This is a genomic window from Pseudonocardia sp. TRM90224 (genome assembly GCF_021245725.1).
Lineage (GTDB): Bacteria > Actinomycetota > Actinomycetes > Mycobacteriales > Pseudonocardiaceae > Pseudonocardia.
In genome coordinates this window covers 1-111,890 of sequence record NZ_JAJGSX010000027.1, presented here as the reverse complement: position 1 = coordinate 111,890, position 111,890 = coordinate 1, and the positions used below count along the sequence as shown (strand labels likewise).

Annotated in this window: 106 protein-coding genes (1 of these 106 running past the window's edge); 46 read left to right on the top strand and 60 right to left on the bottom strand. The window is 72.1% G+C overall.

Annotated elements, in window-relative coordinates:
• Positions 1-2,030: the 5' portion of a DEAD/DEAH box helicase gene (locus LL648_RS29505; RefSeq protein WP_232666031.1), read on the bottom strand. The gene continues 508 nt to the left of window position 1, outside the view; 2,030 of the gene's 2,538 nt are visible here — the first part of the coding sequence; it begins with the start codon at positions 2,028-2,030; the stop codon falls past the left edge of the window.
• Positions 2,031-2,208: 178 nt separating this feature from the next.
• On the opposite strand from LL648_RS29505, the gene LL648_RS29500 reads away from it, so the two are divergent.
• From LL648_RS29500 to LL648_RS29470, 7 genes are all read left to right on the top strand, one after another.
• The gene (locus LL648_RS29500; RefSeq protein ID WP_232666030.1) at positions 2,209-3,780 is read left to right on the top strand and encodes an ATP-dependent DNA ligase; all 1,572 of its coding nucleotides are present in this window, start codon (positions 2,209-2,211) and stop codon (positions 3,778-3,780) included.
• Positions 3,781-3,851: 71 nt separating this feature from the next.
• Positions 3,852-4,601, top strand: coding sequence for a beta-phosphoglucomutase family hydrolase (locus LL648_RS29495; protein ID WP_232666029.1), 750 nt, complete (start codon positions 3,852-3,854; stop codon positions 4,599-4,601).
• Positions 4,598-6,955 (top strand): glycoside hydrolase family 65 protein, encoded by a 2,358-nt coding sequence (locus LL648_RS29490; protein WP_232666028.1) that lies wholly within the window; start codon positions 4,598-4,600, stop codon positions 6,953-6,955. The genes LL648_RS29495 and LL648_RS29490 overlap by 4 nt, the downstream gene beginning before the upstream one ends.
• A gap of 88 nt (positions 6,956-7,043) precedes the next feature.
• Positions 7,044-7,487 carry a TraR/DksA family transcriptional regulator gene (locus tag LL648_RS29485; RefSeq protein ID WP_232666027.1) on the top strand — a complete coding sequence of 148 codons (444 nt, stop codon included), beginning with the start codon at positions 7,044-7,046 and terminating at the stop codon, positions 7,485-7,487.
• 30 nt (positions 7,488-7,517) lie between these two features.
• Positions 7,518-8,081, top strand: coding sequence for a type 1 glutamine amidotransferase domain-containing protein (locus LL648_RS29480; protein ID WP_232666026.1), 564 nt, complete (start codon positions 7,518-7,520; stop codon positions 8,079-8,081).
• A gap of 33 nt (positions 8,082-8,114) precedes the next feature.
• A complete protein-coding gene (locus LL648_RS29475) occupies positions 8,115-8,669 on the top strand; it encodes a DUF6328 family protein (RefSeq protein ID WP_232666025.1) in 555 nt (184 codons plus the stop codon).
• Between the two features lie 91 nt (positions 8,670-8,760).
• Positions 8,761-9,642, top strand: a complete 882-nt coding sequence (locus LL648_RS29470; RefSeq protein ID WP_232666024.1) for a PaaX family transcriptional regulator — start codon at positions 8,761-8,763, stop codon at positions 9,640-9,642.
• Between the two features lie 127 nt (positions 9,643-9,769).
• On the opposite strand, the gene LL648_RS29465 is transcribed toward LL648_RS29470, so the two are convergent.
• Positions 9,770-10,525 (bottom strand): ANTAR domain-containing protein, encoded by a 756-nt coding sequence (locus LL648_RS29465; RefSeq protein WP_232666023.1) that lies wholly within the window; start codon positions 10,523-10,525, stop codon positions 9,770-9,772.
• A gap of 143 nt (positions 10,526-10,668) precedes the next feature.
• Here LL648_RS29465 and LL648_RS29460 point away from each other — a divergent pair, with 143 nt between their 5' ends.
• From LL648_RS29460 to LL648_RS29440, 5 genes are all read left to right on the top strand, one after another.
• A complete protein-coding gene (locus LL648_RS29460) occupies positions 10,669-11,073 on the top strand; it encodes an STAS domain-containing protein (RefSeq protein WP_232666022.1) in 405 nt (134 codons plus the stop codon).
• A gap of 107 nt (positions 11,074-11,180) precedes the next feature.
• Positions 11,181-12,656 carry an MDR family MFS transporter gene (locus LL648_RS29455; protein WP_232666021.1) on the top strand — a complete coding sequence of 492 codons (1,476 nt, stop codon included), beginning with the start codon at positions 11,181-11,183 and terminating at the stop codon, positions 12,654-12,656.
• A 48-nt stretch (positions 12,657-12,704) separates the two neighbouring features.
• Positions 12,705-13,499 (top strand): SDR family NAD(P)-dependent oxidoreductase, encoded by a 795-nt coding sequence (locus LL648_RS29450; RefSeq protein WP_232666048.1) that lies wholly within the window; start codon positions 12,705-12,707, stop codon positions 13,497-13,499.
• Between the two features lie 46 nt (positions 13,500-13,545).
• Complete coding sequence (locus LL648_RS29445) at positions 13,546-14,508, top strand: DNA polymerase domain-containing protein (RefSeq protein ID WP_232666020.1); 963 nt, start codon at positions 13,546-13,548, stop codon at positions 14,506-14,508.
• An 87-nt stretch (positions 14,509-14,595) separates the two neighbouring features.
• Entirely contained in the window at positions 14,596-15,735 is a 1,140-nt protein-coding gene (locus tag LL648_RS29440) for a serine/threonine-protein kinase (RefSeq protein ID WP_232666019.1), read from the top strand.
• Between the two features lie 176 nt (positions 15,736-15,911).
• Here LL648_RS29440 and LL648_RS29435 read toward each other — a convergent pair whose 3' ends face one another.
• Positions 15,912-16,148 (bottom strand): hypothetical protein, encoded by a 237-nt coding sequence (locus LL648_RS29435; RefSeq protein ID WP_232666018.1) that lies wholly within the window; start codon positions 16,146-16,148, stop codon positions 15,912-15,914.
• A gap of 121 nt (positions 16,149-16,269) precedes the next feature.
• Positions 16,270-17,883, bottom strand: coding sequence for a putative glycoside hydrolase (locus tag LL648_RS29430; protein ID WP_232666017.1), 1,614 nt, complete (start codon positions 17,881-17,883; stop codon positions 16,270-16,272).
• 129 nt (positions 17,884-18,012) lie between these two features.
• On the opposite strand from LL648_RS29430, the gene LL648_RS29425 reads away from it, so the two are divergent.
• Positions 18,013-19,011 carry a polysaccharide deacetylase family protein gene (locus tag LL648_RS29425; RefSeq protein WP_232666016.1) on the top strand — a complete coding sequence of 333 codons (999 nt, stop codon included), beginning with the start codon at positions 18,013-18,015 and terminating at the stop codon, positions 19,009-19,011.
• Positions 19,012-19,290: 279 nt separating this feature from the next.
• Positions 19,291-19,578, top strand: a complete 288-nt coding sequence (locus LL648_RS29420; RefSeq protein WP_232666015.1) for a hypothetical protein — start codon at positions 19,291-19,293, stop codon at positions 19,576-19,578.
• Positions 19,579-19,684: 106 nt separating this feature from the next.
• Here LL648_RS29420 and LL648_RS29415 read toward each other — a convergent pair whose 3' ends face one another.
• Positions 19,685-20,920 carry an FAD-dependent oxidoreductase gene (locus LL648_RS29415; protein WP_232666014.1) on the bottom strand — a complete coding sequence of 412 codons (1,236 nt, stop codon included), beginning with the start codon at positions 20,918-20,920 and terminating at the stop codon, positions 19,685-19,687.
• Between the two features lie 87 nt (positions 20,921-21,007).
• Here LL648_RS29415 and LL648_RS29410 point away from each other — a divergent pair, with 87 nt between their 5' ends.
• The gene (locus LL648_RS29410; protein WP_232666013.1) at positions 21,008-21,664 is read left to right on the top strand and encodes a TetR/AcrR family transcriptional regulator; all 657 of its coding nucleotides are present in this window, start codon (positions 21,008-21,010) and stop codon (positions 21,662-21,664) included.
• On the opposite strand, the gene LL648_RS29405 is transcribed toward LL648_RS29410, so the two are convergent.
• From LL648_RS29405 to LL648_RS29390, 4 genes are all read right to left on the bottom strand, one after another.
• Positions 21,642-23,810, bottom strand: coding sequence for an FtsX-like permease family protein (locus LL648_RS29405; RefSeq protein ID WP_232666012.1), 2,169 nt, complete (start codon positions 23,808-23,810; stop codon positions 21,642-21,644). The two genes, LL648_RS29410 and LL648_RS29405, sit on opposite strands and share 23 nt — an antisense overlap.
• On the bottom strand, positions 23,807-24,556 hold the full coding sequence (locus tag LL648_RS29400; protein WP_232666011.1) for an ABC transporter ATP-binding protein: 750 nt from the start codon (positions 24,554-24,556) through the stop codon (positions 23,807-23,809). The genes LL648_RS29405 and LL648_RS29400 overlap by 4 nt, the downstream gene beginning before the upstream one ends.
• 222 nt (positions 24,557-24,778) lie before the next feature.
• Positions 24,779-25,135 (bottom strand): DUF3618 domain-containing protein, encoded by a 357-nt coding sequence (locus LL648_RS29395; RefSeq protein WP_232666010.1) that lies wholly within the window; start codon positions 25,133-25,135, stop codon positions 24,779-24,781.
• Positions 25,132-25,581, bottom strand: a complete 450-nt coding sequence (locus tag LL648_RS29390) for a phage holin family protein (RefSeq protein ID WP_232666009.1) — start codon at positions 25,579-25,581, stop codon at positions 25,132-25,134. Before LL648_RS29390 ends, LL648_RS29395 begins: the two co-directional genes overlap by 4 nt.
• 74 nt (positions 25,582-25,655) lie before the next feature.
• Between LL648_RS29390 and LL648_RS29385 the strand changes: the two genes are divergently transcribed.
• Entirely contained in the window at positions 25,656-26,402 is a 747-nt protein-coding gene (locus tag LL648_RS29385) for an SDR family NAD(P)-dependent oxidoreductase (RefSeq protein ID WP_232666008.1), read from the top strand.
• A gap of 65 nt (positions 26,403-26,467) precedes the next feature.
• Here LL648_RS29385 and LL648_RS29380 read toward each other — a convergent pair whose 3' ends face one another.
• Positions 26,468-27,697, bottom strand: a complete 1,230-nt coding sequence (locus LL648_RS29380; protein ID WP_232666007.1) for a glycosyltransferase — start codon at positions 27,695-27,697, stop codon at positions 26,468-26,470.
• Positions 27,697-28,071, bottom strand: coding sequence for a nuclear transport factor 2 family protein (locus LL648_RS29375; RefSeq protein WP_232666006.1), 375 nt, complete (start codon positions 28,069-28,071; stop codon positions 27,697-27,699). Before LL648_RS29375 ends, LL648_RS29380 begins: the two co-directional genes overlap by 1 nt.
• A 43-nt stretch (positions 28,072-28,114) precedes the next feature.
• Between LL648_RS29375 and LL648_RS29370 the strand changes: the two genes are divergently transcribed.
• Positions 28,115-29,227 carry a MalY/PatB family protein gene (locus LL648_RS29370; protein ID WP_232666005.1) on the top strand — a complete coding sequence of 371 codons (1,113 nt, stop codon included), beginning with the start codon at positions 28,115-28,117 and terminating at the stop codon, positions 29,225-29,227.
• Between the two features lie 16 nt (positions 29,228-29,243).
• Here the strand turns inward: LL648_RS29370 and LL648_RS29365 are convergent, their stop codons facing one another.
• On the bottom strand, positions 29,244-29,915 hold the full coding sequence (locus tag LL648_RS29365) for a pyridoxamine 5'-phosphate oxidase family protein (RefSeq protein ID WP_232666004.1): 672 nt from the start codon (positions 29,913-29,915) through the stop codon (positions 29,244-29,246).
• 154 nt (positions 29,916-30,069) lie between these two features.
• Between LL648_RS29365 and LL648_RS29360 the strand changes: the two genes are divergently transcribed.
• Positions 30,070-30,549: a DoxX family protein gene (locus LL648_RS29360; RefSeq protein ID WP_232666003.1), complete on the top strand. Its 480-nt coding sequence runs from the start codon at positions 30,070-30,072 to the stop codon at positions 30,547-30,549.
• A 76-nt stretch (positions 30,550-30,625) separates the two neighbouring features.
• Here LL648_RS29360 and LL648_RS29355 read toward each other — a convergent pair whose 3' ends face one another.
• Positions 30,626-31,486: an SAM-dependent methyltransferase gene (locus LL648_RS29355; RefSeq protein WP_232666002.1), complete on the bottom strand. Its 861-nt coding sequence runs from the start codon at positions 31,484-31,486 to the stop codon at positions 30,626-30,628.
• A 483-nt stretch (positions 31,487-31,969) separates the two neighbouring features.
• Here LL648_RS29355 and LL648_RS29350 point away from each other — a divergent pair, with 483 nt between their 5' ends.
• Positions 31,970-32,614 (top strand): globin domain-containing protein, encoded by a 645-nt coding sequence (locus LL648_RS29350; RefSeq protein WP_232666001.1) that lies wholly within the window; start codon positions 31,970-31,972, stop codon positions 32,612-32,614.
• A gap of 77 nt (positions 32,615-32,691) precedes the next feature.
• Here the strand turns inward: LL648_RS29350 and LL648_RS29345 are convergent, their stop codons facing one another.
• Together LL648_RS29345 and LL648_RS45445 are read right to left on the bottom strand one after the other, a co-directional pair.
• Positions 32,692-33,951, bottom strand: a complete 1,260-nt coding sequence (locus LL648_RS29345; protein ID WP_232666000.1) for a ferritin-like domain-containing protein — start codon at positions 33,949-33,951, stop codon at positions 32,692-32,694.
• A gap of 77 nt (positions 33,952-34,028) precedes the next feature.
• Positions 34,029-34,910, bottom strand: a complete 882-nt coding sequence (locus LL648_RS45445) for a helix-turn-helix domain-containing protein (protein ID WP_232665999.1) — start codon at positions 34,908-34,910, stop codon at positions 34,029-34,031.
• A 215-nt stretch (positions 34,911-35,125) separates the two neighbouring features.
• Here LL648_RS45445 and LL648_RS29335 point away from each other — a divergent pair, with 215 nt between their 5' ends.
• Positions 35,126-36,514: an acyltransferase family protein gene (locus tag LL648_RS29335; protein ID WP_232665998.1), complete on the top strand. Its 1,389-nt coding sequence runs from the start codon at positions 35,126-35,128 to the stop codon at positions 36,512-36,514.
• Between the two features lie 6 nt (positions 36,515-36,520).
• On the opposite strand, the gene LL648_RS29330 is transcribed toward LL648_RS29335, so the two are convergent.
• Together LL648_RS29330 and LL648_RS29325 are read right to left on the bottom strand one after the other, a co-directional pair.
• Positions 36,521-38,104: an AbgT family transporter gene (locus LL648_RS29330; RefSeq protein ID WP_232665997.1), complete on the bottom strand. Its 1,584-nt coding sequence runs from the start codon at positions 38,102-38,104 to the stop codon at positions 36,521-36,523.
• 440 nt (positions 38,105-38,544) lie between these two features.
• Positions 38,545-39,006, bottom strand: coding sequence for a nuclear transport factor 2 family protein (locus tag LL648_RS29325; RefSeq protein ID WP_308190416.1), 462 nt, complete (start codon positions 39,004-39,006; stop codon positions 38,545-38,547).
• A gap of 81 nt (positions 39,007-39,087) precedes the next feature.
• Here LL648_RS29325 and LL648_RS29320 point away from each other — a divergent pair, with 81 nt between their 5' ends.
• From LL648_RS29320 to LL648_RS29305, 4 genes are all read left to right on the top strand, one after another.
• A complete protein-coding gene (locus LL648_RS29320; RefSeq protein WP_308190415.1) occupies positions 39,088-39,636 on the top strand; it encodes a TetR/AcrR family transcriptional regulator in 549 nt (182 codons plus the stop codon).
• A 107-nt stretch (positions 39,637-39,743) separates the two neighbouring features.
• Complete coding sequence (folP, locus tag LL648_RS29315) at positions 39,744-40,553, top strand: dihydropteroate synthase (protein WP_232666045.1); 810 nt, start codon at positions 39,744-39,746, stop codon at positions 40,551-40,553.
• Positions 40,553-41,287, top strand: a complete 735-nt coding sequence (locus LL648_RS29310; RefSeq protein WP_232665996.1) for a dihydrofolate reductase family protein — start codon at positions 40,553-40,555, stop codon at positions 41,285-41,287. Before folP ends, LL648_RS29310 begins: the two co-directional genes overlap by 1 nt.
• An 11-nt stretch (positions 41,288-41,298) precedes the next feature.
• Positions 41,299-42,033, top strand: coding sequence for a polysaccharide deacetylase family protein (locus LL648_RS29305; RefSeq protein WP_308190414.1), 735 nt, complete (start codon positions 41,299-41,301; stop codon positions 42,031-42,033).
• Here LL648_RS29305 and LL648_RS29300 read toward each other — a convergent pair.
• On the bottom strand, positions 41,973-45,263 hold the full coding sequence (locus tag LL648_RS29300) for an AfsR/SARP family transcriptional regulator (RefSeq protein WP_232665995.1): 3,291 nt from the start codon (positions 45,261-45,263) through the stop codon (positions 41,973-41,975). The two genes, LL648_RS29305 and LL648_RS29300, sit on opposite strands and share 61 nt — an antisense overlap.
• A 1,289-nt stretch (positions 45,264-46,552) precedes the next feature.
• Here LL648_RS29300 and LL648_RS29295 point away from each other — a divergent pair.
• The 3 genes from LL648_RS29295 (at position 46,553) to LL648_RS29285 (ending at position 49,686) form a co-directional block, all read left to right on the top strand.
• Complete coding sequence (locus LL648_RS29295; protein WP_232665994.1) at positions 46,553-47,509, top strand: AraC family transcriptional regulator; 957 nt, start codon at positions 46,553-46,555, stop codon at positions 47,507-47,509.
• 130 nt (positions 47,510-47,639) lie between these two features.
• Entirely contained in the window at positions 47,640-49,136 is a 1,497-nt protein-coding gene (locus tag LL648_RS29290; protein ID WP_232665993.1) for an MFS transporter, read from the top strand.
• Positions 49,137-49,182: 46 nt separating this feature from the next.
• Entirely contained in the window at positions 49,183-49,686 is a 504-nt protein-coding gene (locus LL648_RS29285; RefSeq protein ID WP_232665992.1) for an anthrone oxygenase family protein, read from the top strand.
• A gap of 107 nt (positions 49,687-49,793) precedes the next feature.
• On the opposite strand, the gene LL648_RS29280 is transcribed toward LL648_RS29285, so the two are convergent.
• From LL648_RS29280 to LL648_RS29265, 4 genes are read right to left on the bottom strand one after another with little or no spacing between them, the layout of a single operon-like run.
• Complete coding sequence (locus LL648_RS29280; RefSeq protein WP_232665991.1) at positions 49,794-49,982, bottom strand: CsbD family protein; 189 nt, start codon at positions 49,980-49,982, stop codon at positions 49,794-49,796.
• Positions 49,983-50,029: 47 nt separating this feature from the next.
• Complete coding sequence (locus tag LL648_RS29275) at positions 50,030-50,305, bottom strand: DUF4235 domain-containing protein (RefSeq protein ID WP_374112125.1); 276 nt, start codon at positions 50,303-50,305, stop codon at positions 50,030-50,032.
• The gene (locus tag LL648_RS29270) at positions 50,302-50,787 is read right to left on the bottom strand and encodes an SRPBCC family protein (protein ID WP_232665990.1); all 486 of its coding nucleotides are present in this window, start codon (positions 50,785-50,787) and stop codon (positions 50,302-50,304) included. The genes LL648_RS29275 and LL648_RS29270 overlap by 4 nt, the downstream gene beginning before the upstream one ends.
• A gap of 48 nt (positions 50,788-50,835) precedes the next feature.
• Complete coding sequence (locus tag LL648_RS29265; protein ID WP_232665989.1) at positions 50,836-52,239, bottom strand: NAD(P)/FAD-dependent oxidoreductase; 1,404 nt, start codon at positions 52,237-52,239, stop codon at positions 50,836-50,838.
• Positions 52,240-52,351: 112 nt separating this feature from the next.
• Here LL648_RS29265 and LL648_RS29260 point away from each other — a divergent pair, with 112 nt between their 5' ends.
• Positions 52,352-52,540 carry a hypothetical protein gene (locus LL648_RS29260; protein ID WP_232665988.1) on the top strand — a complete coding sequence of 63 codons (189 nt, stop codon included), beginning with the start codon at positions 52,352-52,354 and terminating at the stop codon, positions 52,538-52,540.
• A 468-nt stretch (positions 52,541-53,008) separates the two neighbouring features.
• Here the strand turns inward: LL648_RS29260 and LL648_RS29255 are convergent, their stop codons facing one another.
• The gene (locus LL648_RS29255) at positions 53,009-53,644 is read right to left on the bottom strand and encodes a hypothetical protein (RefSeq protein ID WP_232665987.1); all 636 of its coding nucleotides are present in this window, start codon (positions 53,642-53,644) and stop codon (positions 53,009-53,011) included.
• Positions 53,644-54,567 carry a hypothetical protein gene (locus LL648_RS29250; protein WP_232665986.1) on the bottom strand — a complete coding sequence of 308 codons (924 nt, stop codon included), beginning with the start codon at positions 54,565-54,567 and terminating at the stop codon, positions 53,644-53,646. The genes LL648_RS29255 and LL648_RS29250 overlap by 1 nt, the downstream gene beginning before the upstream one ends.
• A gap of 434 nt (positions 54,568-55,001) precedes the next feature.
• Here LL648_RS29250 and aroQ point away from each other — a divergent pair, with 434 nt between their 5' ends.
• Both aroQ and LL648_RS29240 read left to right on the top strand, forming a co-directional pair.
• Positions 55,002-55,445, top strand: a complete 444-nt coding sequence (aroQ, locus tag LL648_RS29245) for a type II 3-dehydroquinate dehydratase (protein ID WP_232665985.1) — start codon at positions 55,002-55,004, stop codon at positions 55,443-55,445.
• Between the two features lie 87 nt (positions 55,446-55,532).
• Positions 55,533-56,423, top strand: coding sequence for a sigma-70 family RNA polymerase sigma factor (locus tag LL648_RS29240; protein WP_232665984.1), 891 nt, complete (start codon positions 55,533-55,535; stop codon positions 56,421-56,423).
• Between the two features lie 97 nt (positions 56,424-56,520).
• Here LL648_RS29240 and LL648_RS29235 read toward each other — a convergent pair whose 3' ends face one another.
• From LL648_RS29235 to LL648_RS29225, 3 genes are read right to left on the bottom strand one after another with little or no spacing between them, the layout of a single operon-like run.
• Positions 56,521-57,402, bottom strand: coding sequence for an alpha/beta fold hydrolase (locus tag LL648_RS29235; protein WP_232665983.1), 882 nt, complete (start codon positions 57,400-57,402; stop codon positions 56,521-56,523).
• A 42-nt stretch (positions 57,403-57,444) separates the two neighbouring features.
• Positions 57,445-59,502 (bottom strand): heavy metal translocating P-type ATPase, encoded by a 2,058-nt coding sequence (locus LL648_RS29230; protein ID WP_232665982.1) that lies wholly within the window; start codon positions 59,500-59,502, stop codon positions 57,445-57,447.
• Positions 59,503-59,536: 34 nt separating this feature from the next.
• Positions 59,537-59,929: a VOC family protein gene (locus LL648_RS29225; protein WP_232665981.1), complete on the bottom strand. Its 393-nt coding sequence runs from the start codon at positions 59,927-59,929 to the stop codon at positions 59,537-59,539.
• A 100-nt stretch (positions 59,930-60,029) separates the two neighbouring features.
• On the opposite strand from LL648_RS29225, the gene LL648_RS29220 reads away from it, so the two are divergent.
• Positions 60,030-61,784 (top strand): MFS transporter, encoded by a 1,755-nt coding sequence (locus LL648_RS29220; RefSeq protein ID WP_232665980.1) that lies wholly within the window; start codon positions 60,030-60,032, stop codon positions 61,782-61,784.
• A gap of 151 nt (positions 61,785-61,935) precedes the next feature.
• Here LL648_RS29220 and LL648_RS29215 read toward each other — a convergent pair whose 3' ends face one another.
• The 4 genes from LL648_RS29215 to LL648_RS29200 form a co-directional block, all read right to left on the bottom strand.
• A complete protein-coding gene (locus LL648_RS29215; protein ID WP_232665979.1) occupies positions 61,936-63,042 on the bottom strand; it encodes a glutamate--cysteine ligase 2 in 1,107 nt (368 codons plus the stop codon).
• On the bottom strand, positions 63,039-64,832 hold the full coding sequence (locus LL648_RS29210; RefSeq protein WP_232665978.1) for a thiamine pyrophosphate-requiring protein: 1,794 nt from the start codon (positions 64,830-64,832) through the stop codon (positions 63,039-63,041). Before LL648_RS29210 ends, LL648_RS29215 begins: the two co-directional genes overlap by 4 nt.
• A 62-nt stretch (positions 64,833-64,894) precedes the next feature.
• On the bottom strand, positions 64,895-65,185 hold the full coding sequence (locus LL648_RS29205) for a hypothetical protein (protein ID WP_232665977.1): 291 nt from the start codon (positions 65,183-65,185) through the stop codon (positions 64,895-64,897).
• 32 nt (positions 65,186-65,217) lie between these two features.
• Positions 65,218-65,550: a hypothetical protein gene (locus tag LL648_RS29200; protein WP_232665976.1), complete on the bottom strand. Its 333-nt coding sequence runs from the start codon at positions 65,548-65,550 to the stop codon at positions 65,218-65,220.
• Between the two features lie 126 nt (positions 65,551-65,676).
• Here LL648_RS29200 and LL648_RS29195 point away from each other — a divergent pair, with 126 nt between their 5' ends.
• Positions 65,677-66,711 (top strand): DNA topoisomerase IB, encoded by a 1,035-nt coding sequence (locus LL648_RS29195; RefSeq protein WP_232665975.1) that lies wholly within the window; start codon positions 65,677-65,679, stop codon positions 66,709-66,711.
• 15 nt (positions 66,712-66,726) lie between these two features.
• Here LL648_RS29195 and LL648_RS29190 read toward each other — a convergent pair whose 3' ends face one another.
• The 8 genes from LL648_RS29190 to LL648_RS29155 are packed head-to-tail and all read right to left on the bottom strand — an operon-like array spanning position 66,727 to position 77,515.
• On the bottom strand, positions 66,727-67,629 hold the full coding sequence (locus LL648_RS29190; RefSeq protein WP_232665974.1) for a DUF559 domain-containing protein: 903 nt from the start codon (positions 67,627-67,629) through the stop codon (positions 66,727-66,729).
• A gap of 56 nt (positions 67,630-67,685) precedes the next feature.
• On the bottom strand, positions 67,686-68,642 hold the full coding sequence (gene nrfD, locus LL648_RS29185) for an NrfD/PsrC family molybdoenzyme membrane anchor subunit (RefSeq protein ID WP_232665973.1): 957 nt from the start codon (positions 68,640-68,642) through the stop codon (positions 67,686-67,688).
• Entirely contained in the window at positions 68,639-69,505 is an 867-nt protein-coding gene (locus tag LL648_RS29180; RefSeq protein ID WP_232665972.1) for a 4Fe-4S dicluster domain-containing protein, read from the bottom strand. Before LL648_RS29180 ends, nrfD begins: the two co-directional genes overlap by 4 nt.
• On the bottom strand, positions 69,505-72,714 hold the full coding sequence (gene fdh / locus LL648_RS29175) for a formate dehydrogenase (protein WP_232665971.1): 3,210 nt from the start codon (positions 72,712-72,714) through the stop codon (positions 69,505-69,507). The genes LL648_RS29180 and fdh overlap by 1 nt, the downstream gene beginning before the upstream one ends.
• A 43-nt stretch (positions 72,715-72,757) precedes the next feature.
• On the bottom strand, positions 72,758-73,594 hold the full coding sequence (locus LL648_RS29170) for an EamA family transporter (RefSeq protein ID WP_232665970.1): 837 nt from the start codon (positions 73,592-73,594) through the stop codon (positions 72,758-72,760).
• The gene (locus LL648_RS29165) at positions 73,594-74,130 is read right to left on the bottom strand and encodes a MarR family transcriptional regulator (protein WP_232665969.1); all 537 of its coding nucleotides are present in this window, start codon (positions 74,128-74,130) and stop codon (positions 73,594-73,596) included. The genes LL648_RS29170 and LL648_RS29165 overlap by 1 nt, the downstream gene beginning before the upstream one ends.
• A gap of 23 nt (positions 74,131-74,153) precedes the next feature.
• A complete protein-coding gene (locus LL648_RS29160; protein WP_232665968.1) occupies positions 74,154-74,780 on the bottom strand; it encodes a 2'-5' RNA ligase family protein in 627 nt (208 codons plus the stop codon).
• A 2-nt stretch (positions 74,781-74,782) separates the two neighbouring features.
• Entirely contained in the window at positions 74,783-77,515 is a 2,733-nt protein-coding gene (locus tag LL648_RS29155) for an ABC transporter substrate-binding protein (RefSeq protein WP_232665967.1), read from the bottom strand.
• 284 nt (positions 77,516-77,799) lie between these two features.
• Here LL648_RS29155 and LL648_RS29150 point away from each other — a divergent pair, with 284 nt between their 5' ends.
• From LL648_RS29150 to LL648_RS29135, 4 genes are all read left to right on the top strand, one after another.
• On the top strand, positions 77,800-77,955 hold the full coding sequence (locus tag LL648_RS29150) for a DUF6131 family protein (RefSeq protein WP_232665966.1): 156 nt from the start codon (positions 77,800-77,802) through the stop codon (positions 77,953-77,955).
• 642 nt (positions 77,956-78,597) lie between these two features.
• Positions 78,598-79,923, top strand: a complete 1,326-nt coding sequence (locus tag LL648_RS29145) for a glutamine synthetase family protein (RefSeq protein WP_232665965.1) — start codon at positions 78,598-78,600, stop codon at positions 79,921-79,923.
• A 24-nt stretch (positions 79,924-79,947) separates the two neighbouring features.
• On the top strand, positions 79,948-80,841 hold the full coding sequence (locus tag LL648_RS29140) for a TIGR03621 family F420-dependent LLM class oxidoreductase (protein ID WP_232665964.1): 894 nt from the start codon (positions 79,948-79,950) through the stop codon (positions 80,839-80,841).
• 84 nt (positions 80,842-80,925) lie between these two features.
• A complete protein-coding gene (locus LL648_RS29135) occupies positions 80,926-82,455 on the top strand; it encodes a CYTH and CHAD domain-containing protein (protein ID WP_232665963.1) in 1,530 nt (509 codons plus the stop codon).
• Between the two features lie 67 nt (positions 82,456-82,522).
• Here the strand turns inward: LL648_RS29135 and LL648_RS29130 are convergent, their stop codons facing one another.
• From LL648_RS29130 to LL648_RS29110, 5 genes are read right to left on the bottom strand one after another with little or no spacing between them, the layout of a single operon-like run.
• Complete coding sequence (locus tag LL648_RS29130; RefSeq protein WP_232665962.1) at positions 82,523-83,605, bottom strand: Gfo/Idh/MocA family protein; 1,083 nt, start codon at positions 83,603-83,605, stop codon at positions 82,523-82,525.
• Positions 83,602-84,474, bottom strand: coding sequence for a sugar phosphate isomerase/epimerase family protein (locus LL648_RS29125; RefSeq protein ID WP_232665961.1), 873 nt, complete (start codon positions 84,472-84,474; stop codon positions 83,602-83,604). Before LL648_RS29125 ends, LL648_RS29130 begins: the two co-directional genes overlap by 4 nt.
• The gene (locus tag LL648_RS29120) at positions 84,471-85,406 is read right to left on the bottom strand and encodes a carbohydrate ABC transporter permease (RefSeq protein WP_232665960.1); all 936 of its coding nucleotides are present in this window, start codon (positions 85,404-85,406) and stop codon (positions 84,471-84,473) included. Before LL648_RS29120 ends, LL648_RS29125 begins: the two co-directional genes overlap by 4 nt.
• Positions 85,403-86,320 (bottom strand): carbohydrate ABC transporter permease, encoded by a 918-nt coding sequence (locus LL648_RS29115; protein ID WP_232665959.1) that lies wholly within the window; start codon positions 86,318-86,320, stop codon positions 85,403-85,405. The genes LL648_RS29120 and LL648_RS29115 overlap by 4 nt, the downstream gene beginning before the upstream one ends.
• A 1-nt stretch (position 86,321) precedes the next feature.
• Positions 86,322-87,686, bottom strand: coding sequence for an ABC transporter substrate-binding protein (locus LL648_RS29110; protein ID WP_232665958.1), 1,365 nt, complete (start codon positions 87,684-87,686; stop codon positions 86,322-86,324).
• Between the two features lie 144 nt (positions 87,687-87,830).
• Here LL648_RS29110 and LL648_RS29105 point away from each other — a divergent pair, with 144 nt between their 5' ends.
• The gene (locus LL648_RS29105) at positions 87,831-88,889 is read left to right on the top strand and encodes a LacI family DNA-binding transcriptional regulator (RefSeq protein WP_232665957.1); all 1,059 of its coding nucleotides are present in this window, start codon (positions 87,831-87,833) and stop codon (positions 88,887-88,889) included.
• 176 nt (positions 88,890-89,065) lie between these two features.
• Here LL648_RS29105 and LL648_RS29100 read toward each other — a convergent pair whose 3' ends face one another.
• The 3 genes from LL648_RS29100 to LL648_RS29090 form a co-directional block, all read right to left on the bottom strand.
• Complete coding sequence (locus tag LL648_RS29100; RefSeq protein WP_232665956.1) at positions 89,066-89,422, bottom strand: hypothetical protein; 357 nt, start codon at positions 89,420-89,422, stop codon at positions 89,066-89,068.
• Positions 89,423-89,544: 122 nt separating this feature from the next.
• Positions 89,545-89,850 carry a hypothetical protein gene (locus LL648_RS29095; protein ID WP_232665955.1) on the bottom strand — a complete coding sequence of 102 codons (306 nt, stop codon included), beginning with the start codon at positions 89,848-89,850 and terminating at the stop codon, positions 89,545-89,547.
• Positions 89,847-90,713, bottom strand: a complete 867-nt coding sequence (locus LL648_RS29090) for a phytanoyl-CoA dioxygenase family protein (RefSeq protein WP_232665954.1) — start codon at positions 90,711-90,713, stop codon at positions 89,847-89,849. The genes LL648_RS29095 and LL648_RS29090 overlap by 4 nt, the downstream gene beginning before the upstream one ends.
• A 96-nt stretch (positions 90,714-90,809) precedes the next feature.
• On the opposite strand from LL648_RS29090, the gene LL648_RS29085 reads away from it, so the two are divergent.
• Positions 90,810-91,577, top strand: a complete 768-nt coding sequence (locus LL648_RS29085) for a helix-turn-helix domain-containing protein (RefSeq protein ID WP_232665953.1) — start codon at positions 90,810-90,812, stop codon at positions 91,575-91,577.
• A gap of 15 nt (positions 91,578-91,592) precedes the next feature.
• Here LL648_RS29085 and LL648_RS29080 read toward each other — a convergent pair whose 3' ends face one another.
• The 3 genes from LL648_RS29080 to LL648_RS29070 are packed head-to-tail and all read right to left on the bottom strand — an operon-like array spanning position 91,593 to position 94,694.
• Positions 91,593-92,420 (bottom strand): carbohydrate ABC transporter permease, encoded by an 828-nt coding sequence (locus tag LL648_RS29080; protein WP_232665952.1) that lies wholly within the window; start codon positions 92,418-92,420, stop codon positions 91,593-91,595.
• Positions 92,417-93,382: a carbohydrate ABC transporter permease gene (locus LL648_RS29075; RefSeq protein WP_232665951.1), complete on the bottom strand. Its 966-nt coding sequence runs from the start codon at positions 93,380-93,382 to the stop codon at positions 92,417-92,419. Before LL648_RS29075 ends, LL648_RS29080 begins: the two co-directional genes overlap by 4 nt.
• A 1-nt stretch (position 93,383) precedes the next feature.
• A complete protein-coding gene (locus LL648_RS29070) occupies positions 93,384-94,694 on the bottom strand; it encodes an ABC transporter substrate-binding protein (protein WP_232665950.1) in 1,311 nt (436 codons plus the stop codon).
• A 162-nt stretch (positions 94,695-94,856) separates the two neighbouring features.
• Between LL648_RS29070 and LL648_RS29065 the strand changes: the two genes are divergently transcribed.
• Complete coding sequence (locus LL648_RS29065) at positions 94,857-95,612, top strand: DeoR/GlpR family DNA-binding transcription regulator (protein WP_232665949.1); 756 nt, start codon at positions 94,857-94,859, stop codon at positions 95,610-95,612.
• Entirely contained in the window at positions 95,609-96,949 is a 1,341-nt protein-coding gene (locus LL648_RS29060; RefSeq protein WP_232665948.1) for a 6-phospho-beta-glucosidase, read from the top strand. Before LL648_RS29065 ends, LL648_RS29060 begins: the two co-directional genes overlap by 4 nt.
• A 259-nt stretch (positions 96,950-97,208) precedes the next feature.
• Here the strand turns inward: LL648_RS29060 and LL648_RS29055 are convergent, their stop codons facing one another.
• The 4 genes from LL648_RS29055 to LL648_RS29040 are packed head-to-tail and all read right to left on the bottom strand — an operon-like array spanning position 97,209 to position 100,021.
• Positions 97,209-97,814, bottom strand: coding sequence for a GNAT family N-acetyltransferase (locus LL648_RS29055; RefSeq protein ID WP_232665947.1), 606 nt, complete (start codon positions 97,812-97,814; stop codon positions 97,209-97,211).
• A 22-nt stretch (positions 97,815-97,836) separates the two neighbouring features.
• A complete protein-coding gene (locus LL648_RS29050; RefSeq protein ID WP_232665946.1) occupies positions 97,837-98,961 on the bottom strand; it encodes a winged helix DNA-binding domain-containing protein in 1,125 nt (374 codons plus the stop codon).
• Positions 98,958-99,515 carry a CGNR zinc finger domain-containing protein gene (locus LL648_RS29045; protein WP_232665945.1) on the bottom strand — a complete coding sequence of 186 codons (558 nt, stop codon included), beginning with the start codon at positions 99,513-99,515 and terminating at the stop codon, positions 98,958-98,960. Before LL648_RS29045 ends, LL648_RS29050 begins: the two co-directional genes overlap by 4 nt.
• Before the next feature lie 17 nt (positions 99,516-99,532).
• Positions 99,533-100,021: a VOC family protein gene (locus tag LL648_RS29040; protein WP_232665944.1), complete on the bottom strand. Its 489-nt coding sequence runs from the start codon at positions 100,019-100,021 to the stop codon at positions 99,533-99,535.
• A 100-nt stretch (positions 100,022-100,121) separates the two neighbouring features.
• On the opposite strand from LL648_RS29040, the gene LL648_RS29035 reads away from it, so the two are divergent.
• The 3 genes from LL648_RS29035 to LL648_RS29025 are packed head-to-tail and all read left to right on the top strand — an operon-like array spanning position 100,122 to position 102,610.
• Positions 100,122-101,732 (top strand): alpha/beta fold hydrolase, encoded by a 1,611-nt coding sequence (locus tag LL648_RS29035; RefSeq protein ID WP_232665943.1) that lies wholly within the window; start codon positions 100,122-100,124, stop codon positions 101,730-101,732.
• 57 nt (positions 101,733-101,789) lie between these two features.
• Positions 101,790-102,164 carry a cupin domain-containing protein gene (locus LL648_RS29030; RefSeq protein ID WP_232665942.1) on the top strand — a complete coding sequence of 125 codons (375 nt, stop codon included), beginning with the start codon at positions 101,790-101,792 and terminating at the stop codon, positions 102,162-102,164.
• Positions 102,161-102,610: a MarR family winged helix-turn-helix transcriptional regulator gene (locus LL648_RS29025; RefSeq protein WP_232665941.1), complete on the top strand. Its 450-nt coding sequence runs from the start codon at positions 102,161-102,163 to the stop codon at positions 102,608-102,610. The genes LL648_RS29030 and LL648_RS29025 overlap by 4 nt, the downstream gene beginning before the upstream one ends.
• Positions 102,611-103,241: 631 nt before the next feature.
• On the opposite strand, the gene LL648_RS29020 is transcribed toward LL648_RS29025, so the two are convergent.
• From LL648_RS29020 to LL648_RS29000, 5 genes are read right to left on the bottom strand one after another with little or no spacing between them, the layout of a single operon-like run.
• The gene (locus LL648_RS29020; protein ID WP_232665940.1) at positions 103,242-104,171 is read right to left on the bottom strand and encodes a S1C family serine protease; all 930 of its coding nucleotides are present in this window, start codon (positions 104,169-104,171) and stop codon (positions 103,242-103,244) included.
• Positions 104,172-104,195: 24 nt separating this feature from the next.
• Positions 104,196-105,143: a VWA domain-containing protein gene (locus tag LL648_RS29015; protein WP_232665939.1), complete on the bottom strand. Its 948-nt coding sequence runs from the start codon at positions 105,141-105,143 to the stop codon at positions 104,196-104,198.
• Positions 105,140-106,054 (bottom strand): DUF58 domain-containing protein, encoded by a 915-nt coding sequence (locus LL648_RS29010; RefSeq protein WP_232665938.1) that lies wholly within the window; start codon positions 106,052-106,054, stop codon positions 105,140-105,142. Before LL648_RS29010 ends, LL648_RS29015 begins: the two co-directional genes overlap by 4 nt.
• Complete coding sequence (locus tag LL648_RS29005) at positions 106,051-107,085, bottom strand: AAA family ATPase (RefSeq protein WP_232665937.1); 1,035 nt, start codon at positions 107,083-107,085, stop codon at positions 106,051-106,053. The genes LL648_RS29010 and LL648_RS29005 overlap by 4 nt, the downstream gene beginning before the upstream one ends.
• Positions 107,082-107,348 carry a hypothetical protein gene (locus tag LL648_RS29000; RefSeq protein WP_232665936.1) on the bottom strand — a complete coding sequence of 89 codons (267 nt, stop codon included), beginning with the start codon at positions 107,346-107,348 and terminating at the stop codon, positions 107,082-107,084. The genes LL648_RS29005 and LL648_RS29000 overlap by 4 nt, the downstream gene beginning before the upstream one ends.
• Positions 107,349-107,558: 210 nt before the next feature.
• On the opposite strand from LL648_RS29000, the gene LL648_RS28995 reads away from it, so the two are divergent.
• On the top strand, positions 107,559-108,239 hold the full coding sequence (locus LL648_RS28995) for a response regulator transcription factor (protein ID WP_232665935.1): 681 nt from the start codon (positions 107,559-107,561) through the stop codon (positions 108,237-108,239).
• Positions 108,236-109,501 (top strand): HAMP domain-containing sensor histidine kinase, encoded by a 1,266-nt coding sequence (locus tag LL648_RS28990; RefSeq protein WP_232665934.1) that lies wholly within the window; start codon positions 108,236-108,238, stop codon positions 109,499-109,501. Before LL648_RS28995 ends, LL648_RS28990 begins: the two co-directional genes overlap by 4 nt.
• Here the strand turns inward: LL648_RS28990 and LL648_RS28985 are convergent.
• On the bottom strand, positions 109,464-110,399 hold the full coding sequence (locus LL648_RS28985; protein ID WP_232665933.1) for a LysR family transcriptional regulator: 936 nt from the start codon (positions 110,397-110,399) through the stop codon (positions 109,464-109,466). The two genes, LL648_RS28990 and LL648_RS28985, sit on opposite strands and share 38 nt — an antisense overlap.
• A gap of 83 nt (positions 110,400-110,482) precedes the next feature.
• Here LL648_RS28985 and LL648_RS28980 point away from each other — a divergent pair, with 83 nt between their 5' ends.
• Positions 110,483-111,301 (top strand): isocitrate lyase/PEP mutase family protein, encoded by an 819-nt coding sequence (locus LL648_RS28980; RefSeq protein ID WP_232665932.1) that lies wholly within the window; start codon positions 110,483-110,485, stop codon positions 111,299-111,301.
• Positions 111,302-111,890: the final 589 nt, after the last annotated feature.

The window sequence follows — 111,890 nt, the reverse complement described above, 5'->3', positions numbered from 1 at the left end:
ACGTCGGCGAGCTCCTCGGTCTTCGCCTCGTCCGGGACGGTCTGTCGCAACGCCCGGTAGGTGTCGGCGAGGTAGCGCAGCACCAGCCCCTCCGAGCGCGCGAGCTGGTAGTGCGAGACGTACTCGACGAACGTCATGGAGCGCTCGAACATGTCCCGCGCGACCGACTTCGGCGAGAGCCGCGCGTCCTCCACCCACGGCGAGCCGCGACGGTAGGTCTCCAGGGCGGCGTGCAGCAGCTCGTCGAGCGGCTTCGGGTAGGTGACGTCCTCGAGCAGCGTCATCCGCTCCTCGTACTCGATGCCGTCGGCCTTCATCGCCGCGACGGCCTCGCCGCGGGCCTTGCTCTGCTGCGCGTACAGGACGGGACGGGGGTCGTCGAGCGTCGACTCGACCACCGAGAGCACGTCCATGGCGTACGACGGCGACGTGCGGTCCAGCAGCTCGATCGCGGCCAGCGCGAACGGTGAGAGCGGCTGGTTGAGCGCGAAGTCGAGCTGCAGGTCGCCGACGACCCGCACCCGCCTGCCCTCCGCGTCGGGCTCCGCCAGCTGCTCCACGACACCGGCGGCGCGCAGCGCCCGGTAGATCGCGATGGCGCGCAGGATGTGCCTGCGCTGGCGCGGCCGCGGCTCGTGGTTGTCCTCCAGGAGGTGGCGCATGGCGACGAACGCGTCGCCCGGCCGGGAGATCACGTTCAGCAGCATCGCGTGCGTGACGGCGAAGTGGCTGGTCAACGCCTCGGGCTGGGCCACCTGCAGCTTCTCGAAGCTCGTTTGCGACCAGCCGACGAACCCCTCCGGCGGCTGCTTGCGCACGATCCGCTTGCGCTTCTTGAGGTCGTCGCCCGCGCGCGCGATCAGGCGCGCGTTCTCGACCTCGTGGTCGGGCGCCTCGGCGACGACCGTGCCGACGGTGTCGTACCCGGCCCGGCCGGCCCGCCCGGCGATCTGGTGGAACTCGCGCGCCTTCAGCGGCCGCGTGCGCTGCCCGTCGTACTTGGCCAGGGCGGTGAACAGGACCGTGCGGATCGGCACGTTGATCCCGACGCCGAGCGTGTCGGTGCCGCAGATGACCCGCAGCAGCCCGGCCTGCGCGAGCGTCTCGACGAGCCGCCGGTAGCGCGGCAGCATGCCGGCGTGGTGCACGCCGATGCCGTGGCGCACCAGCCGCGAGAGCGTCTTCCCGAACCCCGCGGTGAACCGGAAGCGGCCGATCAGGTCGGCGATGGCCTGCTTGTCGTCCTTGCTGGTGACGTTGACGCTCATCAGCGCCTGCGCCCGCTCGACGGCGGATGCCTGCGTGAAGTGCACGACGTAGACCGGTGCTTCGTGGGTCTGCAGCAGCTCGCCGATGGTTTCGTGCAGCGGCGTGAAGACGTACCGGTAGTGCAGCGGGACCGGCCGCTGCACCGAGGTGATCACCGCGGTCTCCCGGCCGGTGCGCCGCGTCAGGTCCTCCTGGAAGAAGGTGACGTCCCCGAGGGTGGCGCTCATCAGCAGGAACTGCGCCTGCGGCAGCTCGATGAGCGGCACCTGCCACGCCCACCCGCGGTCGGGGTCGGAGTAGAAGTGGAACTCGTCCATCACGACCGAGCCGACGTCCGCGCCGGTGCCGTTGCGCAATGCGATGTTGGCGAGGATCTCCGCGGTGCAGCAGATGATCGGCGCTGTGTCGTTGACGGCGGCGTCGCCGGTGAGCATCCCGACCTTGTCGGCGCCGAACACGTCGATGAGCGCGAAGAACTTCTCGCTGACCAGCGCCTTGATCGGGGCCGTGTAGTACGTGCGCTGCCCGCGGGCCAGCGCGGCGGCATGCGCTGCGACCGCGACCAGCGACTTCCCGGAGCCGGTCGGCGTGGAGAGGATGACGTTGCTGCCCGTCACCAGCTCCAGCAGCGCCTCTTCCTGCGCGGGGTACAGCGAGAGGCCCTGTTCCTCGAACGCCCAGTCGCTGAACGCCTCGACGAGGAGGTCGGGATCGGGGTCGGCGCCGGGCGCGGTGGGCGGCATGCGGTCGGTCAGCGTCATGATGGGACCGATCGTCCCTGGTCGGCTGCCGCGGCGACGTCGGGGGGCCGCTGGGGGCAGTCACGCACGGCGAGCGCGCCGATACCGGCAGGCTCGGGTGGTCCTAACGGAGGGCACTAGAGTCACCTCTGTGACGGGTCGGCAGACCTCGGGGGGCGTTCCCGAGCTCGTGTCGCCCATGCATGCCTCAGCGGGCTCCGGGATGCCGCCGACGGGCCCCGACTGGGTGGTCGAGCTGGCCTGGACCGGCCACCGCTGCATCGCCTACGTCGAGCCCGGCCGGCGCGTGCGGCTGCTCTCGGCGAACGCCGTCTCGATGACCTCCGCCTATCCCGAGCTGGGCCCGCCGCTGGAGCGACGCTCACCGCCGCGCGGGATGGTGCTCGACGGGACGCTCGTCGCGCGCGGCGAGGAGCACGCCCCGCGCGCCCGGCTGCTGCAGCGCCGCAGCGGCCGGATGCGGCCGACCGACGCGACGATCCGCAACGTCCCCGTCGACTTCCAGGTGGCCGACCTGCTGTGGCTAGACGGGCACAGCACCCTCGACCTGCCCTACCGCGACCGCAGGGCGCTGCTGGAGGGCCTCGGTTTCGACGCAGCGCCGGTGTGGGCGACCTCCCCGCTGCCGGTCAGCGAGCTCGACACGATGCTGCGGATCGCCGACGCGAAAGGTGTCGACGCGCTGCACGCCCGCCACCTCGGCTCGCGCTACCGGCCCGGTGGCCGCTCGCCGCTGTGGGTGAAGGTGCCGGTCCCGCGGGTCCGGCAGGTCGTCGTGGGCGGCTGGACGCCGACCGACATCGCGCGGCCCGACACCATCGCGAGCCTGCTGCTCGGCGTCCCCGACGGGGAGCGGCTCGCCTACGTGGGCCGGGTCGGCGTCGCGGGCGATGAGCGGCGACAGGTGTCAGCGCTCACACAACTGCGCGCCGAGGGCGCCCCGTTCGCGGGCGACGTGCCGGTCGAGGCGGCGCGGCACGCGATCTGGGTGGCCCCGCGGCTGGTCGGGCTGGTGGAGTTCACCGGGTTCGTCGCCGGCGGGCGGCTGCGGCTGCCCCGCTGGCGGGGGCTCGTGACCGACGGGGCCGACGGCGACGAATCCCCGGCGCGGTGGGCGCGCCCACCCGAACCGCCGCCGCAGCGGACCGAGCCCGCCGTGCAGGTGCCCGACCCGGTGACCGAGGAGGTCCCCGTCGAAGCCGCGCCGATGACGGAGCCGGCCCCGGTCGAGGTGCCGGAGGCGGCCGAGGCGGCCGAGGTGGCCGAGCCGCCGGCCTCCCCGGAGTCGCGGCGGCTGGAGCAGCACTTCGTCTACAACGCGCTCAACACCATCGCTGCGCTGATCCGGACCGACCCCGGCCGGGCCCGCGAGCTGCTCTTCGGGTTCGCCGACCTGTCACGCGCCGCCGACCAGGCCGCCACGATCCAGCTCGGCGACGCAGTGAGCACGCTCGGTAGCGAGCTCGACGCCGTGCGCGCGTACCTCCAGCTCGAACAGGCCCGTTTCGGCAAGCGGCTGCGCGTGGAGCTCGACGTCGACGCTGCCGTGCACGGCGTGCGGGTGGAGCCGATGCGTGTGCTCTCGGCCGTGCGGGCGGCCGTCCAGCGCGACATCGAGCCCCGCGCGCAAGGCGGGGTACTCACCGTCTCCGCACGTCAGGTGGGTCCCGGGTGCGAGGTGCGGGTCATCGGCGGCGCCGGGGAGCCGGTGGTGATCGCACTGACTCAAGGCAGAAGCGGGGAACTGTAGCCGCGCGGGTCGTCTCCACGATTCGGCGGTCGCCACAGACTGTGATCGCCACACTGGGTACCGTTCGCGACATGCTCGGCCTTCCCGACGGCACCCGTGCGTGCCTCTTCGATCTCGACGGTGTCCTCACCGATACCGCGAGCGTCCACGCGGCTGCGTGGAAGCAGATGTTCGACGACTACCTGCGCGAACGAGCCGAGCGCGACGGCACGGCGTTCCAGCCCTTCGACGTGAAGGCCGACTACGGGCCCTACGTCGACGGCAAGCCGCGGCTGGAGGGCACCGACTCGTTCCTGCGCTCCCGCGGCATCGTGCTGCCCGCGGGCGAGCCGGGCGACGCGCCCGACGCCGAAACGGTGCTGGCGCTGGCGACGCGGAAGAACGACCTCGTGCAGGAGAAGATCCGCACGGTCGGCGTGGACGTCTACCCGGGTTCGGTGCGCTACCTGCGCGCGGTCAAGGAGGCGGGGCTCGCGACGGCCGTCGTGTCGTCGTCGGCGAACGCCGAGCAGGTGCTCGAGGTCGCGAGGCTCACGGAGTACATCGACCACCGCGTCGACGGCGTCACCGCCAAGGAGCGCGGCCTGCCCGGCAAGCCCGCGCCCGACACGTTCCTCGCAGCGGCCGCCGACCTCGGTGTCGAGCGCGGCGAGGCCGTCGTGTTCGAGGACGCGCTCGCCGGTGTCGCGTCCGGCAAGGCGGGCGGCTTCGGGTTCGTCGTCGGTGTCGACCGGCTCGGGCACGCCGACGCGCTGCGCGAGCACGGCGCCGACGTCGTCGTCGCCGACCTGGCAGATCTTCTCGAAGGAGCAGGGGAATGAGCCCGGATCCCGGTCGCGGGTTCACCGTCGAGCCGTGGGTGGTGCGTGAGCCGAAGCTGGATCTGGCCACGATCGGCCAGTCGGAGTCGGTGTTCGCCCTGTCCAACGGGCACATCGGGCTGCGCGGCAACCTGGACGAGGGTGAGCCGCACGCCACCCCTGGCACGTATCTGAACTCGTTCTACGAGCGGCGTCCGTTGCCGTACGCGGAGGGTGGCTACGGCTACCCGGAGTCCGGTCAGACGATCATCAACGTGACCAACGGCAAGCTGATCCGGCTGCTGGTGGAGGACGAGCCGTTCGATCTGCGCTACGGCGAGCTGCGGTCCCACGAGCGGGTGCTGGACCTGCAGGCGGGCACGCTGACCCGTGAGGTCGAGTGGGCCTCGCCGGCGGGTCGGGTGGTGAAGGTCCGCAGCACGCGGATGGTGTCGTTGACCCAGCGTGCGATCGCTGCGATCAGCTACGAGGTCGAGGTGCTCGACGCGCCTGCGCTGCTGGTCGTGCAGTCGGAGCTGGTGGCGAACGAGCAGCTGCCCGCTCGCGGTGACGACGACCCGCGCGTCGAGGCGGCGCTGACCGACCCGCTGGTGTCGGAGCTGCACCGCAGCGACGACGCCGGCGCGACGTTGATCCACCAGACCCGCAAGTCGGGGCTGCGGGTGGCGGCGGCGATGGACCACGAGGTGCACGGGCCGGAGGGGTTCAAGGTCACCTCGGAGGCGACCGACGACATCGGGCGCACCACGATCATCTCCCGGCTCAAGCCGGGGGAGAAGCTCACGATCACCAAGTACCTGGCGTACGGGTGGTCGTCGCGGCGGTCGCAGCCCGCGCTGCACGACCAGGTGCGGGCCGCGCTCGCGGCGGCCCGCTACACCGGGTGGGACGGGCTGCTCACCGAGCAGCGCGAGTACCTCGACGACTTCTGGGCCGCGGCCGACGTCGAGATCGACGGCGACGCCGAACTGCAGCAGGCCGTGCGGGTCGCGGTGTTCCACGTCCTGCAGGCCGGTGCGCGGGCGGAGCGGCGCGCGATCGGCGCGAAGGGGCTCACCGGCGAGGGCTACGACGGGCACACGTTCTGGGACACCGAGACGTTCTGCCTGCCCGTGTTGTCGTTCCTCGCGCCGGAGGCGGCCGCGGACGCGTTGCGGTGGCGGCAGTCGATCCTGCCGCTGGCGTATGAGCGGGCCGAGCAGCTGGGGTTGTCGGGTGCGGCGTTCCCGTGGCGGACGATCCGCGGGCAGGAGTGTTCGGGGTACTGGCCGGCGGGCACGGCGGCGTTCCACATCAACGCCGACATCGCCGACGCCGTGCGCCGCCACATCGCCGCGACCGGTGACGCCGACTTCGAGAAGGAGGTCGGGCTGGAGCTGCTGGTCGCCACCGCCCGGCTGTGGCGTTCGCTGGGGCACCACGACGCGACCGGGCAGTTCCGCATCGACGGCGTGACCGGCCCGGATGAGTACACCGCGATCGTCGACAACAACGTCTACACGAACCTGATGGCGCAGCTGAACCTGCGCGTGGCCGCCGACACCGCGGCCCGGCACTCCCGCAAGGCGGCGAAGCTGGGCGTCAACGCCGAGGAGATGGCGTCCTGGCGGGACGCGGCGAAGTCGATGCGGATCCCGTTCGACGAGGTGCTGGGCGTGCACCCGCAGTCGGAGGGGTTCACCGACCACCAGGTGTGGGACTTCGAGGGGACACCGCCGGAGAAGTACCCGCTGCTGCTGCACGTGCCCTACTTCGACCTGTACCGCAAGCAGGTGTCGAAGCAGGCGGACCTGGTGCTGGCGATGCAGCTGCGGCCTGATGCGTTCACGCCGGAGCAGATGCGCCGCAACTTCGCCTACTACGAGGGCATCACCGTGCGCGACTCGTCGCTCTCGGCGTGCACGCAGGCCGTTGTCGCGGCGTGGACGGGGCACCTCGACCTGGCGTACGACTACCTGGCCGAATCGGCGCTGGTCGACCTGAACAACCTCGCCGGCAACACCGACCACGGTGTGCACATCGCGTCGATGGCCGGGACGTGGACGGCCGTCGTGGCCGGGTTCGGCGGGATGCAGTGCGACGCTACCGGGCTGGGCTTCGCGCCCAGGCTGCCTCCGGCGCTCTCGCGGATCTCGTTCGGGCTGCTCTGGCAGGGTCGGCAGCTGCGCGTCGAGATCACGGCGGAGGAAGCGGAGTACCGGCTGGTCAGCGGCCCACCGATGCGCCTGCGCCACCACGGCGAGCCGGCCGCGCTTTCCGAGAAGCCGCTGCGGCTGCCGATCCCGGCCCCGGAGCCGGTGGAGCCGGTCGAGCAGCCGTTCGGGCGCACCCCGAAGGCGCGCCATCCCGGCTGACCCCGGGAACAGGCACGAACTTCCCCACCGTTTTGGGCACATGCGCGCCATTTCGGCGCGCATCCACCCAAAACGGTGGGGAAGTTCGTTGTGGACGGGGGTGCGGTTCGTCGGGCGGGGCGACGGGTACGCCGGTGTGGTCACCGATCTCGACGTGATCACGGAGGAACCCGACATGGACGCCGAGCACGCCCGCGAGCTGCTCACCACGCAGCTGGCCGAGCTGGACGAACGCGCGCGCACCGCGGAGCAGGAGCGCGCCGACACCGCGCCCGGCGCCGAGCGGGAAGGCGCGCTCGGCCAGCACACGGGCGACTACGGCAGCGACGTCACGACGGCGATGGAGTCGAACCTGCTCTCCGACACCGTCGCCGAGCAGCGCAGGCTCGTCAGCGACGCGCTGACCCGCATCGACGACGGCACGTACGGCAAGTGCGCGGTCTGCAACCAGCCGATCGACGACGAGCGGCTCGACGCGCGCCCCGAAGCGATCACCTGCCGGGAACACGCCGACACACCCGTCGTCGTCTGAGCCGTCGTCCGAGACCGAAGGAGATCACCCATGGCCGGCAAGCTCGACGGCAAGCGCATCGCGATCCTCGCCACGAACGGCGTGGAGCAGGTGGAGCTCACCGAACCGCGGGACGCCGTCACCGCCGAAGGGGCTCGCACGGAGATCGTCTCGCTGGAAGCGGGCACGTTCCGGGCGATGAACCACGACACCGAACCCGCCGACACGTTCACCGCAGACACGACCGCAGCGGACGCCACGGCGAGCGACTACGACGCGCTGATCATGCCTGGCGGCACGGTGAACGCCGACAAGCTGCGGATCGACCCCGACGTGCAGCGGTTCGTCCGCGAGGTCGTCGAGGCCGGCACCCCGGTCGGGGTGATCTGTCACGGCCCGTGGACGCTCATCGATGCAGGTGTGGCGAAAGGCCGCACGCTGACCTCCTACCCGAGCGTGTGGACCGACCTGCGCAACGCCGGCGCCGACGTCGTCGACGAGGAGGTCGTGACCGACAACGGGATCGTCTCCAGCCGCAACCCCGACGACCTGCCGGCGTTCTGCGCGAAGATCGTCGAGGAGTTCGCGGAAGGGCGGCATTCCGGACGAACGTGACTGTCGATCTCTCCGGACGGGTATTTTCACCCCATGGAGGGATCCTCGGCCGCGGTTGCGTCGGAGACAGGACCATCGTCCGGAGACGGACGCGGTGAGGGCCCGCTGCAGCGCGCCGACCGCAACATGTCGGAGCTGCTGCAGGAGCTGCGGGTCGCGCAGACCGGCGTGCAGATCCTCTTCGCGTTCTTGCTCTCGATGTCGTTCACCGAGCGGTTCCGCGACGTCGACGACACGCAGCGCTGGATGTACGTGGTGACGCTCTTGATGTCCGTGGTGACGGCGGGCTTGCTCGTGGCACCAGCCGCGGCGCACCGGATCACGTTCGGGCGCGGCATGAAGATCGAGACGGTGCAGCTGGGGCACCGCCTGTTCAGCAGCGGCCTCGCGACGATGGCGCTCACCCTCACCGGCGCCGTCCTCCTCGTCCTCGACGTCGCGGTGGGTCGCACCTTCGCGATCATCGCGGCGTCGGTGAGCGGGGTGGTGCTGATGGGGCTCTGGTTCGTGCTCCCGCTACCGCTCCTGGTCGCCTCCCGTTCCCGCCCCGCCGAAGCTGACGGGAGCGGGGGGCGTTCCGAAGAGTGATACGTGCGCCGTCGGCATCGTGCTGCGGCCAGCGAGCTTCGCGATAGCGGCGCGGTGACGGGCGTCACCTCGGCGGGATAAGCTCCTGCCGGTGAGCGTTGTCGAGGGAGGTCAGGCGGCTGCGGTGCTGCAGCCGCGGCAGCTGATCGTCTCGCTGTACGGGCTGTACGCGCGCCAGCACGACGACTGGGTGTCCGTCGCCGCCGTCGTGCGGTTGATGGCCGAGATGGGCGTCGACGAGCAGGCCGTACGCTCCTCGATCTCGCGCCTGCGTCGCCGCGGGTTGCTCGACGCGCAGCGCGTCGACGGGGCCGCCGGCTACCGGTTGACCCCGCTCGCGCTCGAGATCCTCGCCGAGGGCGACGCGCGGATCTTCGGCCGCCGCCGCGCGACCAGCGCAGACGGATGGCTGCTGGTGATCTTCTCCGTGCCGGAGTCGGAGCGCGACAAGCGCCACCAGCTGCGATCGTTGCTGATCAGGATGGGGTTCGGCACCGTCGCGCCAGGGGTGTGGGTGGCCCCGGGCCACCTGGAGGTGGAGACCGGCGACGCGCTGCGCCGCATCGGGCTCGACGGGTACGCCGAGGTGTTCCACGGCCAGCACGTGCTGTTCGGCGATCCGCACGAGAACGTCGGGCGCTGGTGGGACCTCGGTGCCTTCCACGAGCTGTACGCCGCGTTCATCGAGCGGTACGGCCCGCTGCGGGAGCGGCTCGCGCGAGCCGTCCCGATCGAGCAGGGCGCCGCGTTCGCCGCGTACGTCGAGATGGTCACGTCGTGGCGGCAGCTGCCCTACGCCGACCCCGGGCTCCCGCTCGAGCTGCTGCCGCCCGACTGGAACGGCGCTGCGGCGGAGCAGCTCTTCACCGACCTGCGCGGCCTGATCGCCGGGCCGGCCGGCGAGCACGTGGCCGGTGAGCTCGGTACACGTGGGGTGGCGCGTGGTGGAGGGGACACCACGCGCCGTGGATGAACTCACTTTGTGTGGCGCTGTCGTTACCCGCCCCCTATGCCTTCTTTGCCGAGGTTGACCGTCGACAACGACGTAATGGCTGTTGTTAGCGCTCACAAACCGCCAGAAGGTCGTTGTCGACGACGACTCAGATTTGGGCGCGGTTGGCAGCGAGGGTGCGGGCGACGTCGGTGAGCTTGATGTTCAGGTTCTGCGACGCCGCGCGGAGCACCTCGAACGCCTCGTCGGCGCTGATCCCGCGCCGTTCCATGAGGATGCCTTTGGCCTGGCCGATGACGTCGCGGCTGTCCAGGGCCGTGCGCAGCTGCGCCGACTCCAGCTCGCTCGCGGTGAACGCGGTTGTCGTGGCCAGCGCTGTCGACGCGTGCGCGGCCAGGATCAGCGCGATGTCGCGGTCGGCGCCGTCGAGCCCGTTCGGCACCGGCGAGTAGAAGTTCAACGCGCCCATCCGGGGCGGCTCCCCACCTGGGAACAGGCCCACGGCGAGCACGCTGCGCACGCCGAGCTCGGCAGCGACGGGCCCCCAACGGGGGAACTCGACGGAATGCCGCAGATCGGCCGACGCCGTGAGCCCGAGCCCGGGCGTGCGGGTCGCCTCGACGCACGGCCCCTCGTCGAGGTCGTACTGCAGGACGTCGAGCCGCTCGGCGAACAGCGCGGTGGCGACCGGGGTGTGGAAGCGCCCGTCCGGTGCCCGCACGGTGACGCTGACCTCGCCCGCGTCCGCCACGACCGCCCGCGCCGCGTACATCACCTTCGTCAGGACCTCGTTGACCGTCGGCGCCGTCAGCAGCACGTCGGCGAGCTCCACGAACTGGGCCGCCAACGAACCGGCGGGCGTCGGCAGCTCATCGCCCAGCTCGTGGGACTCGTCGACGGACACCGGTGGAGAGTAACCCCGAGCCGTCCGCCGGAAGGTGGATGGTCGCCGAGGTCGCTTGCCGTCGACAATTGATCTCGGAAAGAATGCGACCAGCGAGTTGAGCCAACAGCTCCGCCGATTCGTGCTGCATCGACGGAGGACATATGACCCGACCCCACGACCTGGAAGAGCCGCACGCAGGCAGGGCGGCAGTGGAATCGCTGCCCATAGAAGAACGGGTCGTGAACGGCGCGGTGATCGTACTGCGACCGGTCGGGGAGATCGACATGGTGACCGTCGACACGCTGCGTGACCGGCTCACCGCCGAGCTCGGCCGCCGTCAGCACGTTGTGCTCGACTGCTCCGACGTGCAGTTCCTCAGCTCGGGCGGGATCCAGGCGCTCGTGGAGGCGCACCGGCAGGCGCAGGCCGCCGGTGCCGCGCTGCACATCGCCGGTGCTGCCAGCCGGGTGGTCGCACGCCCGCTGGAGATCACCGGCGTCGACACCGTGCTCACCATCTCGGCCGACCCTCCCGACGAGCTCGGGGACCGCCTGGCCGCCCACTGAGAAGACCCCGGTCAGGTGGTCCTACCCCTTCGTGCGCTCGGCCCGTCATGCAGGATGGACGGGCCGGCGCACGAGGGAGCTGGCCGAACGGACGGGGGAGAAACAGCATGGACGGCCCGAAGGGCGAGGAGCCACAGCCGGTCGAGACGGATGCCGCTGAGCAGGCGGGCTCCGGAACGGCGCGGCCCGGGCTCGTGATCGCGTTGCTGGTCGGCTCCGCGTTCGTCATGATCCTGAACGAGACGATCATGAGCGTGGCGTTGCCGCGCCTGATGACCGACCTGAACGTCACACCGAGCGCCGCGCAGTGGCTGACCAGCGGTTTCCTGCTCACGATGGCCGTGGTGATCCCCGCGACCGGGTGGGTGCTGGAGCGCTTCGCGCCGCGATCGATCTACCTGACGTCGATGGGTCTGTTCACCACCGGTGTGCTCATCGCGGCGCTCGCGCCGGGGTTCGAGGTGCTGCTGGTGGGCCGGGTCGTGCAGGCCAGCGGGACGGCGATGATGGTGCCGCTGCTGATGACGACGCTGCTGCGGCTCGTGCCGGCCGAGCGCAGGGGCCGCACCATGGGCACGATCACGATCGTCATCGCGGTCGCGCCCGCGATCGGCCCGACGATCTCCGGGCTGATCCTGCAGGTGCTCGACTGGCGGTGGATGTTCTGGCTGGTGCTGCCGATCGCGGTGATCGCGCTCGCGCTCGGCGCCACCTACCTGCGGGTGACGGCGGAGACCCGCCCGGTGCCGCTCGACGTGCTCTCCGTGCTCCTCTCCGGGGTCGCGTTCGCCGGCCTCATCTACGGGATGAGCAGCATCGGTGAGTCGCTGCGGCACGACATGGCGGTCTCGCCGTGGATCCCGACGGCCGTCGGGGCGGTCGCGCTGGCGACGTTCGTGCTGCGGCAACTGCGGCTGCAGCGCGACCACAAGGCGCTGCTCGACCTGCGCCCGCTCGCGCACCGGACCTACCTCGTCGCGCTCGTGCTGGTCATCCTCGCAATGATGGCGCTGTTCGGGGCGCTCATCCTGCTGCCGCTCTACCTGCAGAGCGTGCTGCACGCCTCGACAACGGCAACCGGGCTGGTGCTGCTGCCGGGCGGGCTGGTCATGGGCCTGCTCGGACCGGTGGTGGGGCGGCTCTTCGACAAGTACGGCGCGCGCCCGCTCGTCGTGCCCGGCGCGCTCGTCGTCTGCGGTGCGCTTTGGCTGTTCACCATGCTGGGCGCCGAGTCGCCGCTGCTCATGGCGGTGGCGGTGCACGTCACGCTGTGCATCGGGCTGTCGATCATGTTCACGCCGCTGATGACGGACGCGCTCGGCTCGTTGCCCGCGGAGCTGTACTCCCACGGCAGCGCCATCCTGACGACGTTGCAGCAGGTTGCGGGCGCGGCCGGGACGGCGCTCTTCATCACCGTGATGACGGTCAACTCGCTCGATCCGCAGGGCGACGTCGACGCCGCCGGCACGCACGCGGCGTTCCTCGTCGCAGCGATCATCTCGATCGGCGTGGTTGCGCTGTCGTTCCTGGTCGGCCGTGGTTCCTCGGCACGGAAGGACGAGAGCACCGCGGTCGCCGCATGACCGGTGGAGGTGACCGGCGGCCACTACGGTGATCGGGTGACCACCGAGCTGAGCATCGACCTCGGCGGGCGCACAGCGCTCGTCACCGGATCGACCCAGGGGATAGGTCAGGCGATCGCCGTGCGGCTGGCTCAGGCCGGCGCGGACGTCGTCGTCAACGGGCGCACCGAGGAACGCGTCGCGGCTGCCGTCGCCGCTGTGCAGGATGCAGTGCAGGGCGCGACCGTGCGCGGGGCAGCGGCCGACGTCGCCGCTGACGACGGTGCGGCGCACCTGCTCGCCGAGCTGCCCTCGGTGGACGTGCTGGTCAACAACCTCGGCATCTTCGCGCCCACGCCGGTGCTGGAGATCGACGACGCGCAGTGGCGGCGCTACTTCGAGGTGAACGTGCTCGCCGGGGTCCGGCTCACCCGCTCCTACCTGCCGGGGATGATGGAACGCGGGTTCGGGCGGGTGTTGTCGATCTCCAGCGACTCGTCGGTCGTGACACCGCTGGAGATGGTGCACTACGGCGTCACGAAGACCGCGCAGCTGGCCGTCACCCGCGGGTTCGCCAAGGCGGCCGCCGGCACCGGCGTCACCGTCAACTCCGTGCTCGCCGGCCCCACCCACACCGGTGGCGTCGAGGACTTCGTCAAGGAGCTGGTCGGGGACGACCTGCCGTGGGACGAGGCGCAGCGCCGGTTCATGCTGGAGCACCGGCCGCAGTCGCTGCTGCAGCGGCTCATCGAACCGACCGAGATCGCGAACATGGTCGCGTACCTGAGCAGCGACCTCGCCTCGGCGACCACGGGCGCCGCTGTGCGCGTCGACGGCGGGTACGTCGACTCGATCCTGCCCTGACCCGGGGCGCGTGCGTCCAGGACCGGCGATATGGGTATACGGCCACATGCCGGGCAGGAGGGAACCGCCGAGCGCCGCCGAGCTCGCGGCGCTGGACGAGCTCGGCCGGCAGGGGACGTGGCACCTGCAGGGCCGTGACCTGGCGCTGACCAACCTCCACAAGGTGCTCTTCCCGTCGCGCGCGGGTGCCGCAGCGGTGACCAAGCGCGATCTGATCCGCCATCACGCGGTCAGCGGCCCGTTCATGCTGCCGTACCTGGCCGGGCGGCCGGTGAACATGCACCGCTTCCCCGACGGCGTCGAGCAGGGCGGGTTCTGGCACAAGGAGGTGCCCGACCACGCGCCCGAATGGCTCACCCGCTGGTACAACGCGGAGGCCGACCCCGGCGAGACCGAGTGCTACATCGTGCCGGACGACGTCGCCGCGCTGGTCTGGCTGGCCAACTTCGGTGCGCTCGAGCTGCACCCGTGGACGTCGAAGCTGCCCGATGTGCACCAGCCGACGTGGGCGTTGATCGACATCGACCCGGGTACGACGAGCTCGTTCGCCGACGTCCTGGTGCTGGCCAGGATGTACCGGACCGCGCTGGACCACCTCGACGTCGAGGGCATGCCCAAGGTCACCGGCCGGCGCGGCATCCAGATCTGGGTGCCGGTCGCCGACGGGTACACCTTCGCCGATACGCGGGCGTGGGTGGAGAAGGTGTCGCGCGCGGTCGGGCGCGCCGTGCCCGACCTGATCAGCTGGGAATGGCAGCGCGCCAAGCGGGGCGGCCTCGCGCGGCTCGACTACACGCAGAACGCGATCAACAAGACGCTCGTCGCCCCGTTCAGCGCGCGGCCCGCCGCGGGGGCGCCCGTCTCGGTGCCGATCGGGTGGGACGAGCTTGAGGACCCGGCCCTGCGCCCGGACCGGTGGACGATCTCGGACCTGCCCGCCAGGCTGGCCGAAGCGGGGGATCCGCTCGTCCCGCTGGTAGGTCGCCAGCAGCGTCTGCCCGATGTGTGAGCCGGTGTGATCCTGATGGGTGATCTCTGTGCCCACCATCAGGCGTTCTTGTGCATGAACTGGGCCGGACGGGGGAATCTACGACTTGTGACTTCCGCTGTGGCGAGCGATACCGACCCGCCCGACGAACCCGTTGCGGGCCGGTACGCGCTCGGCCCGGTGATCGGGACCGGTTCGTCGGCCGTCGTCCGCCGGGGTCGTGACCTGCGCGACGGGTCCGTCGTCGCGATCAAGCTCTTCCGTTCCGGGGCCACCGACCACGACCTGCGCCAGCAGCACAGGGAGATGAACGCGCTGCTCCGGCTGGATCACCCCGGGCTGGTCGCACTGCGGGGCGGCGGCATCGCCGGCGGCAACGGCGAGAGCGGGGACGAGGGCCGGCCGTACATCGTCACCGATCTCGTCGACGGCCCGGCGCTCGCCGCGGTGCTGCGCAACGGCCCGCTGGACCCCGACAGCGTGCGACGCATCGGCGTCGAGCTCGCGGACGTGCTGGCGCACGTGCACGCCAACGGCATCGTGCACCGCGATGTGAAACCGGCGAACGTCCTGCTCGAAGGCTGGGGCACGGCCGACGGCGCGCGGGTGCGGCTCACCGACTTCGGCATCGCGAGGACCGTCGACGGCGCCGTTGCCACCGCCGCCGGGCTGGTCGTCGGGACCGCCGCCTACCTCGCCCCCGAACAGGCCCGCGGGGAGATCGTCGGGCCGCCGTCGGACGTCTACGCGCTCGGCCTGGTGCTGCTGGAAGCGCTGACGGGCCGCCGGGAGTACCCCGGCCAGCCGATCGAGTCGGCGTCGGCGCGGTTGCACCGCAGGCCGGCCGTCCCGGCGGGGCTGCCCTACGGCTTGACCCCGCTGCTGCAGGCCATGACCGCGGACGCACCTTGCGACCGGCCCAGCGCCGAGCACGTCGCGGCGCTGCTGCGCTACGAGCCCGTGAGCCGGCTCGACATCGGGGCCGACACCGACATCGGCACTGGCTCCGGCCGCCACGCAGCCCACTCGGCCGGGCCCGGCCCGCGCCACGCCGCTGCCGATGACGAGCCGGCACCCACGCTCGTCGCCGCCGCGGTCCGCGGCCCTGCGCGCCACCGCAAGCGGGTGCCGCGCAGGCTCCGGTCACCCCTCACCGCGGCCATGATCGTGCTGGCCGGGCTGGGCGGGATCGCGATGAGCCTCGGCTCGGACGAGCCGCCGCCGGCCGTCCCGTCCTCCGCCCCCTGACGCCGCAGCTCACCTGGTGCTCCGGGGAGGGCAGGAAAGCCACTTTCCGGCCCTCACAGGGCAGGAAAGTGGCTTTCCTGCCCTCGCGTGCGGGCGACGCACGCGGTGCCGTGCGCGGAGCGGCGGGTGCGGGTGCGGGTGCGGGTGCGGGTGGGAGTTTCGGGCGCCGGCCTGCGTCAGGCTTCGATCCGTTCGCGGCAGCCGATGCAGCCCGTGCGGCAGCCCCGGCAGCGGCGCTGGACCCGCGCGCCGCACACGTCGAGGTCGAGGCTCCACAGGTACGCGGCGAGCACGAAGGCGAGTGTCGTGGGTGCGGCCAGGACCGGCGCTGCCCAGAAGGACCAGATCGTGAGTACGGCCGTCAGACCTGTCAGTGGACCGCTGTGACGGGCGTAGGGAGCGAAAATATGCACGCTCTGATTGCACTCGATTTCACACCGTCATCGACGCCGGGTCCGATGTGCCGCCGAACGCACGGCACGCGCCGCCCATCTTGCGTTCAGTGTGTGCTCGGTCACTATGAGTGCTGGCGGCTCAAGGTGCGGCGGGTGCTACGGAGAGCCCGTCGGCGTCATAGCGGCAGCTCGCGTTCCAGAGCAGGAACGAGTCCATGCCATTGCTCTCGGCGGCCTCGATCTGCGCCCGCACCTCCGCCGGCCCGTAGGTGTGGCGGAGGCTGAACGCCTGCAGCCAGGGGATCACGGCGTTGTGCCGCCCGCCGGTGATGGACCGGAAGTCGGCGAGCGAGCGGGCCGTGATGTCGTACGGCTCGGCCTCTGGGTTCGCGACGCCGTACTCGCCGTTGCCCCAGTGCGACGGGTAGACCATCGGCGCGACGTAGTCCGCGCGGTCGGCGATCTTCGAGATGTCCTGCGCGATCTCCGTCGGGCGGGTGGCCGCGATCCCGTAGACCGACGCGCCGAGCAGCGCACCGTGCTTGCGGATCGCCGAGCGGGTGTCGCCGACGAAGTCGGCGATCGACTGCTCCGGCGTCGTGTTCAGCCCGGTGATCCGCATCGACGACACCTTGCCGTCGGGACGGCGGACGTAGTCGTAGAGGATCTCGTCGAACCCGAGCTCCGATGCCTCCTCGGCGAGCGCGATGTTGTAGCCGCGCACCTCGGGGTTGGCGAAGTTCGTGAACGCGTACTTGCCGTACTTGCCCGACCACGGCGAGCCGTCCGACTGCTGCAGCACGCGGTCCTTGTGCCCGCCCGTCCAGGACGCCTCGGCCAGGATCGGGTCGCGGAAGGCGACGACGCGCCCCACCACCCGCAGGCCGGCGTCGTGCAGCTGGTCGAGCGCGGCCCGCGCGTCGTAGTACCCCTTGCTCGCGCCGATCTCCAGCGCGAGCGGCACCTGCGACGCGTAGCCGATCTCGCCGCTCTCGTCCTTGATGTCGAGCTGCACCGTGTTGATGCGGCCCTCCTTCGCCATCTGCAGGATCGGCTCGCGCAGGGAGTCGGAGCTCCAGGCGAGCGCCGACATGTGCACCGCGCGCATCCCCGGGTGCTTCACGTGCACCGGTACCTGGCGGGCGGCGGTGTTGCCTGCGGCGTCGACGGCCGAGAGGTCGACCGACGCCGTGCCGGGCTGCACCGGCACGCTGAACGACCCGTCCTCGGCGACGTCGACGGTCTCCCCGAGCGCGCTGACCGTCTCCGCGCCCAGCGCGCGTCCCGTGATCACCGACGGCTGGCCCAGCTCGACGGGCTCCGGCACGTCCAGCGCGACGGCCGGCGGAGTGGCGTCGACGTCGAAGGTCAGCTCCTTCGAGGCGCCCCAACCCGGGATCGCCTCCCCGGGTGAGGTGACGACAAGCGTGTGGCGTCCCTCTGCCGGGACGGGCACCTCGAGGCTCGCCTTGTCGCCGCCATCGCCATCGCTATTGCGGCGCAGCGGCACAGGCACGCCGTCGAGCTGGGCCTGCGTCGCCGGGCCGGCCTGGATCTGCAGGTCCTCGAACGCGGCAGGTGTGACAGCGCCGCCGTCGGCGACGCCGATCACGTGCAATGAGGGCTGCAACGCCGCGGCGACGAGCAGGAGCGTCCCGACCGTCACGAGCGCGATCGCGACAGGAAGGAGCGGACTGCGGTGCTCCGACTCCGGCCCAGACTCCGACTCCGGCTCGGACTCCGACTGGAACATGGCCTCTCCTTGCGGGACTTCTCGCTTGGGGCTTCTCACTGTGCCAGTGAATTTCCCGTTCACCGTTGCGGACAACCCGGTCGAGTGATCAACATTTACTGCCGGGGAGTGCTGGGTACCTTTCCTTTTATGTCCTGGTCACGTGCTGTTGCAGCGGCTGCCGCTGCGTCTGTTGCTGTTGTTCTGGCGGGTTGTGCGACGGCGACGCCGAGCAGCACCACCGTCGAGATCGCGCCGCCGCCCAACCCCGCGGAAGTACGGGCGAATGAGCTCGGTCTGATTCCGGTGCTGATGTACCACCGGCTCGTCGAGAAACCTGTTTCCGTCTATGACCGCACCCCCGCGGATTTCCGGGCCGAGCTGCAGCGGCTGGCCGGTGAGGGCTACGTGCCGATCACCGTCGCCGACCTCTCGATCGGCCGCATCGACATCCCGGCCGGCAAGCACCCCGTCGCCCTCACCTTCGACGACGGCGACCCGACCACGATCACGCTCGGCCCCGACGGCACGCCGGCGCCGGGGACCGCCGTGCGGATCCTGATGGACGTCGCCGCGGCCAACCCCGGATTCCCCGCCGTGGCCAGCATGTACGTCAACGCCGCCCCGTTCGGCGGCGGCGAGGGCGGGACGCGCGCGTTGCGCTGGCTGCACGACAACGGCTTCGAGGTCGGCAACCACACCTTCGGCCATATCAACCTGCGCACCGCGCCGGCCGAGCGCGCCCGGCAGGACATCGTGCGCGGTGACGGCCTGATCCGCGAGGCGCTGCCCGGCTACGCGCCCAGCACGCTCGCGCTGCCGTTCGGGGCGCGACCGCGCGACACCCAGCTGGCGGCGCGCGGCGAGGGCTACAACTACACCGGGGTCCTGCTGGTCGGCTCGAACCCGACCGACTCGCCGTACTCGGCCGACTTCGAACCGAGCGGCATCCCGCGCATCCGCTCGCAGGGCGCCGACGGCACCGACGCCGCCTTCGGCTCCACCACCTGGCTGGACAAGCTCGCCGCGCAGCCGCAGAGCCGCTACACCTCGGACGGGAACCCGGCGACGGTGTCGTACCCGGCGCGGACGGGCACGCCGTCGCCGCAGCTCGACACCCCTGTCGTGGCCTACGAACCGCTGCCTTGACCGACCCGGACGGGCGACCGGACCACGCGAGCGGTGTTCCAGGCGCTCCGGCACACCGAGTCACCGCGGGGTCGATTCGACGGCACGGAAGCGGGACGGCCGTCTACAGAGCGTGGTTTTGCCGGCGCATGCCCCGAGGTGGCGTTCACGAAACGTGCAGGAAGTGGGACACACGATCGAGGCAGAAGTGTGGTGAACCGCGACGGCGGCAGTTAACTTCCATGATCGGGATGACCGCATCCCGTCCGTGAAATTCCATTCTGAATCGGGGAGCCGGCTGTGTTGAAAAGGGCTGCAATTGTCGTGGCGATCGTCGTCTTCGGAGTGCTGACAGGAGGGACCATCGCCTCGGCGCAGGAACCACCGCCGCCGGCTCCGAAGGCCGACACGCAGGACGGGCTGATCAACGTGAACCTGCTGAACAACCTGGCGGTGTGCCCGGACATCGGGGTGGTCGCCTCGCTGGGCAACGTGCTCGGCATCCTCGGCGTCGGCTCCTCCGACCCCGAGGTCGCCGGCGACAGCATCACCTGCGTCGTCGACGACAGCGTCAAGCTCGGTGGTTGATGGGGCCACCGTCGGTGCGAGGAGGTTCAGGAAAGCCACTTTCATGCAACGTGGTTGCATGAAAGTGGCTTTCCTGACCCCCGGTAGGGGCGCGTGAGGGGCCCCGTCACGCGGCCGGTCGCGCGAGCGGCCCGGTCAGGTGCTCCGGGCGCAGGCCGATGCCGACCATGCGCCCCATCAGGTGGGGGAGCGCCGGCAGGTGCCGCAACGTGCGCAGCGGCTGCGGGATGCGCAGCGCCGGTGGCTGCGTGTCCCTCGGCTCGACCGGGGTGGCGACGAACCGGCGTTCCGCGGCCCGCTGCAGCCCCTGGGTGAGCACGGTGGGCAGCATCCGCCTGCGCTGCACCGCGGCGAGCGCGCGATCGGGGACGAAGCCGCGCCGCAGCCCTGGCACCACGCTGCGGGCCGTCGCGACGGCGTCCTGGACGGCCAGGTTGATGCCGACCCCGGCGATCGGGGACATCGCGTGTGCCGCGTCGCCGATGCACAGCGCCCCCGGTGTCCACCACCGTCGCAGGCGGTCGATCCGGATCTCCAGCTGTGCGACGTCCGCTGCTGTCAGCGACGAGATCCGCGCCGCGAACCGCGGCTCGAGCGCGCTGATGCCGCTGCGCAGGAAAGCGGCGTCGTCACGCAGCGCCCGCCGGCCTTCGCCCTTGCCGATCAGCAGCGCGATCTGCCAGTAGTCGGTCCGGTTGATCATGACGAGACCGCCGATCGACGAGAAGCGCAGCAGCGTGCGGTCGGGGTCGTCCGGCGTGCGCGGCACGCGGGTGAACAGGGCGTCGAAGGGTGAGCCGAAGCTGATCCGCGGCAGTCCGAGCGCCTCGCGCACGCGCGAGTTGCGCCCGTCGCAGCCCACGACGAGGTCGGCGCGCAGGTCGTGCTCCCTGCCTGTCGTGCGGTTGCGGTAGATCACGCCGCTGACCCGGCCGCCGGTCCGGATCAGGTCGACGACCTCGGCGTTCATCACGACCTGCAGGTGTGGCGACTGCGTCCCGACCTCGACGAGCATCGAGAGGAAGTCCCACTGCGGCACCAGCGCGATGTGCTGGTGACGGCCCGGCAGGCGGGTGAGGTCCTGGGTCACCGTGCCGTCGTCGAAGATCATGTCGATGTGCTGCTCGGTGCGGTGCGGCAAGGCCGCGAAGCGCTCGCCCATACCGAGCTCGTCGAGCAGCGTGAGGGTCGAGGCGTGCACGGTGTCGCCACGGAAGTCCCTGAGGAAGTCGGCGTGCTTCTCCAGCACGACGACGTCGATACCGGCCCTGGCGAGCAGCAGGCCCAGCGCCATCCCGGCAGGCCCGCCGCCGGCTACTACGCACTGCGTCGAAGTGTTCACTGCAGGCTCTCCTAACTGGGGAGAAAGTCCCCGGATAGGCGTTACGGTACCATAAGTGGGGAGATCTTGTTCAGTTCGGAGGACGATGTGGGTGAGCAGCTGCGGGCCGATGCCCGCCGCAACAGGGAGCAGATCATCGAGGCCGCGCGTGAGGTGTTCATGGCGCTCGGGCACTCCGCGCCGCTCGACCAGATCGCCGAGCGCGCCGGCGTCGGGAACGCGACCCTCTACCGCCGCTTCCCGAGCCGGGACGCCCTGGTGCGCCGGGTTGCGATCGACAACATGGAGCTGGCCTGCTCGCACGCGACCGCGGCGCTCGCCGAGGAGCCCGACGCGTGGGCGGCGCTGGAACGGTTCGTGCGCACGATCGTCGAGCGGGAGATCGTGGCGCTGCTGCCGATCCTCGGCCCGCACGTCGAGCCGGGCAGCGACTTCGACGAGGCGCTGCGGGCCGTGCGCACCACGCTGGGGCAGCTCCTGGACGCCGCGCGTGCCGAGGGCACGCTGCGGCCAGACGTCGAGGCCGGCGACCTCGTGCTGATCCTCGCGACCGTCACCCGCCCGCTGCCGGAGCTGCCCGCCGAGCTGACCGCGGCCGTCCGCCGCCGGCACGTCGCGCTGCTGCTCGACGGCCTGCGGGCGCCGGGCACCCCGCTGCCCGGCGCCGCGCTGACCGTCGAGTCGGTCGGCGATCAGCTCGGCGTCGCCTACCGGGCCGCCGTCACGCCTCCTGCAGCGCCGTGACCGGCGCGACCCGCCCGGCCCGCACGGCCGGGACGACCGCCGCGACGGCCGCCACCAGCACCACCGCGGCGGCGAGCACCGCGACCGTCGGCACCGCGGCCGGCACGAACCCGACGCCCACCTGCAGCACCTGCGCGCCCAGCACGCCGTAGACGCCGCCGATGACCGCGCCGAGCAGCGCGGCGCCCGTCCCGCCGAGCACCGCTTCCCACGCCACCATCGCGTGGACGCCGCCGCGGGTCAGCCCGACCGCGCGCAGCAGCCCGGTCTCGCGGGTGCGTTCGGTGACCGAGAGCATCAGCGTCACGGCCACTCCGACAACCGCCACCAGCAGCGTCATCCCGACCAGCCCGAGCCCGATGAGGCGCAGGTTGTTCGTGATCGTCTCGACCTCGGCGCGCGCGTCGCTCGCGTACTGGACGACCACCCCCGGGGTGCCGGCCACCGCGGTGTCGACGGCCGCCCGCGCTTGCGCCTCGGGCACGCCGGCGGCCGGGTCGACGTAGACCGAGCTCTCGTCGGCACCGACCACGGCGAGCGTGGGGTCGGCGGCGAGCCGACCGCGCAGCGCCTGCGGGTCGGACGTGCTGATCGCGATGTCGGCGGGGAACAATTTCTCCACCTTCAGCTCCGCGGCGGCCTGCGTCGACGCGAGCGCGACCAGCAACGCCGAGGTCAGCCCGACCCCGAGGGCCAGCACCGAGATCGTTGCGGCCGTGCGGCGGGGCACCTGCGCCGCGTTGGCCGTCGCGAGCCGGCCCGGCCCGCGCCCGACCAGCGCGATCACCCGCCCGACCGTCGCACCGAGCGCCCGCACGAGGAGGGGCCCGATCGCGACGACGGCGGCGAAGGCGACCATGCCCGACGCCGCGAGCGCGAACAGCCCGACCGCCGGGTCGACGTCCGGCGCGCCGAGCACGAGCGCCGCCGACCCGGTCGCGATCACCGCGAACGCGCCGGCCAGCACGAGCCGGCGGCCGGTGCGCGGCGCGCCGGCCTCGCCCGAGCCCGCCGTGCCGAGCGCGGCCACCGGTGGGATGCGCGCGGCCGCGAGCGCGGGTGCCAGCGCCGCGACCACCGTGACCAGCACCGATACCAGCAGGCAGCCGGCGAGGCCGGCCCACGGCACGCCCAGCGACGGCACGTCGTCCCCGCCGCTCGCCCGCAGCACCGCGATGATCGTGTAGCCACCGAGCAGCGCGAGCGCGATCCCGGCCAGCCCGGCGACGAGCCCGGTCAGCACCGCCTCCGCGAGCACCGCACCGATCAGCTGCCCCTTGCGCGCCCCTACGCAGCGCAGCAGCGCGAGCTGGGTGCGGCGCTGCGTGAGCACGATCCGGAACGTCGACGCGACGATCACCGCGGCCGCCACCAGCGCAACCCCGGCGAACACCCCGACGCCCAGCAGCACGGCCGTCACCGAGGACGAGGCGGACTCGACCTCGTAAAGGCGCTGGTCGGCGCCGGTGCGGACGGTCGCGGACGTGCCCAGTGCGTCGTGGATCTCCGCGGCGAGCGCGGAGCTGTCGCCTCCAGCACCGGGCACGTCGACCTGGTCGAGCGTCCCGCCGAGCGCCGCCACCGTCGCGGGCATCGCGACGAGCGCGTTCACGCCGTCCAGCGGGATCGGCACGACACCCGTGACGGTGACCTCGCGGGTTGCACCGTCTGCGCCGGTCAGCGTGAGGTGGGCGCCGGGGGTGAGACCGGTCCGTTCCGCGGTGCTCGCCCCGATCACGACCTCGTCGAGCGACGTCGCGATCCGGCCAGCCACCATCGGGTCGGTGATGCGGCTCAGCTCGCCGCCCATCGGGTCGGACGTGACCTCCCACGACGTCGTCGCGCCCGCGCCGCTCACCGGGAGCACCGCCGACCACACCCCGACCGCGCCGGTGGCGCCTGGCACGCGGGCGAGCCGGTCGAGGATCTCGGCCGGCTTCGCCGACTTCGCCGGCAGGATCGCGACCGCGGTCGCCGAAGGCGTCTGCTGCGTGCGGCCCGCGATGTAGCCGCGGAGGGTCTCGCTGAAGAGCAGCGTGCCCGCGGCGAAGACGGTCGCGATGAGGATCGCGAGCCCGGTGAGCACCAGCCGTCCCGGTTTGCGGCGGGTCTCGGCGAGCAGCGCGCCTGCGGCCGGTCCGATCATCGAGCGATCCCGGTGACGGCGGAGAGCGCGGCCAGCACGGTGTCGGGGCGCGGGTCGGGCAGCGAGCCGACCAGCCGGCCGTCGCGCATGAGGACGACCTCGTCGGCGAAGGATGCGGCCACCGGGTCGTGCGTGACCATCACGACGGTCTGGCCCAGCTCGCGCACCGATGTGCGGAGCAGCTCGAGGACCTCGTGGCCGCTCGTGGTGTCGAGGTTGCCGGTGGGTTCGTCGGCGAAGACGACGTCGGGCCGGCCGAGCAGCGCGCGGGCCATCGCGACGCGCTGCTGCTGGCCGCCGGAGAGCTGGGTGGGGCGGTGGTGCAGCCGCTCGCGCAGCCCGAGCAGATCGACCAGGCGGGCCCGCCATGCGGGGTCGGGAGTGCGGCCGGCCAGGCGGGCCGGCAGCTCGATGTTCTGCTCGGCCGTGAGCTGGGGGAGCAGGTTGAACGACTGGAACACGAACCCGATCCGGTCGCGCCGGATCCGCGTGAGGTCGGCGTCGGTGCAGCTGCCCAGCTCGGTACCGCCGAGCAGCACGGATCCGGCGGTGGGCGTGTCGAGGCCCGCGAGCACGTGCATGAGCGTCGACTTGCCGGAGCCGGACGGGCCCATGATCGCGACGAACCGGGCGGCCGGGATGTCGAGGCTCACCTCGTCGAGCGCGCGCACGGCGGCGGCGCCGCTGCCGTAGACCTTCACCAGCCGGGTCGCGCGTGCCGCGGGCGCGCGGACGTCCGTGATCATCACTTCTCCATCGTCCGGGGAGTGCGGCCGTCGGGTTGCGGCGCTGACGAACGATCTCCCGAGGGCGATGGCGTGCACCTCGGCCGGAGAGAGGACCTTGCGGCGCGGGCTCGTACTTCCGGACGAGCCGGCCTTCGGCCGGAGGGCAGGAAAGCCACTTTCCTGCCCTCACAGGGCCTGAAAGTGGCTTTCCTGCCCTTCCCGCCGGAGGCGGCGGCGGGCTCAGCCCCTGCGGTAGCGCCGGACGACGAGGAAGGCGACCAGGGCACCGGCGACGGCGGCCGCCATCCGCGGGTCCACCGCCTGCAGCTTCGCGCGCACGGCGGGTGCCTTTTCCTCGACGACGGCGCGGGCCTGGCCGACCTTCTCGCGCACGACCGGCGCGGCCTTCTCCTCGACGACCGCGCGGGCCTGCTCGACCTTCGCCTGCGCCTGCCCGACCAGCTCGTCGCGCTTGGCCCGCGCCCGCGCGGGCACGTCGACCCGGTGGGCCAGCTCCTCGACGGTCGCGCCCAGCTCGGTTCGCAGCTCGTCGAGGTGCTCACGCTGCTCGGTGTGGGTGGAGTCGGTGTGCGTCATCGGTGGACCGCCTCTCGTACGGTGGCGACGTCGTCGCGGACCCCGTCCACGGCCTGTTCCGGGACGGGTGGTGCGGCGGCCTTCAGGCGGCCGCGGCCGGTGAGTGCGAGCACCCCGGCGACGAGCAGGAGCACGACGCCGACGATCAGCGCCGACAGCCAGAACGGCAGCACCAGAGCCAGCGCGCCCACACCGGCCGCGACGAGCGTGCCGGCCGCCAGCAGCGCGACCACGCCCGCGGCCCCGGCGAGCCCGGCACCGACCCCGGCGCGCTTGCCCTTCTCGGCCAGCTCGGTGCGGGCAAGCTCCAGCTCGCCGCGCACGAGCTCGGACATCTGCGTCGAGAGCCGGGAGATCAGTTCGGACGTGGTGGCGGACGCGAGCTCCGTGCGGCCGGGGTCGTGACCGGCCTCGTGGGTCGCCTCGTGCATCGGAGTAGCGGTCATGAACAGGGCATACCCGTACCTGGCCGGTTCGATTCACGGGCATGATCGGGTCACCGGACGGTGAAGGGGGAGGCATGGCGCGGTTCGACGGCGTGACGGCCGTGGTGACGGGTGCGGCGAGCGGGATCGGCGCGGCGACGGCGGTGCGGCTGGCGGCGGAGGGGGCGTCGGTCGTGCTCTTCGACCTCGACCCGGCGGTGCGCGACGTCGCTGCGTCGATCGGTGCTGCGTCGATCGGGGGCTCGGCGATGGGGCTGGTCGGCGACGTGAGCGACGAGGCGGCGTGGGCCGAGGCCGCCGAGGCGGGGCCGGGGCCGGTGGGGCTGCTCGTCAGCAACGCGTGCTTCGTCCAGCACGCGCCGGCGCACGAGATGGAGCCGGAGTCGTGGCGTCGCCAGATCGAGGTCAACCTGACCGCCACCTACCTCGGCATGCGCGCGCTGGTGCCGCAGCTGCGAGCGGTCGAGGGCGCCGTGGTGGTGGTCTCGTCGGTGCACGCCCTCTCCGGTATCCGCAGGTACCCGGCCTACGCGGCGTCGAAGGGCGGGCAGACGGCGCTGACCAGACAGCTGGCCGTCGAGTACGGGCCGCAGGTGCGGGTGAACGCCGTGCTGCCCGGCCCGATCCGCACCCCGGTGTGGGACGGGGTGTCGGAGGAGGAGATCAGGCGCAGCGCCGCGGCCACGGCGGCCGGCCGGCTCGGCACAGCCGACGAGGTCGCCGCGGCGATCGCGTTCCTCGGCTCGCCCGAGGCGTCCTACATCACCGGCGCGAGCCTCGTCGTCGACGGCGGCTGGAGCGTGTCACAGGAGTCCGCGTAACCGTCGACAACGACGTTCTGGCTGTTTGTGAGCGCTAACATTGACCAAAACGTCGTTGTCGACGGTCAACTCACGGCAGCGGTGGTGACTGCGCGGACGACCGCTGCCGCGCCGTCCTCCTCGGCCAGCCTCGCGGCGACCGACTGGGCCGCGGCTCGGTGCCGCGGGTTGCGCACCGCGGCCGTGAGCGCCTCGGCGAGCGCCTGCGAGGTGAGTTTCTGGAACGGCAGGACGGTCGGCGCGCAGCCGAGCGCAACGAGCCGGCGGGCCCAGAGCGGCTGGTCGGCGAACACCGGTACCGGCACGCTCGGCACGGCGGCCCGGAGAGCAGCTGCCGTCGTCCCGGCGCCGGCATGGTGGACGACCGCTGCGACCTGCGGGAACAGCCACTGGTGCGGCACGTCGCCGATCGAGAGCACGTCGGCGTCGCGACCGGCGTCGAGCCCGGCCCAGCCGGCCTGCACGATCCCGCGCAGCCCCGCCGTCCGCAGCGCCTCCGCGACCAGCGGCCCCAGGCGCGCGCCGTGCCCGCCCGCCATGCTGCCGAAGCCGATCACCACCGGCGGTGCGCCGGCGGCGAGGAAGTCCACCAGCTCGCCCGGCGGCTCCCAGGCCGGATCCTGGTGCGGCCACCAGTACCCGACCACGTCGAGGCCGGGGCGCCAGTCGGCCGGCCGGGGCAGCACCGCTTCGCTGAACCCGTGCAGGACGGGCCAGCGCGCGGCGTCCTGCACCGCGATCGTCGCGCTTGCGGAGCGGCGCGGCAGCCCCAGCTGGGCCCGCAGCTCCGCGGCCACCCGGTTGAACGGGACGAGCGTCCGCATGGCGAGCTGGCCGAGCAGCCGGTTGCCGACCCGGCCGAGCGAACGCGCGGAATGCAGGACGATCGGCGGGAAGTCGCCGGTCGGCGTCATCGGCTGCGAGTAGATGCCGGCGCTGGGCAGCCCGAACCCTTCGGCGATGTCGTAGGCGAACGGCGCCGAGCTGTTGAGCAGGATCATGTCGGCGTCCGCCGCAGCGGCGAGGGTGGCCTGGCCGGCTTGCCGCAGCAGCTCCGTCATCGCGGCGATCCGACCGGCCAGGAACCTCGGCGACGAGCTGGGCGGCAGGTCGAGCAGCACGCCGAGGTCGCCGGGCAGGGCGTGGAACCGCAGGTCGGCGGCCGTCACCAGAGGCAGGAACGACGGGTGCGCCGCGACGGTCACCACGTGCCCCGCCTCGCGCAGCCGCGCGCCGAGACCGGTGAACGGCGCGACGTCGCCGCGCGAGCCGAAAGCGACGACCAGGATGCGCATCAGGCCAGCAGCGCGGCCATGCGCGCGCGCAGCTCGGTCGCCGCGGAGTAGGGCCGGACGAGGACGGTCAGCTCGGTCAGCGGCTCGCCGTCGCTCCCACCCCGGAGGATGTCGACGCCCTGCAGGTCGCGCTCGCCGACGCGGCACGCGAACTCGAGCACGTGGCCCTCGGGGCCGCCGTACTCGGCGCGGTAGGCGAAGTCGGTGAAGACCTGCGTGACCCCGGTGAGGATCATCCGCAGCGCGTCGCGCCCGACGTACTGCTTGTGCACGATCGGCGAGTTGAACACCACGTCGTCGCTGAAGAGTGCGACGGCCGCGTCGATGTCCTTGCGCTCGATGGCGGCCCGGAACGCCGCTGCAGGTGTGACCACGAACCCATCTCACCAGGCCGTCGACATCTGACACGATCGGGTGATGTTCGCCGACCTGTCGACGCTCCGTCGCCGCCGCAGCCGGAAATGGACCCAGCACCCGTCGGACGTCCTGCCGGCGTTCATCGCGGAGATGGACGTCGAGCTGGCGCCGCCGATCACCGAGGCCCTGCTCCAGGCCGTCCACCTCGGCGACGCCGGGTACTCGGACGAGGGCGGGCTGTTCGAGGCGTTCGCGGCGTTCGCGCAGCGGCGGCTCGGCTGGACGCCCGACACCGAGCGGATGGTGCTCGCGCCGGACGTGATGACCGCGGTGGTCGAGGTGCTGCGGATCCTCACCGAGCCCGGTGCCGGCGTGGTGATCACGCCGCCGATCTACCCGCCGTTCTTCGGCGGGGTCGCCGAGGCCGGCCGGACCGTCGTGGAGGTGCCGTTGGTGGACGGCGGGCTCGACCTCGACGGCCTGGAGCGCGCCTTCGTCGGTGGCGCCGCGGCGTTCCTGCTGTGCAACCCGCACAACCCGACCGGCGCCGTGCCGTCCCACGACGTGCTGGCCGCGGTCGCGGAGCTCGCCGAGCGGTACGGCGTGCTGGTGCTGTCCGACGAGATCCACGCGCCGCTCACCCTGCCGGGGCGCCAGCACACGCCGTTCGCGCGGCTCGGCGACACCCGCTCGGTCGTGTTCGCCTCGGCGTCGAAGGCGTTCAACATCCCGGGCCTGAAGTGCGCCATCGCCGTCGCGGGCAGCGCCGAGCAGGCGGCCCTGCTCGAACAGCTGCCCGTCGAGCTGCGCTACCGGACGGGACTGCTCGGCGTGATCGCGTCGCAGGCGGCCTTCGAGCACGGCGACGCGTGGCTCGACGAGCTGGTGGCGGCGCTCGACACGAACGGCGCCACGCTGTCGGCGCTGCTCGCCGAGCACCTCCCGGGCGTGCGGTTCGACCGGCCCGACGCCGGCTACCTGGCCTGGCTGGACTGCCGCGAGCTGGGCCTCGGCGACGACCCGGCCGAGGTGTTCCTCGAACGCGGTCGGGTTGCGCTCGTGGCCGGGCCCGCGTTCGGGACGCCGGGGCGGGGGCACGCGCGCCTGAACATCGGCACCTCGGAGGAACTGATCACCGAGGCCGTCGTGCGGATGGCCAAAGCGGTCGGCTGAGCAGGCTCTTCCTGGGTCAGCGCTCCGCGACGTGCGGGGGAGTGGCGGCGCCCTCGGGGAGCTCCGGGCAGGGCAGCGGCGCGCCGAACGTCGTGTGCACGGGCAGTACCCCGGCCCAGCGGCCACCTGCGGCGAGGTCCTCGTCGTCGTCGCTGGGCGGGCCGGTGCGGACCTTGACGCTCGCCTCGGCCAGGTCGAGCGCGAACACGGCGGTGGCGGCCATCTCCTTGGGATCGGGCTCGCGGGCGTGCTCCCACGAGCCGGGGGAGAGCTGCTCGACGATCGCGTGCAGCGCGTCCCAGCGCTCGTCGGCGTCGGTGACCCGGCGTGCGGTGCCGTGCACGACGGCGCTGCGGTAGTTCATCGAGTGGTGGAAGACCGAGCGCGCGTAGACGATCCCGTCGAGGTGCGTGACGGTCAGGCAGACCGGTGCGCCATCGGCGAGCCGCAGGTAGCCGGCGCCGGTCGAGCCGTGCACGTAGACGGTGTCGTCGATGCGCCCGTACCCGGTCGGCAGCACGACCGGCGCACCGTCGCGGACGAGGCCGAGGTGGCAGACGAGCCCGGCGTCGAGCACGGCGTACAGGTCGGCGCGGTCGGAGCTGGCCCGCTCGCGCAGGCGGGTGACCGTGCTGCGGGCCGTGCTGGAGAGGGCCGTGGTGGACCGAGCCGTGCTGGAGAGTGTCACCCGTCCAGGATCAGTGGGGAAGTGGCTACCCGGAAGGGCCAATCAACGCGCATTGGCAGAGGCCATTCAATCTAGACATTGACAAGTTCGCACATATGAGGCATCTTGGCCGTGTCAACTTGTCACTGTAAAGATTTGGAAGGTTGGTGCTCCCATGGCGCCTCTCGTTGCACTCGTGGTCGTGACGGCGGTGCTGCTCGGGCTGGGCGCACTCGGCGTCCGTCCGCTCCGGAGCTGGTCGACCGCGCTGCGCGGCGGTCTCGCCGCGATGTTCCTGCTCACCGGCGGCGCGCACTTCATCGGCATGCGCGCCGAGCTGATCGCGATGGTCCCGCCGGTGCTGCCCGCGCCCGAGCTGCTCGTCACGGTGACGGGCGTGCTCGAGCTGGCCGGCGCCGTCGGGCTGCTGGTGCCGCGGACGGCTCGCGCGGCGGCGGCTTGCCTCACCGCGCTGCTCGTGGTGATGTTCCCCGCGAACGTCTACGCGCTGCTCAACGGCATCGGCGTGGCGTCCGACCCGTTCGACGCGCTGGTGCCGCGCACGATCCTGCAGGTCGTGTTCGTCGCGGCGACGGTCGCGGTGGTCTGGGCCCTGCGCCCCGCCACCCGCACGGCGGCCCTGCAGCCGGCCTGACCCGAAGTTCCCCACCGTTTTGCCTACTTGCACGCCCCTGCGGGTCTGCAGGTTGGCAAAACGGTGGGGAAGTTCGTCAGCGTGGGGGTGCGGCGAGCACGCCGCCGTACTCGTAGCTGGTGCGGTCGATGTTCGAGGCGCCCTCGTAGTGCGCGATCTCCGCGGGGACGGGCGGCAGCGGCGGCTGGTCGGGCAGCGGGCGCCAGTCGACGACGTTGACCAGCCCCGGCTCGACGGGGGCGAAGTCGGAGAGCATCTCGTCGACCTCCGCGGGGGTGCGGGTCTGCCACGGGATCCCGGCGGCCCGGATGCTGTCGGTCAGCTGCACCCCGCGCGCCGGGTCCTCGCAGACGATCTGGCTGAACGCGAGGTAGCTGCCGGGGCCCGCCCGGTCGACGACGGCGCGCATGACCTTGCGCGGCTCGTCGGAGTTCATCAGGTGGTGCCCGACGGCGAGGAAGAGCACGGCCACCGGCTCGTCGAAGTCGATCAACCGCCCGACGTCCTCGTGCGCGATGACCGAGGCCTGGTCGCGGATGTCCGCGGTGATGACGGCCGTGCGCGGGCTGTTGGTCAGCATCGCGCGGCCGTGCGCGAGCACGATCGGGTCGATGTCGACGTAGACGACGCTCACGTCGTCGGCGAACCGCTCCGCCACCTGGTGCACGTTGTTGTCCGTCGGCAGCCCGCAGCCCATGTCGATGAACTGGCGGATGCCGACCTCATGGGTCAGGTAGCGCACCGCCCGGTACAGGAACAGCCGGTTCTGCCGGATGGAGTCGAGCGCGCCCGGGAAGCGCTTCAGTTGGGTCTGCATGAAGCGGCGGTCGACCTCGTAGTTGTCCTTGCCGCCGAGCATCCAGCCGTACGCCCTCGCCGACGTCGGTCGGTCGATCGAGATCGCACCGATGCCCTTGTCCTGACGACCGGCGACCACTCTGCCTCCACATGCTGACGTCGTTGTTGCCGGCTTAGGAGCGCCCTGAACGACTGGGGCCTACTGTGCGGCGTCCAGGCGGCGCCCTCGCGGCGTTGCGCGGACACGTCGATACAACAGCGGTATCGCCGTATCCGCGCGCCTTGCGAGGACACCACCTGGACGCCGCTCGCTACGGCCCCAGTCGTTCAGGATCCTCCTTGAGACCCAGCGCTGGGTGTCCCGTTCAGTGGATCGGAAGGGTAGCGGTCCCCGGCGTCCACGGCGAGCCTGCGCGGCGGTGCGGTTCGTGCGCCGGATGGTGAACGTCCCTCGTCGAGCGCCTAAAGCGGATCCGGTGAGAGGTCACCTCGCTACGTCGGGCGGTCTTCCCGTTCAGCCCTGTGAGTGACAAAGTGTCAGCGCCATGAATAACAGTGCTGCAACGAGTGACAGCTCCCCTCTGCCCCGTTCCGGCCGTGACACCCACGGTGCGTGCGAACGATGACCCATCCGCAGTTCGGCGAGCCGATGCCTTCCGTCGACGAGGTGCAGCGGCCGTCCCCGGCGACGATCTCTGCCGTCCGCGATTCGTGCATGGCGGTCGCCGCGAGACCGGCGGTCCTCGCGGAGGTGTTCTACGCGCACCTGTTCGAGATGGCGCCGCAGCTGCGCGCGATGTTCCCCGAGGACATGTCGGGGCAGATGCAGAAGATGGCCGACACCCTCCTCGCCGGCATCGCCGCGCTGCAGGAGCCGGACACCGCGCGGTTGGAGGCGACGCTGCGCAGGCTCGGCGCGAGCCACCGTCGGCACTACCGGGTGGAGCCCGAGCACTACGGTTACGTCGGGCACGCGCTGACCAGGGCCGTCCGTGACGTCGCGGGCTCGAGGTACTCCGGGTCGCTCAGCTCTGCGTGGATCGCGGTGGTGCAGTGGATCGCCGCGCACATGATGGCCGGCGCCGCCGCCGTCGAGGCCGGCCTCACCCCCACCGGCCGCCCGATCGGCCTCCCCCACCAGCGCGAGGGCGTGAACACACCGCCGCACGGGGGGATCGCGAACCACGACGGCAGCACCGTTCCCCAGCAGCGCGAGAACGGCGGCACCGTCGCCAAGCGGCGCATCGGCGGCCACAGCCGCCACTGACCACGAACTTCCCCACCGTTTTGGGTGGATGCGCGCCGAAAACGCGCGCAAGTGCCCAAAACGGTGGGGAACTTCGGTCAGATCCGGGTGCGCAGCGACTCGGCGATCTCGTGCGCCTTGACCCCGGCCGCCCGGACGGCGCCGGGCGCGCCCGGCTCCTCGGCCAGCACTGCGCAGCTCTGCGCGAGCAGCGCGACCCGCTCGTGCAGCAGCGTCCACGCCGTCCGGCGCGCGGGCACGGCGTTGGTCATCACGTAGAACATCTCGAACGCGAACCCGGCCGTGCTGCCCGGGTGCGACGGGCCGACCGGCAGGGTCGTGAGCGCGACGCCGAGCGGCCGCAGCACCGCGACCATGAGCTCGATCGCGCCGTTGACCAGCGTCGCTAGCTGGTCCTCGTCCTCGTCGGTGTGGGTGAAGTAGCGCAGCAGCAGGTGCAGCACGACCTCGTACGACAACGCCGTGACCTCGGCCGTCCGCTCGGTCATCGGATCGGTGATGACGGTCTGCGGCACGTCGACGTCGAACGGCTGGTGGGTGAACGCAGGGACGACGGGCCGCGCGGGCTCGAACGTGGGGTCCTGCCGGCGCAGCTCGTGGAACTCCTCCCACATCGCCAGGAAGCGCCCGTAGTGCGCGTCGTGCCAGTCGCCGCGCGCGCCCTCACCCTGTTCGATGATCTGCTCGACGGCAGCGAGCCCCGACTTGAGGTCGGTGACGGCGATCATCTCCGGCCAGTGGAACCGCTCCGGAGTGGCCTGCGCCTCCGGGAGCCCGATGAACACGCCGTCCTCACCGAGCACGGCGACGAGGTCACGCAGCCCGTTCGCGATGCCGCGGTAGAGCCGTCCGACCGTCCCGTACTCCTGGCCGCGGGGCATGATCTCGTCGGCCGCCACCGGCTCGCGCGGGGGAGCGGTCGGTTCGAAGCCCTCCGCGTGCATGTGCTCCATGCCTTCGGGTCGTTCGAGGTAGAGGAAGTGGCGCAGGGCGCGCTCGCCGAACGGCGCGAGGTCGAGCTGCAGCCGGGCCGGGAAGTAGCCGGAGAGCTGCGGGAAGTTGGGCCGGTTGAAGGTCGGGGCGCCGCCGATCGCGCCCAGGAGGTTCGAGACGAGCGCGAGGTGCAGCATCTCCTCGACGGCGATGCCGCGGATCGTCGCCCGCCAGCGGTCGACCGCATCTGCCTGCTCGGGGGTGAGGCTCTCGTCGGTGCTCTCCTTCATCGAGAACTCGGCGAACAGGTACTGGCACATGATCATGTGCTCCAGCTCCGCCGCTTCCAGCAACATCCACCACAGGTGCTCGCGGTGCGGGACCACGATCGTGGGTTCGACCATGCCGCCCATTCTGTCGGTGCGGGCGGGTGCGCGGACCGTTCGTGCACCGTCGTGGACGAACGGGCATGCTCCTCGGCTCAGCTGCGGCGTTGGCGGCGGTAAGCGGTGGGGGACGTGCCGACGTGCCGGGTGAACGTTGCCGTGAAGTGCGCGGGCGTCGCGAAGCCGCACAGGTAGGCGATGTCGCTGATCGGGGTCTGCGAACGGTCGAGGTGGCGGCGCGCCGCGGCGATGCGCAGCTCGGTGAGGTGGCGCAGCGGGGTGTGTCCGGTCGCCGCCTTGAACACGCGCAGGAAGTGGAAGGGGCTCAACCCGGCCTCCGCCGCGATCTGGCCCAGCGTCAGCGGCAGGTGCAGGTTGTCGCGCATGAACTGCAGCGCCCGCGCGGCCCGCTCGTCCGAACCGGCCGGCAGCGCGGGTGCCGGGGTGTTGCCGTGGCGCAGCAGCACGTGGGCGGCGAGGTACTCGGCGGCCGTCTCGGCGTACAGGTCGGGGGCGCCGGCGCGGGCGGCGTCGAGCAGCCCCAGCAGCGTCTGCTCCAGCAGCGCGTCGGTGATCGACAGGGCGTCGGCCTGCGGGTACGCGCCGTGCCACAGCTCGTCGGCGATGCGGCGCAGCGTCTCGTGCGGGATGTAGGCGTGCAGCGTCGAGATCGGCTCGTCGGATGTGGCGCGCCAGCGCACGAGCGTCGGGCGGCCCGGCGCGGTCATGCCGAGGTCGCCGCGGACGTACGTCGCGTGCCGCCAGCGGCCGTCGATGCCCGACTCGATGGTCGAGGGCCCGCCGAGCATGAGCACGAGGTGCTGATCGCCCGAGGGTGGCAGCTCGACGTGCTCCACGACGGGGTCGTCGTCGTAGACCTGCACCAGCATGGAGCGCCACCCGGCGTCGGCCCAGCTGCAGAACGTGCGGCGGCTGTACGCGCTGGAGTCGAAAGCGAGGGCGGCGAACTCGGGCACGTCACCCACGGTAGGCCCATGACCTGTAACGATGCCGTCAGCGGACCGTTCGCCGCACAGGATCACCTGACCAAGATCGGTAATCCCCTTACCGGACGTACTTGTCTGTTCACAGAGCGAAATGCGCCACTCGGCTCACGGCTCTGTTACCGAGGGGAACAGTCGGCACAGTAAGTGATCGACCGAGCACGTTCCGATCTTCCCGAAGGACCGACGTGGCGACCCGCACTCCATCCAGTGACGCCGTGGTCACGGCCCGCTACGAGAATGCTCTGCGCAACGCTGCGTTGCGCAGGCGTCTCGGCACGCGAGGCCGGCACAGCAGGCCGACATCGTGGTCCGGAGCGGGCCAGTCGCCCGGTCCGCGCCGGCTCGCATCGCTGGACGGGCTGCGCGGCGTTGCGGCCAGCGTGGTGCTGCTGCACCACATCCTGCTCTCGCAGCCGGTGTTCGCCGGGCCGTACGGCGACCCGAGCGCGGCCGAGGTCGGTTCCGCGCTGTGGTGGCTCACCTACACCCCGGTCCACCTGATCTGGGCCGGCACCGAGGCCGTCTTCGTGTTCTTCGTGCTCAGCGGGATGGTGCTGACGCTGGCCGCCGCACCCGGCCGGTTCAGCGTCTGGTCCTACTACCCGTCGCGGATCATCAGGCTGTACGTGCCGGTGTGGGTCGCGGTCGCCTTCGCGGCGGCGCTCGCGACCGTCGTCCCGCCGGTGTGGGCGGAGGGTTCGAGCTGGTGGATGGCGGCGAACACGCACGAGCCAAGCACCGGCGGCATCCTGCACGACGCCGTGCTGCTGTTCGCGCCGGGAACGACCAACCACGTGCTCTGGTCGCTGCAGTGGGAGGTCGTCTTCTCGCTGACCTTGCCGCTGTTCCTGCTGGTCGCGCGGGCGCCGGGGATCCGGTTGTGGGCGAAGGCGACGGTTGCGGTGCTAGCCATCACCATCGCGAACGAGATCGGCAGCGTCGCGCTCTCGGCGCTCTCGCTCTTCCTGCTGGGCACGCTGATGGCCAGCGGCCACCAGCAGCTTGCGCGCATCGCGCAGCGGATCAACGCCAGCCGCAACCGGGGCTGGTTCTGGGCCGCGGTGATCACCGCGACGGCCGTGCTCACCAGCGCGTACTGGGTCGTGCACGCCACCGGCGCGCAGCTGGCGGCCACCGACGACATCGTGTCGATCTCCCGCGGGCTGCAGGCGCTCGGCGCCTGCATGGTGGTCTTCGTGGCGTGGCACTGGGAGCCGGCCCGGACGGTGCTGGAGTCACGGCCGATGCAGTGGCTCGGCGTCCGCTCGTTCAGCCTGTACCTGGTGCACCTGCCGGTGGTGACGACGGTGGCGCTGGTGCTGGGCGGCCGCCCGCCGCTCGAGCTGGTGATCGTGCTGTCCGTGCCGCTGTCGCTGCTGGTGACGGTGGTGTTCTACCGGCTCGTGGAGCGGCCGAGCCACCGCCTCGCACGGGCCTGCGCGACCCGCTTCGCCCGCGCGGCCGGGGCGGAGCCGGAGCCGCCCGTCGTGGTGGACATCCCCGCGCAGCACGGCATCCACCGCCACCCGCAGATCGACCTGCGGCCCCTTGCGGCAGCGGGTCGGGTCGAGTAGCGCTGCCTACCGGACCGGCGCCCCCGGGCCGAGCGGGATGCCCAGCGCCCACCACGCGTAGAAGAACAGCGTCCAGACCACCAGCATCGTCAACGCCAGCGGGACGGTGAGCGCGGCGAGCGTGCCGATCCCGGCGGTCTTGCGGTAGCGCTGGACGAACGTCAGCGTCATCGCGAAGTACGGGCTCATCGGCGTGATGGCGTTGGTGCACGAGTCGGCGATCCGGTAGAGCGCCTGCGTCGTCTCCGGCGGGATGTCGAGCAACATGAACATCGGCACGAAGATCGGCGCGACGAGCGTCCACTGCGCGCTGCCGCTGGTGATGAGCAGGTTGATGAGCGTGACGAGCACGAGCAGGCCGGCGAACAGCACCGGGCCGCTCACCCCGAGGTCGCGCAGCAGCCCCGCGCCGCGGATCGCGATGATCGGCCCGATCTGCGTCCACTTGAAGTACGCGAGGAACTGCGACACCGCGAAGAACAGCACCAGCACGGGCACGAGGTCGCGGATGCCGGCGTTCATGAAGTCGGGGACGTCGCGGGTGCGGGTGACCGTGCCGGCCGCGATGCCGTAGACGACGCCCACCACGGCGAAGTAGAGGGCGATGACCACAGCGATGTTGAGCAGCAGCGGCGAGTTCAGGATCGCGCCGTTCTCGCCGCGCAACGGCGAGGCGGTCGGCATCGCCGCGACGACCACCGCCGCGAAGAACACGAGCGTCGCGATGCCCGCGTTGCGCATCCCGCGCCGCTCCTCCGGGCGCAGGTGCACGTCGGAGAGATCGGCCTCGTTGGAGGCGTCGAAGTCGTCCTCGGGGTCGAGCGGCTCGGACTCGACCTGCTTGGCCACCACCGTCTCGGCGACGATCGTGATCACCACGGCGAGGATCACCGAGGAGCCGAGGGAGAAGTAGTAGTTGCCCAGCGGCGTGACGAGGTAGGTGGGGTCGATGAACCGCGCGGCGACCGTCGTCAGCCCGGAGAGGATGGCGTCGAGCGGCGTGACCAGCGGGCTCGCGTCGAAACCCGCGGAGACCGACACGAACGCCACGACGATGCCCATGATCGGGTTGCGCCCGATCGCCCGGTAGATCAGCGCGCCCAGCGGGATCAGCACGACGTACGCCGCGTCGGTGATGACGTGCGAGACCATGCCTGCGAACGCCAGCGCGAATGTCACCCACCGCGCCGGCACCTTCGACAGCCCGCCGCGCAGCGCCGCCGTGATCAGCCCGGCCTTGTCGGCGATCGCGACACCGAGCAGTACCACGCCGATGGTGCCGAGTGGCGGGAACGTGACGTAGTTCGTGATCGCGTCGGTGAGCATCGACTTGACGCCCTCGATCGACACGAGGCTGCGCACCGCGATGACCTTGTTGTCCGTCGGCGACACGGCAGTGACTTGCAACGCCGCCAGCAGCCAGCTCAGCAGCACCAGCACGGCCGCGAGGATCCAGAACAGCCAGAACGGGTGCGGCAGCTTGTTGCCGACCCGCTCGATGGCGGTCAGCACCCGCAGCAGGCCCGACAGCGGCCTGGAAAGCTCGGCGGTTGCGCTTCCGGACGGTTGCTTCTCGGCCTGCTGGCTCATGGACGCCCCCCGATCGGTGATCGGATACGTCTACCCCGCGCCCCCGCCGCCCGCAAATCCACTTCGGGGGCTCGGCTCCGCCGGGAGGGATGCGCGCGCGTCCCGCATGCACAGGCAGCTGCCCTCCCCGCGCACCTCAGGGGGTGGTCCGGTGGTGCCAGGAAACGGGGCTCACCCCCCGGGGGGTTGGGGAGGGCAGGAAAGCCACTTTCCTGCCCTGTGAGGGCCGGAAAGTGGCTTTCCTGCCCTCGCGTGCGCAACGCACACAGGGCGGCGGCCACCACGGCCCAGGCGGGCCGCGGGGTGCTCGTCGCGCGCGCGGGTGGTCGGGTGTTGCCAGGAAAGTGGCTTTCCTGGCACGACAGGACAGGAAAGTGGCTTTCCTGGCAACGCGTGCGGTTCGCACGCATCCTCCCTGTCGGGGCAGCGCCGTGGCCCGCCTAGAACCCCAGGTCGCTCAACCCCGGGTGGTCGTCGGGGCGTCGGCCGCTGGGCCAGTGGTAGGCGCGCTCGGCCTCGGTGATCGGCACGTCGTTGATCGACGCGTGCCGCACGGCCATGAGCCCGTTCTCGTCGAACTCCCAGTTCTCGTTGCCGAAGCTGCGGTACCAGTTGCCCTCGGCGTCGTGGCACTCGTAGGCGAACCGCACCGCGATGCGGTTGTCCTCCCACGCCCACACCTCCTTGATCAACCGGTAGTCCAGCTCGCGCTCCCACTTGCGCGTCAGGAACGCGACGATCTCCTCGCGGCCGTTCACGAACTCGGAGCGGTTGCGCCAGCGGGAGTCGGGTGTGTAGGCCAGCGAGACCTTCTCCGGGTCGCGCGTGTTCCACGCGTCCTCGGCCATCCGGACCTTCTGGACGGCGGTCTCCCGGGTGAACGGCGGCAGCGGTGGGCGCACGGCAGGCTCCTCTGGAACGGTGAGAACGAGCGTTCTCGGCTACCGTAGAGAACGCTGGTTCTCATGCCAAGAGGAGTGATCGTGCCGGATGCCCGCACACAGGTGCTCGACGCCGCCGAGGACCTGTTCTACGGCCGCGGCATCCAGAGCGTGGGTGTCGACGAGGTCCGGGCCGCGGCCGGGGTCTCGCTGAAACGGCTCTACCAGCTGTTCCCCGGCAAGGACGCGCTGGTGCGGGAGTTCCTGCACCGTCGCGACGAGCGGTGGCGCCGCCGCCTCGCCGAGTTCGTCGCGCAGCGGGACTCATCGGAAGAGCAGGTGCTGGCCGTCTTCGACTGGCTGCACACGTGGTTCAGCGAGCCCGGGTACCGCGGGTGCGCGTTCATCAACTCCTTCGGCGAGCTCGGCGCGGTCTCGCCGAGCGTCGTGTCGGAGGTGCGCGCGCACAAGGTCGCGCTGCGCGACTACCTCGGCGGGCTCGTCGCGGCCGCCGGTCGCGGGCCGGAGCTGGCCGACCACCTGCTGCTGCTCGTGGAGGGCGCGATCGTCACCTCCGCCGTGCTGGGCGACCCGGCTGCTGCGACGCAGGCACGCACGGTGGCGGCTGCCCTGCTCGTTCGTCCTGAATAGGATCGTCCACGGGTGCGACGGTCGCGCCGGAAGGTGGTGCGGGTGTGGGCGCAGCAGGCGGGTTGGTGATCCGTGGTCGCCGGCCGGAGCGCGACAGGGCGCTGGTCATGGCGATCGTGAACCGCACCCCCGACTCGTTCTACGACCGCGGCTCGACGTTCGCCGACGAGCCGGCCAGGGCCGCGATCCACAAGGCCGTGGCCGAGGGTGCCGACATGATCGACATCGGTGGGGTCGCCGCGAGCCCCGGTGCGGACGTCGACGCCGAGGAGGAGATCCGGCGGGTCGTCCCGACCGTCGAGTGGATCCGCGACCAGTACCCGGACATCATCATCAGCATCGACACCTGGCGGCACGAGGTGGGCGCCGCGGCCTGCCGGGCCGGTGCCGACCTGCTCAACGACGCCTGGGCGGCGGCCGACCCGAAGCTGATCGACGTCGCCGCGGAGTTCGGCGCCGGGTACGTCTGCACCCACACCGGCGGGCGGGAACCGCGGGCTGAGCCCTTCCGGCCCGACTACCCCGACGTCGTCCGCGCGGTGTTCGACCACGTCTTGGCCCTCGCCGAGCTTGCCGAGCGGCGCGGGGTGCCGCGCGAGGGCATCATGATCGACGCGACCGGGTTCGGGAAGAACACCGCCGACCACCTGACGCTGCTGGCGCACGTCAAGGACTTCGTCGACACCGGGTGGCCGGTGCTGATGGCCATGTCGAACAAGACGTTCGTCGGGGAGACCCTCGACGTCGGGCTGGAGGGCCGCCTGGCCGGCACGCTCGCCGCCACGACGATCGCGGCGCAGGCCGGCGCGCAGGTGTTCCGCGCGCACGAGGTGGAGCCGACCCGGCACGCGCTGGAGATCGTCGCCAGCGTCTTCCACGGCCGGCCGCCGCTGCGCGCGTCGGAGTGGGTCGCCTGATGCGGCAGATCTGGCCGCCGCACGAGGCCCAAGAGCTCGACGACGACGCGCTGGAGCGCCTCTACACCTACCCCGACCGCCGGTGGGTCACGGTCAACTTCGTCTCCAGCGCCGACGGTGCCCTGGAGCTCGGCGGCCGCGCCGTGGCCCTCTCCAACGAGCCCGACCAACGCGTACTGCGGCTGGGCAGCGATCTCGCCGACGTGCTGATAGTCGGCGCGACCACCGCGATGGTCGAGGAGTTCGTCGGCGCGCACCCCGACGAGGCGACGGCGCAGCGGCGGCGGCGCCACGGGCTCGCGCCGGTGCCGCCGACGGCGGTGGTGACGACCGGTTCGCTGCCGCTCGACGCACCGGTGATCACGCAGGCCGAGGTGCCGACCATCGTGCTGACGACGGAATCGGCGCCCGTGCACGCGCGGGACGGCTGGCGCGACGCCGGAGCGACGGTGCTGGTCGTCGGCGAGCGCACGGTCGACCTCGTGGCCGCCGTCGACGCGTTGGCCGAGCGGGGCCTGCGCCGCGTCGACTCGGAGGGCGGCGCGCACCTGTTCGGTGCGATGCTCGCGGCCGGCGTCGTCGACGAGCTGCGTCTCACCGTCTCCCCGATGCTCGTCTCCGGGGTGGCCGGGCGGATCGCGGCGGGCGTCCCGATCGAGCCGGCCCGGCTGGAGCTGGCGTCCCTCGTCGCGGCGCAGGACACCCTGCTGGCGCGCTACCTCGTGCGGCGTTGACGGAGATCCCGGTGCTGCGACGGATTCTAGTGGTGGTCGGTGCGCTCGTCGTGCTGGTCCCGGCGGCGGGTTGGGGTGTGCTGCGCCTGGCGAGCTCCCCGACGTTCCAGTTCTTCGGCGAGCTCACGCCCCGCGTCGAGACCGACGCCCGCGTCGTCGCGCTCACGTTCGACGACGGGCCGGACCCGGCGGGGACGCAGCCGATGCTCGATACGCTGGCGGCGAAGGGCGTGCTCGGCACGTTCTACCTGATCGGCGAGGCGATGCAGCAGCACCCAGAGCTGGCCCGCGCGATCGTCGCCGCCGGGCACGAGGTCGGCAACCACACGTTCACGCACACGCGGATGATGTTCGTGTCGCCGGCGTTCGTCGCGCAGGAGGTCGAGCGGACCGACGAGCAGATCAGGGCCGCCGGGTACGCAGGGGAGATCACCTTCCGCCCGCCGAACGGCAAGAAGCTGCTCGCGCTGCCGAACTACCTGCAACAGCACGGACGGCGGACGGTCACGTGGGACGTCGAGCCGCTCGACGGGCTCGCCGCCGACGCATCCGCCGCCGACATCACCCGTCATGTGGTCGACCGGGTGCGGCCGGGCTCGATCGTCCTGCTGCACGGCATGTACCGGGGACGGGAGCAGGCCCGGGCGGCGATCGGGCCGATCGTCGACGAGCTGCGGGCCTGCGGCTACACCTTCGTCACAGTGTCGCAGCTACTCGCTACTGCCCCGGCCGCATCGCCAGGCTGAGCGTCGAGGATGTTTTGCGCCGCCTGCCGGTGGCGCAGGGCCGATGCGGCGTCGCCGCAGGCCGCGACGGCCTCGCCGAGCGCGCGCAGCGCCCGCGCCTCACCGAGCCGGTGGCGGATCTCGCGGTGCAGCGCTAGCGCCTGCCCGGCGCGTTCGATGGCGCGGTCGAACCGCCCGGCCGCGATGTGCACCTCGGCGATCGCGACGAGCGCGTGGCCCTCCCACTGCCGGAAGCCCCTGGCCTGCGCGCCGTCGAGGGCCGTCGTGCCGGCCGCGATCGCCTCGTCGGGACGGCCCGCGCCGGCCAGCGCGGCGGCCAGCCCGATCAGGGCCTCGATCTCCGCGCGGCGGAACGAGATCCGCGCCGCGAGGTTCTTCGCCTCCCGGTGGTGACCGACGGCATCGGCGGGACGCCCGGTGAGCTGCGCGATCGAGCCGAGCGCGTTCAGGATGTCCGCCTCGGCCCGCCGATCGCCCGCGCTGCGCGCGAGCTGCAGCGACCGATCGGCATCCGCGAGCGCCAGTTCGTAGTCCCCGGCGTCGCGGTGCACGACGGCCGAGCTGAACAGGACCGCCGACTCGTAGTGTCCTTCGTCGAGGTGCCGGTAGCGCTGGTACACCTCGGCGTGCAGATCGAGCGCCTCGCCGTAGCGGCCCAGGTTGCCGTAGACCATCGCGGTGCAATGCAGCGCGAGTGCCTCCCCGAACGGGCTCTCGATCTTCTTGGAGACGTCGAGCGCGGCCGCGCAGTGCTGCAGCGCCTCGTCCCACGCGGCGACGTCGTCGTAGAGGATGCCGAGCCCGAGGTGCGCGTTGGCCTGGCCGAGGTCGTTCCCGCGCCGCCGGTGCAGCTCGAGGGCGTTGACCAGCGAGTCGATGGCCTCCTCCGGGCGGCCGAGGAGCCAGCAGGCCAGCCCGTAGACGGTGGCGATCTCCGCTTCGCAGCGATGCCCGCCGTCCTGGGCCACGAGCGCGAGCGCGTTCCACTCGGCATCGAGCGCGGCGGCGTGGTCGCCCGCGCGGAAGCGCAGGTTGGCGTGGTGGTGGAGCCGGTCGATGCGGGAGGCGACGTCGTTCCGCTCGCTGGGCACGTACGCCGCGCCCTTCGACCCGGTGGTGACGTTCATGCCCAGGTAGAGGTAGGAGCGCAGGGCTCGACCGAGCCGCCACACCACCGGCCGCAACCCGTGCTTGCCCGCGTGCCACACCATCGCCGAGATGCCCGCGCGCTCGGCGTCGAGCCAGCCGAGCGCCGACCCGAGATCAGGGAACCGCGGAACGGGGACCGCGGGGTCGGACGTCGTCGTCGCGGGCTCATCGGAGATGGCCGGTTGCAGGACCCGCATGGCGTTCCCGGTGGCCTGGATGAAGAAGGCCTGCAGCCGGTGCAGTGCCGCCGCACGGTCGGGCGAGTCGTACTCCTGCCCCGCGCGCTCGGCCGCGTAGAGCCGGAGCAGGTCGTGGCAGCCGTACCGGCCGTGGCGCCGGCTCTCGACGAGGTGTGCCGCGGCCAGCCGCTCCAGCAGCTCGGCCGCCTCCGCCACCGGGACGGCGCAGAGCGCGGCGGCGGTCTCGGCCGTGACGTCCGGGGTCGGCGAGAGGCCGATGCCCCGGAAGAGCCGCGCCTGCGCGGCGTCGAGGGCGCGGTAGGAGAGGTCGAACGCGGCGCGGACGGAGGCCTGCTGGTCGTCGTGCACCCTGAGGTTGGCGAGCAGGTCGCCGCGCACGAGCTGGTCGACGAAGTCGGCGAGCCGGTGTCGCGGGTTGCTGACGAGGTGCGCGGCCGCGATCCGCAGCGCGAGCGGGAGGCGTGCGCAGAGCCGGGCGAGCGCGGTGACGTCGGCGGCCGACTCCCTGGCGCGCTGCTCCCCGATCGTGCGTCGCAGCAGCTCGTCGGCCTCGTTGGCGGGCAGGACGTCCAGCCGGACCCGCCTCGCGCCGTCGAGCGCGGTCAGCCCGCGCAGGTCGAAGCGGCTGGTGACGATCACGGCGCAGGTCGACGTGCCCGGCAGCAGCGGCCGGACCTGGTCGGAGGCGGCGGCGTTGTCCAGCACGACGAGCATCCGCCGCCCCGCCATCAGCGACCGGTACATCGCAGCCTGTTCGTCGGTCTCCTGCGGCACCTGCTTCTGCGGCACCCCGAGCGCGCGCAGGAGCCTGCCGAGCGCGTCGGCCGGGCCCATCGGGTCGCTCTGCGAGTGCCCGCGCAGGTTGATGTAGAGCTGGCCGTCGGGCATGTCGCCGGCGACCTGGTGCGCCCAGTGCAGCGCGAGCGCGGTCTTGCCGACCCCGGCCCCACCTTCGATCGACGCGATCACGGGCGCGCCGTCCGACATGCAGCCGGCGCTGCTGGGGCTACCACCGCTGGTCGCGTTTGCCGTGCCGTCGAGCAGCGCGTCGAGCATGGCGAGCTCCCCGGCGCGCCCGGTGAAGTGCGTGACGTCCGACGGCAGCTGGCGCGGCACGTGCGTGCTCACCACCGCGGCGATGGGGCTGCGCAACGCCGGGTCGGCGGCGAGGATGCGCTGGTGGAGCTCCTGCAGCGCCGGGCCGGGGGTGATGCCGAGCTCGTCGATGAGCTGTCGGTAGATGCGCTGGTAGACGGCCAGGGCTTCGGCCTGCCGGCCGCTGCGGTAGAGCACGAGCATCAGCTGCTCGCGCAGGCGCTCGCGTAGCGGGTGCGCGGCGATCAGGGAGTTCAGCTCGGGGACGAGCTCCGCGGTCGCGCCCATGGCGAGCCGCAGCTCGATGAGCTCCTCGACAGCGGCGAGGTAGGCCTCGTCGAGCGCCGCGGTGTCCGTGCCGGAGCTGAGCGCGGGGCCGCGCCACAGGCCGGTCGCGTGGACGAAGCGCTCGATGGCCTCGTCGAGACGGCCGGCGGCGACTGCGGAGCGGCCCTTCTCGACCGACGCATGGAAGAGCTCGAGGTCGATCTCGCCGGCCTGGGCGCTGAGCAGGTAGCCGTTCTTGCGCGTCAGGATCCGCTCGGCACCCTCCGCGTCGACGGCGCCGAGCGCGCGGCGCAGGCGGAACACGTAGGTGTGCAGAGCGGCCGTCGCCGTGTCGGGCGGGTTGTCGCCCCAAACGGCCGAGATCAGGTGCTCGTGGGAGACGGTCCGGTTGGCCTGGAGGACGAGTGCGGCAAGCAGCGCGCCCGCCTTGCCGCCACCGAGCTGCGCCTGCCCGTTCTTCCCATAGACCTCGACCGGACCCAGGATCCGGAACTCCATCGTCGCCCCCGCTCAGCGATGTCGAGTCGGAACGCCTGACCTTACTGTCCTTCTCTTCCTGCGGCCAGCGTGGTGGGTGTCAGGGGGCGTATAGGACAAATCCAGGGGACGCGCGCATGCTGGGTCCGGGAACGAACGCGGCGCCGCTCGGGATCGGGCGGCGCAAATGCAATCAATGATCAGTTCGCTGATCGTCACCGGTGGACCAGGGAATGGAAGGGTGATGTCCGGCTGCGCACGAGACCCGACGGACCGGTGCCGGGGTTCTGGCGAATTCAGATAGCTGTGCGCCGGGCGACGGTTCCGTTCGGTCGGGCGCGCCGTGTCGGGTCGCCGAACGGATCGATGCCCCTCCGATGCCGATCTGATCAGGACCCCCCTGTTCGGGAGGACCGGACCGCCGCCGCCCGATTCGGGCGGCCGACCGGCTCCGCATCCCGGGGTGAATCGAACATCGCCGACGGATATGCGTCGCGGCCGCCGCCGGCCGGCGGGATCTGCATTACCGAGACGTCGATCCCGCGGTTTGGCGATGGTGGGGTGAATCACCGATCCGGTATTCCGCCGCGGTCCGTCGGACGCGGTCCGGCCGGCGGTCCGGCCGGGTCGGCGCGCCCTCTGCCGGCCCGAGGCGGTCGAGAGGGTGCGCTGCTCACGGACGTCTTCGTGGTTGCCTATGAGAATGCCGGTCAGCACGCCGACGGCAGGTCGTGGGTCGCCTGCGGCCGCGCGCCCGAACCACCGGGAATCGGTGGGACCGTGCCGGAAAGGTGCACCCCTTGGGCGGAACTGGCCACCGTGTGCGCAAGTGCCCTTCGGTGCCGGTGGGTCTTCCGGATGCACCCCGTCCGGCCACCTCGAAGGCCATTCGGTAATTCTGCAGACCTTATGCATGAAGTCGTCACGGAACGTGCTCACAACCTGCAACCGATTGCAGAAGGCGAGCCGGCGAGTGCTTTGGGAAGAGCGCATGCGCGTCTTTTTCGGTGCACTTCGCAACGGTGTCCCGCGATGCTTCCGCAGAGCCGTATTGTGTCGCCCGTGAATCGATCGGGGGATGCGGCCGGCGATGTGCGGCCGGTCGGGACGAGTACCGGGATCGGGATGGCAGCGGGTGATCGGGCCGGCGCGCCGGCGCGGATCCGGTCGGGCTCGCCGCCGGGCCGGGCGTCGACCGCCATGACCTTCAGGGCGCTCGGGACGTTCGGGCAAGAATCCAGGATTTGCGGCCATGGACAGCCGCACAACGGCCGTCGAGGGTGGCCGCAGCGCATTGCGGGGGAGGCCGGATGACAACGGCGCTGGAGCCCTGGACGCCGCGTGATTCCCTCGGCGAAGCGCTCCACCAGCTGCGGATGAACGGCGCTTTCTATTGCCATTCCGACCTCACCGCCCCGTGGGGGTTCACGGTGCCGGCGATGGTGGGTCACCTCTGGTTCCACCTGGTGACCTCCGGGGTGGCGTGGCTCGAGGTGCCCGGCAACGAGGCGCGCTACCTGCAACGCGGCGACCTGGTGCTGGTCAACCACGGTTCGGGCCACTCGTTGCGCAGCGCGCTCGGCGTGCCGGCGCCGTCGGTCGCCGACCTGCCCAAGGAGATCATCACCCCGCGCTACGACGTGCTGCGCTACGGCGGGGGCGGGGCGCCGACCACGTTCGTCTGCGGGGCGGTCCGGTTCGACGCGCCGGCGGCTCGCCACCTCGTCGCGTCGTTGCCCGATGTGATCCACGTGCAGCCGGAAGGTCCGTACGACACCGGGTGGGTGCCGGCGACGCTCAGCCTGATGGCCGCCGAGGCGAAGGAGCTGCGGCCCGGTGGGGAAGCGGTGATCACCCGGCTCGCCGACATCCTCGTCATCCAGGCGATCCGAACGTGGATCCGGGCCGATGCCGGGGCGAACCGCGGCTGGCTCGGCGCGCTGCGCGACGAGTACATCGGACGCGCGATCTCGTTGGTGCATCGCGACCCGGCCCGGCCGTGGACGCTGGCCGCGCTCGCGCAGGAGGTCGCGATGTCGCGTTCGGCGTTCGCGGCGCGGTTCAGCGCGCTGGTCGGCGAACCGCCGATGCACTACGTCACGCGGTGGCGCATGTACCTGGCGCTCGACGTGCTGGAGGGATCGGGTGCCACCGTGAACGAGCTCGCGGGGCGCCTCGGCTACCGATCGGAGGCGGCGTTCGCGCGCGCGTTCAAGCGGGTCATCGGGGTGTCGCCGGGTGCGGTGAAGCGGTCGGCCGGCCCGTGACCGAGGTTCGGCCTTCCGGTGCGTCCGTCGGCTCATCGTGCTGGGATCGTGCAAGATCTGCGCGACGGCGCTCGCGGTGGCCGGCTCGAGGTTCGACTCGAGGCTCGGCATGAGGTCCGACGGAGGTCTGATGGCGGCGCAGCGGCAGGAAAGGGCGGTCGCCGCGGCGGTCGCGTTCGCGCCGTTGGTGGTCTTCGCGGCGTTCCCGATGCCGATCCCCGCGCTGCCGGCGATCAGCGCCGACCTGCGGGTCGGCATGGCCGATCTGCAGCTGCTGGTCAGCGGGTTCGCGTTGGGCCTCGGCGCGTTGCTGATCGTCGGTGGGGTGCTGGCCGACCGGTTCGGCCCCGCCCGCGTGTGGGTCTGGGCGAACGTCGTCTTCGCCGTGTTCTCCGGTGCCTGCGCGCTCGCGCCGGGCCCCGAGCTGCTCGTCGCGGGCCGGATCGGGCAGGGGCTCGCCGGGGCGGGGCTGATGGCGAGCTCGCTGACGCTGATCGCGACAGCGCTGCCGGCGCCGCGCCGCGCGGGCGCGTCGGCGATCTGGGGTGCCGCCCTCGGGGCCGGTCTGTCGGTCGGGCCGCTGGTCGGCGGGATCTCGCTGGAGTTCGGGTACTGGCGGCCGGCGTTCTGGGCGCTGCTGGTGGTGTGCCTCGTCGCGGCCGTGTCGGGATCGGTCGGGCTGCCGCGCGCGACGGGCAGCGGGGCGGCCCGCGTCGACGTCGTCGGCACGGTCACGCTGGCCGGCGGCATCGCCGCGCTGATCCTCGCCGTCAACTGGGCCGGGGCCGGCGACTGGGGCGCTCCGCGGGTGCTGATCGGCCTGGCCGTCGCCGCGGTGCTGCTCGCCGGGTTCGCCGTGAGCCAGCGCCGCAGCGCGCGACCGATGGTGGACGTCGCGGTGCTCGGCAACAGGACGTTCACGGGTGGCATGGTCGCCGGGCTGACGCTCGCACTGACCGCGCTGTCGATGATGGTGGTGATCGGGCCGTACTTCCAGGTCGTGATCGGGGCGTCGGCGCTGGTGCTGGGCCTGTGGTTCCTCCCGTTCACCGGTCTGGCGCTGGCCGTGGCGCTGCTCGGGGCCCGCATCGGCACCCGGTTCTCGTTGCGCGCCCGGCTCGTCGGGGGCCTGGTGTTCTGCGCTCTCGGCATGGCCGCGCTGCTGCCGATCACCGCCGCGACGCCGTGGCCCCTGCTGATGCCGGGGATGGCGCTGGTCGGCATCGGGACGGGCCTGGCCAACCCGGCCCTCGCGCTCGCCGCCGTCGGCGCGGTGCCGCCGGAGCGCAGCGGGATGGCCGCCGGGGTCGCGAACACCGCGCGGCAGCTGGGCAACGCGCTGGGCATCGTGGTGCTCGGCGCCGCGATCCAGGCCGCCGCCCTGGCATCGGCCCTGGCATCGACACCGCCTTCGGGGCTCGGCGCCGGCGCCGCCGATCCGCTGCTGCGCAGGGTCGCCGGTGGGGATCTGGTCGGCGCGCAGGCGATCAGCGCCGACCCGGCCGGCGTCGTCGACCTCTACAACTCCGCGCAGACCGCAGGCCTGCGCGCCGGGCTGCTGCTCGCCATCGCGCTCGCCGTCATCGGGACGGTCGCAACCGCGTGGCTGATGCGCGGCCGCCGCTGACACCCCCGCTCCACCCACAGAACCGCACGAACGGGAGAGATCCTCGATGGATACGTTGCGCACGCTGGCCTTGCTGCTGGCCACGGTCACGACGGGAATGGTCGCGGGCGTGTTCGCCCTCTACGCGCACACGATCATGCCGGGTTTGGAGCGCACCGACGACCGCACCTTCGTCAGCGCGTTCCAGAACATCGACCGCGCGATCATCAACCCCTGGTTCATCGGCGGCGGCTTCTTCGCGGCGCTGATCCTCACCATCTGCGCCCTGCTGACGCAGCTGGGCCGGCCCGCGCTGCCGTGGGTGATCGCGGCGCTGGTGCTCTACGCGATCACCGTCGGCATCACGATCGCGGTCAACGTGCCGCTCAACGACGCGATCAAGGCCGCCGGCCTCCCGGACAACCCGACCGAGCTGGCCGCGATCCGCGAGGCGTTCGGCGAGGCGCGCTGGCGCGCCTTCAACCTCGTGCGCGTCGTGCTGAACACGGCCGCGTTCGTCCTGCTCGCCTGGTCGCTGGTGCTGGAGGGGCGCACAACTCCAACGCCGTGACGCCCTGAAACGGCGCCTGGAAAGCCACTTTCCCGGCGCCTCGTGCTGGGAAAGTGGCTTTCCAGGCACACCCCGGGCGTGGTGGCCCGGGGTGTCTGCGCTGGTCGTTACTTCTTGTCGAAGGCGTTCTTCGCGGCGTCCTTGATCTTCTCCCCGGCCTGCTTGACGTTGGCCGCGGTCTGGTCGCCCTTGCCCTCCGCCTCGAGGCCGGGGTCGTCGGTCGCCTTGCCGGCGCCCTCCTTGACCTTGCCCTTCAGCTCCTCGGACTTGTTGTCGATCTTGTCGTCGAGACCCATGATCTTGCTCCTTCCGTGTCGCTCCGGGTACCCCGGAACGTCGTTCCTCACCCGCGGCGCGGGCGGTCGCCGATCAGCCGCTGGTAGCCACGCATCCCGGCGCGGTCGATGGCGGTCTTGACCAGCCCGAAGATCGCGCCCTGCAGCGCGGCGGCGAGCAGCACCTCACGCGTGCTGTAGTCCTCGTCGGTCGCGTTCGGGGCCGTCTCCTCGTTCGAGATCCGCCGCCACACCTGCCCGAACACCAGGTTCGCCGCGAGCCCGCCGAGCACGCTCACGCCGAACCCCAACGGGGTGTACGCGGCCTTCGCCAGCCCGTTCACGACGTCGGACGGTCGCCCGACTGCGGGGCGGCATCGACGTCGCCCCGCCAGCCGGCCTCCTGGTGACCGCGCTTCTCGATGAACTGCTTGAAGTTGGCGAGATCGCCCTTGATCCGGCTCTGCACGATGCCGAGCGCGTCGCCCGCCTTCTCGACGAACCCCTCGGGGTCGTGCGAGAGCTGCAGCGTCACCCGCGTGGTGGCGTCGTCGATGCGGTGGAAGGTCACCACACCCGACTGGTGCGTCCCGCGGTCGGTGTGCCACGCGACCCGCTCGTCGGGGTGCTGCTCGCTGATCTCCGCGTCGAACTCGCGCTCGACGCCGGCGATCTTCGTGACCCAGTGCGTGCGGGTCGGTGTGACCTGCTCGACCCGTTCGACGCCTTCCATGAACCGGGGGAACGACTCGAACTGCGTCCACTGGTCGTAGGCGGTGCGCACGGGCACGGTCACGTCGATGCTCTGGACAACGTCGGTGGTCATGCATCCGGCTACCCGAACCTGCGAGCCCTATTCATGGACCACCCGTGCTCACCGACCGGTGAGCAGGTTCGCGAAGCGCGTGATGCGGCTCGGCCGGCGCAGGCCCGCCGCCTCGCGCCGGTCGGCCGCCCGGTAGAGCAGGTACATCGCCTGGACGCCGAGCCACCGGGCGGGTTCGGGCTCCCAGCGGCGGACCGTCCGGTTCGTCCACGGCAGTGCGACCAGCTCGGTGTCGCGGCGGAGCACCAGGTCGGCGAGGGTGCGGCCGGCGAGGTTGGTGGTGGTCAGGCCGCTGCCGACGTACCCGCCGGCCCAGCCGAGGCCGGTCGCGGTGTCGAGGGAGACGCTGGCGCACCAGTCGCGCGGCACGCCCAGCACGCCGCACCACGCATGGCTGAGCCCGACCTGCATCGTCGCCGGGAACTGGCTGTGCAGGATCGCCGCGAGCGAGTCGACGGTCCAGCGCTGCGTCACACCGTCGACGTCGGTGCGCGACCCGAACCGGTACGGGATGCCGCGCCCGCCGATCGCGATCCGGCCGTCCGCGGTGCGTTGCGCGTAGCTGTAGGCGTTGGCGAGGTCGCCGAGCAGCTCGGCGCCGGTCCACCCGATCTCGTCGTGCACGTGGTGGGGGAGCGGTTCGGTGACGATCATCGACGAGTTCATCGGCAGCCACTCCCGGCGGGAGCCCGGCAGCCCTGCGGTGTAGCCCTCCAGGCAGCGCAGCACCTGGTCGGCGCGGACGGTGCCGTGCCTCGTCACGGCCCGGCCGGGCGCGATCGCCGTCACCTCGGTGCCCTCGTGGATGATCACCCCGAGCCTGCGCACGGCGTCGGCGACGCCCCGCACCAGCTTCGCGGGCTGCACGCGCGCGCAGTGCGGGTTGAAGATCCCGCCCATCGCGCCCTCGACGCGCACCCGCTCGTGCACCTCGGCCCGGGTGAGCCGGCGCTCGTCGCCGATGCCCCACGCGGCGTTCGCGGCGAGCGCCGATTCCATCCGCGCGAGCTGCGGCTCGGAGCGGGCGACGTGCAGCACACCGTCCTTCACGATGTCCGCGTCGATCCCTTCGGCGGCGCAGACGTCGATCACGTCGTCGACGGCCCGTTCCATCGCCCGCAGCAGCATCCGGACGCCGTCGCGCCCGCCGCTCGCGGCGTAGCGGTCGAGGTTGCCGGCGATCTCCGCGGACAGCCAGCCGCCGTTGCGCCCGGAGGCGCCGAAGCCGGCGAACTCCTTCTCCAGCACCACGATCCGCAGGTCGGGTTGCTCGCGGGCGAGATAGTAGGCGGTCCACAGCCCGGTGAGCCCGGCACCGACGATGCACACGTCGGCGGTGCGGTCGCCGGGCAGCGCCGGGGCCCGCTCCGGCCGGCCGATCTGCTCGTACCAGAACGACACGCCGCCGTTGCTGAGGCCGCCCTCGTCCGTCCTGCGGTAGCTGCGCTGCACCCGTCACCCCTTCGGTAAGTACGCCTACCAATGGTCTGGTCAGTTACCAGAAACTCTGGAACCATGACGCCCGGTAGCGGGACCGCTACCGGCTCCGGAGAAGCGGGGGAACATGACCAAGAAGGCCATTCTGCAGGCAGGCGTGCTGGCAACGCTGCTGACGGCGGGCATCGTCGTCGGCGGCGGGGTGGCAGCGGCCGACGACAGCGTCCGCATCACCGGCACCCCCGACAGCCAGATCCAGGGCGGCGGCGAGGGTACGGACAACTGCATCTACAGCGAGCACACCCTGGGCTGCTGAGCCCTGCCCGCTGATCCCTCCGCGGGCCGGGGGCGTCAGGAAAGCCACTTTCATGCAACCACGTTGCATGAAGGTGGCTGTCAGGTGAATCGCCGCTAGCCCTGGGTCGATGTTGCACACCGTCGACACACGTTGCTCATGGCCGGCCATGTGCAACGCACACCCACGGTATGCAACGTCGACCCCACCCGGTCCCACGACGAGCGGTCGGTCACCTGCCCCGGGGGTGCAGGTGGAGGGCAGGAAAGCCACTTTCCTGCCCTCACAGGGCCTGAAAGTGGCTTTCCTGCCCTCGCGTGCGCAACGCACACATCCCAACCCCAGCACGGCCCCGCGGGTGCGTGCGCAAGGCACTCCCGACCGCCCGGCGGGCCGGGCCGCGCCCAGCACGGATTCACATCCCTCGTAGCGGCCCGGAGGGTCATGGCGGACTTTCCTGAACCTCCGCCGCGCCGGCCAGAACCCCGGTCAGATCCCGCCGGCCAGATCGGCGACGCGGGCCTCTACCGGCACGTGCCGGTAGCCGCGGTGCGTCGTCGCGTCGAACGACAGGCTCCAGGGCGTGACCTGGCGCGACTTGACCAGGAACGTCTTGGTGCCGTCGAGGGCGCTCGGGATGCGGTGGAAGTCGCTCGCGAGCAGCGCGCCCGCATCCCCGGCGACGCACATCGCGCGGCGCTCCAGGTGCGAGTCGGTGATGAGCGCCGTCGCCGGATCGAGCGTCACGCGGTGCCGTTCGTGCAGGTAGCCGCCGCGCAGCAACGTCGTGCAGAAGTGGTAGCGGTGGTTGTGCACCGAGTCGGCGTACCCGGGACGCCACTCGTGGGTCGGCTTGTACTCGTGCAGCCAGAACGTGAACCGCTCCTCGGAGCGGTCGCGGAGGCACCAGGCGAAGTGTGTGGTCGTCTCCTTCGAGCGGCTCGCGACGGCTGATGTGGACAGCCTCTGCAGGTCGGTGCGGAGGCTTTCGTGCAGGTCGGGCCGGGCCACCCAGCGGCGGAACGCGACCTCGATGTCGGGCCAGCTGTCCCGAGGATCACTCGGGACGGCGTTGAGCTGCGCGGCGAGATCACCCAGCGCAGTGACGTCGGTCGGCACGTGCATCAGCTCCTGAGATCGGCGAGGGTCGAGAACTCCTGACGGAAGTGGTGGAATCGCTCAGCCAGCTCGGTGAACTGTTTCGTGCCCAGCCGCGCGCCGGTGACGTGTTCGAACTGCGTGGCGAACTCGCGCCGTCCCAGATCGGGCGTGATGAGCATGTGCCGGGCGGAGCGGGCCGAGCTCAGTCGGGCGAACTCGGCGCGCTCCATGTTGTAGATGAACGAGCCTTCGGAGAACCGCAGCGTGCGGGGGTAGAGCGAGCCGACGGCGTCGGCGTCGCTGTAGAGCGTGATCCACGTGCTGTCGTCGAACATCTCGACGCGGTCCAACGGCGGGTCGGCGATGAGGGTGACGTGCATGCTCGTGCAGTAGCTGCGGGCCAGGAAGAGCCCGACGAGCCCGACGTGGATCTCCTCCTGCAGCTGGCGCTGCAGCGCCTCGATGCCGTTGTCGGCGCCGGTGTTCGTGGTGGTGGTCCGGGCGCCGTGGTCGCGACGGCGGTGCTGCAGCAGGTAGCGGGCGCGTCCGGTGATCGCCGAGCGCTCGGTCGGATCGGCCATCACCGCCCGCAGCTCGCGGTCGCCCTGCGAGACGAGCAGTCGGGCGGCCGCGTGCCGCCCGGCGAACCCGCGGAAGAAGTACTGCCGGGTGCCGCGCAGGTCGGTCATCAGCAGCTGGTTGAACGCGGGGTCGGGCTCGTCGGACGCGTCGAACACGTGGGTGGGGAAGAACTCGCTGTTGAGCGAGCGGTACTCCGCCGAGAGCTCCTGCAGTGCTCTCCGGTTCTCCTCGATGAGCGGCGTGACCATCGCGCGCTGGGTCGCGCTCGCCGTGATGAGCGTCTGGCCGAACCCGACGACCGCCGTGATCATCGTGCCGGTGCCGAGCGCGACCACAAGATCCTTGGCGAGCCCGGCGGGAAGCATCGTCGATACTGTCAGTGACGATCCCGCAACCACAATCAAGATCAGCAGCAGCAGTCCCGTCCGGGTCCAGAAGATCTCCTTGATGGAGGTGTCTCCTCGTGTTGCTTCGCCCCCCACCGGGACACCTCCTGTGTAGCCGTGAACCGGTTGCATGTGCACTGAGTATTCGCAAGAGTGCGTCGGGTAACGCTACTCGGCAGTGTGACCTGGGGAAAGTAGATGAACGGGTGAGGGCTGGCTACGCTGTGTGCGCTCGAACGTGCTTGCGAATGGGCCAGTTGATGATGTTCCGGCGGCGGCGCGGAGATCGCGGTGACGGCGCGTCGACAGCGGCCTCGATGAGCTCGGGAGGCCTCCCGAGCTCAGGAGCGATATCACGCAGAGTGACGTCGTCGAGCTGATACCGTGGCGCGCGAATTCGAGACGAGGACGACATGGCATCGGTGCTTGTGCTCAACGGGCCCAACCTGAACCTGCTCGGCACGCGCAAGCCGGAGGTGTACGGCTCGACCACGCTCGCCGACGTCGAGCGGCTGTGCCGGGAGACAGCGGCGGAGCTGGGGCTCGACGTCGATTTCCGGCAGTCCAACCACGAGGGTGAGCTGATCGACCTCGTGCACGCGGAGGGCCGCCGGGTGGCTGCGGGGGAGTCGATCGGGGCCGTCTTCAACCCGGGCGCGTACACGCACACGTCGATCGCGCTGCACGACGCGATCGAGGCGGTCTCGCTGCCGGTGGTGGAGGTGCACATCTCGAACATCCACCGCCGCGAGCAGTTCCGGCACCACTCCTACATCTCGCCGGTGGCGGTCGGGACGATCGTCGGGCTCGGTGTGCTCGGCTACCGGCTCGGGATCACGGCGCTGAGCGCCCGCTGACCAGCGCGGAATTACACCCTGGCCCGGTCACGTTCCAGCGGCGCCCTTCGTCAATGCTGTGACGGGCACGGCGGAGAGGAACGCGTGATGAACGAGCAGGACTGGCTGGCCGACCGCTTCGAGACGCACCGGCCGCACCTGCGTTCGGTCGCGTACCGGATGCTCGGCTCGCTCAGCGAGGCCGAGGACGCGGTGCAGGAGTCGTGGCTGCGGCTGAGCCGCTCCGACACGAGCGGCGTGGAGAACCTCGCAGGCTGGCTGACGACGGTCGTCGGGCGGGTCTGCCTGGACATGCTGCGCTCCCGCACGTCGCGGCGCGAGGACCCGGTCGGTGCGCACATGCCCGACCCGATCTTCGGCGAGGTCGACGCCGACGGGCCCGAGCAGCAGGTGATGCTCGCCAACTCGGTCGGGCTCGCGATGCTCGTCGTGCTCGACACGCTCGAGCCGGCCGAGCGGCTCGCGTTCGTCCTGCACGACATGTTCGCGATGCCGTTCGCGGACATCGGGGCCGCCATCGGACGTTCGCCGGAGGCGGCCCGGCAGCTCGCGAGCCGGGCGCGGCGGCGGGTGCAGGGGGTGCCGGCCGCGCCCGACGCCGACCTGCCGCGCCAGCGTGAGGTCGTCGACGCGTTCTTCGCCGCCGCGCACCGGGGCGACTTCGAGGCGCTCGTCGCCGTGCTCGCCCCCGACGTCGAGCTGCGCACCGACGCGCGCGCGATGCCCGCCGGCACGGCCAGGCACGTCGTCGGCGCCGCGGCCGTCGCCGGGCAGGCGCTGACGTTCTCGCGGTTCGGCATGAACCTCGGCGAGGTCCGCCAGATCGTCGTCAACGGCGGGCCGGCGATGGTCGCCGTCCAGAACGGCCGCCCGCAGATCGTCATGGCCTTCACCGTGGCCGAGGGGCGGATCTCCGCGATCGCCATCTACGCCGACGCGGCCCGCCTCGCCACCCTCGACCTGGGCCTGGACAGGTGAGTCGCCACTTCCAACACGGTGAGTTGTCACTTCTGGCACGGTGAGTTGTCACTTCTGGCACGGTGAGTTGTCACTTCTGGCACGGTGACTCGTCGGTTCAGGCGCGGGCGTCCAGGAGCTCGCCTATCGCGCGCGTGACGTCGCTGGGACGGGCCTCCGGCAGGAAGTGCCCGCCGGGCAGGACGGCCGTGCGCAGGTCGGGTGCCCAGCTGCGCCAGACGGCCTCGGGATCGAAGGGGAGCTGCATGTCGCCGGGGTCCTGCCAGATCGCGAGCGCCGGCACGTCGATCGTCCGGCCGGCTTTGCGGTCGTCGGTGTCGTGCTGCGGGTCGACGAACGCGCCGGCGCGGTAGTCCTGGCAGATCGCGTGGATCGCGGCCGGGGCGCGTGCGGCATCGAGGTAGGCGGCCCGGACGTCGGGTGGGATGGTCGTCGGCTCGGGCGCCCAGCCGTCGATGAAGTGGCCGAAGAACAGGTCGGGGTCGGCGCCGATCATGCGTTCGGGCAGGTCGGACGGCTGCGCGAGGAGGTAGAGGTGGAATGCGAACGCGCCGGCGACACCGGTGAGCGACGCCCACATGTCCTGGGCGGGGATCACGTCGATCATCCCGACGTGCGTGACGACGTCGGGATGATCGAGCGCTGCGCGGTAGGCGACGAGCGCGCCGCGGTCGTGCCCGACGAGCGCGAACCGCTCGTGGCCGAGCTGCCGCATCAGCTCGACCATGATCGTCGCGGTGTTCCGCTTCGAGTGCGCCTCGACGCTGTCGCCGGGTGCTCCGCTGGCGCCGTACCCGGGTAGGTCGGGGCAGATCACGCGGTGGCGCTCGGCGAGCGCCGGGGCCACGTGACGCCAAGCGAGGTGGGTCTCGGGGAAGCCGTGGAGGAGCAGGATCGGGCTTCCGCTGCCGGCCGCCGCAACGTTCAGCGGCACGCCGGCGGCGGTGACCGCCTCCTCCGTGAAGCCGGGGATCGACATGACCGGGATTCTGGTACGGGTGGTTTCCGGTCGCAAACGCTGTCAGTAGTCGCGCACGGGGGTGCGGCGCAGCAGCTGCGCGTTGAGGGCGACGATCACCGTCGACAGGCTCATGGCGACCGCGCCGGCGGCCGGTGGGAGCACGAATCCGACCCCGGCGAGCACACCGGCCGCGAGCGGGACGGAGAGCACGTTGTAGGCGGTTGCCCAGGCGAGGTTCTGCCACATCTTGCGGTAGCTCGCCGCCGAGAGCCGCCGGATCGCGAGCACCCCGCGCGGGTCGTCGGACGCGAGCACGACGCCGGCCGACTGGATGGCGACGTCCGTACCTGCGCCGATGGCGATCCCGACGTCGGCGCGGGCCAGCGCCGGGGCGTCGTTCACGCCGTCGCCGACCATCGCGACCCGCTGGCCCCTGGCCTGCAGCTGCGCAACCGCGGAGTCCTTGTCGGCCGGCAGCACCTCGGCGAACACCTCGTCGACGCCCAGCTCGGCCGCCACCGCGTCGGCGACGTTGCGCGCGTCGCCGGTGATCATGACGGCCCGCACACCGGCCGCGTGCAGCTCCTTGATCGTCTCCGCGGACTCGGGACGGACCTCGTCGGCGAGCGCGAGCGCGCCGATCACCGCCCCGTCGCGCACGACGTGCAGCACGGCCGCGCCGCGCCCGGCCCACTCCTCGACCTGCGACGACAGCGCCTCGGGCGGCTGCAGGTCCAGCTCACGCAGCAATGCCGGACCGCCGACCGCAACCCGGTGCCCGTCGACCAGCGCCTCGACACCCCTGCCGGCGTGGGCACGGAAGTCGTGCGCCGCCGGCAGCTCGCCCCGCTCGCGCGCGGCGGTGACGATGGCCCGGGCGAGCGGGTGCTCCGAGTCGCTCTCGGTCGCGCCGGCGAGCGCGAAGAGTTCTACCTCGTCGACACCGTCGACGGTGGCGGCCGCGGTGACGGCGGGCGTGCCACGGGTGAGCGTGCCGGTCTTGTCGAACAGCACGGTGTCGACGGTGCGCATCCGCTCCAGCGCGATCCGGTCGGTGACGAGGATGCCCGCCCGTGCCGACATCGCCGTGGAGATCGCGATGACCAGCGGGATCGCGAGGCCGAGCGCGTGCGGGCAGGCGATCACCAGCACGGTGACGGTGCGCTCGACCGCAGCGCTGACGTCACCGAGCGCCGTCCAGACGACGAACGTGATCACGCCGGCGATCGCGGCGAAGTAGAAGAGGAACGCGGCGGCCCGGTCGGCGAGCGCCTGCGCGCGCGACCGTGACGTCTGCGCCTCCTCGACGAGCCGGTGGATGCCCGCCAGTGCGGTGTCGGCGCCGACGGCCTCGACGGTCACCCGGAGCGCCGACCCGGCCACCACCGTCCCGGCGACCACCCGATCGCCCGGCGAGCGCGGCACGGGCCGCGACTCGCCGGTGACCATCGACTCGTCGACGTCGGCGCTGCCCTCGAGGACGGTCCCGTCGGCCGGCACCCGCCCGCCGGGCCGCACCAGCACGACGTCGTCGACCCGCAGGTCGGCGAGCGGCACGCTCGACGTCGCCCCGTGCTCGTCGATGCGTTCGGCCGTGTCGGGCAGCAGCTCGGCGAGCGCCTCCAGCGCGCCGGACGCCTGCCCGAGCGCCCGCATCTCGAGCCAGTGCCCGAGCAGCATGATCACGACGAGCAGCGCGAGCTCCCACCAGAAGTCCAGCATGAGCCCGCTCAGGCCGAGCGACGTCAGCGCGCTGGCGACGAACGCGACCGTGATGGCCAGCGCGACGAGCGTCATCATCCCGGGACGCCGGCTGCGCAGCTCGCCGACCGCGCCGGTGAGGAACGGCCAGCCGCCGTAGACGTAGACGACGGTGCCGAGCACCGGCGCCACCCACAGCGCCCAGCCCGGGATCGTGTAGCCGAGCCATTCGGCGACCATCTGGCTGCCGGCCACGACCGGCAGGCTGAGCGCGAGGCTCAACCAGAACCGGTCGCGGAAGACCGCGGCGTGGTCCCCGTGACCTGAGCCGTGGTGCGCGTGCTGGGCGTCGTCGTGGTGCGGTTGTGCCGGCCCTGAATGGGCAGGCGCCGTGTGGTCGTGCTGCGTCCGGTGCATCCGGCCTCCTCCGTCGACGACCGGAACTCTACCCCTAGGGGGTATATTCCGAGATGAAGATCACCGAGAAGTAGTGCCCGTCGAGGTCGGTGAACGCACGCATGTACATCGGGCCGTCGTCGACGGTGCCGAGCGCGCCGCCGCCCGCGGCGATCGCGCGGTCGACGATCTCGTCGACGCGCTCCCGTGACGGCGCCGAGAAACCGACGCTGACCTCACGATGTGTTGCGGGATCCGCCGCGGCCGCGCCGGTGTACTCCTCGAAGAAGGCGACACCGTTGAGCATCAGCCAGGTCTGGTCGCTGATGACGATCGCGGCCGTCCGCTCGTCGGTGGCGTACGGGTTCGTCGTGAACCCGAGCGCGGTGAAGAACTCGGTGGCCCGCGCAAGGTCGCTGACGGGCAGTCCGACGTACGTGGTGGTCATGGTGTCCTCCGTGGGTAGGTGCCTTTCACGGAGGACGTCGCACCTGGCGCGTCGTTCTCGACACGAGTTTCCGCCGAGTTGTTTGGGGCAATCCGACGGCATGAGCCAGGGGGAGCGTTCGCTCGGCACCGTCGAGACCGACGTGCCGGCACGGTTGGACAGGTTGCCGTGGGCGAGGTGGCACTGGACGGTCCTGCTCGGGCTCGGCACAGTCTGGATCCTCGACGGGCTCGAGGTGACGATCGTCGGTGCGCTCGCCGAACGGCTCACCGAGCCGGGCAGCGGGCTGGAGCTGAGCGATACCCAGGTCGGTCTGGCCGCCTCGATGTACGTCGCGGGCGCGGTGCTCGGGGCGCTGCTGTTCGGCTACCTGACCGACCGGCTCGGCCGCAAGAAGCTCTTCCTGATCACGCTCGGGCTGTACCTCGCGGCGACAACTGCAACCGCCTTCTCCTTCGACGCCTGGTTCTTCATCGCGATGCGGTTCCTCACCGGTGCCGGCATCGGCGGTGAGTACGCGGCGATCAACTCGGCGATCGACGAGCTGGTGCCGGCGCGGATGCGTGCGACCGTCTCGCTCGCCGTCAACGGGTCGTACTGGGGCGGCGCCGCGGTCGGTGCGGGCCTGACGTTGCTGCTGCTCGACCCGGCGATCTTCACGGCCGATCTCGGCTGGCGGATCGCGTTCGGCCTCGGCGCGGTGCTCGGGCTGGCGATCCTCGTGGTGCGGCGGAGCCTTCCGGAGAGCCCACGATGGCTCTACACCCACGGGCGCAACGACGAGGCCGAAGAGCTGGTCGCACGCATCGAGCACGACATCGAGGAGCAGACGGGGGAGCGGCTCGGCCCGGTGGACGACACGCTGCGGGTGCAGCAACGCCGCAGCACCGGCTTCGGTGAGATCGCGCGCACGGTGCTGCGCACGTACCCGCGTCGCACAGTGCTCGGGCTCGCCCTGTTCGTCGGGCAGGCCTTCCTCTACAACGCCGTCTACTTCACCTTCGCCCTGGTGCTCTCGACGTTCTTCCAGGTGCCGAGCGCGCTGGCCGGTCTCTACCTCATCCCGCTCGCGCTGGGCAGCCTGATCGGGCCGCTCGTGCTCGGCAGGCTGTTCGACACGGTCGGCCGCCGCACGATGATCAGCGTCAGCTACCTCGGGTCGGGATTTCTGCTGGTCGGCACGGCCTGGCTGTTCGCGGCCGGTGTGCTTGGCGCGTGGACGCTTGCCGCGGCCTGGGCCGCGATCTTCTTCTTCGCGTCGTCCGGAGCGAGCGCGGCGTACCTGACGGTCTCCGAGATCTTCCCGATGGAGATCCGAGCGATGTGCATCGCGCTGTTCTACGCCGTCGGCACCGGCCTCGGCGGGATCGCCGGGCCGGTGCTCTTCGCGGCGCTCGTCGAGAGCGGCAGCGCCTCGGCGGTCGCCGTCGGCTACTACATCGGTGCGGGGATGATGATCCTGGCCGGGATCGCCGAGCTCGTGTTGGGCGTCGAGGCGGCGCAGCGGTCGCTCGAGGACGTCGCGGCGCCGCTCTCGGCGCAAGACGGTGGCGGCGGCGCTGGCCCGGACGGCGCGAGCGTCTCCAGCCGGGCGGCGACCCGCTCCGGGTTCGCCCCGCTGCCGAGCCTCGCGCAGCACACGTCATCCCGCCCGGCCGACGACGCCGAGCTCGACCGCGAGCTGGGCGCGATCCTGCAAGCGCTGGAGGACGGCCCGCTCGCCCGCTCCGAGCTGCGCCTGCGCGTGCACGGGCAGGCGTGGGGGCCCGGTCGCTTCTCCGGGGCCGTGCGGCACGGCCTCGCCGCCGGCGTGCTGCGGGAGGAGTCCCGCAACACGCTGCGTCGCGCGTATTGAGCGGCCGCGACACCGGGGCCGAACCCGGCGCCTGGGGAGGGCAGGAAAGCCACTTTCCAGCCCTCACAGGGCAGGAAAGTGGCTTTCCTGCCCACGCGAGCGGAACGCGCGCATCCGACGCAACGCCCGTGGTGATCAGGCGATGGCGTGATCAGGCGATCGCGTCCGCGACGACCGCGGCCAGCCCGTCGCCCCTCGCGTGGACGGCGCGCTGGCGCGCCGCTCCGGTCCCGCGGCCCACCACGTCGGTGATCAGCTCCCGCACGACGGGGAGGTCGCCGCTCGCCTCCAGGGCCGCGGCGGCGTGCTCGACCAGCCGGCGCAGCACGTCGGCGGCGGGCGCGGGGCGCCAGGTCAGCGGGTCGACCAGCAGGTCGTCGAGCCCGGAGCGCGACGCGCGCCACGACGCGAGCCGCAGCACCGACGTCGGCACCGGGTCGGGCTGGGTGCCGGCCTTCCAGTCGTGCACGGCGGTCTCGACGAGCGCGCGGGTGAGGCCGGCGACGAGCACGGCGTCGGCCGGGTCGCGGCACACGTCCGCGACCCTGATCTCGACGGTCGGGTGCTGGCGCGACAGCCGGGCCTCGAAGTAGACCATCGCCTCGTCGAGGACGGTCCCGGTGTGCAGCATGCCTTGGACGGTGGCGCGGTAGGTCTCGACCGAGCCGAACACGTCGGTGGGGCCCGCCGACGGCCAGCGGCCCCAGACCTGGCCGCGGAAGCTCGCGTACCCCGTGTCCTCCCCGTTCCAGAACGGCGAGTTCGCCGAGATCGCGAGCAGCGGCGCGAGCCACGGCCGGATCCGGTCGAGCACCGCAACGCCCTCCTCGTCGGAGTCGACGGCGACGTGCACGTGGCATCCGCAGGTCAGCTGCTCGGCGCCGGTCAATCCGAACGTCTCGACCATCCGCCGGTAGCGCGGCGCGGGCGAGACCGTCGGGTCGACGGGGAGCGGTGACGTCGCCAGCGCCGCGAGCTCCACGCCGATCCGGCGGGCGGCATCCCGGGCCTGCCGGCGCGTCTCCAGCAGGTCCTGGTGTAGCTCGGCGAGGGTGTGGCGCGGCTTGGTGTTCGTCTCGACCTGCTCGCGCTGCAGCTCACCGGTCAGCTCGCCTCCGTCGGCCGCGCGCAGCACCGCGGTGGCGACCGCGCGCGGTTTCCCGCTTTCCGGGTCGACGAGCAGGAACTCCTCCTCCACACCGACGCTGCGGGTCGTGTTTTCCGCGGTCGCGCGGCCTGCCGGTGCGGGCGCGATCATCGCCGCCGGCCTGGGAGTGCTTCCTGCAGCTTCGTCTTCGTGCCTTGCACGATCATGTGCCACGCGGCCGGGTCGCCTTTCAGCACCGACTGCAGCACCGACGTCGCCTGCTCGATCGTTGCGTGCGGCGGTATCGGCGGTACCTCGGGGTCGCAGCGCACGTCGAGAACGGCCGGCCGGCCCGCGGTGAGCGCAGCGTCCCACGCGGCGCCGAGTTCGTCGGGGCCGGTGACGGTGAACGCCTCGAGGCCGATGCTGCGGGCGAAGTCGGCGTAGGAGACGTCGGGCAGTACCTGCGACGGCTCGAACTTCGGTGCACCGCCCATCGCCCGCAGCTCCCAGGTGACCTGGTTGAGGTCGTTGTTGTGGAAGACGCACACGATGCAGCGCGGGTCGGTCCACCGGTCGGCGTAGTGCGCGATCGTGATCAGCTCGGCCATCCCGTTCATCTGCATCGCGCCGTCGCCGGTGAGCGCGACGACCGGCCGGTCGGGATGCGCGAACTTCGCGCCGATCGCGTACGGCACCGCGCATCCCATCGACGCGAGCGTCCCGGACAGCGACCCGCGGATGTTCCCGCGTATGCGCAGGTGCCGCGCGTACCAGTTGGCGGCGGAGCCGGAGTCGACCGTGACGATCGTGTCGAGCGGGATCCGTTCCGAGAGCTCATGCACGATGCGCATCGGGTTGACCGGGTCGGCGTCGAGCATCGCCTGGCGTGCGATCGTCGAGCGCCACCGCTCGACGTTCTCCTCGATCTTCTCCCGCCACGCGCGGTCGGTCGGCCCGGAGAGCAGTGGCAGCAGCGCCTGCAGCGTGACGCGGGCGTCGCCGAGCAGGTTGACCTCGGTCGGGTAGCGCATCCCGATCATGGCGCCGTCGACGTCGATCTGCACGGCGCGGGCCTCGCCGAACTCCGGGAGGAACTGGCTGTAGGGGAAGCTGGACCCGACGATCAGCAGGGTGTCGCAGTCGCGCATCAGCTCGTAGCTGGGGCGGGTGCCGAGCAGGCCGATCGTGCCGGTGACGAACGGGAGGTCGTCGGAGAGCACGTCCTTGCCCAGAAGCGCCTTGGCGACCCCGGCCCCGAGCACGTCGGCGACCTGCACCACCTCGTCGACGGCGCCGCCGGCGCCTTGCCCGACCAGGATCGCGACCTTCGTCCCGGCGTTGAGGACCTCGGCGGCGCGGGCGAGCTCACCCTCGTCGGGCACCACGGTGGGGGCGACCAGCCCCGGTGGGCTGGACGGGACCTCCTTGAACGCGTGCGACGGCGGCGTGAAGTCCTCGGTCTGGACGTCGCTCGGGATGATCAGCGCCGTCGGGGCGCGGCGGGCGAGCGCGGTGCGGAACGCCCTGTCGATCGCGTTGGGCAGCTGCTCCGGGACGTTGACCTCGACGAGGTACTCGCTCGCAACGTCCTTGAGCAGCGCCTGCAGGTCGACCTCCTGCTGGTAGGAGCCGCCCATGGCGCTGCGCTCGGTCTGGCCGACGATCGCGACGACGGGCACGTGGTCGAGCTTGGCGTCGTACAGGCCGTTGAGCAGGTGGATCGCGCCCGGCCCCGACGTGGCGGCGCACACGCCGACGTTCCCGGAGAACTTCGCGTAGCCCACGGCGGCGAACGCCGACATCTCCTCGTGGCGAGCTTGGATGAACCGCGGCTCGTCGCCGACTTTGCCGAACGCCGCGACGAGACCGTTGATCCCGTCGCCCGGGTAGCCGAAGACCTGCTCGACTCCCCAGTCCCGCAGCCGCCGGAGCAGGAAGTCGGACACGGTCTCGCCCATCGCGCACCTCCGGAGCGGCGCCACTTGCGCCGTCGGCTCCGGCTACCCGTGCGCACGGGCGATCACACGTCGGGCGGGTCCTCCTCGAGCACCCTGCGGACGGCGTGCGGCCCGGCGTTCGGGTAATCCGCGGGGTCGTAGGCGGTGGTGGGCTGGCACGCCTCGGGGATCGCGCCGACCTCGCGGCACGGCACCGGTGGGTGCTGGGCGTCCTCGGTCTGCGGGAGGTAGCCCTCGTCCTCGTGGGTCCACCGGATGCCGTGGGCGCACCAGACGTCGGCGGCGCGGGACCGGTGGGCCGGTGGGGTACCGGTCGGCGCGCTGTTGACTGCGTCCGGTGGCAACTGGGTCACGCAGCGCATTGTTGCACTCGACGTGACGCCGATCACTGGCGCGGTGGTGGGGGCGCGACGTTCGCCGAGGTCGCCGGCTCGGCGGGGATGTCCCCGCCGAGCGCGCCGGCCAGCGCGAACACGCCGACGACGGCGGCGACGCCGGCGAGTGCCGCTGCCGTTGTGGTCGCGGCGCCGCCCCAGCGGCGACGTCGGCGTGGCTCGATCCACGGGTCGGGCTCGGGGAGGGCGTGGCGTGGACCGGTGGAGGAGGAACGTTCCGCGGGGCGCCACCGGGTCGGGGGAGCGGTGCGCTGGGCGGGGATGGGGATCGGGCCGGTGGGGAGGGGGTTCGGGGATGGTTCGAACGAGCGAGCGGGGAGCACGACTCGACGTCGTTCGTGGACGCTCTACCGTTACTGTTCCGAGATCAAGCGGGGTGCGCGGCCGTGAATGTCGGCGTGAATGTCGCTGCTGCGCCCTGGGTATCGGATGGCGTGGACGACGACCGGATGCCTGACGGGCTGGTGCGCAGCGATCCCGCGTCGGGAGGTCTGACGCGGCGCCGGTGCGGGCGCGGCTTCACCTACCTCGACGGCGACGGCACCAAGGTCGCCGACGGCGTCGCGGCTCGGGTGAAGGCGCTCGTCATCCCGCCGGCTTGGCAGGACGTCTGGATCTGCCGCGATCCGAACGGGCACATACAGGCGATCGGCACCGACGATGCCGGCCGGCGGCAGTATCTGTACCACGAGGACTGGCGCACCCATCGTGACGAGGGCAAACACGATCGCGTGCTCGGGCTCGGGCGGAAGATGGCACGGGTTCGTACCGAGCTGAGGGCGCGGATGAGCGAGCCCGGTCTCGGGCCGGAACGGGTGCTCGCCGGCGCCGTCCGGCTGCTCGACACCGGCGTGTTCCGCTCCGGCGGCGAGGAGTACGCGCCGGGCGAGGACGACGACGAGGGCACGTTCGGGCTCGCCACCCTGCGCCGCGAGCACGTCCGGCTGCACCGCGGCGCCATCGTCTTCAGCTACGCGGCGAAGGGGGCGGTCGACCGGTCGCTGTCGCTGCGCGATCCCGACCTGCACCGGCTCGTCGGCAGCCTGCTGCGCCGGCGCGGCGGGGGCGAGGACCTGCTGGCCTACCGGGTCGGCCGCGGCTGGCACGACGTGCGCGCCGAGGACCTCAACACCGCCGTCAAGGAGCTCATCGGGAAGCGCTACACCAGCAAGGACCTGCGGACCTGGAACGCCACGGTGCTCGCCGCGATCCGGCTGGCCGTCGCAGCCGAGGAGGGGGCACCCGGCAATTCGGACTCGGCGCGGCGGCGGGTCGTCGCGGCGGCCGTGCGGGAGGTCTCGGAGCACCTGGGCAACACCCCGGCGGTGGCGCGCAGCTCCTACATCGACCCGCGCGTCATCGAACGCTTCGAGGAGGGCCACACCGTGTTGCCGACCCTGCGCCGCACCGGCTACCCCGGCCCCTTCGACGACGACCGCCGCGCCGCGTTCGAACGGGCGGTCGTGCGGCTGGTGCGCGGGTGACCGTCGACAACGACGTTATGGCTGTTTGTGAGCGCTAACATTGACCAAAACGTCGTTGTCGACGGTGCGGAGGCGCGCGGCGAGACGGTTGCGCACGGAGCTGACCGTCTTCGTGGGTGTTGTGACGACGTCGTCGCGGGTGAAGCGCATCGTCAGCCAGTCGAGCCGGTCGAGGGCGAGATCGCGGGCGCGATCGGTGAGCGAGTAGTGCTCGTCGAAGTGGTGCTGGCCGTCGTACTCGATGGCCAGCTTCGCGGCGGGGTAGGCGAGGTCGACGCGTGCGACCAGATCGCCGTCGGGGGTGAACACGGGATATTGCGCCACCGGCGCCGGCAGTCCGGCCAGCACGAGGAGAAGGCGAAGTCGGGTCTCCATCGGCGATTCCGCCAACGGGTTCGCCAGTGCGACCGCCTCGGCGAGCCTCCGGCATCCCCGAGCGCCCACCGGTCCGAGCAGCAGCAGCGCCGGATCGAACGCACCGAGTCGGGCGAGTGCGTCCACCGCTACTACGGCTTCGGCGAGCCGCAGTCGTCGTCCCAGATCCCATGCCGTGCGGATCGGGCTCGTGACCCGGTAGCCGTCGACGGGCACGACCTCGGTCGGATCGAGCGCGTGCTGGCGGACGATCAGGCCGCGCCGTGCTCGCACCTGGCCCCGTGACGCGATCACTTCGGCGGCCACGTTCTCCGGCCCGATCTTCGCCCCGAGCAGTGCGGCGGCCGAGTATCCGCAGAGCGCGCCGTGCTCCGGCAGGAGCAGGTGCGCGGCCTTCGACCGCACCAGCAGATCCGGCTCGACGTCGGCGGCGACGTAGATGCCCTGGTACACGGACTTGTAGTCGGATCCCCGCAGCTGTGCGCGAGTGACCAACCCCGCGGCGATGGCCACCGACCCGATGAACGGCTCCCCCGAAGTCATGCCGACAGCATGCGCCGAAGCCCCCGCTCCGCGTGGGCGTTTCGTTGACTACGACGTTATGGCTGTTTGTGAGCGCTAACATTGACCAAAACGTCGTTGTCGACGGTGTCGACGCGCTCCCGCTGCGGCACCACGACGTGCGCAGGGTCGCGGGACGAGGCCATGCCGGCCGCGAAGATCCCGTAGCGGAGCGCGGCGGAGCCGGCGTTGAGGAGGAGCCCGCCGCCCGCCGTGAGCCACCTGTTGCGCAGCAATCCGCCGGCGGCGACGCCGAGCGCTCCCGCCGCGGTCGCTGCGCGGGCCGCGCGCAGCACCCGGCCCGCCCGGCCCTCCCGGTACACGGACCCGACGAACCCGGCCCGCCGTTCCAGCACGGCCATCCCGCCGAGCTCGAGCGCGGCACCGGCCAGTGCCACCCGTCGCGCCGGAGCGGCGTCGTCGACGCGCCCGGCGAGCACCCCGAGCCCTCCGCCGCTGGCCATCGCGCTCCCGGCGAACACGTACGGCAGCTCGCGGTGCACCTCGTGCCATGCGGGCACGGCGGTGTCGGTCAGCAGCACCGCGGTGTACGTCGTCAGAGCCGGCCCGAGCAGTCCGGCGCCCGCCCCGGCGAGCCGCCCCAGCCGCGGCGCGACACCGGTCAGCTCCGAGGCCGCCGCGGCGCCGGCCAGCGTCCCGAACGGCGCGAGGATCCACGACCCCACCGAGAGCGGCGAGGTCGGCTTGAACACCCGCAGCATGTTGAGGAACCGGGCCGGCCGGCCGAGGTCGTGCACCAACGCAACGACGCTGACCGACGCCCCGCCCGCCGCCGCGACCCGCCCGAGCCTCCGCAGCCCGGGGCGACCCGTGGCGTCCGCGAGCGCCGCGAGCGCCGCCGACACCCCCGCCATCCCGCCCAGGTAGAGGTAGGCGGGGACGTCCGGCACCTTCCACGTCGGCGACTTGAGGATCTGCCTCCCGTAGTAGGAGCGGAACTCCGCCTCCGGCACCATCACCCGCTCGCGCTTCACCGCCGCACCCGCCCGCCCAGGAACGAGCCCGCCACGGTCGCGGCCACCGTGAGCGCGGCGAGCGCGGCGTGCTTCCACATCGCAGGCAGGTCGCGGGTGGTCACCACCGGATCCGGCGGCAGCCCGTAGACCTCCGGCTCGTCCAGCAGCAAGAAGAACGCGCCGGCGCCGCCGACACCGTCGTCGGGGTCGGCGCCGTAGAGCCGCGCCTCAGGCACCCCGCGCCCGTGCAGCGCCGCGAGCCGTTCGGTCGCACGTGCCCGCAGCTCGTCGAGCGGGCCGAACTGGATCGACTCGGTCGGGCACGCGGTCGCGCACGCCGGCTGCAGCCCGGCGCCGAGCCGGTCGTGGCACATCGTGCACTTGAACGCCCTGCCGTCGCCCGGGCGCTGGTCGATGACCCCGTACGGGCAGGCCGGGATGCAGTAGCCGCAGCCGTTGCAGATGTCGTCCTGCACGAGGACGGTGCCGTGCTCGGTGCGGATGAGCGCGCCGGTCGGGCAGACGTCGAGGCAGGCCGCGTGCGTGCAGTGCTTGCACACGTCCGACGACATCAGCCAGCGCACGTCCCCGTCGGGCGCCGGCTGCTCGACGAACGCCACGTGCCGGTAGGTCGACGCGCCCAGCGCTCCGGTGTTGTCGTAGCTGGTGCCGGTCATGGCCAGCACATCGGGGTGGTCGCGGTCGGCGCCGTCCGCCGGCAGCTCGTTCCACTCCTTGCACGCCACCTCGCACGCCTTGCAGCCGATGCAGACGCTGGTGTCGGTGAAGAACCCCACGCGCGGCGGAGGCTCGGGGTACCCGGCGTCGACGGCCGGGTCGTCGAGCCGCCCGAACAGCGAGCCGGTCGGGAAGAACGCCATCAGTCCTCCAAGCCGGCGCGCCGGCGGTAGTCGGCGAGGAACGCCACCAGCGCGGGCCCGTGCGGACGTCGTCCCGGGCGGATGTCGCAGGTCGCCGCCTTGGTCTCCATGATGTGGACGTTCGGGTCGAGCGCGACGGAGAGCAGCTCGTTCGCCGCGTCTCCGGTCGACAACCCGTCGGGACCCCAGTGCCACGGCACCCCGATCTGGTGGACCGCCTGCCCGCCGACACGCAGCGTCCGGGCCCGCCGGGTGACCAGCACCTTCCCCTCGACGGCCGACCGCGCAGTGACGACGTGCGCCCACTGCCCGTTGGTCAGCCCGCGCAGCTCCGCGAGCTCGGGGGAGACCTCGAGGAACATCTCCGGCTGCAGCTCGTTGAGCCGCGGCGTCCAGCGGCTCATGCCGCCCGCGGTGTGGTGCTCGGTCACCCGGAACGTCGTGAAGACGAACGGGAATACGTCCGCGCCCGGCGTTCCGGGCTGCGGGTGGTAGCGGTTCCCGGGCTCGTCGAACAGCTCGCGCGCCGGGTTCGCGCCCTGTTTCGGGTAGAGCGCGTTCGGGACGGGCGATTCCTGCGGCTCGTAGTGCGCCGGCAGCGGCCCGTCGGCGAGTCCGGTCGGCGCGTAGAGCCACGCGCGCCCGTCGCCTTGCATGATGAACGGTTCGGCGCCGCCGATCGCGTCGGCCGCCGTGGCGTCGTCTGGTGGCACGTGGTCGGGTGCGAGCGTGGGCGGGAAGTCGGGCACGTCCGGCCCGGTCCAGCGCTCGCCGTCCCACCAGAGCAGCTTCTTGCGCTCGCTCCACGGCCGCCCTTCGGGATCGGCCGACGCGCGGTTGTAGAGCACCCTGCGGTTGGCGGGCCACGCCCAGCCCCAGTCCGCGGCGATGCTGTCCTGCTCGGCGCCGGGGCGCCGCCGCATCGACCGGTTGACCTCACCCGCGTAGACGCCGCAGTAGATCCAGCAGCCGCAGCGGGTCGAGCCGTCGGCACGCAGCTGCGTGTAAGTGTCGAGGGCGCCGCCGTCCTCGCCGCTGCCGTTGATCTCGCGCAGCACGGCGTCGGCGCTGGGCTCGCCATCGGCCTCGACGGGGTAGTCCCAGGTCAGGTCCTGCAGCGGCCGGTCCTTGGGATCGGTCGAGGCCGCGAGCCGCTGCTTGATCCGGCGGCCGAGCTCGTAGAAGAACCACAGGTCGCTCCGGCAGTCGCCGGGCGGGTCGACGGCCTTGTGGTGCCACTGCAGCAGCCGCTGGGTGTTGGTGAACGTGCCGCCCTTCTCGCTGTGCGCCGCCGCCGGCAGGAAGAACACCTCGGTGCCGATGTCGGCGGTGCGCAGCTCACCGGTCGCGATCTCCGGGCCGTCCTTCCAGAACGTCGCCGTCTCGATCATGTTGAGGTCGCGGACGACCAGCCAGTCGAGCTTCGCGAGGCCCATCCGCTGCTGGCGCGAGTTGGCGGTGCCGACGGCGGGGTTCTCGCCGATCACGAAGTAGCCGGGCACCTCGCCGCGGGCTTGCGCCATGACGGTCGGGAAGCTGGAGTGGTCGCCGGTGAGCCGCGGCAGGTGGTCGAAGCAGAAGTCGTTCTCGGCGGTCGCGGCATCGCCGAACCACGCCTTGAGCAGGCTCACGACGTAGGTGTTCATGTTGCCCCAGAAGCCCTTGTCGCCGGTGTTGGCGGCGATGAAGGTGTCGAGGTCCTGCTCGCGGTGCGCGTGCGGCATCGGGATGTAGCCGGGGAGCATGTCGAACAGCGTCGGGATGTCCGTCGAACCCTGGATGCTCGCGTGGCCGCGCAGCGCGAGGATGCCGCCGCCGGGACGGCCCATGTTGCCCAGCAGCGCCTGCAGGATCGACGCCGCACGGATGTACTGGGCGCCGACGGTGTGGTGGGTCCACCCGACCGCGTAGCAGAACGCGCTGGTGCGCTCTCGTCCCGAGTTGCGTGTGAGCGCGTCCGCGACCTGCGCGAACGTCTCCGGCTCGATCCCGCAGACCTCCTGCACCATTTCGGGGGTGTAGCGGGCGAAGTGCCGCTTGAGGACCTGGAACACGCAGCGCGGGTGCTGCAGGGTGTCGTCGCGGTTCGGGTCGCCCTCCATCGGGGTGCCGCCCTCGCCGGCGATCTGGCCGCGCTCGTGCTTCGGCGGCACGGCCCGGTCGTCCCGCGGCCCGACGGCGGCCTCGACCTCGACGTCCTTGTAGTGCCACGACCGCACGTCGTAGGTGCGCGAATCGGGTTCGAAGCCGGAGAAGAGGCCGTCGAGGTCCTCGGTGTCGCGGAAGTCGTCGCTGACGATCATCGGCGCGTTCGTGTAGGCGCGGACGTACTCCTCGAAGTACGTCCCGGTCTCCAGCACGTGCCGGATCAGGCCGCCGAGGAACGCGATGTCGGAGCCGGCGCGGATCGGGACGTGCAGGTCGGCCACCGCGGACGTCCTGGTGAACCGGGGATCGACGTGGATCACCGTCGCGCCCCGCTCCTTCGCCTCCATCACCCACTGGAACCCGACGGGGTGCGCCTCGGCCATGTTCGAGCCCTGGATGACGATGCAGTCGGAGTTCGCCAGGTCCTGCTGGTAGTTCGTCGCGCCGCCCCGACCGAAGGAGGTTCCCAGACCGGGAACCGTGGAGCTGTGTCAAATACGGGCCTGGTTCTCGATCTGGATCGCGCCGAGCGCCGTGTAGAGCTTCTTCATGAGGTAGTTCTCCTCGTTGTCGAGGGTCGCTCCTCCGAGGCTCGCGATGCCCAGCGTGCGGTGCAGGTGCCGGCCGTCGCCGTCGACGTCCTCCCAGGTGCGCTCGCGGGTCGCGAGCACCCTGTCGACGATCATGTCGACGGCCGTCTCCAGGTCGAGGTCCTCCCACTCGGTGCCGTGCGGGCGCCGGTAGCGCACCTTCGTCATCCGGGTCGGCGACGTGACCAGCGACAACGTCGACGAGCCCTTCGGACACAGCCGGCCGCGGCTGATCGGCGAATCCGGGTCGCCCTCGACGTGCGTGACCCGCCCGTCCTTCGCGAAGATCCGCTGGCCGCACCCGACCGCGCAGAACGGGCACACCGACGGCGTGACGGTCTCGGCGTCGAGCGTGCGGGCCCGTTTGGCGTCGGTGCCGCCGGACCGCGCGGCGGTGCCCCGGCCGAGCGGGTCGGCACCCCGCGCCTGCCGGACGAGGGGCCAGCTCCCGATGATCGAACGCACACCCATGTGCGTGCACTTCCCCCGTGGCGGGCGCGCTAACCGTCGATGGTCACCCGATCGCGATCAGGACGGTCGCGGCGAGCGCCCCACCTAGCCCGCAGAGCTGGCGCCAGGTGAGCCGCTCCGCGAGCAGGACGACCCCCAGCACCACCGGGATCACCGGGTACAGCGACGAGAGCACCACGGCGACCGTCACCAGCTCGGTGCGGGTGGCGAGCTGGTAGCAGACCAGCGCGAGCCCGGCGAGCACGCCGGCGCCGGCTGCGGCGAGGTCGTGGTGCTGCCGCTCGCGCTGCGCCGTGGGTCGAAGGACGGCGAAGAGCGCGACGACCGCAACGACCGCGGTGACCCGGCCCGCGACCACGGGCCAGACCCCGGAGTCGCCGCCGGCCTGCGCGAGCGTGAGGTACTGGACGGCGATGCCGACGCCGGCGAGCGGCGCGTCGAGCACGCCGCCCCGGCCGGCACCGTTGGCGCTGTCGCCGCGCGAGACCCACCACAGGGCGGGCACCGCGAGCACGATCCCGACCCACGCCACCGCCGTGGGGCGCTCGCCGAGCAGCGCGACGCCCACCAGCACCGGCAGCGCCACCCCGCCGACCGCGCTGACCGGCACCACCACGCTCATCGCGCCCCTGGCGATGCCGCGGAACAGGAACGTCATCGCAGCACCGGTGCCGACGCCGGAGAGCGCGCCCCACGCCACGCCTTCGAGCGTCGGGGGAGCGGGCGTGAGGAGCAGCGCGGCTGCCGCCATCGTCAGGAAGCCGGCCAGCTGCCCGACGAGCGCCACCCGGATGAACGACGCCTTGCGCGCCGCGACGCCCCCGATGACGTCGGAGATCCCGTAGCTCACCGCGGAGGCCACCGCCAGCAGCGCGCCCATCAGCTACCGCGCAGGCTGTCGCGTTGGGCCTGCCCCACCGGGCAGACTGCGCCGTCGACGCAGCATGCCCGGTCGCACATCCGGCAGAGCAGCTCGGCGCTGCCGACCTCGCCGTGCAGCTCGGTGAGCAGCGTGCCGAGCGCCGCGGCGAGCGCCTGTTGCGCGTCGGGGTCGAGCGCCGCGACGAGCCTGCGCAGCGCGCTTTCACGCGCGGCGAGCAATGCTGCCGCGGTCCGCTCGCCGTCGGGGGTCGGGTGCACGCTGACCTCGCGGCCTGCGCCCGGCGCGCGCCGGACCAGCCCCGTCGACTCCATCGACGCGACCATCCGGGCCGCGGCCGGCTGACTGAGCCCGATCCGGCGGCCCAGATCGCTGACGCTCGGGCCGGGCGCCGTCGACAGGATCACCAGCGCGGCCGCGGCGCTCGTGCTCAGCCCGACCGCGCGGGCCGAACCGGTGATCGCCAGGTCCGTGACGGCGAGTGCGGTTGCGCCCAGCAGGTTCGCGGTCCTCGTTGTGTCGGGGCCATCATGCATGACTCATGCATAACAGGCCCTGATCAGCCCTGCAGCGCGGCGACCGCCACCGTGTCCCACCGGTAGAACCAGTGCGGGTCGAGCAACCGCTCCTGCCGGATCAGGCTGACCTGCGTGATCTCGACCTCGACCGGCCCCGGGTCGACGGCGGCGAGCGCCTCGACGTACGGCGCGGACTCACCCTCGCCGCCGCTGTAGGCGATCGACACGTGCGGGTGGAACGGGCGGGTGCGCTCGGGCAGCGGGCCGAGCACGGTCTCGACGCCTGCCCGGACGGCGTCGAGCACGTCGGCCACCGGCGCGGCCGGCTCGACCTTCAACGTCGCGGCCTCGCGGTGGACGACGGGACGGCCGAAGTGCACGGTGAACGCCGGCAGCGCGGAGAGCTGCTTGCGCACCGCATCGATCAGCTCCTCGGCCGTCCCCTCCTCGACCTCGTCGGCAAACCCGACCGCCTGGAGCGTGACGTGCAGCCACCTCGGCGGGACGGGGCGCAGCAGCGGCAACTCCGCGAGCGCCGACTGGTACGCCTCGGCCGCCCTGTGCAGCTGTAGCGCGTTCTCGAAGGTCAGGTGCCAGGTGAGCACGTGCCGACCGGGCGGCCTGCCCGGTCGCTGCCACCAGTGGTCGACCAGCCGGTCGTCGTGCACCGTCAGTTAGCTCCTTCTGCCTCGTCGGCCGGACACCACTGCGGAGTGTCCGGGTCGGTCAGCGGACCGCACACGATCGTCTCGCGCGCGTCCGGTCCGCCGTCGCGGAACGTGACGATCGTGACGGGCTTGTCGACGGGCACCCTCCGGTCGACGGTGCCGCCGAAGTCGATCCGCCCCGTCACCCCGCGGTAGCTCTGCCGCGCATCGGCGGCGTCGGTCACCGACATCAGCGCTCGCCACACCGTGCCGCCGTTGATCTGGACGTGGTTGTCGCGCAGGTAGCGCACGGCGACGACCACCGTGTACGCGGCGTCGTAGTTGAGCGCGGCGTGCCCGTCCAGCGTCCGGCTCCTGATGACGGACTCCTCGGGGAACAGGTCGTTGAGCGCCGCGTAGAAGTCGGTCGACTCCACCGGTGGCTCGCTCTGCACCTCGGGGCCGGTTGCGAGGCTGAGGAACTGGTAGGGCACCGATCGGTTGGCGCCGCTCACCGGGCGGTTCGCGACGTACCGGGTGACGTCGTCGCCGCCCAGGATGTACGGCGGGTCGTCCCGGCAGCGTTCGGACACACCGTTGAGGAAGCCTTGGAAGTCCACCGGCCCGCGCGCGGCGTAGAGGACCACGCCCCCGGCGGCGTCGCAGGCCTCTCGGCCGGCGGCGCCCGCGTCCTTGCCGGTCGACCTGGGTCGGGCGGGGGCGAAGGGGACGGTCCGCACCTGGAAGCCCTTCTTCGCGAAGGCGGCTTCGAAGTCGGCCGCGAGGTTCTGGCTGTAGACGTCCTCGACGTCGGCGGACCTGTAGACGACGGCACGGCGCTCGATCGGCCGCCCGAACGGCTGCGTGCCGGTTTCCAGCAGGTTCTCGACGTGCTCGGCGGCGACCGCGGCCTCGCGCATGTTCTGCGGGCTGATCTGGAAGTACAGCTCGCTGACCGATTCCATCGGGTCGGCGGTCAGGTTGGCGACCACCGTGGGCAGCCCCACCGCGGCCAGCTCCCTGATCATGGTGGCGGTCGAGGCCCGGCTCTCGACGAGGCCGGTGACGGCGACGATGCTGGGATCCGCCTTCGCCATCGCGCCGAGCTGCTTCGCCACCTCCGGACCGTGCTGGAGGCCGGGTCCGGTGTTGGCGATGAGGACCCGGATGAGGGGCTCGTTGTCCTGCGGCTTGGCGAGCTGGACGGCCTGCGCCACGGCCACCCCCGCAAGCTGCTCGCTCTCCGCCGACAATGCCTCTTCGCCCGGCGCGGCCGCTGTGTCGACCGCCGCGAGGAACACCAGCGTCATGATCGGCCGGTCCGGCTGCTGTTCGTGGACCCGCAGCGCACGCTCGTTCTGCGCGAGGACCGTCGCGCGGACCACGTCGAACCCGTTCCCCTGCAACAGCATCGGGTTGCTGCCGTCGGTCACGCCGACGCAGGTGTCACCGACCCGGTGGATGGTCGAGGTGGTCGGCTCCACACCCAGCCACGTGAAGCCGTCGCCGCAGTGCTCGTGGCTGTGCAGGAGGCCGAAGCCCGTGTAGCTGCCGCCCGCGGCGAGCAGGAGCGCCGCGGCGATCAGCCCGCCGGCCCGGCGGGTCCGGAGCCATGGTCGGGGCGGGCGCTGGAGGGGTTCGAGCGCCGCGGTGACCGCGGCGAGATCGTCCGTCGCCGCCTCCGGGATGGTGATGGTGGCGACCCAGGCGACGATGTCGCGCCGACGGCTCTGCTCGGGCATCCGGACGATCCAGCGGCGCAACGCCCGCCCCGGATCGGCGCTGTCCGGGTCGGGCACCGGTGGTTCGGCCAGCGGCGGGACCCGGCGGCTGGTGGTGATCAGCAGGAGCGGGTCGAACTTGCGGGTGTCGTTGCGGATCGCGGCGATCATGCGCAGCAGCGTGTAGCCGCCGTTGCGGCGGGTGATCCCGTCGAGCAGGACGATCGGGAACGTCGTCCGGTAGCGCCGGATCCAGCCCCGGCCGAGGAAGGGCACCGTGAGGTCTTCGAGGAACGCGTTGACGAGCAGCCGGGCCACCTGGTCCGGCTCCTCGTGGGACCACTCCTTCTTGCTCAGGCGCAGGGCGAGCTCGAAGAAGCTGTCGTTGCCCGGCGCCATGTAGGGCTGCTTGCGCCGGAACCATCGGTAGATGCCGCCGAGGAGCGGCACCCGGCCGCTCTGCCGCACGCGGAAGAACACCGGCGTCAGGAACATGCCGAGCGCACGTACCCAACCAGGCAGGCCGTCCGAGGCGGTGTCGGCGGCCGCGACGGCGGACGTCGCCGGTCGCACGGCGCGCTCGTACAGCGCGCGGCGCAGCTCGCCCATGCGGACCGGATGCGGGCCTGCGGCGACTTCGTGCTCCATCAGCCAGCAGGCGAGCCAGAAGCGCGGGAACCGGTAGGCCCCGCGGTTCGCGCGCGCGAGCCGATCCGCGATGGTGAACAGGACGGTGGCGAGCGCGCCGACGTCGTCGTGCGTGAGCCGGGTGAGATCCGGGTCGGCCGTCGCCGAGGTGGCGCCGCCCGGTTCGAGCTCCACGCGCGCATGGGGCACGTGCAGCCGCGGGTTGCTCGACGTCAGACGTGCCGAGATCGACTCCAGCAGGCCGCCGTCCTCACGCAGGCGCGGCTGCACGCAGCCCAGGATCGGTGGCGTGTCCCGCCACGTGCAGCGGCGGCGCCGGCGGCGGTAGAGCGCCCGCACGGTCTCGATGAGCTTGGGGAACTCCGCGAAGTTCTCGAACGTGGGCACTCGTCCCTGCCCTCTTTCACGATCCGGCGACTGTCTGTGCGCCGGATCACAGCACCGGTAGTCCTCCCGGCGCGCCTGCGCGGCGACGATCGCGCGGGAGGGTGCGGCGAGCGGTTGCGGAGCGTGAAAGGACATGTCCCGGGCGTCACCGGTTTTGCCGTTCGGCGCAACGGGTTGCGCCGACCTGCAGAGGTGCCGTACGTCGTGGACGACCAATTGGTGATCAGGTGAATGAGAAGGCGTTCGAGCGGGTATCCCGCCGCACCTGAGAACCGGAGGGCAACATGATCATCCTCGGTCTGATACTGCTCGTGCTCGGCTGGCTGCTGGGCATCTCGCTGCTGTACTACATCGGCGGGATCCTGCTGGTGGTCGGTGTCGTCCTGCTGGTACTGGGCGGCACGGGCAGGGCCGTCGGTGGTCGTCGGCATTATTTCTAGCCGCACCATCGAATGACGCGCGTCGGGCGTGCGGGGTGACGATCACCCCGCACGCCCGACGTGTGTCCGGCGCCCGACACGGACGGCGAAGGTTCAGCGCACTCCCGGCGGTGTGAGCCGGTAGACGGCACCCGCGGTGTCGTCGGTGACGTACACGGCGTTGTCGGGCCCGACGGTTGCGGCCACCGGACGCCCCATCGGCCGCCGTCGGCGTTCTGGAACCCGCCGACGAGCGTTTGCTGCGTGCCCAGCTGCCCGTTCTTCCAGGGAAAGAACGACACCTCGGGGGCGCGCGGCGGGTTGGCGTTCCGCGAGCCGTGCGGCCCGACCAGCGCGTCCTCGCCGGCGGCGCGGCGTCCGGCGTGGGGTGGTCGCCGGTCGCGTGGGGGCACTGGGTGGGGCTCCGCCGCACGCCGCGGTGAGCGCAGCGATCGCGGACACGGCGACTACCGAAGCGGTAATGCGACTGCTCGTGGGCGCATACCCAGCCTGCCTCACCCGTCCGAGCGTCCCGGACCCCCACCCGCTTCACAAAGGGTCCACCCGAGTGGGCCAAACAACGTGTCTGAAAGCCGAACGAACGCATGGACGGTGCGGGCGCCTTGCGCCGTTCGATCGTCCTGCGGCGCTACGGTTCCGGTCGTGACTGACCTGAATGCGGGCGGCGATAGGGACAGCGGTCCGACGATGGTGGCGATCACCCATGTGGACAACGCTGGCATCACCCGCGTGAAAGGCGTCCCGACGGGCCGGCTCGACCAGGTCGCCCGCTACGGCGTCGGGATGTCGCCCTGCTTCGAGACCTTCACGTTCGACGACCGGATGATAATCGGGCGCCACCTCGGCGGTCCCGACGGCGACCTGCGGCTCGTCCCCGACCTCGGCCGGCTCACCGCGCTGGCCGGCTCGCCGGGCTGGGCGTGGGCTCCCGCCATGAAGTTCGGGCAGGACGGCGAGCCGTTCGGGCCGTGCCAGCGGCTGTTCGCCGCCCGCCAGGTCGAAGCGGCGCAACGGGCCGGGCTGCAGCTGCGGATGGCGTTCGAGACCGAATGGTCGCTCGGTGCCGACACCGACGAGTTCGTGCCGGTGGTGCGCGGGCCGGGGTACGGGATCGTCCGGCTCGGCGACGTCGAGGGATACGCCCTGGACCTCGTCGACGCGGTGCAGCGGCAGGGCATCGGGGTCGAGCAGTTCCACCCGGAGTACGCGTTGTCGCAGGTGGAGCTCTCGGTCGCGCCGAACGACCCCGTCGGGGCGGCCGACGACGCCGTCCTCGTCCGGCACACGATCCGGCAGCTCAGCAGGGCGCACGGGTGGCGGGCGTCGTTCGCCCCGAGCGTCGACCCCGACGGGTCGGGCTCCGGCGCGCACCTGCACTTCTCGGTCCGCGAGGGCGACTCGTCGCTGTTCGCGGGCGGCCCCGGGCCCCACGGGCTGCAGCCGGCGGGCGAGGCCTTCCTCGCGGGGGTGCTCTCCGAGCTGCCGGCGCTCGTCGCCATCGGTGCCGGCAACCCGGCGAGCTTCCTGCGGCTGCAGCCGTCGCGCTGGGCGGGGGTGTGGCAGGCCTGGGGGCGAGAGGTCCGCGAGGCCGGGCTTCGGTTCGTCACCGGGATGCGCGGCACGGAATCCTGGGCGGCGAACGCCGAGATCAAGTGCTTCGACGCGACCGGCAACCCGTACCTCGTGGTGGGCGCGGTGATCGCGGCCGGGCTGGCGGGGGTGGCGGCGGACCTGCGGCTGCCTCCGGAGATCGCGGGCGATCCTGCGGGGCTCACGACCGGTGCCCCGCCGCGGCTGCCCACCACGTCCGCGGAGGCGGCCGACCGGTTGGTGGCGTCGGACGTGCTGGCCGCGGCGATGGGGCCGGAGCTGCACGACGCGATCGTGACGGTGCGCCGCGCGGAGGCCGAGAGCTATGCGGACGCGACACCGCAGGAGATCGTGGACGCTGTGCGATGGCGGTTCTGACCGCCGCGCTCCTACGGTGAACCGATGGGGGACTTCCGCTTCAGCGTCAACGTCACGTCGATCTCGACCCGCGACACGTTCGTCGAGACCTGCCGGGCTGCGGAGGCGGCCGGCTACGACGTGATCATGGTCGCCGATCACCTCGGCATGCCCGACCCGTTCGCGATGCTCGCGACGGCCGCCGAGGTCACGACGACGCCGCGGCTCGGCACGTTCGTGCTCAACGTCGCGTTCTGGAACCCGGCGGTGCTGGCCCGGTCGGTCGCCACGCTCGACGTGCTCTCCGGCGGGCGTCTCGAGGTCGGGCTCGGCGCCGGGTACGCGCGGGCCGAGTTCGACCAGGCCGGGGTGCCGTTCGGGACCCCGGGCGAGCGGGTGGACCGGCTGGAGAGCGTGATCGTGGAGTTGCGCGCCGCGCTCTCGGCCGAGGCGCACCGGCCCGCCGCCGTGCAGCGCCCGCACCCGCCGCTGCTCATCGGCGGCAACGGCAACCGCGTGCTCGGCCTCGCCGCCGAGCACGCCGCGATCGCGGGCTTCTCCGGCGCGGCGACCGACCCGACGGCGCCGTCGGGCCTGCGCATCGTCCCCGGCGACGAGCTGGACGAGCGGGTGGCCTACTTCAAGGCGCGCGCGGGCGAACGGGCGGCGCAGGTCGAGCTGAACCTGCTCGTGCAGCAGGTCGTCGTCACCGACGACGCTGCCGCTGCCGCCCAGCCGCTGCTGGCGCACATGCCGGACGCGACGGTGGAGCAGGTGCTGGCCCTGCCGACGTTCCTCATGGGCACGGTCGAGGAGGTCGTGGCGAAGGTCCGCGGGCTGCGCGAGCGCTACGGGTTCACCTCGATCACGGTGCTCGACCCGTACCTGGCGGAGTTCGCGCCGATCATCCAGGAACTCAACGGCCTAGGAGCGCCCTGAACAGCTGGGACCTACTGCGCGGCGCCAGCTGTTCAGGACCCTCCCAGCCCGTGTGACCACAGCCCGGTGCGGGTACGCAATTCGATGGGCAACACAGCTGCGACCAGCGCCAGATCGGCGCGGGAGACCGAACGGAAGTACGAGGGCACCGGCGACCAGCCGGACCCCGCGACCCTGCTGGACCTCGACCCCTCCGGCGGGGTCGACGAGCACCTCGACGCGACCTACTTCGACACCGACGACCTCCGGCTGCTGCGCGCGGGCATCACGCTGCGCCGCCGGGAAGGCGGGTCGGATCCGGGCTGGCACCTGAAGCTGCCGGCCGGGAAGGACACGCGCGAGGAGATCCGGCTGCCGCTGACCGACGACCGGGTGACGCCACCTGCGGAGCTCGCCGCGCTGGTCCGCGTGCACACCAGGGGCGCCGCCCTGCGACCGGTGGCAACGCTGGCGACGCACCGGCGCCAGTGGGTGCTCACCGACAGCGCGGGAACGGCGGAGATCGCCGAGGACTCCGTCGACGCGCACACCATGGGCGCCGAGACCAGCGCCATGTCGTGGCGCGAGGTCGAGGTCGAGGTGCTCGCGGGCGGCACCAGGAAGGGTGAGCAGAAGCTCCTCGACAAGCTGGAGCGCCGGCTGCTCTCCGGCGGGGTGCGGCCGGCGACGTCCGGGGCGAAGCTCGCGCGCGTGCTGGGTGACCGGCTCCCGCCCGCGACGACGCGACCTGCGAAGAAGGGCTCCGCCGGCGCGGTCGTGCTCGACTACGTGCAGGAGCAGGCGTCGGAGCTGCGGCGGTACGACCCGCTCGTGCGACGCGACGCCCCCGACGCCGTCCACCAGATGCGGGTCGCCGCACGGCGGCTGCGCAGCGCCTTGCAGGCCTACCGGCGGGTGCTCGACCGGGCCGCCACCGAGCCGCTCGTCGAGGAGCTGCGGTGGATCGGGCAGGAGCTGGCCGGGGCGCGCGACGGCGAGGTCACCGAGGAGCGGTTGGGCGCCGCGATCACGGCGCTGCCGGACGAGCTCGTGCTCGGGCCGGTCGCCGCGCACATGACCAGGACGCTGGAACGTCGCAAGGCCGAAGGTCGGGTTGCCGCCATCGCGGCGCTCGACAGCGACCGATACCTCGCGCTGCAGGAGCTGATCGACCGGCTGCTCGCCGACCCGCCGTTCACCGCGAAGGCCACCCGGAAGGCCCGCAAGGAGCTGCCCCGCGGTGTGGCGAGGTCGTGGCGGCGCACCCGCAGCCGAAAGGCGACCGCCGACGCTGCACCGTCGGCCGCCGAGCGTGACCTCGGCCTGCACGAGACCCGCAAGGCCGCAAAACGGATGCGCTACGCCGTCGAGGTCGCCCGGCCCGCGCTGGGCAAGCCGGCCAAGCGGCTGCACCGCCGACTCAAGGCCGTGCACTCGCTGCTCGGCGACCACCAGGACGCCGTGACGGCGCAGCCGGTGATCCGCGAGCTGGCCGTCCAGGCCCACCTCGACGGGACGAACGGCTTCACCCACGGCCTGCTGCACGCCAACGAGCACACCGAAGCCGAACACGCCCGGCTGGCACTCCCGAAACCGTGGAAGCGCCTGGACAAAGCCGCCACGAAGCACCTGTAAGCCGTTGACAACGACGTTCTGGCTGTTTGTTAGCGCTCACAACAGCCAGAACGTCGTTGTCGACGCCTCACCTCACGTCGGCCACGCGCACCGTCGAGCCGGCGGCGGCCGACTCGTATACGGCGCGCACGGTGGCCAGCGCCAGCGTCGCCTCCGGAACGCCGACCAGCGGTGCGCGGCCCTCCGCGATCGCGGCGAGCACGTCGGCGTACTGCCGCGACTGGGCGGAGGCCAGATCCAGGCCACCGTCGGGGACGCCGGCCAGCTCCTCGGCCGCCTGGTTGCCGGAGCCGGCGCTGCCGTAGTCGTCGACGTCGTCGCCGGTGGCGGCGTGGAAGTACACGAGCTCGTCGTTGTCGATCACCGCGGAGCCCCGGGTGCCGTGCACCTGCAGCCGTGCGGAGACACCGGGGAAGGCCGCGGTGGTGGCGTGCAGGGTGGCTAGCGCACCGCTTTCGAACCGGATGGTGGCCGCGACGGTGTCCTCGACCTCGACGCGCTCGTGCGCCAGCAACGCCGTGGTGGCGTGCACGTCTACGGGGGTGCCGAGGAACCACAGCAGCAGGTCGAGCGTGTGCACCCCCTGGTTCATGAGCGCGCCGCCGCCGTCGAGCGCCCACGTGCCGCGCCAGTCACCGGAGTCGTAGTAGCCCTGGCCGCGCCACCACGAGAGCGAGGCGACGGCCGAGGTGAGCTGCCCGAACCGGCCGGCGTCGATCGCGCGGCGCACGACCTGGCTGGCGGGGTCGAAGCGGTGCTGGCTGATGACCGCGGTGACCACCCCCGCCGCATCCGCCGCCGACGCGATCCGGCCGGCGGCGGCCAGCCCGACGTCGATCGGCTTCTCGATCACCGTGTGCTTGCCCGCCTCCAGTGCGACGACGGCGATCTCCGCGTGCAGGCCGCTGGGCACGCACACGGCGACGGCGTCGACGTCGGGCCGTGCGAGCACCTCGGCGAGCGATGTGCTCACCGCCGGCCGGCTCGCACCGAACTCCGCGGCGACCCGGTCGGCCAGCTTCGTCGCCCGCTCCTCCTCGACGTCGACGAGCGCCGCGAGCCGCATCCCGGCGCCACCGGTGATCACCTGCGCGTGGTGCCCGCCGATCATGCCGCAGCCGACGACGGCGAACCCCAACTCAGCCGTCACCGGTAGCCCACTCCCGCCCGGTCGAGCAGCGCGGTGAACGCGCGTGTTGCGACGCCGAACGCCGACGGGCCGGAGAACCCGCCCATCGAGTGCGCGTCGGCGAGGTGCGGCTCCATCGAGGCATACCCGGCGTAGCCGTCGTCGCGCAGCGCCGCGATCGTCTCGGTGACCTGCCCGTCGCCGTCACCGGCGGGCACGACCGTCCCGTCGGCCGAGCGCGCATCCTTGACCTGCAGGTACTCCAGGTGGGGCCGCAGCATCGCGTAGCCGTCGGTGAACGGGCGCCCGACACCGACCTGCACGAAGTTCGCGGCGTCCCACGCCGCCCGCAGCGCGGGCGATCCGACGCTCTCCAGCAGGTCGAGGCAGCGCTCGGGGGTGTCGCCGTATATGTCCTTCTCGTTCTCGTGGAGCAGCACGACCCCCTCCTGCTCCGCGAGCGCCGCGAGCGCGGACAGCCTGCGCAGCACGTCGTCGCGCGCATCCTCCGGCTTCGTCCCTTCCGGCGGGTAGAAGGAGAAGATCCGGACGTACGTCGCCTCGAGCGCGTGCGCGGCCGCGATGATCCGCCGCAACCGCGCGACCTCCGAGTCGACGTCGACGGTCGAGGGCACCTTCCCGATCGGCGAGCCGATCGCCGAGGTGCCGATCCCGTTCGAGCGCAGCAACCCGGCCAGCTCGGCCACCCGCTCCGGCTCCAGCTCGACGATGTTGGTGCCCCACGCGCTGCGCACCTCGATGTGCCGGATGCCGAGCGCCTCCAGCACGGCGATCTGGACGTTCGGGTCGGGCGCGATCTCGTCGGCGAAACCCGAGAGCGTCCAGCTCACGGCTGTGCCGTTGACCGGGGTGCCGTTCACTGCGGTCACTTCACTCCTCCTGCGGTCAGGCCACCGACGAGGTAGCGCTGGAAGATCATGTAGAGCACGACGACGGGAAGCGCGCAGACCAGCGCCGAGGACATCAGCTGACCGTAGAGCGGGATCGCCCCACCCTCCTGCGACAGCCCGAACACCTGCAGCGCCACCGCGACCGTCTCGGTCTCCGGCCTGGTCATCACCGAGGCGAACAGCACGTCGTTCCAGCCGAGCAGGAACGCGAACACGGCTGCGACGACGATGCCGGGCCAGCTCAGCGGGACCACCACGCGGCGCAGCACACCGATGGGGGAGCATCCGTCGAGCATCGCGGCCTCCTCCAGCTCGCGGGGCAACCCGCGCAGGTAGGTGACCATCACCCAGGTCGAGAACGGCAGTGCGAACGTCAGGTAGGTGACGATCAGGCCGAACCTGGTGCCGATGATCGTGATGTCGAGGTAGGTCCGCGCCGAGGAGAACAGCACGAAGATCGGCAGCAGCAGGAGCGTCCCGGGCAGGCTCTGCAGCGCGACCAGGCCGCGCAGGATCGTCAGCCGCCCGCGGAACGCGAACCGCACCAGGCAGTACGCGGTGATGGTGGCGATCATCGCGGAGATGATCGCGACGATGCCGGAGACGACCAGGCTGTTGGCCAGCCCGCCGGCGAGGTCGACCGTGCTCCACATGCGCACGTAGTTCTGCGTCGTGATCTCGTCGGGGACGATCTGGCCGTTCGCGACGTCGACGTCGGGCATGAACGACGCGACGAGGATGTACCCGACCGGAATTGTCACCGCCGCCACCAGCAGCGTCAGCACGACGACCCGCAGCCAACCCGGCAGCACCGCGGTCACGGCGTCGTGGCGGCTCTGCCGTGGCCTGCCCACGGGTGCGTTCGCGACGGCCTCGCCCGATGGTGCGTCCTGCTTGGTCGACGCCGTCATCGCTCGCCCGCCCGGTTGCCGGTGTCGAGCCGCACGGCCCGCAGGTAGATGAACAGCGGTATCGCGATGAGCACCACCGACAGGATCGCCATCGCCGAGCCCAAGCCGAACCGGACGGTCTGGAACGAGGTCGTGTAGGTCAGCATCGGCAGCACCTCCACCGGCCGCGGGGCCGGGCTGCCGAACAGCACGTACGGCAGCGTGAAGTTGTTGATGTGGCTCAGCGTCGCGATGATCACCGCGAGCGCGAGCGGACCCCGCAGGTAGGGCAGCACGACGTACCGCAGCTTCTGGCTCCAGCTCGCGCCGTCGAGCGCGGCGGCCTCGTGCGCCTCGCGGTCGATCACCTGCAGCCCGGCGAGCGCGAGCAGGTAGATGAACGGCCAGGCCGCCCAGGTGTCGACCAGCACCAGCGTCCAGAAGCTGCGGTCCCCGATCAGCCACAGCCCGCCGTCGATCCCGAACCAGCTCAGCGACTCGTTGACCGCGCCGCTGGGCTGCAGCAGCGTCCGCCAGATCGTCGCGGTGACGAACGACGGCAGCACGTAGGGGATGAGGAACACAGAGCGCACGAGCGCACGGCCGCGGAACGCGTTGTGCGCTGCGAGCGCGGCCGCGACCCCGATCGGCAGCGTGAGCAGCGTCGTCAGCACACCGAACGCCACGCTCACCCACACCGAGTGCAGCAACCTGCTGCCGACGAACGCCTCGACGTAGTTGCCGAGCCCGACGAACGGCGCCGACAGCCAGGTCCGGAGGCTGTACTGGTCGAGCTGCAGCAAGGACATCCACAGCGCCAGCACCGCCGGGACCAGGATGACCAGCGCGATCAGGAGCCCGCCCGGCGCCATCAGCCACAGCGGGCGTCCCGTCGTCCCGGCCTTGCGCGCCTGCCGGACCGCGCCGGCCGGCACGCTACTGGCCCGCCCGGTCGAGAGCCTGCTGGGCGGCCTGCTGGGCCTCGGCCAGCCGGCCGGCGATCGCTCCCTGCGGCACCGCACCGGCCGCGAGCTCCGGCCGCGACTGCACGGCGACGTTGGTCAGCGCCAGCTGCACCTCCGACCACGCGCCGGTGAACGGCGTCGCGACGGCGCCCTTGCCGGCCTCGATGATCGGGGCGAGCTTCGCGTTCGAATTGATGATCGTCGTGGCCGCGGCGGCGTTGGCCGGCAGGTCGCCGAACACCGACGTGTAGTGCGCCTGCTCCGCCTCGCTCGTCACCAGCTCCACGAACTTGAACGCGAGGTCCTTGTTGCGCGAGTAGTCGGCGACCGCGATGTTGTCGCCGGAGACGATCGTCGTCGCGGGCCGGCCACCGGCCGGGAGCGCGGCCTCGCCGGGCGGCACGGCCGGCATCGGGGCGTAGACGTACTGGTCGGCGATCGGAGATGCGTCGAGCGTCGGGATCGACGTCGGCGTGGTCATGAGCATCATCGCCGACTTGCCGGCGGCGAACGACGCCAGCGCCTGCGGGTTGCTCCAGCCGACGGCCTCCGGGTTGACGATCTTGTCCTCGGTCAGCAGCCCGAAGTACTCCTGGTAGGCCCGCACGACCGTCGGGTCGTCGAGGCGGACCTGCTTGCCGTCGATCAGCGGGTTGCCGTACTGGTTCGCGTACATCCAGACGAACTTCCAGGGGTCGTAGTTGTCGGCGTAGCCGACCGCGACGCCGTGCACGCCGTCCTTCGTCAGCTTCTTGCCGTACTCGACCAGCTGGTCCCACGTGGTGGGCGGGCCGCTGAGGCCGGCCTGCTGGAACAGGGCCTTGTTGTAGGCCATGACGAACGGGCGCGACAGGAACGGCACGCCGACCTGGTCGGTGTCATTGGGACCGGACATCGCGAGCGTCGCAGGGGTGAACCGGTCCTTGCCGCCGACGGCCGTCCATTCCGCGGGGCCCAACTTCGTGAACGCGCCCGTCGAGTAGGCGACGGGAGTGAAGGTCGTGCCGAGCGAGTAGACGTCGGGACCTTCACCGGAGACGACGGCCGTCTGGATCCTGGTCTGCTCGTCGGCGGCGGAGGCGAACGTCTCGAAGTTGACGTCGGCGCCGGTGCGCTGCTTGAAGACGTCCTTGATGTGGGTGAACCATTCCTTCTGCTGCTCGGGGTACTGCGCACTGGCCCCCACCAGCACGTTGATCGGGCCGGTCGACCCGCCGCCGTTGCCCGCGCCACTGCCACTCCCGCCACTGCCACCCCCGCCACCGCAGCCTGCGAGTGCGAGCGCCGCCGCGGCCGCGATGGCGGCCCACGTGGTTGCTCTCCGGGTTGCGGCCATGGGGCGACCTCCTTGTCAGACACCTGGTCGAACTTGGCGGGGACGGTAGGCCCTTCACGTTGGGGTGGCAACCCTTTGCCAAAAGTTGCCACTACTGCCATCCTGTCGGCCGACCACAGGCGGCCGACAGGCGAGGAGGGTGGTATGCGCGACGGCGGCAGCCCCCACAAGACCCGCAAGGCCCGCCGCGCCGGCCCGACGATCAGCGACGTCGCCGCCCGGTGCGGGGTCGCGGTCTCCACCGTGTCGCGCGCGCTGACGATGCCGGGGCGGGTCAGCGAGGCCACCCGTCAGCGGGTCGTCGCGGCCGCCGACGAGCTCGGCTACCAGCCCAACCCGCGGGCCCGCTCGCTGCTCTCCGGGCGCACCGACACCATCGGGCTCCTCATGCCCGACATCACCAACCCGTTCTTCTTCGACGTCATCCGCGGCACGCAGGCGCAGGCCGCGGCGGCGGGGTACTCGCTGATGCTCGTCGACACCGAGGAGTCGGCCGAGGTGGAGGCGCGGCACCTGGCGCGCATGCCGAAGGCCGTCGACGGGCTGATCCTCGCGGCCTCGCGGCTCTCGGACGCCGACCTGGAGCAGGTCGCGTCGAGCGTCCCGCTGGTGGCGCTGAACCGGGGCACGCGGGGGGTGCCCACGGTCGTGATCGACAGTGCGGACGGCGCCGTGCAGGCCGTGGAACACCTGGCGTCGCTGGGGCACCGCAAGCTCGCCTACGCCGCGGGACCCGCCGGCTCGTGGTCGAACGGACGGCGCTGGCGGGCGGTCTACACCGCCGCGCGCCGCCTCGGGCTGCACGCAGTGCGGCTCGGGCCGTTCCCGCCGACGGTCCGCGCCGGCGCCGCGGCGGCCGACGCGGTGATCAACACCGGGGCGAGCGCCGTGCTCGCGTTCAACGACCTGCTCGCGATCGGGATGCTGGGGCGGCTCGCCGAGCGCGGCGTCGACGTGCCGGGCGAGATGAGCGTGGTGGGCTGCGACGACATCTTCGGCGCCGACTTCTGCCACCCCGCGCTGACGACGCTCACCGCGCCCATCGAGCGCGCCGGCCGCGTCGCCACCGACATGCTGCTCGACCTCCTGGGGCGGGGGACGGGCCGCTCCGCCCACCGCGAGCAGGAGCTGCTGGCGACGACGCTCACCGTCCGGGAGTCGACGGGGCCGGCGCCGGCGCCGACGCCGGCGCCGGCGCCGTGATGCGGCCGCGGGGCGCGGGCCGGCCTCCGGCCGGGGTGGCGGCGGCGGGGCGGCACGTCCCCGCGCCTAGCCGCCCCGGCGGACCTCGGAGTGGTCACGGCAGTGCCAGGAAAGTGGCTTTCCTGGCGCCGCAGGACAGGAAAGTGGCTTTCCTGGCACCCCGCGTTCGCGGCGCCCTACGCCGCGACGGGCGCGCCCCGGTAGTTCTGAACCGTCGCGACGACGCCCGCGACCGTCGCCAGCACGACGCCGGCCAGCCGCACCCAGGTCCCGCCGAAGATCGTCACCGGGTCGAGGTCGACGAGCGCTCGGAACGAGCCGCTGAGGACGAACCCCGCGATCTCCGAGAGCGCGATCACCACGCCGAGCACGGGGGCCCAGCGCATGCGGGTCGATCCGACCAGCAGCGCCGCGGCCAGTAGCAGCACCATGCCGGGCGGGATGATCGGCATCGCGACACCGGCGACGTAGAGGATCGCGATCCCCACGGCGCCGGTGACGAGGCCGATGACGGTGGCGCTCCTGGCGTTCATGGCGTGCCCGCTTCCCTCGGTGACCGGACGGTCCGGCCGGCTGGGGAATGGTTGCCGCGAGCAATCCGTCACGTCGTCCGCCGCGCGTCGTAGCTGTGCCTACGTCCGCCGCGGTAGGGCCGTCAGACGGCGACGAGCTTCTCGAAGAAGAACTCGTGCTTCAGGAACGACGTGTCGTACTCGTGCCCGGGGTGGGGCGGCAGCAGCTGCGCCGCCTGGAACAGCCGCCAGCCGTCCTTGAGCGCGTCGAGTCCCGTCGTGTACGGCGGGACGTCGCTGTCGCCCGTGGTGGGGGTGGTGGCGCCGGTGCCGTCGTAGGTGGACCAGCCGACGACCTTCGCGTCGAGCGCCGACGAGGCCAGGTAGAGCACGAGCACCTGCTGGCGGAGGTCCTGCTGGACGGCTTGGGGTTGGGTCGCCGCGGTCATGCCATCTCCTTGCGGGCTGCGTGCGGGTTGAGGCTGCGCTGCGCGACGACGCGGCGGGGCCGGTTGGACACGCGGGTCACCCAGTAGTCCGGGTCGGCGGTGTCGTCGCCGGTGAGCGCCTGCCACAGCTTGGCCCGGTTGTAGATCTCCAGGCGTCCGGTGGCGGTCTCGTACCAGGGGAAACGGGTGTTCAGCTCGGCGGCGACGCCCTCGTCGTAGAGGTCGTCGGTGTCCCACAGCCGGACCTGGCGCACCGTCGGATTGAAGCGGATCTTGAACATGTAGCGGTCGACGTCGCTGTCGTTGCGCCGCCCGCCGTGCCAGATGCCGTGGTGCAGGAAGACGACGGTGCCGGCGGGGCAGGTCAGGCGGCTCTGGCCGAGCAGGTTCTGGTAACGGCCGGTGTCGGACTCGTTGGTGCGGCGCAGGTGGCTGCCCGGGACGCTGAGGGTGCCGCCCATCTCGAGCGTCACCTCCTGCGGGTAGTACATGAGCTGCACGTCGAACGCGTCCTCGCGGACGTCGATGATCGCGTCGGCGTGCAGGTTCTGCGCCTCGCCCTCGTGCGCCTTGCGGATGTGGACGGCGTGGTGGTCGACGACCGGGTCCGGCCCGACCAGGCTGCGGATCGCGCCGGCGACCTCGGGCAGCTGCACGAGACGCTCGGGCAGCGAGCCGGGCTCGAACGTGTCGGCGAGCGGGGTGCCGTACGGGACGGCCGGGATCCCGGCGTCGAGGACGGCGATCGCCTGCTCGTTCATCTCGGCGGGCACGACGGCGTCCATCCGGAGCGATCCGTGCGCCACGAAGTGGGCCATCTGCACAGAGGTGAGGAGGTGCTTCTGGTGCGTCGAAGTGGTCATCTCTCTCCGATTCGAGTGGTCGGCACTCGCCAAGGCTAGACAGAGACCGCCTGCTCATGCGTGGGTTTCGATCACCACTACTGGTAATTTCTCACCATGACGGTCCCCCTGTACCTCGAGCGCGCCCCGGCGGTCGCGAACGTCGGGGTCGGGGTGCACGGCGTCAGGTCGTTGCGCGACGTGTTCCAGCTGCGCGGCCTGTGGCAGTTCCACGTCTACGGCTACAGCGCCGAGCTGACGCTGCTCGGTGCGACGCACCCCGTCCGTCCGGGTTCGGTGAGCTTCGTGCCGCCGGGGGAGCAGGTGCGCTTCGACTACCGGGGGCGATCCGAGCACCTCTTCGCGCACTTCAGCACCGAGCACGTCGGCGAGCCCTGCCTGGTGCCCGTCGTCCGCGACGCCGGACCGGCCGCGGCCCAGATCTCCGACATGCTGCGGCGCGCCGTCGACGCGTTCCCCGGCGGGTCGCCGCAGGTGACGGCCGAGGTGTGGGCGGCGCTGTGGCGGGCCGCGACCGTGCCGGAGCAGCCGAGGCCGGCGACCGCCGCGCACGACGGGTTGACCCGCGCGCTCGCGCACATCGAGGCGAACCTGGCGCAGCCGCTCACCGTGCCTGCCGTGGCCGCCGTCGCGGATGTCTCGCACAACCACCTGACCAGGCTGTTCCGCGCCCACACCGGCATGACCGTGGTCGCCTACATCCGCCACCGCAGGCTGGCCAGGGCCCGGTACCTGCTGACGTCGTCGACGATGTCGATCCCCGCGGTGGCCGCCACCGTCGGCATCCCGGACCTGCAGGCGTTCAACAAGACGTGCCGGCGCGAGCTGGGGGCCTCGCCACGGGCATTGCGCGCGGCCGGCTGAGGTAGGTGCGGCGGCTCAGCCGCGCAACGCGCCCGCCATGGCGTCGCGGACGAACCCGCGGGCGAACAGCGTGAACACCAGCGCCAGCGGCAGCACGGCGAGCAGGGTGCCGGCCATGATCATGCTGTAGTCGGTGTCGTGCGCGGTCTTGAGCTGCGAGAGCGCCACCTGCAACGTGAGGTTGTTGGGGTCGACCAGCACGATCAGGGGCCACGTGTAGTCGTTCCAGGTCGAGATGAACGTCGTGATCCCGAGGAACGCGAGCCCCGGACGGATCACCGGCAGCACGATCGACGCGTACTGCCGGAAGAAGCCGCAGCCGTCGATCCGGGCCGCGGCGAGCAGGTCGTCCGGCACGGCGCCCGCGATGTACTGCCGCATCCAGAAGATCCCGAACGCGTTGGCCGCCGCCGGCACGATCAGCGCGTTGAGCGTGCCCACCCAGCCCAGCTCCACCATGATCACGAACTGCGGGATGAGAGCGAGCTGGCTCGGCAGCATGAACGCGAGCATGAGCAACGCGAAGAGCGTGTTGCGACCGGGGAACTCGAACTTCGCGAACGCGAAGGCGGCGATCGAGTCGAAGAACAGCACCAGCGCCGTCACCGACGTCGCGACGATCACGGTGTTGAGCATCGAGCCGAAGAAGTCGATGCTCGAGAGCAGCCGCCCGATGTTCTCGAACAGCTCCGGGCCGGGCACGAGCTTCGGCGGCACCCGGAAGATGTCCTGCGTCGTGTTGGTCGCCATGACGGCGGTCCAGTAGAACGGGAACAGCGAGATCGCGACCCCGACGAGCAGCGTGACGTGCAGGCCGACCCGGCCCCCTCGGCCGGGCCTCATCGCGCACCGGCCCGGTCGCGGCGCGAGACGAGCCGCCAGTTGATCACCGTGAACACGAGGATCACCAGGAACACCGCCCAGGCGATCGCGGCGCCGTAGCCGTAGTCGCTGTTGGTGAACGCCTGGTTGTAGAAGTAGAGGACGGCGGTCAGCCCGGCGTTGCCGGGGCCGCCGCTGTTGGCGGCGTTGGCGACGTTGCTGGAGAAGATCACCTGCGGCTCGGTGAACGTCTGCATCCCCGTGATCGTCGAGATGACCACCGTGAACAGGATGATCGGGCGCAGCTGGGGGATCGTGATGCGGAAGAACGTCTGCACGGGCCCCGCGCCGTCGATGCGAGCCGCCTCGTACAGCTCGGCGGGGATCGCCTGCAGCCCCGCGAGGTAGATCAGGGCGTTGTAGCCCACCCACTGCCAGCAGATCACCGTGGCGATGACGAACTTGATCGTCCACTCGTCGACGAGCCACGGCACCGGCGCCGCGCCGAGTGCGCCGAGGATCGCGTTGGCGAGCCCGGCCTGCGTGCTGAACACCGAGCCGAAGAAGATCGCGATAGCGACGATCGAAGTCACGCTGGGCACGAAGTAGGCGATGCGGTAGAAGCTCGAGAACCGGACGGCCGAGTGCAGCAGGTTCGCCACGACCAGCGCCAGGAACAGCGTCGGCACCGTGGAGAAGATCCAGATCAGCACGGTGTTGCGGAGCGCGAGCCAGAACTTCCCGTCCTCGACGAGGTAGGCGTAGTTGCGCAGCCCGACGAACTCCATGTCGCCGAGGCCGTCCCACTTCTGGAACGAGAGGTAGAGCGAGAAGAGGATCGGGCCGAGCAGGAAGACGGCGAAGAGCAGGAAGAACGGCGTGATCGCGACGTACTGCGGCCAGAACCGGCGCAGCGCGCCCTCCTTGCGCGGAGCGGGCGCGGCCGGCGCCGCGGTCCTGGCCTTCGGCGGTGCCGTCGCCACCTCAGCTCACGCCCTGCCGCTCGGCGATCTGCCTCGCGGCGGCAACGGCGTCGGTCCATGCGGCATCGCGATCTTTGCCCTTCGACCAGACGAGCGTGATCTCGTCGGCGAACGGCTGGTAGACCGCGGCGTCGGCGGGTGCTTCGTACGCCGCGGGCACGTTCTCCGCGGCGGGCCCGAACACCTCGATGGTGGACTGCCCGCCGAAGAACGGGTCGCCGGCGGTCAAGGCGGGGAGCTTGTACGCGGCTGGCGCGGTCGGGAAGAGCGCGGCGTCGGTGAACCCGCGTGCCTGGTTGTCCGGGCCGAGCAGCCACGTGATGATCTCGAACGCGAGCTGCGGGTTGCGGCACTCGCGGGTGAGGGCGAGGAAGGAGCCGCCGTCGTTGGACGGGCCCTCCGGCATCGGCGCGACCCGCCACTTCCCGGCCGTGTCGGGGGCCTCGTTCTTGATGTCCAGCGCCGACCACGCCGCGCCGGGCGAGCAGGCGAACGTGCCGTTCCCGCGGGCGGCGGTCTTGTCCTGGTTCTCCAGCTGCGGCGCCGCGACGCCCATGTCGATCGCCTTGACCGCGCGGTCCCACGCGGTGCGCACGTGCGGCCGGTCGCCGATGAAGTGGTTGTCCGCGTCGATGAAGCGCTTGCCGCTCTGCCCGACCCCGATCTTGAACAGACCCACCACCGAGTCGACCACGAACGACCCCGGGACGGCCTGCACGAGCCGCCGTCCGGCCTGGAAGAACCCGTCCCACGTCGAGATGGCAGCGGTCACCTGTGCAGGCTCCGACGGCAGGCCGGCCTGCGCGAAGAGGTCGGAGCGGTAGAACAGCGCGGTCGGGCCGACGTCGATCGGGAAGCCGATCAGCTTTCCGTCGCGCGAGGTGCCCTCCTTCCACTTCCACCCGACGTACTGCGCGGCGAGCCGGTCGGCGCCGAGCGTGTTCAGGTCGATGAACCGGTCGGCCTCGGCGAGCATCGACGCGATGTTCTCGCCTTTGATGCCGGTGATGTCCGGGACGAACTTCCGGCCGTTCATCGTGGTCACGAGCTTCTGCTTGAAGTCGCCGCCGATCACCGACGGCACGAGCGCCGTCGGTTTGAACTTCGCGACGGCATCCGCGACGACGGCGTCGCTGAGCCCGCCGCCCCAGTACCAGAGGGTCAGCTCGTTCGACGCGGTGTCGCGCCCCCCGCACGCTGCCGCCGCGCCACCGACCCCGGCGGCCGCGATCGCGAGCAACGTCCCGCGCAGTACGGCCCTGCGGGAATGAACGGCAGTGCGGGAATGAACGGCAGTGCGGGAAAGGTCCATGGCCACCCTCCTGTGCCAGCGGCCGCGGGAGCGCGCTCCGGGCGGGTGCTCCGCGGCGAGTGTCGAGGATGCTGCCCGTCGGTGCGCGACTTTGCAAGAGTTCGTTCGACTGTGCTTGAGCGCGTTGTAGGAGTGCGCAACTTTGCACGGTACCGTCGGCCCATGCTTCGGGAGCGCCGCCACGAGTTGATCGTGGGCATCGTGGCGTCGGAAGGGCCCGCGACCGTCGAGGCGCTGGCCGAGCGGCTCGTCACGAGCGCTGCCACGATCCGCCGCGACCTCGTCCAGCTCGCCGAGCAGGGCCTGCTGCGCAGGGTGTACGGCGGCGCGATGCCGCTCGACGAGCAGCGCGACGACCCGTTCCCCGACGTCGCCGCGACCCGCGCCGAGGAGAAGGACGCGATCGCCGTGCGCTGCGCCGAGCTGGTGCAGGACGGCGAGACGATCCTGCTCGACATCGGCACCACCGCCCATCGGGTGGCCCGCAGGCTGCGGGGCCGCAGCCTCACCGTCGTCACCAGCAGCCTCGCCGTGCTCGACGAGCTGATCGACTGCGAGGAGATCCAGCTCGTGCTGCTGGGCGGCATGGTGCGGCGGGACTACCGCTCCCTCGTCGGCTTCCTCACCGAGGACACGCTGCGCCAGATCAAGGCCGACCGGCTGTTCCTCGGCACGAGCGGCGTGCGCCGCGGTGGGCACGTCATGGACACCACGGTGGTGGAGGTGCCGGTCAAACGCGCGATGATCGCTGCGAGCGACCAGGTGGTGCTCGTCGCCGACCGCGGCAAGTTCCCCGGGGTCGGCATGGCGAGGGTGTGCGGCCCCGAGGCGCTCGACGTTGTCGTCACGAACGTGCAGGCGGACCCGGATACAGTGGCCGACCTGCGAGAAGGAGGGTCCGAGGTGATCACGGTATGAGGTTGACGATCCTCGGCGGCGGGGGGTTCCGCGTGCCGCTGGTGTATCGGGCGCTGCTCGAGGATCACGGCAAGGGCCGGGTCACGCACGTCACGCTGCACGATCTCGACCCGCAGCGGATGGCGGCGATCGCCAGGGTGCTCGCCGCGCTGGCCGAGGGTGTGCCCGACGCGCCGGCGGTGCGGGTCACGACCGACTTCGAAGAGGCCGTGACCGGCGCCGACTTCATCTTCTCCGCGATCCGCGTCGGCGGGCTCGACGGGCGTGCGATCGACGAGCGCGTCGCGCTGGCCGAGGGTGTCGTGGGGCAGGAGACGGTCGGCGCGGGCGGCATCGCGTACGGATTGCGCACGGTGCCGGTCGCCCGCCAGCTCGCGCAGAAGATCGCCTGGCTCGCCCCGGACGCATGGGTGATCAACTTCACCAACCCGGCCGGGATGGTGACCGAGGCGATGAGCCCGTTCCTCGGCGATCGCGTGATCGGCATCTGTGACTCGCCGGTGGGGCTGGGCCGCCGGGTCGCCGGGGCGCTCGGCGTCGACCCGGCCTCGGTGTGGCTCGACTACGCAGGCCTCAACCACCTCGGCTGGCTGCGCGGTGTCTGGGCCGGTGGGCGCGACCTGCTGCCGGAGCTGATGCGCGACGAGGACGCGCTCACGTCGTTCGAGGAGGGCAAGCTCTTCGGCGCCGACTGGCTGCGCACGATCGGGCACGTCCCCAACGAGTACCTGCACTACTACTACTTCGCGCGGGAGGCCGTCGACGCCGCCCGCGCCGCCGCCGACACCCGCGGCGCGGTGCTGATCAAGCAGCAGGACCGCTTCTACGGCCACACCGACACCCACCCGTTCCGGTCGTGGGAGAACACCCGGCTCGAACGCGAGACGACCTACATGGCCGACGCGCGGGACGCCGCGGGCGCGGGCGACCGGGCGTCGACCGACCTGCAGTCGGGCGGCTACGAGCGGGTCGCGCTCGCGCTCATGCGCGCGATCGCACTGGACGAGCGCACCACGTTGATCCTCAACGTGCGGGGCAGGGGAGTGCTGGGCACTCTCGACCCCGACGCGGTCGTCGAGGTGCCGTGCTTCGTCGACGCGAACGGCGCGCGCCCCGTCACGGTCGAGCCGCTCACCGGCCACGCGGCCGGGCTGGTCGCGGCGGTGAAGTCGGTCGAGCACGACGTCATCGAGGCCGCGACCACCGGGTCGCGTTCGGTGGCGCTGCGCGCCTTCGCGACGCACCCGCTCGTCGACTCGGCGCGGGTGGCGGCGCGGCTGCTGGAGCGGTACGAGGCGGAGCTGCCGCAGCTGGCGTACCTCTCCGGCCGCTCGTGACCCCGGCGGCGGGTCGCTCGTGCACAGGTTCGCCTCCTCGTGCACAGGGTGGAACTTGTGCACGGAGGCACCAACCTGTGCACGAGCGCCTACGCGCGCTGCTCGCGCACCAACCTCGTCCTCGGCGGTGCTCCCGAGCCGTCCCCAGCACGGATTCTCTGTCCCCGTGGCGGCCCGAGGGCCGTGGCGGACCTTCCTGGCACGCCGCTCACCTCCGTCCCCAGGTCGTAGTTGACGCCCTTGACGACCAGGGCGGTGCTCAACGGGGCTCGCGCCACATCAGCGGCACCCGCGGCCCGTCGGGGAGCCGGACTTCGCCGGTCACGACGAACCCGAAGCGCTCGTAGAAGCCGACGTTCTTCTCGTCGCTGGATTCGAGGTAGGCGGGCAGCCCGGTCGCGTCGCAGTAGGCGAGCGTGGGGCGCATCAGCGCCGAACCCACACCGGTGCCCTGCTGGTCGGGATCGGTGCCGAGGTAGCCCAGGTACCAGTGCGGCCGGTGCGGGTGCACCGCGCCGAACCGGGACAGGATCGTCCGGACCCGGCGGAACCCGTCGCGTCCGGTGCTCGACAGGACGCCGGGCAGCGCGCGCAGCATCGCCGGCAGGCGCATGGGGTGGCCCGGCGGCTCCCAGATCGCCGCCCCGGCCGGCGCCGCGGGGTCGCCGGCGGACAGCACGCCCGCGTTCGTGGCGTGGAAGTGGCGCAGCTGGACGTCGAAGAGCCCGCGCAGCCGCCGCTCGCGGGTGGCGGGATCGGGCAGGATCCACGAGATCACGGGGTCGTCGGCGAAGGCGCGGGTGAGCACCTGAGCCACGGCGCCGATGTATTGCGGGTCGGGGTGTCCGACGCGACCGGTGAACATCTCTCGATCCTGGCCTGCCGGGTCAGATCGTGCGGAGTGTGGGGGCGAGGGGGCGGCCGAGTGCCTTGCCCAGCACCTCGACCTCCGCGTCGAGCGCGTCCCTGTTCGGTGCCCGTTCCTCCCCGAACAGCTCGATCGCGAGCGTCTCGCCATCGGCGGTCCAGGTGCCGGCGACGCGCCCGTCCACCACGACGACCGGGGAGATCCAGCCGGCCGCCTTGCTGATCAGCGGCCGGCGCGCAGGTTCGATGATCTGCTTGTCGCTGGTGCCGGGGCCGAGCACGTACTGGTCGAACGCGGGTAGCAGTCGGACGCGGCCGGCCGGCCGGGTCGACGCCAGCTCGTCGAGGTCGGCGGTGCGGGCGTGCAGCCGCTCGCCCTCGACGTCGACCTCGGTGAGCGTCCCGGCCTCGACGAGATCGCCGAACCAGCGGCGCAGCACCGGCTTCTTCGTCACCCCGCGGAGCAGCCACTGGTCGAACGACGCCATCCCCGCAGGCCCGTACGCGCCGAGGTAGGCGGGCACGACGTGCGCCGCGGCGACGTCCGGCTCGGGGAGACCTTTCCAGCCGGGCAGCCAGGTCGCGGGGCTGGTGAACGTGACGCGGTTGCCGTCGCTCAGCGCGTTGCACAGCAGCCCCTGCCACGCGAACGGCTTGAGCAGGGCGCCCCACCCCGAGGCGAGGTGCTTGCCGAGCTCCACCTCCCCGCTGTGCTCGATGATCGCGGCGGCGAGCTCCTCACGGGTCAGCACGGCGTCGCGCAAGGCGTGGTCGACGGCCTCGCCGAGCTTCGCGATCTGCTCGGTGGTGGCGAACGACCGCTGCCACGACGGCTTCTCCCAGAACCGCGCCGCGGCGAGCAGGCTCAGGTACGCGCCGGCCTCGTCGGCGGGCAGCAGGTGCAGGGTGCCGCGCTGCGCCCACGTCTTCACCAGCGAGCGGTCGGCGAGCCGCTCGGGGACCTCGGCCCGGCCCGACGCCGTCCGCACCGCGACCGCCTGCGCCGCGCTGGAGGCGACCTGCGCCTGCACCCCGCCGAGGCGCCGCACGACATCGACCGTGTCGAGCCCGCCGGGCCGGTCGAGCAGCTGGCGCTCCATGCGCCAGGAGAGCACGTTCGGCCAGGTCAGCGCCGTCGGACTCATCCGGTATCCCTCTCGTTGGCGCGGGAGCGGCGGACCTTCGCGAGGTTGCCGCAGCGGCGCATCGAGCACCACCGGCGGTTGCCGGGGCGCGAGGTGTCGACGAGCAGGAGCCCGCAGTCGTCGGCCGCGCAGACCCGGATGCGGCCGCGCAGCGGGCCGCCGAACAGGTCGACGGCGTCACACGCGAGCGTCGCGATGGCCTGCGGGGTCGTCGGCGCGACCAGCCGCGTGCCGCCGCCGGCGGCGAAGGCCCTGACGAGCGGCGGCTCCGCGGCCGCAAGGTTGATCGTCTCGACGTCGGCGGCGGCGGGTTCGGCGCCGGCCGCCAGTGCGAGCGCGCTGCGTGTCGACGCAGTGCGCAGCACCCGCAGCGCGTCGAGATCGGCCGCCGTCGCCGTGAGCCGCAGGTCGGGCTCGTGCAGCACGTGCGGGAGCACTGCCGCGAGGTCGGCGGGCGTGCGGACGATCTCGAAGCGCTCGTGCTCGGGAATGCCGCCACCGGTGTGCACGAGGTCGATGCAGGCGCGCCCGGAGCGGTAGCGGCGCCAGTCCATGTAACTACTATAACTGGTTACACGAGGACCGACAGCTCCCGCTTCCGCTCCTCGCTCAACGGTGTCGGGGCGTGGAACCCGCGCAGCGAGCGGTCGTGCACCCAGTCGATCTCGACGTGCATGCCGTCGGGGTCGACGAACCAGAAGCTGATCTTCGGACCGAGGTCGGTGACCGCACCGTCGGACGATCCGTGCGCGACGAGCTTGCGGCGCAGCTCCTCGAACGCCTCCCACGACGGGACGTCGAGCGCGAAGTGGTCGAGATGGCCCCGGTCCATGATCGTGGGCGAACCCAGGCCGTGGCCGGTCTCCGTCTCGTTGTCCGCTGGCGCCTGCACGGGGTGCAGGACGGTGTGGTCGCCGACGGCGAGGATGGCGTGCCGGAAGCCCGGCACCGACTCCTCGAAGACCGGCGTCAGGCCGATGACCCCGGTGTAGAACGCGGTGAAGCGGTCGAGGTCGGCGGTGACGATCGCGACGTGGTTGATGCCCGAGAGCAGCTGCATCGGAGGTCCTCCGTGGTGGGCGGCACCTGAGCGGTTCCGCGGTGCTCCCGACGATCGCGCCGCCCGGCTGTGATCGGGCTGCGGTCCATATGCTCGCCGGATGCTCTCCGTGCTCGGGCCACTCCACCTCGAAGGGGCTGCCGGCCCGATCGGGATCGTGGGCCGCAAGTCGCGTGAGGTGCTCACGCTGCTCGCGCTCGCGGCGCCGCGGCCGATGTCGGTCGGCGCGCTGGCGTCGCGGCTGTGGGACGAGCCGCCGCCGTCGGCGGTGAAGACGGTGCAGGGGCACGTGTCGCGGGTGCGGACCGCGCTCACCGCCGCCGGGATCGGCACGGTCGCGGGCGGGCAGGCGGGCTACCACCTCGCCGTCGCGGACGGGCAGCTCGACGTCGCGGAGGTCGAGCGGCTGCGGCGCGGTGCGCGTCTCGCCTCGCTCGCCGGTGACGACCCGGGTGCAGCCGGGATGCTGGCGGAGGCCCGCGCCCTGTGGCGGGGCGAGCCGGAGCTGCCGGCGGGCTTCGTGGGTGACGCCGAGCGGGCGCGGCTCGTCGAGGAGCACCTGGGGCTGGTCGAGGACCACCTCGCAGCGGTGGTCGCTGCCGGTGGCGCGGCGTCGGTGATCGGCGAGCTGGAGGCGCTCACGGCGGAGCACTCTCTGCGGGAACGGCTGTGGGAGCTGCGGATGACCGCGCTCTACCACTGCGGGCGGCAGGCCGACGCCCTGCGCGCCTACCGGGACGTGCGGCGGCTGCTCGGCGAGCAGCTCGGGGTCGATCCTGGTCCCGGGCTGCGCGGGCTGGAGCGGGCGGTGCTCGGCCACACCGTCGTGCTGCCCGGCGCGGGCGCTCCGGCGGCGGTCACAGCCACCGTCGTGGTCGACGGCCCCCGCTATGCGAACGCGGCGGGCGTGCACGTCGCGTACAGCATCTTCGGCGACGGGGATCTCGACGTGTTGCTGTTGAACGCGACGTTCGTCCCGCTCGACTCCTACCTGGAGGAACCGCACCTGGCCGGCGCGATCGCCAGGCTCGCCACCGGTCGGCGGGTGGTTGCGTTCGACCGGCGGGGGATCGGGCAGTCCGACCCGGTCTCCCCGCATATGCCACCGTCGATCGAGGGGTGGCGCGACGATGTGGTCGCGGTGCTCGACGCCGTCGGCGCGGGCTCCGTGCACGTGTTCGCCAACGCCGACACCTCGATGATCGCGCTGCTGCTGGCCGCGACCAACCCGGAGCGGGTCCGCTCGGTCACGATGGTCAACGGGTTCGCCCGCTTCACGGTGACCGCCGACTACCTGCACGGGGAGCAGCCGCGCTCGGTGGACAACACGTTCAAGGAGATCCGCAGCCCGATCGAGGCGTCCGATATCGACGTGCTCGCGTTGACGGCCCCGACGGTCGCTGCCGACCCGCGGTTCCGCGCCTGGTGGGACGCGGCGGGCCGGCGCGGCGCCAGCCCGCGCACCGCCGAGCTGCTGCACGAGGTGTGGCTCGCCGCCGACGTGCGGACCGTGCTGCCCGACGTGACGCCGCCGGTGCTGCTGATCTCGCGGGCGGGCAGTCCGCTGTACGACACGGGCCACGCGCGCTACCTCGCTGAGCGGCTGCCGGACGCGCGGCTCGTCGAGTACGCCGACAGCGACGGGCCGTGGTTCCTCGGCGACGTCGAACGTGTGGTGTCCGAGTTCGAGAGATTCAGTCAAGCTTCTTGACTTGTAGTTGAGCGACGACCACGATTCGTCAAGCACCTTGACGAATGGAGCTCACCCGTGGCTGTCCTCACCGGCCCCACCTCACCCACGCACGACATCGGCGGCGCCCGGTTCACGTCGCTCGCCACCCCGACCCGCGGCAGCACCGACACGAGCGTCTGGATCGTGGAGATCGACCCCGGAACTCCCGCGAACCCGCACGAGCTGACCAGGGAGGAGGTGTTCGTCGTGCTCTCGGGGCGGGCGAACGTCCGCCTCGGATCGCAGGAGCTCGAAGCAGCGCCCGGCGACGCCATCGTCGTCCCGCCGAACACGCCGTTCGCGCTGGCGGCCGACGGCGACGAGCCGCTGCGCGCGATGTGCTGCATGCCGGTCGGCGGGCAGGCCCGCATGCACGACGGCGAGCCGTTCACGCCACCCTGGGCGGCATGAGCCATACCCCGCTCGCCCGGCTGCTGACGCTGTCCTTCCGGCTGCTCATCGACGGGCTCCACGAGCGCCTGCCGGAACGCGGCTTCCCCGGCGTCCGGCCGGCGTTCGGCTTCGTGCTGCTGGCGCTGGCCGGCGGTCCGGTGACGATGAAGGACCTGGTCGCGACGCTCGGGATCACGAAGCAGGCGGTGTCGCAGCTGGTGGTCGACATGGTCGCGGCCGGGTACGCCGTGCGCGACGTGCACCCGGCCGACGCCCGCTCCCGCACCGTCGCGCTGAGCGACCGCGGGCGGGAGCTGCTCGTGGCCGTGGAGGAGATCTACGCCGAGCTGGAGGCTGGGTGGGCGGCCCAGATCGGTGCGGACCGCGTCGCCGCGATCCGCACCGACCTCGAAGGTGTCCTGCGCGCGGCGCACGGGGGAGTGCTGCCGGCGCTGCGGCCGTAGGGCGGCGCGCGGAGCCCCCGGGTCCTGACGCCTGCAGGCGAGGTTGCGGGAGCCGTGCGTGCACACCGTGTGGGTAGCCGACGGCGACGGGACCCGGCGGGGGTGCCAGGAAAGTGGCGCGCGCCGGGAAGCGCGCGAACGGCACTTTCGGGCCAACCTATCGTTCGAAAGTGCCGTTCGCGCAGATCGCGCGAGGGCTGCGGGAGGGCAGGAAAGCCACTTTCCTGCCCTGTGAGGACCGGAACGTGGCTTTCCTGCCCTCACGTGCGCACCCCGGCCGGCCACCACGGCCCGTGCCCGGCCCACGGGTGGATCGCCGCAGCCCCGTGTGTCGACGTTGCACACCGTCGACACACGTTGCACATGGCTGGCCATGTGCAAGGCACACCCACCGTGTGCAACGTCGACTCCAAGCGGTTGCCGCCGCGCCGGGCCTGACGTCCCGTGCCGGCCCTCGCCCGCCCGGGAGGTGAACGAACGGCACTTTCGTCCAATAGGTGTGGACGAGAGTGCCGTTCGTTCACCGCGGCCGTACCTCCGAGCCGCGCCCAGCACGGATTTTCATCCCTCGCGGCGGCCGAGGCCTGGCGGACTTTCCTGGCAACGCTGGCGCCCCCCGCGGCGCCGCCGCCTACGCCCGGCCGATGAGCGCCTCCGCCGCCGCGACCGCCCGGTCCACCGGGATCGCGAAGCCGATCCCGATGTTCCCGCCTGCGCCGCTGCCCAGCGTCGCGATGGAGGTGTTGACCCCGACCACCCGGCCAGCGGAGTCGACGAGCGGGCCGCCGGAGTTGCCGGGGTTGATCGACGCGTCGGTCTGGACGGCCGACTGGCGCTGCCCGTCGGAGCCGAGCCGGATCTGCCGGTCGACTGCGCTGACGATGCCGGCGGTGACGGTGCCGGACAGGCCCAGCGGCGAGCCCACGGCGAGCACCTGGTCGCCGACCCGCAGGGTGCCGCCTTCGGCCAGCGGCAGCGGCGCCGGCCCGGCCCCGCCCTGGACGCGCAGCACGGCCACGTCCGTGCCGGGGTCGGTGCCGACGACCGTCGCGGCGGCCCGCCTGCCGTCGGCGAACCCGACCTGGACGGTGCCGCCGCGGCCGACGACGTGGGCATTGGTGAGGACGTGCCCGTCCTCGTCGAGCACGAAGCCCGAGCCGCCCGCCGTCCCGCCCGGCCCGCGGACCTCGATCGACACGACGCCCGGGAGCACCACCGCGGCAACGTCCGCGATCCCTGCCGCGCCGGGCTGCCCCGCGAGCGCCGGCGCTGCGCCCGCAGCTCGCGGCAGGCTGACCGGGGACCGCGTCGGCGGATCGGCCAGCTGGGTGCCGGCGAAACCGGCGACCCCGCCGACGACGACCGCCGCCGCGACGGAGAGCGCCAGCACCCGCCGGGCCTGCGGCCGGCCGCCGGGAACGGGCGGCGGACCGGCAGGCGGTGGCAGTGCCGGCAGCCCTCTCGGAGGTGTGGCCGGGCCGGGCGGCGGCGGGAGGAAGGCCGGCCCGGGATGTACCGGCGGCTCGGGTACCGGCATGCGATCGGTCGGCTCGTCGTCCACGGTGTGCTCCTTTCGGTAGCCGGCTCAGGGGAGCCGGGAGAACCAGGCCAGCGACGCGACCCCGGCGGCGAGCGCGAAGAGCAGCGACGCACCCAGCACCCAGCCGGTGATCTCCTGCTGCTCGGTGCGATAGCCGATGGAGGAACCGATGTCGCGGTAGACCTCCTGCAGCTCCGCACCGGTCGCGGCGGTGTAGCTCTGCCCGCCGCTGCCCTGCGCGAGCCCTGCGAGCGCCGCGGAGTCGACGGGGACGCGCTGCGTCTGTCCACCCGACGTCACCGTGCCCTCGGGGGTGCCGTAGGCGATCGTCGACACCGGCACGCCCGCTTGCGCCGCGGCCGACGCCGCGGCGTCGAGTCCGCTGCCAGCGGTGTTCGCGCCGTCGGAGAGCAGGACGATCCGGGCCGGCGGCGGCTCGGTGCCGGCGAGCTCGTCGAGCCCGCGAACGGCGCCGAGGGAGGCCAGCACGGCGTCGCCGATCGCGGTGCCTGCCCCGAGGTCGGGGCGTTCCAACGCGTCGAGGATGCCGGTCCGGTCGGTGCTCGGTGGCACGGCGACGGCCGCGTTGCCGGAGAACGTCACCAGCCCGACGTTGAACGTCTCGGGCAGGTCCGAGACGAACGTGCGCGCGGCCGCGGTCGCGGCGTCGATCCGGGTCGGCTCGACGTCCTGCGCCTGCATGGACACCGAGAAGTCCACCGCGACGATCACCGTCGCCCGCTCGCGCGGCACCTCGACGGGCATCGTCGGCCGGGCCAGCGCCAGCACCAGACCGGCCATGGTCAGCGCGAACGCCACGGCTGGCAGGTGCTTGCGCCAACCGGGACGGTGCGGCGCGACCTTCTCCAGCAACGGCATCGCGGCGAACCGGACCGCGTAGGCGCTGCGCCGCCGCTGCGCGAGCACGTAGGCCGCGACCAGCGCGGCGACCACGACCATGAGGCCGAGCCACCAGGGGGAGAGGAAGCTCATCGGGCCCTCCTGCGCCTCGCGCGGGCCGACGCGACGACGAACCGTGCGACGTCGCCCACCCAGTCGCGGTCTGTGCGCAGCACGAGGTGCGCCGCGCCGGTGCGGCGCACCGCCGCCGTCGTTGCCGTGCGGTGCGCCGCGGCCTCCGAGGCGAAGCGCGCCCGCAGCCGCGCGCTGCCGGTGTGCACCTCGCGCCGCCGCCCGGTCTCCGGGTCGACGAGCGTGAGCAGCCCGACATCGGGCAGCCGCTCCTCGCGCGGGTCGACCACCTCGACGGCGATCACGTCGTGCCGCGCGGCGAGCCGGCGCAGCGCCGGCTCCCACCCCGGTGGTGGGTCGATGAAGTCCGAGACCACCACCCGAAGGCCGGGGCGACGCCGCTCGCGGCGCATCCGCTCGATCCCCGCGCCGAGATCGGCGACGGCCGCCGGCCCCGGCTCGGGCCGCCCGGCGGCGATGAGCGAGCGCAGCAGGGCCCGCGTCGCCACCCGACCGGTGCGGGCCCGATGCGCCCGCAGCCCGTCGCCGGTGAGCACGCACGCCCCCAGCCGGTTGCCCGGCCGGTCGGTGAGCGCGCCGATCGCGGCGACCATCGCGACGGCGACGTCGCGCTTCTCCATCAGCGCCGTGCCGAAGTCCATGCTCGCGGAGCCGTCGACGAGCACCCACGTCTCCAGCTCGTGCTCGGCGACGGTGACCCGTACGTGCGGCTCGCCGGTGCGGGCGGTCACCGTCCAGTCCATCCGGCGCACGTCGTCCTCGCCCGGCCGGTACGGCCGCACGGCGTGCACCTCGCCGCCGGTGCCGATGCGCCGTCCCGGCCGGTCGCCGTGGGTGAGGCCGTCGACGCGCCGGCGGAGCACGACGTCCATGCGTCGCAACGCGTGCTCCGCCGCATGCAGCGCGATCATGCGGCCCTGCCGTCCGGTGCGGCGTCGATTGCCGGCACGTCCTGCGCAGGCGCGATGCGCGGCTGCCGCACCCGCTCCACCACCCGGCCCACCAGCCAACGCGGATCCACGCCGTCGGCGAGCGCGTCGAACGTCAGAACGAGCCGGTGCGCCATGACATCAGCCGCGACGTCGGCGATGTCGCCCGGCAGGACGTAGCCGCGCCCGCGCAGCAGCGCGAGCGCACGAGCCGCCGCGACCAGCCCGAGCGTCGCGCGCGGGCTGACCCCGAACTGCAGCGCGGAAGCCAGCTCCGGCATCCCGTGCGCCGCCGGATCGCGGGTCGCGAGCACCAGCCGCACCGCGTACTCGGCGTTGGCGTGGTGCACGAACACCTGCTCGGCGCTGCGTTGCAGCCCCCGCACCTGGTCCGGGTCGAGCACCCGCCGCGGCGAAGGCGGGTCGACGCTCATCCTCGCCAGGATCGTCATCTCCTCGGTGCCCGACGGGTACCCGAGATCGATCTTGAGCAGGAACCGGTCGCGCTGCGCCTCCGGCAGCTCGTACACCCCGTCGGACTCGATCGGGTTCTGCGTCGCGAGCACCAGGAACGGGTCGGGCAGCGGGTAGCTGGCCCCGCCGAGCGACACCTGCCGCTCGGCCATCGCCTCCAGCAGCGCCGACTGCACCTTCGCCGGCGCCCGGTTGATCTCGTCGGCTAGCACGGTGGTCGCGAAGACCGGCCCGAACTCGACGTCGAAGCTCTCCGACGACGGCCGCCAGACCCGCGTGCCGACGATGTCGCCGGGCACCAGGTCGGGTGTGAACTGCAGCCGCGAGAACGTGCCACCCGTGACGGTCGCCAGCGTCCGCACCGCCAGCGTCTTCGCGATGCCCGGGACACCTTCGAGGAGGCAGTGCCCGCGGGCGAGCAGGCCGACGAACATCCGCTCGACGGTGTGGTCCTGCCCGACCACGATGCGCTTCACCTCGAACAACGCCTCTTCCAGCAGCGCGTGCGCTGCCTCCTTGCCGAGGGACCCGACGCTCACAGGCTCGTCACCGGGGCAGCGCCGTCAGCAGGGTCGTTCTGAGCAGCGCCACTTTCGGCGGCCGGCCCCTTCGGGCAGTCCCGGTCACCCGGCGTCTGCTGAGTGTTCGCCAGCCCGGCTCGCGGGGAGTCGTCGACGGTGACGTACGCGGGCCTCGGCGCGGGGGCCGTCTCCTCGCCGGCGAACGCGATGCCGCCGGCGACGACCCCGCCGAGCACGAGCAGCCCGCCGGTGACGGCGGCGATGGTGGGAACGCGGTTCATGGTGATCTCCTTGGGTGAGGGGCCCGGCCGCCACTCGGGGGGACGGTTGGTGGCGACCGGGCCGGGGAGGGTGGGGCACCCCTGATCGGGAGGGGCGCCCTCGACCCGTTAACAGATCACCACCCGGGTGCGAAAACTGCGGGAAGCCCGACCGAAAGTCCGCCGAAAGCGCCCCGACCTGCGGCGCGGATTCCGGCTACCGTCAGGGACGTGCGGCTACTGGTCGTCGAGGACGAATCGGATCTCGCTGTTGCGCTGGTGGCCGGGCTCGGCCGAGCCGGCTACGCCGTCGACACGGCGGCCACCGGCGCGGAAGCGCTGGAGAAGCTTGGCGGCACCGACTACGACCTCATGGTGCTCGACATCAACCTGCCCGACATCGACGGGTTCACGCTGTGCCGGCGCATCCGGGCCGACACCGATGCCGCCGACCTGCGGATACTCATGCTGACGGCGCGGGGAGGGCTGCCCGACCGGATCCGCGGCCTCGACGAGGGCGCCGACGACTACCTGGTGAAGCCGTTCGCGCTCGCGGAGCTGCTCGCCAGGATCAGGGCGCTGCTGCGCAGGGATACGGGCGGCGGCAGCGCCGTGCTGGAGGTCGGCGACATCGTGCTCGACGACGGGCGCAGCTGGGCGCGCCGCGGCGAGCGGGAGCTGTCGCTGACCCGCAAGGAGTTCGCCGTGCTGCGCTACCTCATGACCCGCGCCGGGCACGTGATCTCCGCGGAGGAGCTGCTCGACCACGTCTGGGACGAGAACACCGACCCGTTCACGCAGACGGTGCGGGTGACCGTCGGGACGCTGCGGCGCAAGCTCGTCGTCGGCGACGAACCGCCCGTGCTGGAGACGGTGATCGGGCGCGGCTACCGGATCAGGGAACCGGCGTGAAGGCGCCCGCGTGGGCGCAGACGATCCGGTTCCGGCTGGCCGCGACCTACTCCGCGGTGCTCTTCGTGGTGACCGCCGTGGTGCTGGTCGCGGTCTACCTGACCGTCTCCGCGACGGTCGACGCCGCGCCGCTGAACCCGATCACCGTGCAGAAGGGCTCCTGGGTCGGCGGGAAGTTCGTGCCGAAGGGCGGCGGGGAGTTCCAGGCGGCGGACATCGCGAGCGTCCAGCAGGCCGTCAACTTCCAGGCGCTGGAGATCATCCGGGGCGCCTCGGTGATGGTGCTGGGCGGCCTGCTGGTGCTGAGCTTCGTCATCGGGTGGTGGCTGGCCGGGCGGGTGCTGCGCCCGGTCCGCCGGGTGACGGCCGCCGCGCAGGAGATCAGCGCGACCGATCTGTCACGCCGGATCGCGCTCGACGGGCCGCACGACGAGCTGCGGGCGCTCGCCGACACCGTCGACGACATGCTGGGCCGGCTCGACGGCGCGTTCACGGCGCAGCGCCAGCTGATCGACGACGCCTCGCACGAGCTGCGCAACCCGCTTGCGATCATCCAGACCAACGTCGACGCCGTGCTCTCCCGCGACGACGTCGACAGCGCCGAGCGCCGGCGCGCGAGTGTGGTCACCACCCGCGCGACCGCCCGGATGGCCGGCCTGATCGAAGACCTGCTGGCCGCCGCGCGCCGGGCCGCGCCCGCGTTCACCGAGTCCGACCTCGACCTCGCGGCGGTCGCGGCCGACGCCACCGACGAGTACGAGCTGCTCGCGGCGGACGCCGGGCAACGGCTGGAACGGCGCATGGAGCGCGGGGTGACGGTGATCGGCGACGCCGAGGCGCTGCACCGCGCCGTCGGGAACGTCGTCTCGAACGCGCTGCGGTTCGCGCCGCGCGGCAGCGTGATCACCATCGGGACCGGGCGCCGCGGCGGCTGGGGCTGGGTGGCGGTGCGCGACCGAGGGCCGGGCATCGCGACCGACCAGCAGTCGCGGGTGTTCGACCGGTTCTGGCGCGGCGGCGACCGACGTGGCCGCAACGGGCTCGGGCTCGCGATCGTGCGACAGGTCGTCGAGAGCCACGGCGGGGTCGTCGCCCTGCACAGCACGCCGGGCTCGGGCGCGACGTTCGTGCTCTGGATCCCCCTCGCGCTCGGATCGGGCGAGCCCGGCTCGGAGCTCGGCGGGGTGCGCGCGCCGACACCGCCGGAAGCCGACCCGCTGCCGGTCACGGCTGCGGAGAACGCACTGGGCGGTCAGCCATGACGGCGTCGTCGACGGTGCGCAGCTCGGCGAGCAGGACGGCGGCGGCCGCGGGCAGGTAGCCGCCGCGGCGGGTGACGGCCGCGACCGGGATGCCGAGGTCGAGCCCGGCGACGTCGACCACCACCAGTGAACCGGCGGCGACCTCCTCGCCGATGCCGCTCGTCTGCATGATCGCGAGCCCGAAACCGGCCTCGACCAGGCGTTTCTGCGCCGTGAGGCTGTCGATCAGGATCACCTGCTCCGCGGTGACCCCCGCGACCTCGAGCGTGTCGGCGAGCCAGCCGGCCGAACGCTCGGCACGACCCGGCGGCGCGGGGAACGCGAGCCAGCGGTGCCCGGCGAGCGCGGCCAGCCCGTCGTGGTGCCCGGCCGCCGCGGGATGGTCCGGCGCGGCGACCACCACCATCCGCTCGGTGAAGAGCACCTCGCTGCGCAGGTCGGGCGCGTTGTCGGCGGTGTAGCGCAACCCGAGCGTGACGTCGGCGCTGCGGACCAGCTCGCTCACCTCGCGGCTGGTCGCGGTGCGCAGCCGCACGTCGACGTGGGGGCGGAGGCGGGTGAAGCGGCGCAGCACCTGTGTGAGCCCGGTGCCGGCGAGCGTGCCGACCAGTGCCAGCGACACCGATCCGCGGTCGGGCGCGCCGACGTCCTGGACGGCAGCGTGCGCGTCGCGGACGGTGGCCAGCACCCGTTCGGCGTACGGGAGCAGCGCGCGCCCGGCCTCGCTCACGACGGCGCCCGCGGGTACGCGCTCGAACAGCGGGGCGCCCAGCTCGCGTTCCAGCAGGCCGAGCCGGCGGCTCACGGCCGGCTGCGAGAGGTGCAGCGCGGCCGCCGCCGCGGTGACGGAGCCGGTGCGGTGGATCGCCTCGAACGTCCGCAGTCCCTCGACGTCCATGGGTACCTCCATGCGCAGAGCTGATCGGCTGGCGCCACAAGTATGCATTGGGCAGATGGCCTCGTGCGTTCTACCGTTGCGGCATGTCCTTCCTCGACCTGCACACCGCCGGGAACGCCTTCGTGATGCCGAACGCCTGGGACGCCGGCAGTGCCGTGCTGCTCGCCGCCGCCGGTTTCCCGGCCATCGCGACCACCAGCGCCGGCATCGCGTTCGCGCTCGGCAAGGCCGACCACGCCGAGGGCCGCGACCGGGTCACGCGCGACGAGATGTTCGAGGCCGTGCGCCGGATCGCCGCGGCGGTCGACCTGCCCGTCAACGGCGACCTCGAGGACGGCTACGGCTCGACCCCCGACGAGGTCGCCGAGACGATCCGGATGTCGATCGAGATCGGGCTGGCCGGCGGCAACATCGAGGACTACGTCGACGGCACGCTCGTCGACGAGGAGGAGGTCGCCGACCGCATCGCCGCGGCCCGCGAGGTCATCGACGCGAGCGGGGTGCCGTTCGTGCTCACCGGCCGCACCGACGGCATGCTCGTCACCCCGCAACGTCCGCTCGCCGAGCTGATCCGGCGCGCCAACCGCTACCGCAAGGCCGGCGCCGACTGCCTCTTCGTGCCCGCCCCACCCGACATCAACATGATCAGGACGCTCGCCGCCGAGATCGACGGCCCGCTGAACATCAACATGTCGTGGGGGAGCGACGGCCCGAGCGTCGCCGAGATGCACGCGGCCGGCGTCGCACGCGTGAGCCTCGGCGGCACGTTCGCCCGCTCGGTGTACGGCTTCCTGCGGCAGAGCGCGCGCGAGCTGTACGAGCACGGCACGACGTCCTTCGCCGACGTCCAGATCCCGCACCCCGAGCTGGTCGAGCTCTTCACATCGCGGCGGCGCGGCTGAGGTCGGGCGGCCGGTCGGCGGATGGGACACGGGCGAGGGCAGGAAAGCCACTTTCAGGCCCCCACAGGGCAGGAAAGTGGCTTTCCTGCCCTCCCCGACCCCGCCGGTGGGGTCACGGTCGGTCCAACCGCACCCACCACGATCGTGCTCGACCAGCCGGAGGCGGCCGGGTGCGGCGCACGCGGGGGAAGGTCAGGAAAGTCGGCCATGGCCCTCCGGGCCGCCACGAGGGATGGGAATCGGTGCGGTGCGGGGCTCGGGTGTGCGGCCGTGGTGGGGCCGGTGAAACGAACGGCACTTTCGTCCACTAGGTATGGACGAAAGTGCCGTTCGTTCACTCCCGGCCCGGCGGGGACTGGGAACCCGTGCCGGGTGCGTCGCCGTGGACGAGGTGGGGCACGGACAGCGAGCGCAGGGCGCTCGTGCACAGGTTGATGCCTCCGTGCACAGGTTCGAACCTGTGCACGGGGAGGCGAACCTGTGCACGAGCAACCCGCAGCCGGACCCGGGCCGGTGACGTCCCCAGGAGTGGTGTAACTCCACTTCGCGGAGGCTCTGCGGTTCAGATCATGCCGTGATCAGCGCGGGT

Bases quoted from the DNA above. Each gene is read 5' to 3' on its own strand.
- LL648_RS29500 (WP_232666030.1), top strand. From the start codon at position 2,209: ATGCATGCCTCAGCGGGCTCCGGGATGCCGCCGACGGGCCCCGACTGG.
- LL648_RS29495 (WP_232666029.1), top strand. From the start codon at position 3,852: ATGCTCGGCCTTCCCGACGGCACCCGTGCGTGCCTCTTCGATCTCGAC.
- LL648_RS29490 (WP_232666028.1), top strand. From the start codon at position 4,598: ATGAGCCCGGATCCCGGTCGCGGGTTCACCGTCGAGCCGTGGGTGGTG.
- LL648_RS29480 (WP_232666026.1), top strand. From the start codon at position 7,518: ATGGCCGGCAAGCTCGACGGCAAGCGCATCGCGATCCTCGCCACGAAC.
- LL648_RS29475 (WP_232666025.1), top strand. From the start codon at position 8,115: ATGGAGGGATCCTCGGCCGCGGTTGCGTCGGAGACAGGACCATCGTCC.
- LL648_RS29460 (WP_232666022.1), top strand. From the start codon at position 10,669: ATGACCCGACCCCACGACCTGGAAGAGCCGCACGCAGGCAGGGCGGCA.
- LL648_RS29455 (WP_232666021.1), top strand. From the start codon at position 11,181: ATGGACGGCCCGAAGGGCGAGGAGCCACAGCCGGTCGAGACGGATGCC.
- LL648_RS29445 (WP_232666020.1), top strand. From the start codon at position 13,546: ATGCCGGGCAGGAGGGAACCGCCGAGCGCCGCCGAGCTCGCGGCGCTG.
- LL648_RS29430 (WP_232666017.1), bottom strand. From the start codon at position 17,883: ATGTTCCAGTCGGAGTCCGAGCCGGAGTCGGAGTCTGGGCCGGAGTCG.
- LL648_RS29425 (WP_232666016.1), top strand. From the start codon at position 18,013: ATGTCCTGGTCACGTGCTGTTGCAGCGGCTGCCGCTGCGTCTGTTGCT.
- LL648_RS29405 (WP_232666012.1), bottom strand. From the start codon at position 23,810: ATGATCGGACCGGCCGCAGGCGCGCTGCTCGCCGAGACCCGCCGCAAA.
- LL648_RS29400 (WP_232666011.1), bottom strand. From the start codon at position 24,556: ATGATCACGGACGTCCGCGCGCCCGCGGCACGCGCGACCCGGCTGGTG.
- LL648_RS29395 (WP_232666010.1), bottom strand. From the start codon at position 25,135: ATGACGCACACCGACTCCACCCACACCGAGCAGCGTGAGCACCTCGAC.
- LL648_RS29390 (WP_232666009.1), bottom strand. From the start codon at position 25,581: ATGACCGCTACTCCGATGCACGAGGCGACCCACGAGGCCGGTCACGAC.
- LL648_RS29385 (WP_232666008.1), top strand. From the start codon at position 25,656: ATGGCGCGGTTCGACGGCGTGACGGCCGTGGTGACGGGTGCGGCGAGC.
- LL648_RS29380 (WP_232666007.1), bottom strand. From the start codon at position 27,697: ATGCGCATCCTGGTCGTCGCTTTCGGCTCGCGCGGCGACGTCGCGCCG.
- LL648_RS29370 (WP_232666005.1), top strand. From the start codon at position 28,115: ATGTTCGCCGACCTGTCGACGCTCCGTCGCCGCCGCAGCCGGAAATGG.
- LL648_RS29360 (WP_232666003.1), top strand. From the start codon at position 30,070: ATGGCGCCTCTCGTTGCACTCGTGGTCGTGACGGCGGTGCTGCTCGGG.
- LL648_RS29350 (WP_232666001.1), top strand. From the start codon at position 31,970: ATGACCCATCCGCAGTTCGGCGAGCCGATGCCTTCCGTCGACGAGGTG.
- LL648_RS29345 (WP_232666000.1), bottom strand. From the start codon at position 33,951: ATGGTCGAACCCACGATCGTGGTCCCGCACCGCGAGCACCTGTGGTGG.
- LL648_RS29330 (WP_232665997.1), bottom strand. From the start codon at position 38,104: ATGAGCCAGCAGGCCGAGAAGCAACCGTCCGGAAGCGCAACCGCCGAG.
- folP (WP_232666045.1), top strand. From the start codon at position 39,744: ATGGCGATCGTGAACCGCACCCCCGACTCGTTCTACGACCGCGGCTCG.
- LL648_RS29310 (WP_232665996.1), top strand. From the start codon at position 40,553: ATGCGGCAGATCTGGCCGCCGCACGAGGCCCAAGAGCTCGACGACGAC.
- LL648_RS29300 (WP_232665995.1), bottom strand. From the start codon at position 45,263: ATGGAGTTCCGGATCCTGGGTCCGGTCGAGGTCTATGGGAAGAACGGG.
- LL648_RS29295 (WP_232665994.1), top strand. From the start codon at position 46,553: ATGACAACGGCGCTGGAGCCCTGGACGCCGCGTGATTCCCTCGGCGAA.
- LL648_RS29290 (WP_232665993.1), top strand. From the start codon at position 47,640: ATGGCGGCGCAGCGGCAGGAAAGGGCGGTCGCCGCGGCGGTCGCGTTC.
- LL648_RS29285 (WP_232665992.1), top strand. From the start codon at position 49,183: ATGGATACGTTGCGCACGCTGGCCTTGCTGCTGGCCACGGTCACGACG.
- LL648_RS29280 (WP_232665991.1), bottom strand. From the start codon at position 49,982: ATGGGTCTCGACGACAAGATCGACAACAAGTCCGAGGAGCTGAAGGGC.
- LL648_RS29270 (WP_232665990.1), bottom strand. From the start codon at position 50,787: ATGACCACCGACGTTGTCCAGAGCATCGACGTGACCGTGCCCGTGCGC.
- LL648_RS29260 (WP_232665988.1), top strand. From the start codon at position 52,352: ATGACCAAGAAGGCCATTCTGCAGGCAGGCGTGCTGGCAACGCTGCTG.
- LL648_RS29255 (WP_232665987.1), bottom strand. From the start codon at position 53,644: ATGCACGTGCCGACCGACGTCACTGCGCTGGGTGATCTCGCCGCGCAG.
- LL648_RS29250 (WP_232665986.1), bottom strand. From the start codon at position 54,567: ATGCTTCCCGCCGGGCTCGCCAAGGATCTTGTGGTCGCGCTCGGCACC.
- aroQ (WP_232665985.1), top strand. From the start codon at position 55,002: ATGGCATCGGTGCTTGTGCTCAACGGGCCCAACCTGAACCTGCTCGGC.
- LL648_RS29240 (WP_232665984.1), top strand. From the start codon at position 55,533: ATGAACGAGCAGGACTGGCTGGCCGACCGCTTCGAGACGCACCGGCCG.
- LL648_RS29235 (WP_232665983.1), bottom strand. From the start codon at position 57,402: ATGTCGATCCCCGGCTTCACGGAGGAGGCGGTCACCGCCGCCGGCGTG.
- LL648_RS29230 (WP_232665982.1), bottom strand. From the start codon at position 59,502: ATGCACCGGACGCAGCACGACCACACGGCGCCTGCCCATTCAGGGCCG.
- LL648_RS29225 (WP_232665981.1), bottom strand. From the start codon at position 59,929: ATGACCACCACGTACGTCGGACTGCCCGTCAGCGACCTTGCGCGGGCC.
- LL648_RS29220 (WP_232665980.1), top strand. From the start codon at position 60,030: ATGAGCCAGGGGGAGCGTTCGCTCGGCACCGTCGAGACCGACGTGCCG.
- LL648_RS29215 (WP_232665979.1), bottom strand. From the start codon at position 63,042: ATGATCGCGCCCGCACCGGCAGGCCGCGCGACCGCGGAAAACACGACC.
- LL648_RS29210 (WP_232665978.1), bottom strand. From the start codon at position 64,832: ATGGGCGAGACCGTGTCCGACTTCCTGCTCCGGCGGCTGCGGGACTGG.
- LL648_RS29195 (WP_232665975.1), top strand. From the start codon at position 65,677: ATGCCTGACGGGCTGGTGCGCAGCGATCCCGCGTCGGGAGGTCTGACG.
- LL648_RS29190 (WP_232665974.1), bottom strand. From the start codon at position 67,629: ATGACTTCGGGGGAGCCGTTCATCGGGTCGGTGGCCATCGCCGCGGGG.
- LL648_RS29180 (WP_232665972.1), bottom strand. From the start codon at position 69,505: ATGGCGTTCTTCCCGACCGGCTCGCTGTTCGGGCGGCTCGACGACCCG.
- LL648_RS29170 (WP_232665970.1), bottom strand. From the start codon at position 73,594: ATGGGCGCGCTGCTGGCGGTGGCCTCCGCGGTGAGCTACGGGATCTCC.
- LL648_RS29165 (WP_232665969.1), bottom strand. From the start codon at position 74,130: ATGCATGATGGCCCCGACACAACGAGGACCGCGAACCTGCTGGGCGCA.
- LL648_RS29150 (WP_232665966.1), top strand. From the start codon at position 77,800: ATGATCATCCTCGGTCTGATACTGCTCGTGCTCGGCTGGCTGCTGGGC.
- LL648_RS29140 (WP_232665964.1), top strand. From the start codon at position 79,948: ATGGGGGACTTCCGCTTCAGCGTCAACGTCACGTCGATCTCGACCCGC.
- LL648_RS29135 (WP_232665963.1), top strand. From the start codon at position 80,926: ATGGGCAACACAGCTGCGACCAGCGCCAGATCGGCGCGGGAGACCGAA.
- LL648_RS29120 (WP_232665960.1), bottom strand. From the start codon at position 85,406: ATGACGGCGTCGACCAAGCAGGACGCACCATCGGGCGAGGCCGTCGCG.
- LL648_RS29110 (WP_232665958.1), bottom strand. From the start codon at position 87,686: ATGGCCGCAACCCGGAGAGCAACCACGTGGGCCGCCATCGCGGCCGCG.
- LL648_RS29105 (WP_232665957.1), top strand. From the start codon at position 87,831: ATGCGCGACGGCGGCAGCCCCCACAAGACCCGCAAGGCCCGCCGCGCC.
- LL648_RS29100 (WP_232665956.1), bottom strand. From the start codon at position 89,422: ATGAACGCCAGGAGCGCCACCGTCATCGGCCTCGTCACCGGCGCCGTG.
- LL648_RS29095 (WP_232665955.1), bottom strand. From the start codon at position 89,850: ATGACCGCGGCGACCCAACCCCAAGCCGTCCAGCAGGACCTCCGCCAG.
- LL648_RS29090 (WP_232665954.1), bottom strand. From the start codon at position 90,713: ATGACCACTTCGACGCACCAGAAGCACCTCCTCACCTCTGTGCAGATG.
- LL648_RS29085 (WP_232665953.1), top strand. From the start codon at position 90,810: ATGACGGTCCCCCTGTACCTCGAGCGCGCCCCGGCGGTCGCGAACGTC.
- LL648_RS29080 (WP_232665952.1), bottom strand. From the start codon at position 92,420: ATGAGGCCCGGCCGAGGGGGCCGGGTCGGCCTGCACGTCACGCTGCTC.
- LL648_RS29070 (WP_232665950.1), bottom strand. From the start codon at position 94,694: ATGGACCTTTCCCGCACTGCCGTTCATTCCCGCACTGCCGTTCATTCC.
- LL648_RS29065 (WP_232665949.1), top strand. From the start codon at position 94,857: ATGCTTCGGGAGCGCCGCCACGAGTTGATCGTGGGCATCGTGGCGTCG.
- LL648_RS29060 (WP_232665948.1), top strand. From the start codon at position 95,609: ATGAGGTTGACGATCCTCGGCGGCGGGGGGTTCCGCGTGCCGCTGGTG.
- LL648_RS29055 (WP_232665947.1), bottom strand. From the start codon at position 97,814: ATGTTCACCGGTCGCGTCGGACACCCCGACCCGCAATACATCGGCGCC.
- LL648_RS29050 (WP_232665946.1), bottom strand. From the start codon at position 98,961: ATGAGTCCGACGGCGCTGACCTGGCCGAACGTGCTCTCCTGGCGCATG.
- LL648_RS29045 (WP_232665945.1), bottom strand. From the start codon at position 99,515: ATGGACTGGCGCCGCTACCGCTCCGGGCGCGCCTGCATCGACCTCGTG.
- LL648_RS29040 (WP_232665944.1), bottom strand. From the start codon at position 100,021: ATGCAGCTGCTCTCGGGCATCAACCACGTCGCGATCGTCACCGCCGAC.
- LL648_RS29035 (WP_232665943.1), top strand. From the start codon at position 100,122: ATGCTCTCCGTGCTCGGGCCACTCCACCTCGAAGGGGCTGCCGGCCCG.
- LL648_RS29025 (WP_232665941.1), top strand. From the start codon at position 102,161: ATGAGCCATACCCCGCTCGCCCGGCTGCTGACGCTGTCCTTCCGGCTG.
- LL648_RS29015 (WP_232665939.1), bottom strand. From the start codon at position 105,143: ATGAGCTTCCTCTCCCCCTGGTGGCTCGGCCTCATGGTCGTGGTCGCC.
- LL648_RS29010 (WP_232665938.1), bottom strand. From the start codon at position 106,054: ATGATCGCGCTGCATGCGGCGGAGCACGCGTTGCGACGCATGGACGTC.
- LL648_RS29000 (WP_232665936.1), bottom strand. From the start codon at position 107,348: ATGAACCGCGTTCCCACCATCGCCGCCGTCACCGGCGGGCTGCTCGTG.
- LL648_RS28985 (WP_232665933.1), bottom strand. From the start codon at position 110,399: ATGGACGTCGAGGGACTGCGGACGTTCGAGGCGATCCACCGCACCGGC.
- LL648_RS28980 (WP_232665932.1), top strand. From the start codon at position 110,483: ATGTCCTTCCTCGACCTGCACACCGCCGGGAACGCCTTCGTGATGCCG.